The organism is Streptacidiphilus jiangxiensis, assembly GCF_900109465.1.
GTDB lineage: Bacteria > Actinomycetota > Actinomycetes > Streptomycetales > Streptomycetaceae > Streptacidiphilus > Streptacidiphilus jiangxiensis.
On sequence record NZ_FOAZ01000022.1, the window covers coordinates 55,896 to 149,496 of the forward strand.

Below are 93,601 nucleotides of genomic sequence, written 5' to 3' on the forward strand. Positions count from 1 at the left end.
CGGCCGTCGCCGTGGTGGTGATCGGCTACGCCTACCAGAGCGCCTGGGAGAGCGGGGCCGCGATGCCGAGCGCGCTGCAGACCCGGGCGGAAGTCGTGGCGGCCTGTCTCGCCGTGGCCGCGCCGCTGCCGGTCGCGCTGGACCCGCTGCTCTGGCTGGCCTGGACGGTCCGCGTGCCGGCGGTGCGCCGGGTCGTCCGGGCCGACTGGGTCGCCACGCAGCTTCAGGAGGACGGGCGTTTCCGCGGCTACCGCGACCAGGACGTCCCGCAGCCCGGCTACGAGCCGGACCTCGGCTGGTCGGGTCGGCCGCTGCCGGTGCTGCACAACGAGCCCCCGTACCAGCGAGGCGAACCGGTCACCGTCCGCGTGGCGCCTTTCCGCCCCGACCCCTGGCACCCGAAGCCGTCCCGGCTGGAGGCCGCCCGGCTGGAACACGTCTCCGTCTCCTGGGACGGCACGGCCTTCGTCTTCACCGGTCGGCGGGAGAGGCTCCTTCGGGTACCGGCCGAGAACGTCGCCGAGGTGGTCCACGTCCACGAGAGCAACCGCTCGATGGCCTGGAACCGGTTGATGCTGCTGGACTCCCGCGGGCGTCGCGTCGCCACCATGCACAGCGCCTACGGCTTCGAGCCCGCCGAGCTCTGCGCGCTGGTGACCGCCGCCGGGCTGCCCTTCGCCCAGTACCACCTCGGTGAGACGACCACCGTGCTGACCCTGAAAGGCCGTCTCTTCCCCCTCGCCCGCGGACACGTCCGCATCAGCGGCGCCTGAACGAAAACCGGATGCCGCCCGCAGCCTGCCCTCGCTACGGTGCCGGGATGGACGGGACACCGCTGCTGCTGAACGTCGTCGACGTGGAGGCGACCTGCTGGGACGGCGCGACGCCGCCCGGCGAGGTGAACGAGATCATCGAGATCGGCCTGACCGTCGTCGACCTCGCCCGGGGCGAGCGGGTCGCCAAGCACCGCCTGCTTGTGCGGCCGGAGCGGTCGCGGGTGAGCGCGTTCTGCACGGAGCTGACCGGACTGACGCAGCGTGAGGTCAACGGTGGGGTCTCCTTCGCCGACGCCTGCCGGTGGCTGGCGAAGGAGCACGCCGCCGGGGTCCGGCCGTGGGCCAGCTGGGGTGACTACGACCGGCACCAGTTCACCCGCCAGTGCGCGGCGACCGGGGTCGCCTACCCCTTCGGCTCCCGCCACACCAACGCGAAGGCCGTCTTCGCCGAGGCCCGGGGGCTGCGCAAGCGCCCGGGCATGGCCGGGGCGCTGGGGCTCGCGGGCCTCCCGCTGGAGGGCCGCCACCACTCGGGCGCCGACGACGCGTGGAACATCGCCGCGCTGATCCTCAGTCTCGGAAGCGCGTTCGAGCAGGCCTAGAGGCCGTGCTCGCCGACGGGACCGACGGTCCAGCCCTGCTCCTCGCAGTGGTCCAGCAGGCGCGGGAGGGCGGCGAGGGTCGCGGTCCACGAGGCCGGGGCGGAGGTGCAGTCCGAGTCGTGGAGCAGGATCGTGCCGCCGCCGCGGAGGTTACGGGTGACCGTCTGGTAGACGGAGGTGCCCGTCGCGCCGGCGCGCCAGTCCGCGCCCCAGGAGGTCCACAGGACCGGCGTCATGTCGAGGCTGCGGGCGGTGGTGAGGGCCGCCGTCGTGGCGATGCCGTACGGGGGGCGGTACCAGCGCGGGGCGACGCCCGTCGACTCCGTGACGAGGTCGCGGGCGCGGGTGAGGTCGTCGCGCGTGGCGCGCGGGGTGCGGACCACCATCGGACGGTGCAGGTAGCCGTGGACGGCGATCTCGTGGCCGGCCGCGACGATCTCCTTGCCCAGGGCCGGATCGCGCTCCAGCATGAAGCCGAGCAGGAAGAACGTGGCCTTGACGTCCCGCTTCTCCAGCAGGCGCAGGAACCGCGGGGTGGAGATCGGGTCCGGGCCGTCGTCGAAGCTGAGCGCGATGTGGTTCGCGTCGCCCTGGCCGCCGTAGCCCGGGAAGAGCTTCGTGCGCAGCGGCTCCAGCGGCTGGATCGAGGTGAGCGCCGGCGCGGCGTGGGCCAGGGCCAGACCGCCGGCGATCCCTGCGGCCGTCTTGACGACGCGGTTCATCGCGCGTTCTCCATCTCCATCGAGTCCATCGCGTCCATCGCCTCCATCGCGGCGGCCAGCGGCAGGACCACGCCGGGGACCGTCTCGGTGAGGTGGCCGAGGCCGGCGGACTCCAGCAGCAGGCCCACCGGGTCGACGCCCCAGGGCGCCGGCACCGCGGACTCGGAGCGTATCGCCCGGTCCAGCAGCGGGGCCAACTCGGCGTGGGTGCGCGCCCAGGGAGCCACGCCGGACTGGTCGAGGGCGGCGGCGTTGGTCAGGCCGTGGCCGGGGATGGAGCGGTAGGTGACGACGGGGAGGCCGGAGGCGACAGCCTCCAGCACGGTGATGCCGCCCGCGTTCTGCACCAGCACGTCCGCGGCGTGCATCAGGCTCGGCATGTCGTCGACCCAGCCCAGCGCGGTGACGCCGGCCGCCTCCAGGCGCTGGCGCAGCACCTCGTTGCGCCCGCAGACCACGACACAGGTGAAGCGCGGGTCGGCGGCCTGGACGTCGGCGACGGTGTGCTCCAGGTCGCCCGCGCCCCAGGAGCCGCCGACCAGCAGCGCGATCTTCGCGTCGTGCGGCAGGCCCCAGCGCTGCCGGGCGGCCGCCCGGGACGCCTTGCTGACCGGGTGGAAACGGCGGTCGACCAGCGGCGAGACGACGTTCACGTCCTGGCAGTCGATGCCCTCGGCCTGCTCGGCCGGAACGGTGTGGACGGCCATGTGGGAGTCGACGTGCGGGGAGGCCCACAGACGGTGCACCGAGAAGTCGGTGAGGTAGGTGTGCACGTGCTGGCTCACCTTGCCGGTCTTGCGCAGGCGGCCCAGCACCTGGCTGGCGAGCGGGTAGGTGGAGACGACGATCGCGGTGTCGTCCTTGAGCGCGCGCCGCATGGCCCGGCCGGACAGCCAGGTGAACAGGCGGGCCTGGCCGCTCATCATGCCGGGGTTGTCCATGCCGCCGTAGAGCAGCTTCCACGTCCACGGGGCCCGCTCCAGCATGGTGTGGTACGTGCCCACGAAGATCTTGCCGGTGTTGCCGGGCAGCAGGTCGAGGAAGTCGTGACGGTCGACGGTGAGGCCGGCCTCGAGCAGGCGGACCTCGAGCTCCTTGGCCACCGCGTCGTGTCCCGCGCCCACGCTCGCGGACACGATCACGGCACGCGGGGTGCCGTGCCCGGGTACGGTACGTCGCTGCAGCGGGAGTCGGATCAGTCGGCCCATGGTGTCGGCGGTCCCCTGGTTCGGTGGCGCGTCGACGCGACGTCGGCCCCGTGCTGGCGGCGGCGCTGCGGCGACACATGCGGACGGTTCCACGCTATTGACCGGAACCGCGCCGCAGGAGCGCCCGCAGGATGAATCGGCACCCCCCATCCGTAGTCGCGTCGGGTACGCGAAAGCCCCGCATACTCCATCTGGAGTACGTCGCGTCTCAGGGTCGGCCCTGGGAAGGAGACAACCGGCGCGCGGCATGCGCTTCTGCGCCTTTGCGCCCCCGGAGCGCCCTGTCACGTTCCGGTGACCGCACGTCACTGTGAGGGGGTCGGTACGCCCGCGAGCTGGAGCGACACGGGGAGATCGGGGGCGCGGATGGGTGGCGGCGGGGTGCTCGTCTGGCTGCTGGTGCTCCTCTGCGGTGGCGCCGGCGCCTACTGTGCCGCCCGGCTCTGCCTGCGCCGCGCGGCGCCGCCCGCGCACCGTGCGGCGGATGCGACGGAGGCGCTGATGGGCCTCGGAATGGCGGCGATGGCGGCCGGTCTGGCGACCCCTACGGGTGTGGGGGTGGCCGTCTACGGGTCGGCCGCGCTGGTCTCGCTCGTACTCGGCGCACGCGCCTCGGGACACCGCGCACACCACGCGTACCACCTGGTCGGGCACGCCGCGATGGTCTACATGACGGTCGCGATGTCGACCGGTCCGCACGGGATCGGAGCGACCCGCGACGCGGGCGGCATGGCCGGCATGGCCGGCATGTCGGGCGCGCCGGGGCGGGGCCTGCCACTGCTGACGGGAGCGCTGCTGCTGGGGTGTGTGGCGGTTTCCCTCTCCGCCGGGCTGCGCCTGGTGCCGACCGCGGCGACCACCACGGATGACGGGCCGAGGCCGCTGTGGCGGGCCGCCGCGCTGCCGGACGCCTGCCGGGTCGTCATGGGCCTCTCCATGGCGACGATGCTCGCGCTGCTGTGAACCGGCGTCGCGATCGATTCGTGGTCTGCGTCACCACTGGCGAGAATGCGATTCCGTCACCGACGGCGAAGGCATAGGTTGAGCCCGTACGCACCGATGCGTGCGTCCCGTCCTGCCCCGAGGAGCCGCAGCGGTGGGAGCCTTGCCCGGACTCGTCGCGCTCGGCGCGGTGCTGGCCCTGCTCGGCCCGCGCGCACTGGCGCGCGCCCGCTGGACCGCCCGGGAGCCGGTGGTCGCCCTGTGGGCGTGGCAGTGCCTGGTCATCGCCGTCCTGCTGTGCTGCGCCTGTGCGACGGTGCTGGCCGGTGCCGGGGCCTGGCCGGCCGTCAGGGATCTGCTCTTCACCGGGGCGCCGGCCGGCGTCGAGGCCGCGTACGGCTTCCCCGCCGCCCGCCCCTGGGCGATCGCCGCCGCCTTCGTGCTGGCCCTCGGCGGCGTCCGCACGGCGTTGGCGCTGGCCTACGAGCTCGCCGGGGCGGAGGCGGTCCGCCGCCGCCAGCGCCGACAACTCGCGCGTCAGGCACCGGATCTGCACCCCGAGCTGAAGCCCGGGGCCGGGCGGTCCGAGCAGCTGGTGGTGCTGGAGAGCGAGGAGGCCCGCGCCTGGGCCCTGCCGGGCCCGGTGGCGCGCATGGTCGTCACCACGGGCGCGCTGCGGCGGCTCAGCGCCCGCGAGCTGGACGCCCTGCTGGCTCACGAGCGCGGGCACGTCCGGGCCCGTCACCACTGGCTGCTGAGCGCGGCGGAGGCGCTGGTCGCGGGCTTCCCCGCGATACGGCTCTTCGGCCAGTTCCGCGACCAGGTGGGCCGGCTGGTGGAGCTGGCCGCGGACGACTCCGCCGCGCGGCGGCACGGCCGGTTGGCCACGGCGATCGCCCTGGTCGAGCTGAACCCCGAGAGCACCTGCACCCACCCGCTGGCCCAGATACCCTCCCGCGTCGACCGCCTCCTCTCCGGCGCGACCCGCCTCCCGGCCTCCGGCCGCCTGGGCCTGACCCTGGCCGCGCTGACGCTTCCCCTGGCCCCGGTCCTGCTCGCCCTGACCCCGGGCCTGACCGCGCTGTAGGTGCGCTGTCCAGGGGTGCGGGGCACTGCGCGAGACCCACCCGAGGCGGATGGCGCTGCGCTCGCGGGTCCGACCGCCCAGGGTGGCTGGTCGCGCCCGCGGGGCGGAGCCATGTCGGCAGAGCCCCGCGCCCCTGGGGGTTGCCACGTTCTGCGTCGCCCAGGTCATTCCGAGCAACCCGCGCTACGCTTCCCGCGAGGGCCTCTGCTGACGGCTCGTGACTTACGTGTGGGGGCTTCCCCGTGACGGTGTTTCTTCTCGGCGTAGGCGCAGCCTGCCTCCTCGGGCTGGGGTTCGTCCTGCAGCAGCACGCGGCCTCGCGCGCTCCGCGCGACCAGCTGCTCTCGTACCGCCTGCTGCTGGGCCTGATGCGCTCGCGCGAGTGGCTCCTCGGCATCGCCCTGATGGTCTGCGGCCAGGTGCTGAGCGCGCTCGCGCTGAACGCGGGGCGGATCTCCCTGGTCGAGCCCCTCCTCGCGACCAACCTGCTGTTCGCGATGGCGCTGGCGCGCCGGATCACCCGGCAGACGCTGGGGGCGTCCGGCTGGGGCGGCGTGCTGCTCCTGGCCGCGGGGGTGACGGTGTTCATCCTCAGCGGGTCACCCACCGGCGGGGGGACGGAGAAGGGCACGCTGCGGCACTGGCTGGTCTTCGGGATCGTCGCCGGGCTGGCGCTGCTGCTGGTCTCCCTCGCCAGACGGCTGCCCCGGGTCCGCGAGGCGACGCTGCTCGCGCTCGCCGCAGGGCTGCTGTACGGGGTCCAGGACGCGCTGACCCGCACCGCGGGGCTGCGCCTGGACCACGGCGGCGTCGGCCTGCTGCTGCGCAGCTGGCAGCCCTACGCCGTGGTGGCGATCGGCGTCATCGGACTGATCCTGGTGCAGAGCGCCTTCGAGTCGGCGCCGCTGAAGATGTCACTGCCCGCACTGACCGCGGCGCAGCCGCTCGCGGGCATCGCCTGCGGGGTCGGCTTCCTGGGCGATCGGCTGACCCTCACTCCGGTCGCCCTGGCCGGTGAGGCCTTCGGGATGCTCTGCATCGTCCTCGGCGTGGTGGTCATCGGGCGTCACCCGGCCCTGCCCGACGCATGCCCGCACGCGATGCGGCAGCAGACCGGCACCGACCGGGAGATGACCTACCGGTAGGACGCGTCCGCTAGCTCCGTCGCCCCGTCGGGCCGGCGGACGCCGCGCGGGCCGAACCCGCGCATCCACGGCGCCCCAGTGGTCGTCACGGGCCTCCTGGCGGCCACCGACGACGCGGGCGATCGGGGACAGCGGGAAGGGCGTTGCGGTGCTCATGGCAGGCACGCGGGACGGGGGCGACGGTGGTGCGTCCCGCCGGCCCCCCGGGCCGGCCGAGGGCGTGGGTGCCGCGCGTATATTGACGCCAGGCCAATGAGCGCGGGAGCACGATGTCACCACGGCGGGCGGCAGTCAACGAAGTCATGCGGGCCCGGTCCCGCGAGCGCATCATGCAGGCGGCCGTGGAGCTGATCGGGCGTCGTGGCTTCAACCAGGTGACGCTCGCCGACATCGCGGAGCGGGCCGGGGTCGCCCGCGGCCTGGTCTCGTACTACTTCCCCGGCAAGCGCTTCCTGCTGCAGACCGCGATGCACCGGCACATGCACACCACTCTCGCGGCGGCGCTGCGCCCGCTGGGCGACCCGGCGAGCCCGGCGCACACCGACGACCCGGACGCCTGGCTGGCCACCGCGATCGACGCGGTCACCGGCCTGGCGGTGGACGAGCCGACGCTGATGCGGACACACCTGTCGCTGATCCTGGCACCGTTGGACGGGGTGTTCGTGCAGGACGAGGAGCAGCAGGAGCTCGGTCGGCTGCTGCAGGAGGTGCTGCGCCGGCGCGGCTCGACCGATCCGGCCGCGGAGCACGCGGTGCTGCGGAGCGCGCTGATGGGCGCGTGCATCGGCATGCTGCTGCCGGGGGCCGAGTCGCCGGCCGCGTTGATCCGCGCGGACCTGTTCGCCCGCTACGGCCTGGACCCCGACCTCGGGCCCCGCCACGGCGGGACCGGGCTCACGCCTCCTTGAGCAGCCCCGACAGCAGCTCGACCGTCTGCTCCGGCGTCAGGCTGTCGACGCTGAGGCGTTCCATCACCTGGATGTAGGCGTCCACGTCGTCACGCTTGTCGAGGTAGAGCGCGCTGGTGAGCTGCTCCAGGTAGACCACGTCCGGCAGGTCCTGCTCGGGGAAGCGGAGGATGGAGAACGCGCCCGTCTCGGCGGCGTGACCGCCGAACCGGAAGGGCATCACCTGGAGGACGATGTTGGGCAGTTCGGAGACCTCGATCAGGTGCTGGACCTGGGCCCGCATCACGTCGCGGCCGCCGATGGGACGGCGCAGCGCGGCCTCGTCGATGACGGCCCACAGGCGCGGGCCGGTGCCCTCGGTGATCATGCGCTGGCGGCGCATCCGGAGGTCGACGCGGTGCTCGATCTCCTCGGACTGCATGTGCGGGCGGTTGAGGCCCATGATGGAGCGGGCGTACTCGGGGGTCTGCAGCAGGCCGGGGATGAACTGCACCTCGTAGGTGCGGATCAGGGCCGCGGACTCCTCCAGGCCGACGTAGGTCTGGAACCAGTTGGGCATGGCGTCGCTGAAACTGTGCCACCACCCGTTCTGGTTGGCCTCGCGAACCAGCGTCAGCAGCTGGCCGCGCTCGGACTCGTCGACCCCGTACAGGCTGAGCAGATCCACGACGTCCCGCTCCTTGAAGCTGACGCGCCCCAACTCCATGCGGGAGATCTTCGATTCGGAGGCCCGGATCGTGTAGCCGGCGTCCTCGCGCGAGATGCCCTTGGCCTCACGCAGGCGACGCAGCTGGGAGCCGAGGAGGATGCGGCGGACCATCGAACCGCCCCCCGGCTGAACCGTGGTCATTCCGTCGAACCTCCACCCACTGGCAACAGGGCCAGTCTGCCACTGTCAGGCACTGTCCGGGCGCGCATCGTGCCCGGTTGTTCACGCGTCGGTCAAGATTGGCGCGCGGACATGCCCTCGTCATCGCACTGTGCAATCACATGATGACACTCTGCACGGGAATCTGCACGTGCATCTGCAAGACATGCGGATGCACGTGAATCCACTCTTGCATCTGACGTATGCGAAGAGGACCATGGGACGCGTGCACCTGCACGCCCCGAGGCAATCCGCCGAGAACGCCGAGATTCCGCCCCGCACGCCGACACCGGACGGGGCCGCGCCCGCATGGGAGGAGCTCTTCATGGGCCTGAGCCCGGCGGTGGCAGCGGACCGTGAGTCGATCGTGAGCTGTGCGCTGGCGCCGCGGCACGAATCGGTCCGCACGGCACGCGAGTTCACCCGGCTGACGCTCAACCGCTGGGAGTGCGGCGAGCTCTTCGACGACGTCGCCCTGGTGGCAAGCGAGTTGGTGACCAACGCGCTGCGCTACGGCCTCCCCTCGGTGGTGCCCGAGCAGCGCGGCAGCTGGCCCCGGCGCGGCGCGGCAAGCCCGATCGGCGACCGGATGGACGCCGCCCTGGACGCCGATCAGGACGCGGTGCACCCCCTGATCCGGCTCAGCCTGGTCCGCAACGACCCACAGGTGGTCTGTGCCGTCAGCGACCCGAGCGAGCGGGGCCCGGTCCCGCGCGAGGCCGACTGGATAGCGGAGTCCGGACGCGGCCTGCACCTGGTGGAGTCCTTCAGCAAGTCCTGGGGCTGGCACCCGATCGCCGTCGGCAAGGTGGTCTGGGCAGCCTTCGAGCACCGTGTCCGGGACTGAGGTCCCACCCGACCTGGAGACCAAGGGGGAAGGCCCGGGAGCGAGCTCCCGGGCCTTCCCCTTCATGGCTGCTTCATGGCTGCTTCACTGCTGCACCACTGCGCTCACTCGGCGAGGTGGTCGAACTCCCCGGCCTTCACGCCGTGCAGGAGGGCGACGATCTCCGCCTTGGTGTAGATGAGGGCCGGCCCGTCGGGAAAGCGGGAGTTGCGGACCGCGACGTCCCCGTCGGCCAGCCGCGCCAGCTCGACGCAGTTGCCCTGCGAGTTGCTCATCCGAGCCTTCTGCCAGACCACTCCCTCAAGTTCCGTGGCGGCGATGCCGTTGTGGATGCGACGCATAGGTATCTCCCCGGATCGTGCGAGCGGTGCACCATGCAGCGGTCTCACTGCCGGTGATGATATCGCCAGTGCACGTGCACGTGCAGGTGCTTATGCGTGTGCACATGCGTTTACATGAGGTGACAGATTCCTTTACACAGCAGGGAGTTGACCGCCCGAAACGGGCAAATCCGGGCGGACGGTTGTCGCTCTCGGCTACCGGCGCACTGCGGGGCGCCAACAACGGCCCTCATGATCGACAGCATGGAGCTCCCCCGTGACACACAGTCAGTAATCATGTGTCTCTTCCATCTATGTGACGCTGCTCACGCTCGCTCGGTTCAAACGGCAGGTATAAGGGGACCCGCCTCCCTTACGGCGAACGGATGACCTACGATCGTCCCCCATGAGCACTGCCGCGACTCCCAGCACGCCGCTGCCCGTCCGTACGCCCAGCGCCCGTGCGAAGGGGCGCCACCGCCGCCCCGAGCGTCCCGAGCTGCCCGAGGGCGCCCCGACGCTGCTGCTCGCGATCCCCGCGCCGGCCTCGCCCGAGGCCCGTCAGCTGGCCGAGGAGATCGCGACGCTGATCCGGCTGGAGCACCCCGGCATCGAGGTCTCCCCCGCGTACCTGACGGCAGGTGAGGAGGACGGCCCGTACACCATGCGTGGCCTCTCCGACGTGCTGACGGCCGCTGTGGAGGCTCAGACGCCTCCCGTGGTCGTTCCCCTCTCCCCCGGCCCCTGCGCGGAGCTGGACGCCCTGCTGGCGCCCTTCGAGGGCGTCCAGCGCACGGACACCCTCGGCCCGCACCCGCTGCTGGCCGAGGCCGTCCATGTGCGCCTCTCCGAGGCGGGCCTCGCACGCGCGGACCGGGCGCGCCTGTTCGCCATCAACACGTCCGCCGACGGCATCGTGCTGGCCGGCACGGGCGGCGCCGAGGCGCTGGAGCTCGCCGAGGTCACCGCGGTCCTGCTGGCCGCCCGCCTGGCCGTCCCGGTCGTCGCCGCGTCCCTCGACTCCGCGGAGACCGTCGCGGCCGCGGTGACCCACCTGCGCGACTCCGGCTGCGTGCAGCCGGCCCTCGCCCCCTACCTCCTCGGCCCGGAGGTCTCCCCGGAGGCCCTCAAGGCCGTCGCCGAGGCCATCGACTGCGCGGCGGCCGAGCCGATCGGCGCGTACGCGGCCGTGGCCCGCCTGGCCCTGGGCCTCTACCTGGGCACGCTCGGCATCGACGCCGAGAACCTGTAGCCACTGCACTCACGGACGTTGCAACACCCGGAGCCTCGCGCCCCTGGGTGTTGCAACGGTCGGGTCCTGCGGGCTCTCCGGCTCCTGAGCCGGAACGCACCGAGGGCCGCCAGGACGGCGGTCAGCGCGGTGCAGCTGATCCAGGCGGAGCCGTCGCCCGGCATGTGGACGTTGCCGCCGCCCGCGTCGACGGTGCGCCGACCGGGTGGGGACGAGCTTGGTGAGGCCGAGCGCGAGCCCGAACCGCAGGGCGGTCCCGGCGATCCAGCGCCGGCGGAAGCGTCGGAACTCCCCCGCGCCCGTGCCGTACGCGTCAGTCGGTCGCGCTCAGGAAGCCGCCGCGCCCGTCGAACCGCGGACGACCAGCTCGGGCTGGAAGACGAACTCGCCGCGCTGCGCCGGGTTGCCGCCGATCTCCTCGAGCAGGACGTTGACCGCGGCCGCGCCCATCGCCTCGACCGGCTGGCGGATGGTGGTCAGCGGCGGGTCGGCGAAGGCGATCAGCGGCGAGTCGTCGAAGCCGACGACGGAGACGTCCTTGGGGACGGAGAGGCCGCGGGCGCGGGCGCCGCGGATCGCGCCGAAGGCCATCAGGTCGCTGCCGCACACGATCGCCGTGCAGCCCTTGTCGAGCAGGACGTTCGCCGCGGCCTGGCCGCCCTCGACGGTGAAGAGCGAGTGCTGGATCAGCCCCTGCGCCTCCCCCTCGGACAGGCCCAGCACCTCGCGCAGCGCGGCGACGAAGCCCTCCTCCTTGCGCAGGACGGGCACGAAGCGGGAGGGGCCGACCGCCAGGCCGATCCGCTCGTGGCCGAGGCCGGCCAGGTGGCGGACGGCCATCCACATCGCGGCGCGGTCGTCCGGGGAGATGAACGGCGCGGAGACCTTCTCGCTGAAGCCGTTGATCATCACGAAGGGGACGCCCTGCCCCTGCAGCCTGTCGTAGCGCGCCGTGTCGGCCGTCGTGTCCGCGTGCAGACCGGAGACGAAGACGATGCCGGTCACCCCGCGCTCGACCAGCATCTCGACCAGCTCGTCCTCGGTCGAGCCGCCGGGCGTCTGGGTGCACAGCACGGGCGTGTAGCCGTAGCGGGTCAGCACCTGCTCGATGACCTGGGCCAGCGCCGGGAAGATCGGGTTGCTCAACTCCGGGGTGATCAGCCCGATCAGGCCCGCGCTGCGCTGCCGCAGGCGGGTGGGGCGCTCGTAGCCGAGCACGTCGAGGGCGGCCAGCACCGTCTGACGCGTCGCCGCCGCCACTCCGGGCTTTCCGTTCAGCACACGGGAGACGGTGGCCTCACTGACCCCCGCCTGCGCCGCGATGTCCGCCAACCGCGCTGTGTTCACGGCACCGAAGCCTATTGCACGGACAGCCGTTCGCCCGATGTTTCTTCCAGGTCAGAGGCCGCGGATCGGCGCGGCAGACGGAACGAGAGCGCCAGAGCGGCCAGTGCCGCCACCGCGGGGACGTGGTAACCGGTGCCGGGCGGTGCGTGGTCGACGAGCCGGCCGCCCACCGCCGTGCCCGCGGAGATGCCCACGAGCAGGCCGGTCGTGGTCCAGGTGAAGCCCTCCGTCAGGCGTGACGGCGGCACCAGCTCCGCGACCAGGCCCATGCTGGTGGACATGGTCGGCGCCGTGGCGAAGCCCGCGACCAGCAGGATCGCGCCGACCGTCCACAACCCGCCGGCGAGCGGCAGCGGCGCCAGCGTCGCCGTCATCGCGGCCAGCGCCCACCGCAACCGGACGACGGCGGGTCCGCGGGGCCGCCACAGGCCCAGCAGCACGCCGGAGAGCGCGGAGCCGAGCGCGTAGCAGGCCAGCACCAGGCCCGCCGCGGCCTTGTGGCCGTGCGCCTGGGCGAAACCGATCGTGGTGATCTCCATGGTGCCGAAGACGACGCCGGTGGCCGTCAGCATCAGCACCAGTGCGGCGACGCCCGGCGCGCGCAGCGCACTGCCGGAGGCGGCGGCCGCCACGGGACCGGCCGGAGGCGGCTCGGTGCGGCGCTGGGCGGCCAGGGCCAGCACGCCCACGAGCGAGAGCGTGCCCGCCGTCAGGTAGCCGGTGAGCGGCGAGATGCCGGTGGCGAGCGCGGTCGCGGCCAGCGGGCCGAGGACGAAGCAGAGTTCGTCGACGACTCCCTCGTAGGCGTAGGCGGTGTGCAGCACCGCCTGGTCGCCGCGATGCAGGTGGGCCCAGCGGGCGCGGGCCAGCGAGCCGGTGTTCGGGCCGAGGCCGCTGACGACGCAGCCGAGCAGGTAGAGCCCGACGGGGGCGCGCAGCTCCAGCGCGAGCAGGACGCCCACACCACCGAGGGTGGCCAGCACCGCGGCGGGCACGGCGACCCGGGACTGGCCGTAGCGGTCCACCAGGCGGGCCTGCCAGGGCCCCGCCAGGGCGACGGTGACCAGCGCGGCGGCGCCGCCGAGCCCCGCCAGGCTGTAGGAGCCGTGGAGCGAGGTGACCAGCAGCGTCGCCGCCAGCGAGGACATGCCGACGGGGAAGCGCGCCACCAGCACGGCCAGCGTGAAGCCGACCGCGCCGCGTGGCGCGAACAGGGCGCGGTAGGACATCAGCGCCCGGCGCCCGCCGAGGGGGCGGCGCCGGTGGAGCCGCGCACGACGAGCTCGGGCTGGAAGACGAACTCGGCGCGGTGCGCGGGCGTGCCGCTGATCTCCTCCAGCAGCGCGTCGACCGCCGCCTGGCCCATCGCCTCGACCGGCTTGCGGATCGTGGTCAGCGGCGGGTCGGCGAAGGCGATCAGCGGGGAGTCGTCGAAGCCGACCACCGACACGTCGCCGGGGACGGCCAGGCCGCGCTGGCGGGCGGCGCGGATGACGCCGAAGGCCATCAGGTCGCTGCCGCACACGATCGCCGTGCAGCCCTTGTCGAGCAGCCGCGCGCCGGCGGCGTGCCCGCCCTCGACGGTGAACAGCGAGTGCTGGACCAGGTCCCGCGCGCCCTCCTCGGTCAGACCGAACAGCTCCTGGGCGGCCTCGGTGAAGCCCTCCAACTTGCGTGCCACCGGCACGAAGCGGGTCGGGCCGACGGCCAGGCCGACCTTCTCGTGGCCGAGTTCGGCGAGGTGGCGCAGGGCCATGCCCATCGCAGCACGGTCGTCGGGCGAGACGAAGGAGGCGTCGATGCGCTCGCTGTAGCCGTCCATCAGCACGAACGGCACGCCGCGACCGGCGAGTCGGGCGTAGCGCTCGTGGTCGGCGCTGGTGTCGGCGTGCAGGCCGGAGACGAAGACGATGCCGGTCACACCGCGTTCGACGAGCAGGTCGACGAGCTCGTCCTCGGTCGAGCCGCCGGGGGTCTGGGTGCACAGCACGGGCGTGTAGCCGTGCCGGGTGAGCACCTGCTCGATGACCTGGGCCAGCGCGGGGAAGATCGGGTTGCTGAGCTCGGGGATGATGAGCCCGATCAGGCCGGCGCTGCGCTGCCGCAGCTTGACCGGCCGGTCGTAGCCGAGCACGTCGAGGGCGGCCAGCACGGTCTGCCGGGTGGAGCCGGAGACGCCCGCCTTGCCGTTGAGGACACGGGAGACGGTGGCCTCGCTGACGCCGGCCTGGGCGGCGATATCCGCCAGCCGGGCCGGTGCCTGCGGCGGCACCGGCGTGCCGACCTGTGGGGGAACGGTCATCTCAGGCCGACCACCAGACGGTGGTGTCGGCCGGGATCTCGATCTCCTCGCCGGAGTCGGTCCTGACCGGCTCCTCGCCCGAGGTGAGCAGCAGGCGCCCAGGCACGGACGACACGGACACGCGCACGGGCGAGGAGCCGGTGTTGGCCACGCAGACGAAGGCACCGTCCGCGTGGGCCCGGCGGAAGGCCAGCGCCCCGGCGGGGGCGTCCAGCCATTCCACGCTGTCGCCCGCGCCGAGCGCCGGGTGCGCGGCCCGGATCGCGAGGGCGGAACGGTAGAGCTCCAGCGTGGAGGTCGGGTCGCCGGTCTGCACCTCGACGCTGAGCTCGGCCCAGGAGTCCGGCTGCGGCAGCCAGCTGGGTCCGCCCGCGACCGGGCCGAAGCCGTAGGGCGCCTCGGCGCCGGACCACGGGATCGGCACGCGGCAGCCGTCGCGAAAGCCGTCCTGGCCCTCGGCGCGGTGGAAGGACGGGTCCTGGCGCACCTCGTCCGGCAGGTCGGTGACGTCGGGCAGGCCGAGCTCCTCGCCCTGGTAGACGTAGGCCGAGCCGGGCAGGGCCAGCATCAGCACGGTGGCGGCGCGGGCGCGGCGCAGGCCGAGCACGCGGTCGCCGGGGGTGCGGATCTGGGTGGCCCCGGTGGCGGGGTTGGCGAACCGGGTGGTGTGCCGGGTGACGTCGTGGTTCGACAGCACCCAGGTGGCGGGCGCGCCGACCGGGCGCATCGCGTCCAGGGTCAGGTCGACCACCTCGCGCAGCTTCTCGGCGTCCCACCCGGTGCCCAGGTACTGGAAGTTGAACGCCTGGTGCAGCTCGTCGGGGCGGACGTAGTTGGCGGTGCGGTCGACCGTCGGGGTCCACGCCTCGGCGACGAAGATGCGCTCGCCCGGGTACTCGTCCAGGATGGGCCGCCAGGAGCGGTAGATCTCGTGGACGCCGTCCTGGTCGAAGAAGGGCATGGTGTCGTTGCCGAGCAGCTTCAGCTGGTCGTGCACGCCCAGGTCGGGCAGGCCCTTGGCCTTGACCAGGCCGTGGGCGACGTCGATGCGGAAGCCGTCGACGCCCAGGTCCAGCCAGAAGCGCAGGATCGAGCGGAACTCGTCGGCGACGGCCGGGTGCTCCCAGTCGAAGTCGGGCTGCTCGGGCGCGAACAGGTGCAGGTACCACTGACCGGGCGTGCCGTCCGGCTCGGTGACCCGGGTCCAGGCCGGGCCACCGAAGATGGACTCCCAGTCGTTGGGCGGCAGTTCGCCGTTCTCGCCATTGCCGTCACGGAAGTGGAACCGCTTGCGCAGCGCCGAGCCGGGGCCCTCGCGCAGCGCCTGCTGGAACCACTCGTGCTGGTCCGAGCAGTGGTTGGGGACGAGGTCGAAGATGACGCGCAGACCCAGCGCATGCGCGTCCTCGATCAGCCCGGCGGCGTCGGCCAGCTCCCCGAACATCGGGTCGACCCGCCGGTAGTCGGAGACGTCGTACCCGGCGTCGGCCTGCGGGGAGGCGTAGAACGGCGAGAGCCAGACCGCGTCCACGCCCAGGTCGCGCAGGTAGGGCAGGCGCGAGCGGATGCCCGCGAGGTCGCCCATCCCGTCACCGTTCGCGTCGGCGAAGCTGCGGGGGTAGACCTGGTAGATCACGGCCTCACGCCACCAGCCGGTTCTCCGCTGCGCGTTGGACTCGCCTTCACCACTGGTGGCGGGACGGGCCGGAACAACGAGGTGCTGGGTCATGGGATCCCTTGGGTGCGAGAGATGCGAGAGAAGAAGTGGCTGGTACGGCGACGGACCGGCTGGGGTGTCAGCCCTTGGTCCCGCCGGCGGTGAGGCCGGTCACCAGGTTCTTCTGGACCAGGTAGAAGAAGGCGGCGGCGGGGATGGCGATCAGCACACCCGTCGCGGCCATGTAGTTCCACTGCGAGTTGAACTGGCTGACGAAGGTCTGCAGGCCGACGGCCAGCGTGTAGTGGTTCGACGAGAGCAGGAAGAACGAGGCGAAGGCGACCTCGCCCCACGCGGTGAGGAAGGTGTAGAACGCCGCCACCGCGAGGCCGGGGCGGGCGAGCGGGATGATCAGCCGCCAGAAGGTGCCGAACGGGTTGAGCCCGTCGATCCGGCCCGCCTCGTCGATCTCCACCGGGATGGTGTCGAAGTAGCCCTTGAGCAGCCAGGCGCAGTACGGCACGGCGGTGGTGCAGTAGACCAGGATCAGGCCGCCGTAGGTGTCCAGCAGCTTGGTGTCGGCCAGGATCTTGTACATCGGCACCATCAGCACCGACACCGGGAACATCTGGGTCAGCAGGAAGGTGTACATCAGGGTGCCGCGACCCAGGAACCTGATCCGGGAGACGGCGTAGCCGGCGCTCGCGGCGACCAGGACACCGACGACGGTCGTACCGGCGGCGATCAGGGTGGAGTTGCCGAGCCAGGTGAAGAAGTCCGTGTGGTTCACCACGTGGTCGTAGTTGGCCAGCGAGGGATGCGCCGCGATCCGGTTCGGATGCTGGTAGTCGAACTCGCCCGCCCCGAGGGAGATGTAGGCGACCCAGGCCACCGGGAAGGCGGCGACGAAGGCGGCGACGGCCAGCACGGAGTGCAGTCCGGCGGAGGCGAGCGGCCCGCGCTCGCCGCGGCCGCGGGTCTTCTTGGTGCTCATGCCTGCTCTCCCTGCATGCGCCGGATCCAGCGCCGGTAGAACTCGGTGAAGACGACGAGGATGGACAGGCACAGCACGCCGACCGTCGCGGCGCCCGCGTAGTCCATCGGGTTCTGGCCGAAGAAGAGCTGGTACGAGTAGGTGACCAGGATCTGCACGCTGTCGCTGTTGGTGGAGCCGAACAGCAGGAAGATCACGATGAACTGGTTGAAGGTCCAGATCACGCCGAGCAGGATCACCGTGCTGCTGACCGGGCGCAGGCCCGGCAGCGTGACGTTGCGGAACCGCTGCCACGGGCTCGCGCCGTCCATCTCGGCGGCCTCGTAGAGCTCACCCGGGATGGCCTGGAGGCCACCCAGCATGGAGAGCATCATGAACGGCACGCCGACCCAGACGTTGACCGTGATCGCGGCGATCTTCTGCCAGAACGGGTTGCTCAGCCACTCGGGTTGGCCGAGGCCCAGCGAGCCGAGCAGGTGGTTGACCGCACCGCCGTCGGAGAGCAGCAGCCGCCAGGAGAAGATGGTGACGAAGGTCGGCACCGCCCAGGGCAGCACCAGCAGCGTCCGGTACAGGGTGCGCCCGCGCACCTGCCGGTTGAGCAGGACGGCGAGGCCGAGGCCCAGCGACACCGTGATGGCGACACAGCTGACGGTCCAGATGATGGTCCACCAGAAGTGCGGCCAGAACTGGTTGTCGGGGCCGGAGAGGATGTCGACGTACTGCTTCAGGCCGACCCAGCTGAACGTGTCGGGGATGTGGTTAACCCCGATGGTGTGGCCCACGTTGAGGCTGGTGGCGTTGGTGAAGGTGTACATGATGCCCAGCACCAGCGGATAGCCGACCAGGACACCGAGGATCACCACGACCGGGGCGCACATCGCCCAGGCGTACCAGTACTGGTCGTAGGAACGCCGGAGGCGGCGGAGCGGGCCGGCCTGCTTGGGCGGCTTCTCCTCGGTCCGGCGTGGCGTGGCGGCTTCCGCCGGCGCGGCCACGGTCATGGGGCACCTCTTCGGGGAACTCTGGCCTCTTCGGGAGACTCTGGGGGGAGTACGAAGCGGGATGCCGGCCGGCCGCCCCCACCCTCACGGGGACGACCGGCCGGCACGGGGTCACTGCGCGGCGTAGTCCGGCAGCAGCTTCTGGGCCTGCACGGTGCTGTTGCTCATGCCCTGCGCAACGCTCTCCTGGCCGGTCAGCATCTTGGTCAGCTCGGTGCCGAACGGGCCGTACAGGTCGCTGTAGTGGGCCAGCGCCGGACGCGGCACGCCCGCGGACAGGACGGCCTGGAAGCCGGCGATGCCCGGGTTGGCGGTGACGGCGGAGGTGTAGGCGTCCGTACGGGTCGGCAGCGTCGAGTTCTTGGTCGCGATCTCGATCTGCGACTGCGCCGAGGTCAGGAAGGCGATGAACTTCTCCGAGGCGGCCTGGTGCGCGGCGTCGGAACCGGCGTAGGCGACCAGGTTGTGACCGCCGATCGGCGCGCCGGCCTTGCCGGCCGAGCCGGCCGGGACCACGGCGATGCCCAGGTTGGTCTTGTCGGAGAAGGCGGCACCCTTGAAGACGTTGGTGGTCTCCCACGGGCCCTGGATGATCGAGGCGACCTTGCCGGTCTCGAAGGCGTCCATGATGTTGGCGTAGCCGTTGGGCGTGGTGTCGAGCTTGGAGACGCCCGGGGCGGAGACCAGGTCCTTCAGGGTGTTGATGCCCTTGATGGCGGCGGCGGAGTTGAACTCCAGCTTCTTGTTGGCCAGGTCCACCATGTCGGTGCCCTCGCCGTACAGGAACGGCATGGCGTAGTAGGAGGCCGGGTTGAAGGCGAAGCCGTCGACGCCCGCCTTCTGCTTGACCAGCGCGGAGTCGGCCTTCAGCTCGTCCCAGGTCTTCGGCGCGGCGGTGATGCCGGCCTTGGCGAAGAGCGACTTGTTGTACATCAGCGCCAGGGTGTCGGTCACCTCGGGCATGCCGAAGAGCTTGCCCTGGTAGGTGGCCTGCTGGATCAGCTGCGGCTCGAACGAGGACTTCTCGGCGGCGGCCGGGGTGCCGTCGAGCGGGGCCAGCAGGCCCGCCTGGGCGAAGCCGGCGACCCAGCCGACATCGGAGCGCAGCACGTCCGGCGCGCCCTTGCCCGCCGTGGCGGCGGTGGTGAACTTCGCCTGCGCGTTCGCGAACGGCACGTTGACGTAGTTGACCTTGATGTTCGGGTTGGCCTGCTCGAACTGGGCGACCAGGGCCTTGTAGGTCGGGGCCTCGTTGGTGGCGTCCGAGGTGTCCCACCAGGTGATGGTGACGGGCCCGGCGTTGGCGGCCGAGCCGCCCGAGCTGCTGCCGCCGGAAGAACCGCAAGCGCTTGCAGAAACCGCTATCGCCGTCGCAAGAACGGCGGCCGCAATGCCACGACGCATCGTGCATCTCCTTCGGGGGTGGGGAGCCCAGAGCCGCACTGCCGCTGGGCTTGGGGAGGAACGTAACAGCGGTGTGAGCGCGCTGGAAAGTCCTTGCAGCAAATTTCTGCAAGGCGGCAGGATCGTTACCTGCGCGTGTCCTCGGTGTTGCGGCCAGAAGACCGAGGCCGCGCCGCCCCGGAGGACAGCGCGGCCGGTCAGAGCCTTGTGGAGCTTTCTGCAACTTCTACCGGGACGGGTCCTCCAGCAGCTCGCGCAGCAGCTGTGCGAGATGCACGGCCCGTCGGCCGTCGGCGAGTTGGGCGATCTGGGTGCGGCAGCTGAAGCCGTCCGCCAGCACCCGCGCCCGCGGCTCGGCCCGCAGCGCGGGCAGCAGCACGCGCTCCGCGGCGGCGACCGAGACGTCGTGGTGTCCCGGCTCGAACCCGAAGTTCCCCGCCAGCCCGCAGCAGGAGGGGGGCAGCCGTCGCACGTCCAGCCCGAACCGCGCCGCCACCCGCTCGTCGGCACCGGTGCCGAGGACGGCGTGCTGGTGGCAGTGCGTCTGCGCGAGCGCGCCGAGCGGTTCGTGCGTCTGCTCGCCGATGTCGGCCTCGTCCAGCAGCTCGGCGAACGTCCGCACCCGCGCGGCAAGACGGGCCGCGCGCGGGTCCTCGGGCAGCAGGCGGGGCAGTTCCTCGCGCAGCGCGGCGGCGCAGCTGGGTTCGAGTACGACGACGGGCACGTCGGCGGGGCTCGCCGCGAGGACGCGGAGAGTACGGGCCATGGTCCGGCGGGCGGCGTCGAGGCGGCCGGTGCTCACGTGGGTCAGCCCGCAGCAGACCGCCCCCACGGGCAGCTGCGGCCGGAACCCCAGCCGGGTCAGCACGGCCGCGCCGGCATCGAGCACGTCGGGGTCGAGGTGGTTGCCGAACGTGTCGGGCCACAGCAGGACGCTGCGCACCGCGGACCCGTCCCCGCCCGCGCGCTCCGCGCCGCCCGAAGGCAGGCGGCGCCGCGTCGCGAACCCCACCCCTCGGCCGATCGCCGACCCCACCCGGCCTCGGGCACGCGGAGCGGCATCGCCCGCATCCGGACCCACCGCTCCGGTCGGAGGCAGCGCCCCGGTCGCGCCCGGCCGTGCACCGCCGCGGGCACGCGGAGCGGCATCGCCCGCATCCGGACCCACCGCTCCGGTCGGAGGAGGCGTCCCCGTCGCGCCCCGCCGTGCACCGCCGCCTTCGGTGCGCGAACCAGTGCCGCAGGCCGACAGCGGCTCGGGGTGGTACGTGCTGGTGAAGGAGCGCGGCGGGATGGACGGCAGCGGCCGTTCCGGGGCCGTGCCGGCCACGACACGGGCGAGGGTGGCGAGAGGGCGCACGCGCAGGGCCGCGCGCGCGGCGCGGGCCGCGCCCGGGACGGTGTGCAGCATGCGCAGCAGGCGCGGCAAGCCGCCCAGCACGTAGTGCACGCGCGGACGGAGACGGCGGCGGTAGTGCCGGTGCAGGAACTCCGACTTGTACGTCGCCATGTCGACATGGACCGGGCAGTCGCTCGCGCAGCCCTTGCAGGACAGGCACAGGTCCAGCGCGTCCCGTACCTCGCGCGAGCGCCAGCCGTCCGTGATCGGCCCCTCCCCCGTCACGCTCCCCCGCAGCAGCTCGCCCAGCAGCCGCGCGCGACCGCGCGTCGAATGCCGCTCGTCGCGCGTCGCGGCGTAGCTCGGGCACATCACGGCAGCCGGATCGTCCGCGACGCACGCCCCCACGCCGACACAGCGCCGCGCGCCGTCGGCCAGCGGCAGCGTGCGCGGCAGGCCCGGCTGGCGCAGGTCCGCGTCCAGGGGGCGCGGGTCGACGACGTTGCCCGGGTTGAGCAGGTTCTCCGGGTCGAACGCGGCCTTGAACCGGCGGAAGAGCGCGAGCACCTCCGGCGGGTACATCAGGCCCAGCAGCTCGGCCCGCGCCTGTCCGTCGCCGTGCTCGCCGGAGAGCGAGCCGCCGTGCCGGACCGCCGACGCGGCCGCCTCGGTCAGGAAACGCCGGAACCGACCGTCGGTCGGGGTGTCGAGCGGGAAGTCCAGGCGCAGGTGCAGGCAGCCCTCGCCGAAGTGTCCGAACGGCGTCCCACGCAGCCCGTGGTCGGCGGTCAGCGCACGCAGCTCGCGCAGGTAGGGCGCCAGCCGCTCGGGCGGTACTGCGGAGTCCTCCCAGCCCGGCCAGGCCTCCTGCCCGTCCGGCCCGCGCGTCGCCGTCCCGGCGGCGGCCTCGCGCACCCGCCACAGGGCCCGCTGCCCCGCCTGGTCCGCCACCACGGCCACGGCCGCGCCCTGCGCCCGCACCGCGCGCTCGAGGGCACGCGCATGGTCGCCCGCCTCCGCCTCCAGGAACAGCCACCCACCCCCCTTCGGCAGCCGCGCCCGCTCCGCGTCCGAGCGGATCAGGTCCGCGCCCATCCCCTCGGCGGTCAGTGGCCGCAACGGCAACAGCTCGACGACCGCCTCCGCGGCGGCCGTCTCGTCGGCGTACCCCGCGACCACCAGCTCGGTCCGCTCCGCCCTCGGCACGAGGTCGACCACGGCACCGAGCACGATCGCACACCCGCCCTCCGTCCCCGTCAGGGCACGGACCAGGTCGAAGCCGCGCTCGGGCAGCAGCGCGTCGAGCGCGTAGCCGGAGCCGCGGCGCGGCAGCGTCGGATAGGACTGACGGAGCGTCATGAGGTTTTCGGTCGCGAGCGCGTGGAGCTCCCGGTGGAGCGCGCCGACTCGTCCCGGCTCGTCCAGCAGCGCCTGCCGTTGGGCGGCGCTGCGCGGCCCGTGGACGGTCAGCTCGGTACCGTCGGCGAGCAGCAGGTCCAGCGAGCGGACGTTGTCGGAGGTGCGCCCGTAGGCGACGGAGTGCGCACCGCAGGAGTCGTTCCCGATCATCCCCCCGAAGGTGCAGCGGCTGTGCGTCGACGGGTCCGGCCCGAACCGCAGCGCGTGTGGCGCCGCCAGCTTCTGCAGTGCGTCCAGCACAGTCCCCGCGCGGACCCGCGCGGTGCGCGCCCCCGGGTCGACCGCGTCCGCGTCCAGCGCGCCGAGCCCGGCCCGCAGGTCCAGCACGAGCGCGCCCGGGCTCACCGCCTGCCCCCCGATGCTGGTGCCCGCGCCGCGGGCGAGCACGGACACCCCGTGCTCCCGCGCGAGCGCGACGGCCGCCCGCACGTCGTCCAGGGACGCGGGTTTCACGACCCCCAGGGGCACCTGGCGGTAGTTCGACGCGTCGTAGGCGTAGACCGCGCGCTGGGCAGCCCCGAAGTCGACGTCGCCCTGGAGAGCGGCCCGCAGCGCTTTTTCGAGGCTCACCCGATCATTCTGAACCAGGGGACGTTGCAGCCACCTCAGTCGACGAACGTGGCCGCCTTCGCCACCTCGGCGGCGTCGCAGCGTGCTGTCACCGGAGCCGGCCAGGCGAGGAAGCCTTGGCTGCGGTACTCGCCGAAGGCGCACGCGCCCGGGATGCCGGCGGCGAGGTAGGGGCCGGAGCCGAGGCCGCCGAGGCCGTTGAGCTGCTGCGCCAGCTCCTGCGCGGCCGGGGACGACGGCGGGACGGCGGGCATGTCCGGGCACGGGACGAGCTGCGGGTCCGCCACGTCCGGCGGGCGCCAGTCGAGGGCGTAGCAGCGGACCACGTCCACCACCCGGCGGCCACCGAACGCCCCGGCCATCGTGCGACCGTGGACCTGGACGATGAGCACCGTCTCGGTCGGGCCGCGGTAGTCGTCACGGACCAGGACCGCGTCGAGCCCGGCGGCCACACCGGCGAACCGTGCCTCGCCGGGTTCACCGTCGGGGACGAGCTGGCGCAGCGCCATCGCGACCAGGCGCGCGTGGCCGTCCGCGGCCTGCGCCGCGCGTGTGGAGGCCTGAGCGTCCGTCATCCAGCCGAAGGACTGGCCGACGAAGGCCACCGCCGCGACCGAGGCGAGGGTGATGGCGAGGCCGAGCAGGCGTCGCCACGTGGGGACGGTGAGACGCGGGGGCCGGAGGGGGCCCGGAGGGACCAGTCCCGGTCCGTGGATCGCCGCGCTGCCCATTCCCGCCCCTCACCACCCTCCGGACGCCGGACTGTGTTGCTCCCGTGAAGAACCATTGTGCGGCCCGCGCAGGAGGTTTGGACCATCGGGGGCAGAATTCGGTGCGGACCGGCGTACGGACGGACGGTGTTCGGCCACCCAGCCGAAGGGAGCGGGGCCGGTTGTCACTCGTTCGCGTAAGGCGGCCGTCGCGCCCGGTCGTGGCCGATCGGGTCGACTACGGTCGGGCTCGCCATGACGACTCGTGCCCTGACGGATCGCGCCGCGAACCGTGACGCAGGCGGTGCCGCGGCGGCGCGGGCCGCGGCGGTCTCGCCGACACTCGCGCATCGCGTCCTCTCCCTCCTCGCCGTCGTCGTGCTGTTCCAGGGGCTGCCGACCCTGCTGCGCGCCGAGGCGACCTCCCGTGTCTACCTCAGCGTCGGGTTCGGGCTGCTGTACGGGGCGCTGCTGGCGCTGGCCGTGCTGACGGTCGTCGCCCGCGGCGAGCGGGGCCTGCGGCGCCTCGACGTCGCGGTGCTGCTGGCGGCGCTGGCGCGGCTCGGGTTGCAGGCCGCCTACGCGACCGGCAGCGGCGCTCCCCCGTACCACGACGACGAGGGGGCGCTGGTGACCATGGCCGCGCGCTCCCTCGCGGCGGGCGGCCACGTCTACGGCGCGCACTTCCCCGGCGCCGCACGGCTCTTCCAGGTCGGCATGACGCCGCTGATGGACGGCAGGACGGCGGACACCTTCGGCTACCCGCCGCTGAGCGTGCTGCTGACCGCGCCGTTCGGTGCGCACGGGATGCTGCCCCTGCCCGGCTGGGTGCCCGTGGCGGGGCTGTGGAGCCTGGGGGCGCTGGCCGTCACCGCGCTGCTGATGTTCCGTCTGCTGCCGCCCGCGCTACGGCCGGGGGCCACGGTCCTGGTGTTGGGCGTGACCTGGATGTTCACCTACGCCCGCGAGGGCTACCCGGTCTTCCTCGCCCTGCCGTTCCTGGTGGTGGTGCTGGCCGGGTGGAGCCGGATCGGCACGGGGGCCCGGCTCGGCCGGGCGGGCGTCGTCTCCGCCTGCTGTCTGGGCGCGGCCGACGCCGCACACCAACTCGCCTGGTTCCTCAGCGCGTTCCTGCTGCTCGGCGTCCTGCTGGTGCGCCGCGGCGAGCTGGGGCGCTGGCGACCCGCCCTCGCCGTGACGGCCCGCTACGGGGCCCTGGCGGCCGGGGTGTTCCTGCTGCTGAACCTGCCGTTCCTGCTCCTCGACGGCGGCGCCTGGCTCCCGGGCGTCCTGACGGTGCTGACCCAGCACGCCTCCCCGCAGGGGCTCGGACCGGTCGACGTCAGTCTCTGGCTGACCTCCGGCAGCGGCGCCCTCGGCCTGTACTCGGCGGCCGCCGCGGCCGCGCTGCTCGCCACGCTCGTGGCCCTGGCGCTGTGGCCGTCCCGGTTGGCTCCGGCGCTCGCGCTGCTGCCGTGGCCCGCGTTCTTCCTCTCCACCCGCTCCACCGAGACCTACTTCGTGCTGCTGGCCCCGCTCTGGCTGGTCGCCCTGGCCTGCAACGAGCGGGCGCTGTTCGGCGCGGCCTGGGCCTGGCGGGCCGGACCGCTGCGGCGCCGGACCGTGCGGCTCGCGCTGCCGCCGCTGCTGGCGCTGCCCGCCCTCACCCTGCTGCTGGTCGCGATCGCGACCCCGCCGCCGTTCCGCGTCACCGCGACGGCGTCCGGCCCCCGCAGCGGACACACCGTCGGCCTCAGCAGGATCACCGCGACGCTGCGCAACACCGGTGACCTGCCGCTGGCCCCGGCTTTCGCGACGGGGGTCAACGCATGGCTCGACTTCGACTGGCGGGTCGTCTCCGGCCCGCACACCGTCCCCGCGCACGGCACCGCCGTCTACGTGCTGCGCCGCATCGGCGCGCCGCTCGCCCCCAACCCGGCGGGACCGACCTGGCTGCAGGTGCTCACGGACGGCCCGATGACGCTGACCAACCAACGGCTGACCATCACCCGCTGACCGCTCGGCCCTGGACCCCTCAGCCCCGACCGCTGCTCAGCTGTAGACCGACTGCCGCTCGGTCAGCGCGAGCTCGACCATCTCCACCAGGACCTCCTTGACGGAGTCCCGCTCTCGCGCGTCGCACAGCACCACCGGCACGTCCGGGCTGAGGTCCAGCGCGGTGCGGACCTGATCGGCGGGGTAGAGCTGGGCGCCCTCGAAGCAGTTGACGGCGACCACGAAGGGGATGCCGCGCCGCTCGAAGTAGTCGACCGACGGGAAGCAGTCCTCCAGCCGCCGCGTGTCCGCCAGGACGATCGCGCCGAGCGCGCCCTGCGCCAGCTCGTCCCAGACGAACCAGAAGCGGTCCTGTCCGGGCGTCCCGAAGAGGTAGACGGCGAGACCGGGCCGGATGTCGATCCGGCCGAAGTCCATCGCCACGGTGGTGGTGTTCTTGCCCTCCACGCCGTGCGTGTCGTCGACGGGTCGCCCCGCCTCGCTCAGCCGTTCCTCCGTCCGCAACGGACGGATCTCGCTGACGGCTCCGACGAGCGTCGTCTTGCCCGCGCCGAAGCCGCCGGCCACCAGGATCTTGACGGCGACGAACGAACCGTCGCCCTGCGTGCCACGCATCACGGGCGCATCATAGGCCGCGCGAGGTGACGCGCATAAGTGGGGTCCCCGGTTGTCACTTGGGGATTCACTTGGGGATCGTCGCCGCCAACTGCGTGAAACGCTGCAGGCTCTGCGTGTAGGCGACGGGCGTCACGTGCACGGGGCCCGTGTAGGGGTGGGTCATGTGCAGCACCATCCACACCCCGAAGCCGACCACCGCGCCCACCAGCCCCAGCGCGACGGCCTCCCGGCGGTGGAAGGTGAGCCCGGCGATCGGCGCGTAGAGCAGCACCAGCATCGCCGTGCAGATCAGCGCCGGGTACAGCGGCCACGGCATGGTCGCCATCGTGTCGGCCAGCCGGACCTGGCGGGTGGTGTAGACGGCGGTGAGGTCGCTCAGCTCCTGCTCGCGCGGGGCCGACACCGGCTCCGCGGTCACCGCCGCGCGGACGGTGTCCAGCCGCTGCCAGGAAGTGGGACTGGCCTGACCCTTGGCCATCGCGGGCCACTCGTCGTGGATGACGGAGGTGACATAGGCGTGCAGCAGCGGGCGGGTGTGCGCGTCGGCGTCGGTGTAGGCGGCGTTGAGGGCGCGGGACTCGTCGAGGGTGTGGCCACGGGCGGTGTTGAGGTTCGACCAGGAGCCGGCGATCAGGAAGGCGGCGATGAGCACGAAGGAGGAGAGCGAGGCGGAGCCGAGGAAGGCCAGGGCGCTGCCGGAGAAGTTGCCCTCGCGGGAGCGGGTGGTCCGGCCGAACAGCGCCAGTACCAGGACCGCGACCGCGAGGCCCACGAGCGCGGCGAACAGGAATCCGAGGTCCATTCAGCGTCCCCTTCCGAAGATCTGGTGAAAGGCGCCGGTCCCGGCGGCGACGAGAGCCGGGATGGTGATGGCGACGTAGACGAACGCGGCCTCGGGTGCGCCCGGCGCGGCGGCGACCTCGGGCGCGGGCAGGGGTTTGGGCATCGCGGTCGCGGTGTGGTGGACGACCGGACGCGGCGGCAGCGCGTGCGTCGGCGTGGAACGCGGTGGGGGCCGCAGCGGGACGTACGGGCGCGGTACGTACGGGCGCGGATGGACGATCGCACAGTGCGGCGGCACCGGGAAGGGTGGCGGCTGCGGCGGGGTGTGCGGGCGTCCCGGGCCGACCGGGGGGACGACGGGGACCGGCGGCGGCGGACAGATCCGTGGCTCCATGCGGCGAAGCTGCCCAGCGCTCCGGGCGATAGCGCGCGGGCAGGGCCGATTGACCCGTCCGGGGCGGCCAGGGCCACGGTTTGACGAACACCCGTCCGCAGAAACGGTCACGCGGACGAGTTTCGGATGGTCAGAGCGCGCGCAGACCCCGGATCACCTCGCGCAGGATCGACTCGTCCGGCAGCTGCGCCGCGGGCACGGGACGGGTGACCTCGATCAGGTCGGCCTCGAACAGGTCGCCGAGCAGGATGCGGACCACCCCGAGCGGCAGGTCGAGGTCGGCCGCGATCTCCGCCACGGAGAGCGGGCGGACCCGGACCAGCTCCAGGATCGCCTCGTGCTCCGGGTCCTGGGTCTCCTCGTCCACCCCGCCGCCCTCGCCGGCCGCGGCGCTGATCTGGGTGACCAGATCGAACACCTCCGCCGCGGCGTGACGGGTGCGGCCGCGGGTGAGGGTGTACGGGCGCACCAGCTGGCCGAGCTCCTCCTCGTCGGCGAAGCCCTCCTCGGCGAAGCCCTCCTCGGTGACGTCCGCGTCGGTGAAGGCCGACGGGTCCTCGAAGCCGTCCTGCTCCCCCCGCATCGGTCTCACCCGGCCGAGCCGCCGCGCGGCTCCGTACCGAGGTGCTCGCCGACGCGACGGACCAGCAGGGCCATCTCGTAGGCGATCAGGCCGACGTCGGCCTCGGACTCGCTGAGCACGGCAAGGCAGCTGCCGTCGCCGGCCGCGGTCACGAACAGGAAGGCCTGGTCGAGCTCGACCATCGTCTGCCGGACCTCGCCCACCTGGAAGTGGCGGCTGGCGCCCTTGGCCAGGCTGTGGAAGCCGGAGGCGACCGCGGCCAGGTGCTCGGTGTCCTCCCGGGCCAGCTCGCCGGAGGCGCCGGTGGCCAGACCGTCGCTGGACAGCACCACGGCGTGCCGGATCGTGGGCACCCGCCGGACCATGTCGTCCAGAAGCCAGTTGAGGTCGCCGGACGGCTTCGTCGTGGCTGTCATCGGGTGGTTCCTTCCGCAGTCGGTTCTGTGTTCGCGTTCGCCGGGAGCTGGTCTTCGGGGGTCGGCGGGCGCTGCTCGGAGCGTCCGCGGACCAGGCCGCGCTGGAAGGCGCCGAAGGTGGCGCGCGCCTGCTCGGGGGTGCGGTCACCGGCGGAGCCGGGACGCGCGGCGGGGGGCTGCGGTGGCGCGGCGTCGGTGCGGCGCAGCTGCGGGGCGAGGTTGGCCTGCCGCACGCGGCGCGGCAGCGCGGGCGCACCGCCGGGCGGCACGATGCCCGCCGCGGTCATCGAACCGATCGCGTCGTCCACGGCCGGCAGCAGCTCGACGGCGAGGTCCTCCTCGCTCAGCACCTCGGCGTCGATGACGTCCGCGTCGGTCCGCCCCTCCGTGGGAGCGCCCAGGAGCTCGGCGCTGAGGACCTCGTCCGTCAGCACCTCCTCGGCCAACAGCTCCTCCGAGAGGACCTCCTGGCGGACCGACAACGCGGCCTTGGGACGGCGGCGGGGCAGTCCGCCGGTGCCGGCGGACTCGTCGGGGGTGTGCGGGCGCGGGCCGCCGAGGCGGCCGGGATAGGCGCGGGTGGCCGAGGCCAGCCGACCGCTGGTGGCGCGCCCGGTCTCGGCGGGTGTGTCGCGCAGGCCACGGGTCAGCGACGGCGGCAGCGCGTACTCGCCCGATCCGGTGCCCGCGGCGTCGCCCGCTGCCGTGCGGGCCACGGAACCGGCGCCCTCGGCGTCGCCGGGGCGCGGCGCGGCGGCGGTCAGCAGCTCGTGCGGCAGCAGCACCACGGCGGTGGTGCCGCCGTACGGGGAGCGCCGCAGCGAGACGCGGATCTGGTGACGGGCGGCCAGGCGGCTGACCACGAACAGACCGAGGCGGTCGGTGTCGCCGAGGTCGAAGTCGCCTCCGGTGGCCAGGCGGTCGTTGGCGGCGGCCAGCGCCTCGTCACCCATGCCGAGACCGCGGTCGTCGACCTCGAGCACGAAGCCGTGCGCGACCTCCTCGCCGACGATCCGCACCTGGGTGTGCGGCGGCGAGAAGACGGTGGCGTTCTCGACGAGCTCGGCGATCAGGTGCACCAGGTCGGAGACGGCCCCGCCCGCCACCGCGACCGGCGGCATGCGGTGCACGCGCACCCGGGCGTAGTCCTCGATCTCACCGACGCCGGCGCGGACGACATCCAGGACGCGGACCGGGCGACGCCAGGAGCGGCCCGGCGCGGCGCCGGAGAGGATGATCAGGCCCTCGGCGTGGCGGCGCATACGGGTGGTCAGGTGGTCGAGCCGGAACAGGTCCTCCAGCTCCTCCGGGTCCTCCGCCCGCCGTTCCATCTCGTCCAGCAGGGAGAGCTGGCGGTGCAGCAGCGCCTGGCTGCGGCGGGCAAGGTTGACGAAGACGGCGGCGACGCCGCGGCGCAGCTCCGCCTGCTCGACCGCGGCCTCGATCGCGGCGCGCTGCACGGCGTTGAAGGCACGGCCGAGCTGGGCCAGCTCGTCGGGTGCGGTGGGCCGCCCGCCGGACTCGTCGGGTGCGGTCAGCGGCGGGGCCTCGACGGCGACGTCGACCTTCTCGCCGTCCCGCAGGCGACGCATCACCGACGGCAGGCGCACGCCCGCGAGTTCGAAGGCGCCGTCGCGCAGCCCGACCAGCTCGCGGACCAGGCGGCGGCCGATCCGCAGCGAGATCACGATGGTGGCGATGACGGCGAGCAGGCCGATGAGCCCGGCGATGCCGTCGCGCCAGATCACCTGCATCGCGTAGCTGCGTCCCTGCTCGCCCGCGGTGGTCGCGGCCTGCTGGTCCAGGGCGCTGAGGCTGTCCAGGACGCGGTCGGCGGTCTCGCGCCACTGCGGGTAGTTGAGCCGGTTCTCGTGCTGGGCGGCGCCGAGCGCGCCGGAGTAGTTCTCCAGCGAGTTGAGCTCGGAGTAGTCCGAGCCGTCCTGGAAGTCCTGGTACATCCCCTGCAGCGGCTGGGGCAGCTGGGCGGTGTGGACGCGGAAGAGCAGCTGCTCGGTGGCGGCGGTGGAGAGCAGCTCCTGGAACTGCTGGTCGCTCAGCGGCGCCTGCAGGTGGGCGCCCTCCTCGAGCGCGTCCTCGCGCGAGATGTACTCGCGGGCGCGCACGATCTCCACGAGGTTCTGCGCGGTCCGGGCGAGGTCGCCGGCGGGGATGTCGCTGAGCTCCAGGCGCAGGGTGAAGAACGGGTCCTGGACGTTCGTGTACCAGACGTAGACGCTGAACCAGTCGAGGTAGTGCTGCTCGACCGCGGTGCGCTCGACCCTCAGCGCGGCCACCTGGTCCTGGATCGCGCGCAGCGCGGTCGCCTGGGCGTCGCTCAGGTCGCCGCGGTGCCCGCCGTCGTTCGCGTGTTCGCCGAAGACCTGCGCGGCCGCGTCGGTCCGCTGCTCGGCGGCGCGCAGCGGCGCCAGCAGCGTGGTCGGGACCGCGGTGCCCCTGACCTTGGTCGCCGCGAACGCGACGGCGGCGCGCCGCTCGTCCTGCAGGGCTCTGGACAGGTCGTCCGCGGGGTTGCCGTACCAGCGGTAGTTGTCGACGACCTTGAACAGCCCCCAGACCTGGGTGGCCGAGACCACGGACGTGTAGGCCCACAGGCCCGTCAACGCGGTGAGCGGCACCAGGAGCAGCGCGGTGATCTTCGCGCGGATGGATCTGCGGCGGAGTCGCATGGGTTCCTCTCGGGGCCCGGCAGAATCGCGGCGACTCTACTACTTGCACGTGCGTCAGTTCGACCGTCGGTGGCCTCAGGGAACCCTCCGTTTCCAAAGGAACGTGACACCGAGCCACCACAAAGCGGACACAAGGGAGATTCACTGTGAACACAAGTGATCCACAACCGATCGGTCCATCGAAAATCCCGCTTGAGCGGATCATGAACAGAGCCTGGTCACGCCGCGTGGAAGTCCGGTGAAGTCGGCGGACGACCTCTGGTCACGCGATGTTTCCGAGAGGTAACTTGCCGTTTCGGTAGGGCGCCCGTCCATCGGGGTGTCGGTGATGGGGGGAGCCCAGTGCGCGAGTTCAGTGTTCCGGCGCTGGCCCGATGCCCCAAGGCGGAGGGGTTGGCCGAGTCCGTCTACCGGACCGCCCAGGAGACACCCGACAAGGCCGTGCTCGCGCGGCGCAACGGGGACGGGTGGGTGGACGTCGACGCGGCCGCCTTCCGGGACCAGGTGCTGGCCGTCGCCAAGGGCCTGCTGCAGAGCGGCATCCGCTTCGGCGACCGCGTCGCCGTGATGGCGCGGACGCGCTACGAGTGGACCGTGCTGGACTACGCCCTGTGGTCGCTGGGCGCGCAGCCCGTGCCGGTCTACCCGACCTCCTCCGCCGAGCAGCTGCGCTGGATCCTCGCCGACACCCGCGCCGTCGCCTGCGTCGTGGAGCACGAGGACCACGCGATGACCGTCGGATCGGTCTGTGACGGGCTCACCGACCTGCAGCACATCTGGCAGCTGGACGCGGGAGCGCTGGAGCAGCTCGCCCTCACCGGGCAGGCCGTCCCGGACGAGGTGGTGAACCAGCACCGGCAGGCCGTCGTCGCGGAGACCGTCGCCACCGTCATCTACACCTCCGGCACCACCGGCCGCCCCAAGGGCTGCGTGCTGACGCACGGTAACTTCCTCGCCGAGGTGGAGAACATCCTCGCCCGCTACGGCGAGGTCTTCGACGGGCGCGGCGGCGAGGAGCCGGCGACGCTGCTGTTCCTCCCCCTGGCGCATGTCTTCGGCCGGATGATCCAGGTGGCGGCCGTACGGGCGGGCATCCGGCTCGGGCACGAGCCGAGCACCGCACCCGCGGACCTGCTGCCCGCGCTGGCCTCGTTCCGGCCCACGTTCCTGCTCGCGGTGCCGTACGTGTTCGAGAAGATGCTGCGGCGCGCGCGGCAGCGCGCCGAGGAGTCGGGACGCGCCGCGGCCTTCGAGAAGGCCTACCACGCGGCGGTGCGCTATGCGGAGGCGCTGGAGCGGCAGGCGTTCGACGAGGGCCCGGGGCCCTCCGCGACGCTGCGGATGCAGCACCAGCTCTACGAGTCCCTGGTCTACGGCAAGGTCCGCGCGGTGCTGGGCGGACGCCTGCGCTACGCGATGTCCGGCGGCTCCGCGATGAGCCGCGAGCAGGCACTCTTCTTCCGGGGCGCGGGCGTCACCGTGCTGGAGGGCTACGGGCTGACCGAGACGACCGCCGCCGCCACCGCGAACCCACCCGAGCGGGTGCGCTTCGGCACCGTCGGGACACCGATCCCGGGCACGAGCGTGCTGATCGCCGAGGACGGCGAGGTCTGGGTCTCCGGCGGCCAGGTCTTCCGCGGCTACCTGCACGACGCCGACTCCACCGGCCGCACCCTGCGCGGCGGCTGGCTGGCCACGGGCGACCTCGGGCACCTGGACCGCAACGGCTACCTGCACATCACCGGCCGCAAGAAGGAGATCATCGTCACCAGCGGCGGCAAGAGCGTGGCCCCGGTCGCGCTGGAGGACCGCATCCGGACGCATCCGCTGGTGGGTCACTGCGCGCTGGTCGGCGACGACCGGCCCTTCGTCGCCGCGCTGATCACCCTCGACGCCGAGGCCCTGGACCACTGGCTGCGGGTCCGCGGCCGCCCCTCCCTGACCCCGCAGGAGGCTGCCGCCGACCCGGACATCCACGCCGAGCTGCAGCGCGCGGTGCTGGCCGCGAACACCGCGGTCTCCCGCGCCGAGTCGGTCCGCGCCTTCCGCGTGCTGCCGATCGACTTCACCGAGGAGTCGGGCCTGCTGACCCCCTCACTGAAGCTCAGACGCCGCGCCATCACCCGCGCCTGCGCAGCGGACATCGATGCCCTGTACTCGGACGCCGCGTCAGCGGCGCACTAGGGGCGACTCACTCTTCGTACACGAGCTCCAGCTCGAAGCCCTGGCCGTCCACGAGGTGCAGTGCCTGCCCCGTGTCGATCCGCTCCTGCCAGCCGACGGAGAGCGCGATCGAGCGCAGCGCGGAGTCACGCGCCAACGCGGGCGCCCGGAGGGCCAGGTGGTTGATGCCCGCGCGCATCCGGTCGTGTCCGCCCGGACGCAGCGCGGGCGACTGTTCGATCACCACATAACTGCCGCCGGCGCGCCAGCTGCGGCCGTTCTCCCACTTCTGGAACGGCTCGCAGCCGAGCGCGGTCAGTACCGGCCCCCACTGCTTCTCGGCGAGGGCGAGGTCGTCCATCCACAGCTCGACGTGGTGGACCAGAGGATGATCGTCGGTCATGCCGCCCAGTATCAGGCGTGCGCGCCGAACACAGGGAGATATCCGCCGGACTGGCCGTTGGCGGTCGGGTGGTACGACTCGTATATCGGCCAGGTCGTGCTGTGCAGCCACTCGCTGTCGGTGCAGATCTCGTGCCCGGAGAAGGCCGAGCGGACGTCTCCGAAGGAGAAGTTGCCGTACTTGGCCACCTCCTTCGCGGTGACCGACGCGAGGTCGTCCGCCGCGCCGTTGATCGCGGTCCGGCTGGTGTTGCTGATGCCGAAGAGGCAGTCACCGGGGACGGCGTAGAGGTGGGGGTAGTCGAGGACGACCACGTGGGCGTTGGGGGCGTGGGAGCGGATCGCGGAGTAGACCGCGTCGAGCTTGGCGGCCAGCTGGGTGTTGATGAAGTTCTCCGCCGAGTTCACCGCGGACAGGCAGGAGCTGGTGCCGTCCAGCACGCAGGTCTCCATCGTCGAGGAGAAGCCCGCGTCGTTGCCGCCGATGGTGATGCTGACCTCGGTGGTGCCGCTGTTCAGCCCGGAGAGCTGGCCGCTGAGCACGTCCGCGGTGGTCGCGCCCGAGCAGGCGGCGAAGGTGAAGCTGGAGGGGGCGTGGGCCTTCTGCCACAGGTAGGGGTAGGCGAGCGTGCTCCGGTAGCAGGAGCCGCTGGCGGAGATGTAGCTGCCGCTGCCGACGCCGGAGGAGTAGGAGTCGCCGAGGGCGACGTAGCCGCCCGTGGCCGCCTGGGCGGAGGGCGCCAGGGCGAGGCCGCCCGTGAGCAGGGCGCCTGCGGCGAGCGTGCTCGCCAGGAGTCGTCTGGACGCGGGCATGCGCATGGAACCTCCACTTGTGGTGGTGGTGCACGACTGTGGGGTGGGGCACAGGTGGACGCGCGTCACGCACCTGTGTACCAGTCGGTAACCACTGCGGGAAGTGTCCATGCCACCGTTGTGACACGAATGGTGGAATGGCTGCGCTTTATTGACAGACCGTCAGGTGAAACTGCGTCGGCAGACGTCAGCAGAGGAAGGAGAGACGCACGGTCCGGGTGGGGTTGTCGCCGTTGGTGTCGATCAGCACCACCGACTGCCAGGTGCCGAGCGCGAGCCGGCCGTCGACCACCGGCAGGGTCGCGTGCGGGGCGACCAGACCCGGCAGGACGTGGTCGCGGCCGTGGCCGGGGGAGCCGTGGCGGTGCCGCCAGCGGTCGTCGGCCGGGAGCAGCTCGCGCAGCGCGGCCAGCAGGTCGTCGTCGCTGCCGGCCCCGGTCTCGATCACGGCGATGCCCGCGGTGGCGTGCGGCACGAAGACGTTGAGCAGACCGTCACCGCCCGCGGCCACCTCGTCGAGGAACGCCGCGCAGTGGTCGGTGATGTCCACCGCGGTCTCGCGGTGCCCGGTGGTGAGCTGGAGCGTGCGCGTACTGAACGTCATGCGCCCCATCATCCACGGGGACGCCGCGGGAGACGTCAGCCGCCCAGCAGGCGGCGCAGGTGTTCCTCGTCCGCGTCGCTGAGGCCGGAGACGAAGCGGGCCAGCACCGCCTCGCGGTCCTGCTCCTTCTCCAGCTCGCTGCGCATCCGCCGCGCCGCCAGCCCGGGCGCGTCTGCGACCTCGCGCGCGGGGGCGTAGGCGAAGGCGCGGCCGACACGGGTGCGCTCGACGACGCCCTTCTCGTGCAGGCGCGAGAGGATGGTGTTGACGGTGGTCCGAGCCAGCCCACCCCCCAGTGCCCGCTGGATCAGGGCCGGCGTCATCGGGCCCGACGCGGCCCACAGCACGGAGAGCACGCCCGACTCCAGCTCACCCGGATGCCGTCGCTGCCCCTCGGTCGCCACCTCGGAACCACCTTCCGTCGTCTTCGCGATTCCACAGTTCCATCCACTACAGTGACACGGAACGACTACACGTGTGTAGATGATAAACGATTCGACCCGACACCAGCAGCCACTATCGCAGGAGGATCGACCCCCATGGCCCCGGACCCCTCGGGCGTGCACCAGCTCGCGGTGAACATCCTCGACGCGAACTCGCTCCTCGCCGCCTTCGGCGCGCTCGGCATCGCCGTCGTGCTCTTCGCCGAGACCGGCCTGCTCGTCGGCTTCTTCCTGCCCGGCGACTCGCTGCTCTTCACCGCCGGCCTGCTCTGCACCACCAGCAAGGACGGCGTCCACCTGAACCTCGGCTCCGTGCTGGCCTGCGCCATCGTCGGCGCGCTGCTCGGCGCCCAGGTGGGCTTCATGATCGGCCAGAAGGGCGGCAAAGCCCTGCTGGGCCGCACCAAGAACAAACACCTGCTGGCCGGCTCGGAGCGGGCCGAGGAAATCCTGGCCAAGTACGGCTACGCCAAGGCGATCGTCCTGGCCCGGTTCATCCCGGTGGTGCGCACCGTGCTCAACCCGATGGCCGGCGCGCTCAGCGTGCCGGTGAAGAAGTTCACGCTGTGGCAGGTCGTCGGAGGCCTGCTGTGGACCGTCGGCGTCACCATGGCCGGCTACGCGCTCGGCTCCAGCATCCCGAACATCGACAAGTACCTGCTGCCGATCATCGGCCTGATCGTCGTCGTCTCCCTCATCCCGATCGGCCTCGAACTGCTGCGCTCCCGCAAGAGCAGCGCCTCCGCGGAGTGACCACCCCCTTGAACACCGTGAACAACCTTGCTCTGAACGGCGCCTCCATCGACGGAGGTCTGTACACCTGGATCACCCGGCAGGCGCAGAGCGCTCCGCACTGGCTCGACAACGTGGTGTCCTTCTACGCCACCCTCGGCCTCGGCTTCTTCGCGCTGCTGATGGTCTGGGGCTGGTGGCAGGCCCGCCAGGCCCGCAGCGCCACCGCGATGGCGACGGCGCTGGCGGTGCCGGTGGCGGTGGTCCTCGCCTACGTGGTGAACGACGTGCTCAAGAGCGTCTTCACCGAGGTCCGACCGTGCCAGGCCATCGCCCACACGGTCACCCTGCAGCCCTGCCCCGGCGTGGGCGACTGGTCCTTCCCCAGCAACCACGCCACGATCGCGGCGGCCTCGGCCGCCGCGCTGTGGGTGCTGGACCGCAAGCTCGGGATCATCGCCTCGGTGCTGGCCCTGTTCATGGCCTTCTCCCGGGTCTGGGTCGGCGCGCACTACCCGCACGACGTCGTCATCGGCCTGGTGGTCGGCACGGCCGTCGCCATCCCGGCCACGCTGGCCGCCCGCCGCTACGCCCCGCCTCTGGTGGTCCGGCTGCAGAGCGGCGCGCTGCGCCCCCTGCTGACGGCCGCCTGACGGCCACCGTCCGCACCTCGACACTGACTCACAGCTCGACTGACGCCCCCGGCTCCAGGCGCTCGTACGCCGTGCCGGGGGCGATGTCGTTCAGCGCGTACCCGGCGGTCCCGAGCCCGATCTCGCTCAGCCCGCCGTCGTGCACGGCGAGGGCGCGCCGCGCGCCGACCGCGTTGGTGTAGTCGACGACCTCGCCCAGCTTGGACCAGGGCGCGTGCACGGGCAGCAGCAGCGTCTCGACCGGCTGGTCGGGAACGGTCAGCGCGTCACCCGGGTGGAAGATCCCCTCCACCAGGAATCCGGTGTTGGCGACGATCGGCCAGTGCGGGTGCACCAGCGCGTGCCACTCGCCGTGCCCCTGCACCTCGAAGCCGGCGGCGGTGAACGCGTCCCCGTGCCCGACGACGGCGACCCGCCCGGCGCCGACCCCCTCCAGCTGCGCCGCGACGGACCCGACGGTCCACACCCGCAGGCCCGGATTGGCCTCCAGGGCGCCGCGGAGCGCAGCCTCGTCGAAGTGGTCCTGGTGCTCGTGCGTGATCAGGACGGCGTCGGCGCCGTCCATGGCGACCGGATCGCTGTAGACGCCGGGATCGATGACGAGAACGCTGCCGTCCCGCTCCAGACGGACACAGGCATGGCCGAACTTGGTCAGCTTCATGATCCCGAGCTTATGCCCGTTCCGGGTCGGACCGGCTGCTGGAAGACGACCTCGGGGTAGGCGCGGGACGGCCCGTCGAACAGCGGCTGCGGGACGCCCTTGAGCTGCAGGTCGAAGAAGGCCCTGACGTAGCTCCTGGTGATCGCCAGCGAGCGGGCGGCGGCGATCTGCTCCCCCTGGATGGGGTAGCCGACCTCGGCCGCCAGCACGGGCAGGTCGGTGAAGTCCAGGTGCGTCGACCCGGTCACCGTCAGCCACCGCTTCCAGCCGTCCAGCAGCGGCCAGTCCGTCGACCAGCTCGTCTCGCCACCGCCCACGGTGTGGTCGGTGGAGTTGCCGAGCAGCAGGAGCGGCCGACGCCCGAGGCCGGCGACCGGCAGCCCGTCGAAGATCGCGCCGTCCAGATCGGCTCCGGCACGCACCCGCCGGTCCGTGGCCATCACCGGGACGGTGGCCGCGCCGCCGAGGGAGTGGCCGGCCATACCGATCCGCCGGGAGTCGATCAGGTGCGCGTAGCGCCAGACAGGATGCGCTCCGGCGAGCTGGTCGAGGACGAAGGACACGTCCTCGGCCCTGCTGTCGGCGATGGCCACCGGGCCGGGCGCGTCGGGCGAGTCGCTGCACAGGAGCGTGCAGGTGAGCGTCCGGCCGTCGGGGAAGGTGGTCCCGGAGTCCTCGTAGGTGTGGTCGACCAGCGCGACGACGTAGCCGTGGCTGGTCAGGTCCACCGCCAGCGCGGTCAGGGTCTGCCGGGGCAGCCCGAAGCCGGGCGAGAGCACCACGAGCGGGTAGCGGCCGTGGTCCGGCCTGGCGTCGGTGAAGGCGTAGGTGCGGGTGTCGGCGAGCAGGTGCGGCGGCAGACCGGAGCCGGGGGCCCGCTGGTCCAGCAGCAGCTTCGCCTCGGTGGCGTTCATGTAGGGAGCCGGCCTGCCGGTGCCGCGCCGGGCGGGGTAGTACAGGGAGACCATGAGCTGACGCGGCCCTGCGCTCGGCACCCAGGGGTCCTGGCGGTGCCGGTCCACCAGGTGGAGCACGTCGACGCCGACCGCGTACGGGCCGGTGGGGCGGGGCAGGGCGAGCTGGACGGCGGCGCGAGCGGCGACAGGCACGGGAGCGGCCGAGGCCGTACCGGCTGCGACGATCGGCAGGGGCAGGACGAGAGCGAGGGCCAGGGCCGTCGCGGCACTGCGGAGAGTGGTCATGACGAGAACGCTAGGCAGTGGCAGCCGACGGACCGTCACCGCCGGGAAGGAGCGCGACCCCGACTGTTCCCCTGGCTCCGGCGGCCACCAACCCGTAGTACTGGAGGGCTACATGACCGACAGTCCGGTCAGAGCGCGGTCTCGCCCCACTCCCTGGTCCGGATCCGGACCACCCGCTCCACCGGGGTGACCCAGATGCTGCCCCGGACACCGGCCACGGCGATCACGTGGACGATGTCCGGCGCGTCCGCGTCCGGCGTGACGAGGTCCAGGCGGACGGCCGGCTGGAGCTCGACCCGTCGGCGCGTGCCGCGGTAGACCTCGTCGTGGGCGGGCCCGACACCCCGGGCGAACACCGTGGTGACGGTGACGCCCGGGATGCCGAGGGTGCGTAACGCCTCGTGGACCCGTTCGAAGCCGGAGGCGGGCAGCACGGCGGTGATCAGCTTCACGGCTCGGCGGCAGGTTCGGCGACCGGCTCCGCCGCCGTCACCGGCGCCTTCGCCGCCGACGCCGACGCCCCTACGGCGGCCAGGCCCTCCTCGCTGGGGTACGCCTCCTCGTCGTGCACCGCGAGGTCGCCGATCTCCAGCACCTCGTCCGGGGCGCGGAGCTTCACGAACAGGCCGATGGCCTTGAGGATCACGAAGGTCATCACCGCGTCCCAGACGATGATCGTCCCGGCCGCGCCCAGTTGCACGAGCAGCTGCTTGGGGTGGCCGTGGAACAGCCCCGCGACGGAGAAGACGCTGCCGTCCTTGTTGTAGTAGACCGCCATGGCCGGGTCGGCGAACAGGCCCACCAGCAGGCCGCCGACCAGTCCCGCGACACCGTGGGTGTGGACCACGCCCAGGGCGTCGTCCACCTTCTGCATGAAGCGCAGCTTCCCCAGCTTGTTCCAGGACAGCCAGACGATCACCGAGGCGATCAGGCCGACCAGGATCGCGCCCACCCCGGTCACGAAGCCGGCCGCCGGCGTGATCGCCACCAGGCCGACGATCATGCCGTTGATCGCACCGAGGAAGGTCGGCTTGCGCTGCGGCCCGGCGAACATGTCCAGCAGCAGCCAGGTCAGCAGGGCGACGGCGGTGGCCAGGTTGGTGTTCAGCACGGCCGCGGCCGCGTTCTGACCGCCGAAGTACATGTCCCCGCCGTTGAAGCCGTTCCAGCCGAGCCACAGGATGCCCGCGCCGACCGCCACCATCGGCAGGTTGTTCGGCACGGCCCTGGCCCGGTCCCGGGCCAACCGCGGCCCGATCACCGCCGCGGCGACGAAGCCGGAGGTGCCGGCGGCGAGGTGGATCACGTAGCCGCCGGAGTAGTCCAGCGCCCCGGCCTGCGCCCACCAGCCGCCGCCCCAGAGCAGGAACGCGTTGACGGAGTAGACGATGCCGGACCAGAGCGGCACGAACAGCAGCCACGCCTTGAAGTTCATCCGCCCGATCACGCTGCCGAGGAAGAGCAGCGGCGTGATGGCCGCGAAGGCGAACTGGAAGTAGGCCAGCGTGGACTGCGGGAACCGGAAGTCCGGCATCGCCCCGGTGCCGCTGACGAGCGGAATCGCGGCCTTTCCGGTCTCCGCTCCCGCGCTGGTGATCGTGCCCGGCCTGCCGACGGCGGAGTTCAGAATCCCGGGGCCGAGGTGGAGTGGTGATCCGAAGCTCATCTTGAACTCGTAGAGCACCCAGGCCACGAGAACGATCGAGAAAGCGCTGAACGCCATGAGCATGGTGTTCACAGCCCATTTGCGCTGCACCAGTCCGGCGTAGAGCACGGCGATGCCGGGGATGCTCATCAGGCCCACCAGCGTGGCTGCCACCAGCTGCCACGTGTTGTCGCCCGCGTTGAGCCAACTAGGGTAGGGAATCACGCGATCGTGCCTCCCGTCGTGGGAATCGTTTCTCCGGACGGTGGGCTCGGCCCGTTTCCCTGACGTTTCGTCAGCATTTCTGCGCGGCAAAAACCTTCATTCGCAGGAGAGCCAGTGATCCGACCCGCCGAACCCGCCGATCTCGCGGCTGTCGCGGCGATCTACGCCCACTACGTCACGGAAACCGTGATCACCTTCGAGGAGACGCCGCCGAGCGTCGCCGACTGGCAGTCGAAGGAATTGCCGGTATTCCTCGTCGCGGAGATCGACGGCGAGATCGCGGGCTACGCCTACGTGAGCCAGTACCGCCCCAAGCCCGCCTACCGGTTCACCGGCGAGAACTCCATCTACCTGGCCCCGGGCCGCACGGGCCAGGGCCTCGGCAGCGCGCTGCTGGACGCGTTGCTGACGGAGTGCCGGAAGACCGAGCTGCGCCAACTGGTCGCCGTCATCGCGGACTCCGGCAACGACGCCTCCGTCACCCTGCACCGCCGCTTCGGCTTCGAGCAGGTCGGCCGGCTGCGGAACGTCGGCTTCAAGCACGGACGGTGGATCGACACGACGCTGATGCAGCTGCCCCTTTAGGGGCGCGAGGAACTACGCGAGAAACCACTGATGAGCAGATGGTCCTCAATGCGCAGGGCCATCCGCACGCCATTGGTTTCTCGCGCAGTTCCTCGCGCCCCTGCGGGTTCTCACCGTTCCAAAGGTGTCCACCACTGCGTGCGGCGACGCCCCACGCCCGTGCTGCGGGCCGCGGCGCGTTCCACGCGGGCACGCTTGACCGTACGGAAGCGCCGTGCGCGCCCGCGCGCGAGGTCCGCTGCGCCGATGAGGCCGGCGGTGTTGCCGAGGCGGGCCTCGAGGACGTCCGCCTCCGGGCGGAAGCCGCGGCCGGTGAGGTTGCGGCGGTAGGCCTCCCGCGCTGGGGTGAGCAGGAGCTCGCCCGCCGCGGAGACGCCGCCGCCGATGACGAAGCGGCCCGGATCCAGCGCGGCGGCGAGGTTGGCGAGGCCGAGGCCGAGCCACTGGCCGATCTCCTGGAGGAGTTCGACCGCACAGGGATCACCCGCCTGGGCCGCCTCGGTGACCAGCGGGCCGGTGATCGCCGAGACGTCGCCGTCGACGCGGTCCAGCAGCGGCTGCGCGACCGGCGACTCCGCCGCCGCCAGCTCGCGCGCCTCACGGACCAGCGCGTTGCCGGAGGAGTACTGCTCCCAACAGCCGCGGTTGCCGCAGGGGCAACGGTGGCCGCCGGGAACGACCGTCATGTGGCCGAACTCGCCGGCCATGCCGTAGCGGCCACGCTCCAGCCGGCCACCGCGCACGATCGCACCGCCGATGCCGGTGCCGAGGTTCACCATCACCAGGTGCTCCTCCCCCGCGCCCGCGCCGAAGCGCCACTCCGCCCAGGCGGCGGCGTTCGCGTCGTTCTCGACGATCACCGGCAGCTTGAGCCGGTCCGTCAGGGCCGCCTGCAGCGGCTCGTTGCGCCAGCTCAGGTGAGGTGCGAACAGCACCCGCGCGCGATGGGCGTCGACGAAGCCGGCCGCGCCGATGCCGACCGCGTGGACGTCGTGCCGGTCGGCGAGGGAGAGCACCAGCTCGGTGATGACGTCCTCGACGACCTTGGGGCTCTTGCTCTTGTGGGGCGTCTCGGTGCGCAGCTGCTCCAGGATCCGGCCCTCGCCGTCGACGACCCCGGCGGCGATCTTCGTGCCGCCGATGTCGATGCCGACCGTCGGCAGGCGCAGGGCCGTCCTGCGGACGTACTCGGCGTAATCGCTGCTCAACTCGCGTCCGATCCGATCCGTGTTCGCGCTGGTGGGTGGCTTGGATGTCCATCCTGCCGCGTCACCGGCACCCGGCGCGATTCGGGATCAGCTCAGTTCGAGGGCGAGGAAGAAGTCCACCCGGTCCTCCAGGCGCGAGAGGTCACGCCCGGTCAGCTCCTCGATCCGGCCGATGCGGTAGCGCAGCGTGTTGACGTGGACGTGCAGCGCGGCCGCGCAGCGGGTCCAGGAGCCGTCGTAGCGCAGGAACGCCTCCAGGGTGCGGACAAGGTCCGCCTGGTGCTCGAGGTCGTAGCCGATGACGCGGTCCAGCAGCCGGGAGCGGAACGCACGGCGCACCTCGTCCGGGACGGCGGCCAGCAGCAGCACGTGCGAGGCCAGCTCCTCCGGGCCCGCGACGCACAGGCGGCCGAGCCGGGCCGCGGCGATGCGGCGGGCGTGCCGGGCCTCCTCCAGAGCGCCGCGCAGGCCGCCCACGCCGTCGGCGGGCGCGCTGACACCCACGGTGAGCCGACCCTCCGGGCCGAGCCCGGCCTCCAGCGGCGCGAGCAGCTCGGCCAGCACCTCCGAGGCGGTCCGCTCGCCCTGCGGCAGCGGCAGCACCACGACCGCGGCGTCGCCGTCGTCGCCGACCAGGGCCCGGTCGTCAAGGCCGGTCAGCGCCTCGGCGACGGCCTCGCGGGCCTCCCCCTCGGCGAGCGCCTGCCCCGCGACGGAGACCACGACCCAGCTCTGCGGCAGCGGCAGCTCGGGGCCGCTGCTCATCGCGTGCGCGGCCTCCATGGCGCGCAGCAGCTCGTCCGGCGCGGCGTCACGCTGCAACAGCGTGATCATCTCGTCGGCGAGCCGTGCCCGCAGGGTGCGGCCGTCGTCGCGGCGGACGCGCTCGGCGGAGACCAGGCGGGCCAGGTTCTCGGCGAGCTGGCGGCGCTTGGCGGTCCAGTCGGTGATGTCGCCCTCGACCGCGAGCAGCCACTGCGCGAGCGGCGTGCCGCCGGGGACGGGCAGCAGCGAGAACTGGCGATCACCCACGCGGGTGCGGCTGGCCGGGGTACTGCGTCGGCGCTGCGCCTCCAGGTGCGCGCGCACCAGCGCCTCCCGCTCGGGCCCGTCGAGCCCGTCGACGGGCCCGGCGACGAGGCGGCCGGTGGGCGTCAGCACCCAGCTCTCCAGGTCGACGTCACCGCCGAGCAACTGGAGCACGGCGTCCAGGCCTGCGCCGCTGGCGGCGGAGACGAGCATGCGGTGGCGGTCGACGAGCGCGGAGAGGTCCGCGGCGCGGTCGGCGGAGACCTGGCGGTTGACGTACTCGGCGACGGAGCCGAAGGCGACGTCGTCCGGGACGGCGAAGAGCGGCAGGCGGTGGCGCTCGCATGCCTCGATGAGGTCCTGCGGCACGGGCCCGACCTCCGCCTCCCCGGCGGCGAGGCCGGCGGCACCGCCGGAGGCCAGGTGGCGGACGAAGCGCTCGGAGTCCTCCGACTCGTAGCGCCACAGCATTCCGGTGAGCACGAGCTCACCGCCGTGCAGGTACCGACTGGGGTCGCGCAGGTCCGTGGTCATCACGCCGGTCACCACGCGGTCGAGCTCTTCACCTCCCGCGAGCAGCCGCATCGGCGGTGCGGTGGGAGCGAGCAGCGCACCGATCCGCACGTCGGGTACCTCCGAAACTCGGCAAAAGGGATGGGCTTCCGGGAGACGGTACCCGAACCCCCAGGGGCGCGAGGAATCGATCCGAGCTGTGGTTGCACTATCTCAAGGGGCGCGGGGAACTGCGCGAGAAACCACCGGCGTGCGGATGGCCCTGCTCGCTGAGGACCATTCGCACGCCGGTGGCTTGTCGCGCAGTTCCCCGCGCCCCTGATGGGTGCAACTACTTGCGGGAGTATCACTGACCCGGTCGCGCCCACGCGGCGGAGCCGCACATGTCACGGCCCCGCGCCCCTGATGGGTGCAACCACTTGCGGGAGCATCACCGACCCGGTCGCGCCCACGCGGCGGAGCCGCACATGTCACGGCCCCGCGCCCCTGATGGGTGCAACCACTTGCGGGAGCATCACCGACCCGGTCGCGCCCACGCGGCGGAGCCGCACATGTCACGGCCCCGCGCCCCTGATGGTGCTCGCTTGCCTAGCCCTCCAGTCCGCGCCGCTTCAGCAGCGGCTGGATCTCCGGGGCACGGCCGCGGAACGTCGCGAACGCCGTCATCGGGTTCGCGGAGCCGCCCGGGGCCAGGAGGACGCGGCGGAAGATCTCGCCGCACTCGCGGACGGAGAGTTCCGACTCCTTGAACCACTCCACCGTGTCCGCGTCCAGGACCTCGGACCACATGTAGCCGTAGTAGCCCGCCGAGTACCAGTCGCCGGCGAAGACGTGGGCGAAGTACCCGGTGCGGTAGCGCGGCGGGATGGACGGGTGGGCCAGGCCGAAGCGCCGCAGCGCGGCCGCCTCGAACGCCTCCGCGTCGCCCGCGCCCTCGCCGTCGGGGGCGGAGTGCCAGGCCCAGTCCAGCAGGGCCGCACCGAGGTACTCGACGGTACGGAAGCCCTCGCCGAAGTTCTGGGCCTCGCGGACCCGCTCGACCAGCTCGGCCGGCATCGGCTCGCCGGTCTCGACGTGGCGGGCGTAGTTGCCGAAGACCTCCGGCCACTCCATCCACATCTCGTTGACCTGCGAGGGGTACTCGATGAAGTCGCGCGGCACCTCCATGTACTGCGAGGGGTGGATCACGTCGGTGAAGAGCCCGTGCAGCGCGTGACCGAACTCGTGGAAGAGGGTCCGCACCTCGTCCCAGGTGAGCAGGACGGGCTCGCCGGCCGGGGGCTTGGCGATGTTGAGGTTGTTGGTGACCACGGACTGCTGGCCCAGCAGGGTCGACTGACGGACGAACTCGTGCATCCAGGCGCCGCCGCGCTTGGACTCGCGAGCGAAGAAGTCGGCGATGTAGAGGCCGATCGGGCGGCCGTCCGCCTCGCGGACCTCGAAGACGCGGGCGTCGGGGTGGTGGGCGACGAGCTCGGGGCGCTCCTCGAAGGTGATGCCGTAGACGAGGTTCGCGGCGTGGAAGACGCCGCGGACCAGGACGGACTCCAGCTCCAGGTAGGGGCGCATCTGGGCGCCGTCCACGTCGTAGCGCTCCTTGCGGACCTGCTCGGACAGGTACTGCCAGTCCGCCGCCGCGACCCGCTCCACGCCCGCGCTGGCGGCGAGCGCCGCGCCCTCGCGGTCGGCGTTGGCGACGGCGGGGGCGACCAGGCCACCGAGCATGGACTCGACGGCCTCGGTGCTGCCGGAGGTCTGGTCGGCGACGACGTAGGCGGCGTGCGAGTCGAAGCCGAGCAGGCGGGCTCGCTCGGCGCGCAGCGTCGCCATGCGGACGGCGAGCGGGCCGTTGTCCTCGATGCCGCGGGCGAGCGAGGCGTCCAGCAGGCGGGCGCGCAGCTTCGGGTCGGTGAGCGAGGCCAGCTCGGTCTGGTTGGAGAAGTTCTTCAGGCTGAGCACGTACTTGCCGTCGTGGCCGAGTGCCTTGGCGTTCTCGGCGGCGGCGGCGATCTGGCCGTCGGGGAGGCCGTCGAGCTCCTCGGGGGTGTCCAGGACGACGGCGGCGGCCCGGGTGCCCTCGAAGAGGTTCTTCTCGAAGGCGGAGCCGAGGGTGGCCAGCTCGGCGTTGAGCTCGCGCAGGCGCGCCTGGCCGGACTCGTCGAGCTGGGCGCCGCCGCGGACGAAGCGGTTGTGCCAGTACCGCAGCACCCGCAGCTCGTTCGCGTCCAGGCCGAGCTCCTCGCGGCGGGCGTGGACCGCGTCGATGCGGGCGAAGAGCGCGGGGTCCAGCTGGATCGCGTCGGTGTGCGCGGCCAGCCGGGGCTGGATCTCCCCGTCCAGGTCCCGCAGCGCGGGCGTGGAGTCGGAGGCGACCACGTTCTCGAAGACGAGCTGCACGCGGCGCAACAGCTGTCCGGTGCGCTCCAGGGCGACCAGGGTGTTGTCGAAGTCGGCCGGCTCGGGGTTCGCGGTGATGGCGGCGATCTCGGCGAGCTGCTCGGCCATGCCGGCCTCGAGGGCGGGCCGGTAGTGGGCTTCCTCGATCTGCGCGAAAGGCGGAAGCTCGTAGGGGAGCGGGCTGGGCTGCAGGAACGGGTTCGGCGTCGGCTGAGTCACAGCTCAGACACTACGCCGCGGGGTGTCAGCCGCGCCGCAGCTTTTCGCGCTCAGGGTAAAGCCTTCCGGCTCCATCCGCCCGCCGTGTCCCGTTCGCCAACCGTTGGAGAAAAGTACAGCCATCCGGGTGGGCTCGGCAGCGCGCCTCATGCCATCAGTGACTGACGGCACACCACTCCCCGATTGTGTACTGCTCACACCTCCCCGAATACCCCGAACACCTCCCCACGCAATGCTTGCCGTACCCACCGAAGGAGTCACCCGCATGGAGTTCCTGCGGCCCGCCACTTGGGACGAGGCACTCGCGGCGAAGGCCGAGCACCCGTCCGCGCTGCCGATCTCCGGCGGTACGGACGTGATGGTCGAGCTCAACTTCGACCGTCACCGCCCGTCCGCCCTGTTGGACCTGAACCGGATCAGCGAGCTGACCGCGTGGGAGTCCGGCCGTTTCGAGGGCCAGGAGGGCGAGGTGATCCGGCTCGGTGCCGCGGTCCCCTACGCCCGGATCACCCGTGAGCTGAGCCGGGAGCTGCCCGGTCTCGCCCTGGCCGGCAACACCGTCGGCTCCCCGCAGATCCGCAACCGCGGCAGCGTCGGCGGCAACCTCGGCGGCGCCTCGCCCGCCGGTGACGCCCACCCCGCGCTGCTGGCCGCCGGACGTGACGTCCTGGTCGAGGCCGAGTCGGTGCGCGGCACCCGCCTGATCCCGATCGACGAGTTCTACGTCGGCGTCAAGCGCAACAGCCTGGAGCCGGACGAGCTGATCCGCGCCGTCCGCATCCCCGTGGCCGACGGCCCGCAGCAGTTCTCGAAGATCGGCACCCGCAACGCGATGGTCATCGCGGTGTGCGCCTTCGGTATCGCACTGCACCCCAAGAACGGCACGGTCGGCACCGGCATCGGCTCTGCGGCCCCGACGCCGCGCCGTGCGGTGGAGGCCGAGGAGTTCATCGCCGGCGAACTGGCCGAGCGCGGCCTGTGGGAGTCCGGCGCCCTGATCGGCCCGGCCGCGATCCAGCGCTTCGGTGAGCTGGTCACCGCCGCCGCCTCCCCGATCGACGACGTCCGCGGGACCGCCGCCTACCGCCGCCACGCGCTGGCGGTCATGGCCCGGCGGACCCTGACCTGGACCTGGAACGAGTACACGCAGTCCCTGAGGAGCGCAGCATGAGGGTGACCTTCACCGCCAACGGCCGCGAGGTCGAGGCGGACGACGTCTGGGAGGGCGAGAGCCTCCTGTTCATGCTGCGCGAGCGCCTGGGCCTGCCGGGCTCAAAGAACGCCTGCGAGCAGGGCGAGTGCGGCTCCTGCACCGTCTACCTCGACGGTGCCCCGGTCTGCTCCTGCCTGGTCGCGGCCGGCCAGGTGCAGGACCGCGAGGTCCGCACCGTCGAGGGCCTGGCCGACCCGGAGACCGGTCTGGACGACGTCCAGCAGGCCTTCGTCGACGCCGGCGCCGTGCAGTGCGGCTTCTGCACCCCCGGTCTGCTGGTGCAGTCCCACGACCTGCTGGAGCGCAACCCGCAGCCCAGCGACAACGACATCCGCGAGGCCCTCTCCGGCAACCTGTGCCGCTGCACCGGTTACGAGAAGATCATGGACGCCGTCCGCCTCGCCTCGGCCCGCAAGTGTTCGAGCTCGGAGGTGTCCCAGTGAGCCAGATCCGCACCGAGAAGAACCTCCAGAACATCACCACCGCCCACCCGGACGGTATCGGCGGCTCGCCGCTGCGCCCGGACGGCATCCTGAAGGTCAAGGGCGAGTTCGCCTACTCCTCGGACATGTGGCACGAGGACATGCTCTGGGGCATGGCGCTGCGTTCGCCGCACGCCCACGCCAAGATCCTCTCCGTGGACATCACCGAGGCCGTCAAGCACCCGGGTGTGCAGGCCGTGATGACCTACGACGACATCCCGGGCTCGAAGTTCTACGGCCTGGAGATCAAGGACCAGCCGGCGCTGGCCACCGGCAAGATCCGCTACCACGGCGAGGCCATCGCCATCGTGGCCGCGGACCACCCGGAGACGGCCCGACGCGCGCTCGCCAAGATCAAGGTCGAGTACGAGCTGCTGCCGACGATCACCACCGAGGAGCAGTGCCTCGACCCGGAGACCCACGGGTACGTGCACGAGCCCTCGGAGTACAAGGGCCACGCCTCCGGCAACATCGTCCACTCGCAGAAGGTGATCTCCGGCCTCGGCGTCACCGACGAGGTGCGCGCGCTCGCCGACGTCGTCATCAAGGGCGACTACGTGGTCGGCATGCAGGACCAGGCCTTCCTCGGCCCGGAGTCCGGCATGGCGGTGCCCGCCGAGGACGGCGGCATCGACCTCTACATCGCCACCCAGTGGCTGCACGTGGACCGCGAGCAGATCGCGCCTGTCCTCGGCCTGCCGGAGAACAAGGTGCGCCTCACCCTCGCGGGTGTCGGCGGCGCCTTCGGTGGCCGCGAGGACCTGTCGATGCAGATCCACGCCTGCCTGCTGGCCCAGCGCACCGGCAAGCCCGTCAAGATCGTGTACTCCCGCGAGGAGTCCTTCTTCGGGCACGTGCACCGCCACCCGGCCAAGCTGACCTACGAGACCGGCGCCACCCGCGACGGCAAGCTGGTCTACTGCGACGCCCGCATCGTGCTGGACGGCGGCGCCTACGCCTCCGCCTCCCCCGCGGTCGTCGGCAACGCGGCCTCGCTGGGCATGGGCCCGTACGAGATCCCGAACGTCAACATGCTGGCGGTCGCCCTCTACTCCAACAACCCGTCCTGCGGCGCGATGCGCGGCTTCGGCGCGGTCCAGGCCTGCTTCGCCTACGAGGCGCAGATGGACAAGCTGGCCGCCGCGCTGGACATCGACCCGGTGGAGCTGCGTCAGCTCAACGCCGTGGAGCAGGGCTCGATCATGCCGACCGGCCAGGAGATCGACTCCCCGGCCCCGGTCGCCGAGCTGCTGCGCCGCGTCAAGGCGCTGCCGCTGCCGCCGGCCCTGGACACCACGCACCTCGATGTCCGTGACATCCCGGGCGCGCTGTCCAACACCTCGCACGGCGAGGGCATCGTGCGCGGCGTCGGCTACGCGGTCGGCATCAAGAACGTCGGCTTCTCCGAGGGCTTCGACGACTACTCCACCGCCCGGGTGCGCCTGGAGGTCATCGGCGGCGAGCCGGTCGCCATGGTGCACACGGCCATGGCCGAGGTCGGCCAGGGCGGCGTCACCGTCCACGGCCAGATCGCCCGCACCGAGCTCGGCGTCGAGCGGGTCACCATCCACCCCGCCAACACCGAGGTGGGCTCGGCCGGTTCGACCTCCGCCTCGCGCCAGACCTACATGACCGGCGGCGCCGTCAAGCTCGCGGCCGAGGCTGTGCGCAACGAGCTGCTGGCCCTGGGCCGCAAGCGCTACGGCTGGGACTACAACGACCTGTCGCTGGTCGGCGGCAAGGTGGTCTCCGCCTCCGCCGGCGCGCTGGTGCCGATCGCGGACCTGCTCGGCGACAGCGCCATCGACCTGACCCGCGAGCACCACCACCGCCCGACCGTCCCCTTCGACAAGGAGACCGGGCAGGGCTTCGGCCACGTCCAGTACACCTTCTGCGCCCACCGCGCCGTGGTGGACGTGGACGTGGAGCTGGGCCTGGTCAAGGTCGTCGAGCTGGCCGCCGCCCAGGACGTGGGCAAGGCGCTCAACCCGCTCTCCGTGGTCGGCCAGATCCAGGGTGGCTCCACCCAGGGCCTGGGCCTCGCGGTCATGGAGGAGATCGTCGTCAAGGACGGCAAGGTCAGGAACCCGTCCTTCACCGACTACCTCATCCCCACCATCCTGGACACCCCGCCGCAGCCGGTGGACGTCCTCGAACTCGCCGACGAGCACGCCCCGTACGGGCTGCGCGGTGTCGGCGAGGCACCCACCCTCTCGTCGACGCCGGCGGTCGTGGCAGCGATCCGCCAGGCCACGGGTCTCGCACTGAACCGGGTCCCGGTTCGCCCCGAGCACCTGACCGGCACCGGCGAGTAGGGGCCACCCGAACCACCCCGGGGCGAGGCACTCCATGTCAGGTCTTCCCGCGCCCCGCCCCGGGGTCGCACCACCGCACCACCGCACCACCGCACGCACCGCAGAGAAAGCAAACGATGGACCCCGCACCATCCGGCACGACGCCTTCGCCGAGGCCAGTGAACCCCGGAAGCACCTGCAGAAAAGCGCGCCGCACCGTCCCCTGTTCCCCCGCCTAGAGGGTCACCCAGGCCGGCCGCTCCACCCCAAACCCCTTCGAAACTTGGGAGTGGAACCGTGACCCAGACATCCACGGAACCCAGCCTCAACTCCGACGACCCCAACAGAGGGTCGACGCCGAAGCCGAAGAACGTGATCGACGCCTTCTTCAAGATCTCCGCCCGAGGGTCCACCCTCGGTGGCGAGGTCCGAGGTGGTCTCACCACCTTCATGGCGATGGCGTACATCCTGCTGCTGAACCCGATCATCCTGTCCGTACCGGACGTGAACGGGGCCCACCTCAGCCACGCGCAGGTCACCACCGCCACCGCCCTGGCAGCGGCGATCACCACCATCCTGCTCGGCGTCGTCGGCAACGCGCCGCTCGCCGCGGCCGCCGGTCTGAGCGTCTCCAACACCCTCGCAGCGGTGATGGTGCCTCATATCAGCTGGCCCCAGGCCATGGGCCTCTGTGTCATCTACGGCGCCGCCATCGTGCTGCTGGTCATCACCGGCCTGCGCGAAAAGATCATGAACGGCATCCCGATGGCGCTCAAGCACGCCATCACCATCGGGATCGGCCTCTTCATCGCGCTGATCGGCCTGGTCAACGCCGGCTTCGTGTCCCGCGTCCCGGACGCCGCCCACAGCGAGACCCCGCTGCAGCTCGGCGTCGGCGACAACCTGCAGGGCTGGCCGGTGCTGATCTTCTCGATCACCCTGCTGACCATCTTCATCCTGCAGACCCGCAAGGTCCCCGGCGCCATCCTCATCGGCATCGTCTTCGGCACCGTGCTCTCGCTGATCCTGCAGGCCGCGCTGAACCTGCCGGACGCGGTCTGGGGCCTGTCCGTGCCCAAGTGGCCCGGCAACCCGGTCGCCTCGCCCGACTTCGGCCTCTTCGGTCACATCGACCTGTTCGGTGCGTTCGGCAGCCACGGCATGGGCGCCCTGAGCGCCGGCTTCGCGGTCTTCGCCCTGGTGCTGGCCGGCTTCTTCGACGCCATGGCCACCATCATCGGCATCGGCACCGAGGCGGGCCTGGCCGACGAGCAGGGCCGGATGCCGGGTCTGTCCAAGGCGCTGTTCGTCGACGGCACCGGCGGCATCATCGGCGGTGTGGCGGGCGCGTCCGGCCAGACGGTCTTCATCGAGTCCGCGACCGGCGTCGGCGAGGGGGCCCGCACCGGCTTCTCCTCGGTCGTCACCGGCCTGGTCTTCGCGCTGATGCTGTTCTTCACCCCGCTGGCCGGCATGGTGCCCGGTCAGGTCGCGGCGGCCGCCCTGGTCGTCATCGGCTCGATGATGCTGGCCCAGGCCCGCCACATCGAGTGGAACGACCGCGAGGTGGCGATCCCCGCCTTCCTCACGATCGCGCTGATGCCGTTCACGTACTCGATCACCGCTGGTGTCGGTGCGGGCGTCATCGCCTACTGCGCCATCAAGGCCGGCCGTGGCCGCTGGCGCGAGCCGGGTGTGCTGATGTGGGGACTGACCGCGGTCTTCCTCGTTTACTTCGCCCTGCACCCGATCAAGCTCTGGCTCGGGATCCACTGAGCCGAGGCCGGGCCGCCCTGACCGTGAGGGCGGCCCGGCACCACCCGTTGAACCGTCTGAAGGAGCGCCACCGTGCAGGACATCGCCGAGCAGCTCACCGCCTGGCACTCCGCCGGGAGCAGCTTCGCCGTGGCCACCGTCGTCGCCGTGTCCGGGAGCGCCCCGCGCGACCCGGGCGCCGCACTGGCTGTGGACGCGGACGGCGAGGCCGTGGGCTCCGTCTCCGGCGGCTGCGTCGAGGGCGCCGTCTACGAGCTGTGCCGCGAGGCGCTGACGACCGGCGAGCCGGTGCTGCACCGCTTCGGCTACAGCGACGAGGACGCCTTCGCGGTCGGCCTCACCTGCGGCGGGATCATCGACGTCTTCGTCCAGCCGGTCCGCCCGGGCGCCGACGACGGCATGGACGCCGGCCTCGCCTACGTCCACTCCGGCACGCCCGTCGCCCTGGTGCGCTGCATCAGCGGCCCGGCGCACCTGCTCGGCGCGACGCTGGCCGTCACCGGCGACGCACACCACGGGACGCTCAACTCTCCGCTGCTGGAGGACGCCTCGGTCCGCCAGGCCCGGGCGATGCTCGACGCGGGCCGCACCGGGCAGCTGACCTTCGGGCTCGACGGCCGTCCCTGCGACCCGAACTCCGAGGAGGCCGCGGTCTTCTTCGTCGAGTCCTACACTCCGGCCCCTCGCATGATCGTCTTCGGCGCGATCGACTTCGCAGGAGCCGTCGCCCGGGTCGGCAAGTTCCTCGGCTACGACGTGACCGTCTGCGACGCCCGCCCGGTCTTCGCCACCGAGCGGCGCTTCCCGGAGGCGGACCGGGTCGTGGTCGAGTGGCCGCACCGCTACCTGGACGCGGAGGCCGCGGCCGGGCGCCTGGACGCGCGGACCGCGCTGTGCGTGCTCACCCACGACGCCAAGTTCGACATCCCGCTGCTGGAGCGGGCGCTGCGGATGCCGCTCGGGTTCGTCGGCGCGATGGGCTCGCGCCGCACCCACCTCGAGCGCCTGGACCGGCTGCGCGAGGCGGGCCTGACCGAGGTGGAGATCAACCGGCTGCGTTCGCCCATCGGCCTGGACCTCGGCGCGCGCACCCCGGAGGAGACGGCCGTCGCCGTCGCCGCCGAGATCGTCGCGCATCGACGGGGCGGCGGCTGCCTGCCGCTCTCCGCCCACGACGGCCCGATCCACCACGACCACCGCGGGCAGGTCGAGGAGCCCCGCCGGATTGCCTGACGGACCGACAGAAAGCGCTCCACCCATGATGGGTGGGGCGCTTTTGTCAATCCCCCGGGACGTCGATCTCAGTGCCATTTCACATAACTATGGTACTGACGATTCCTGTCGCTCCCCTCGAAGGAGAGCCCATGCGCTTCGCGCGAACCCTCCCCGTGGCCCTCGCGGTCCTGAGCACCCCGCTCGTCGCGGCCGCGCCCGCCCACGCCGCCGCGCCCGTGAGCAACGGTTCCTACGTGATCACCTCGGCCCGGAGCGGACTGTGCCTCGGCACCGGCTTCGGCCAGTACGCGGCGGGCACCGAGATCACCTCGGCGGCCTGTCAGGGCCTGCTCACCCAACGGTGGCGCCTGTGGCAGACCACCGCCGCCGGCGAGACGCCCGCCCGCTACATGCTGATCGACGTCGCGACCGACCGCTGCGCCGTCGCCGCCGACGGCGCGGCGGTGACCACCGAGGACTGCGGAAGCGTCCCGCCGAGCGCGCAGTTCACACCCGTCCCGGCCGACCACGGCGCCTACACGCTCGTCGCGCAGAGCAGCGGCCGGTGCCTGACCGCCTCCGGGCAGGCCGACGGCGCGCTGCGCACGGACCGCTGCGACACCAGCGACGCGCAGCAGTTCACTCTCACCTCCGCCGAGCCGCTGCTGCTCGCCAACCCGGGCTTCGAGCAGGGCACCACCGGATGGGACTTCTCCGAGCACACCGGCGTCGGCCGCAACAACCCGCACACCGGCACCCACCTGGGCTACCTCGACGCGGGCACCGGCTACAGCATCAGCCAGACCGTCACCGCGGCCACCGGCGGCTCCTACGAGCTCTCCGCATGGATCGCCACCGCGCGGCCCGGTGCGACCCTCTCCGTCAGCGTCAACGGCACGACCGAACGGACGCTGACGCTCCCCCAGCAGCCCGTCTACGCCAAGTACTCGCTGCCCGGCGTGCACCTCGCGGCCGGGGACCGGGTGACCCTCGCCGTCGGCTCCTCCCCCACCGGGTGGGTCAACGTCGACGACGCCGCGGTGGCGCCCGCTGCGCCCAACGACCCACAGGTCTCCTCCTCCGACCCGCGGCTGGTCTCGATGTTCGACTGGGCCAAGACCAAGGCGAACAGCTGGGTGCAGCAGGCCGGCGCGCCCGGCGTCATCGACATGGACGAGTGGAACCCCTCGGGCGCGAGCACCGGCACCTACGCGACCACGTACTGGGCCGGCTATCCCTTCCGCTCCGACTTCTACATCCGCGACTTCGCCCACCAGATGCTCGGCGCGCACCTGCTGGGCCTGGACGCACAGAACAAGACCATGCTGCGCGCCTTCGCCGCGTCCGCGAACGCCACCAACGGCGACTTCCCGGTCTGGTCCGTCAACTTCGACGCCAAGACCTTCGGCAGCATCGACTACGGCGGTCCGAACTCCTTCGTCCGCGAGCTGCCCGCCCCGTTCGAGCTGGTCCAGAAGACCGCCGAGGCCTACGCCTGGACCGGCGACCAGGACTACCTGAACGACCCGGTGCTCAGCCGCTACGTCGCCGACACCCTCGGCCCGTTCATCCCCCGCCAGACCGGCCCGCTGCCGGCCGGGCCGGTGCCCGTGCCACAGGCCACCAGCAACGACATCTTCGCGGGCATCGCCAGCTACGCGGAGAACGGCAGCACCACCTACGCCGAGGCCGGGGACGAGCTCGCCTCCCAGTACCAGGCCTACCTCGGCGCCGCGGGGCTGGCCCGGGCCAAGGGCGAGAAGGCGCAGGCGGCCGTGTACGCGAAGGACGCGACGACACTCAAGGCCTGGTTCAACTCCACCTGGAGCGTGGACCCGAAGCACCCCGGCGCCGTCGTCCACGCCTACGACACCAGCGGCAACCCGATCAGCGACTGGGGCTACGAGACCAGCCTGCTGATGCCGATGAAGCACCTGCTGGACCCGGGCCCGCGCTTGACGAACTACCTCTCCTTCATCGACCAGCAGGACTCCGGCCCCGACCGCTCGCAGAACGAGGAGGGCTACACCTACCTCCCCGACACCTTCTTCGCCGGCCACGACGGCGCGACGGCGTGGAAGTGGATGCAGCAGATCTACGCGAGCGTGGACCAGGTCCACGCCAGCGGCCGGATGCTCAACGGCGACTACCCGGAGATCCCGTTCACCCTGCTCTCGCAGACCGTGCAGGGCCTGCTCGGTGTCCAGCCCGGCGCGAACGCCGCATCCCTGGTGACCGCCTCAGAACTGCCGGGCTCGATCGGCTGGCTCCAGGTCGCCTCGATCCCGGTCGGGGAAGGGACGGTGACGCTCCGCCAGGACGGGCAGACCCGCAGCGTGCTGACCAACACCGGTACCACCGCCCGCCACTGGCAGGCCCGCTTCGCCGGCGTGCACACCTCGATCACCGTCGACGGCAGCGCGCGACCGGCCCGCACCGTCACGGTGGACGGTGTGACGTACACCTACGCCGACGTGACGGTGGCGCCGGGCCGGACGGCGACGGTGGCGGTCAACGGGTAGGCCGCCACGCCCTCTTGTGTCTCCCCGCGTAGGGGTGCCAGGGTTCCCTCCCGTACCACCCAGTCAAGATCGACGGGAGGGAACCCCATGCGCATCACACGTGTGCTCGGCACCGCCGCCCTGCTCTGTGCCGCGCTGCTCGGTACGGGAACAGCCCGGGCCGACGCACCAGGCATCGAGACCAGCTACCAGAACCCGGTGACCGCGCTGCCACCCATCAGCGCGCCGGACACCCACCACTGCACGGTCACCGCCATGCAGAACGACTTCGGCAACACCATCTCCTCCCCCGCCTGGAGCGGCACCCTCACCCCGCCGGCCGACTGCGCCGGACCGTGGAACAAGGTCGTGCTCACCTGGTCCGGCAGCGTCCAGGGCCGGCAGTACGACCGGCTCGCGGGCGTGTGGATCGGCGGAGCCGAGGTGCTGCGCACCAGCACGCCCGAGCCGACCGCCCAGGGCATCAGCTGGTCCCTGCAGAAGGACGTCACGGAGTTCATCCCGCTGCTGCGTCAGACGCAGCCGATCGCCGTCTCGCTCGGCAACGTGGTCAACTCCACCTACACCGGCGTTTACCACATGAAGCTGACGCTCACCTACTACCAGGCCGACCACCGCCACCCGGCCGCGCACACCGCCGACCAGGTCGTGCCGCTCTCCGCCTCCACCACGGACGCGGGCTGGACCTACCTCAACCCCGGCCAGTCCTCGTCGAGGACGGTCACCCTGCCGCGCAACCTCACGCACGTCGGCATGGAGGTCTACGCCCGCGGCGGCGGTTGCGACGAGCAGTGGTTCACCTCGGCGCCCGACGACCTCGCCGGCAAGTACCCGAACTACCTCTGCGGCGGCGGCCCCTACCGCGAGGTGCAGGTCTCGGTGGACGGGCGGCCCGCAGGCATCGCGCAGCCGTACCCCGTCGTCTACTCCGGCGGGATCGTGCCGACGCTGTGGCGTCCGATCCCGGCCGTGGACCAGTTCGTCACCCAGGCCTACGGCCTGGACCTGACGCCCTTCGCCGGGCTGCTGGTCGACGGCAAGCCGCACACCTTCACCGTCACCCCCTACGGCGCGGCCGACGGCTGGACCGTCGACAGCACGCTCTTCCTCGACACCGACCACCACGCCGCCCAGACCTCCGGCGCGCTGACGAAGGACACGCTCTCGCTCAGCCCCACCGTCACCACGACCGAGACCCCCGGCGCGGGCGACCTGGTGGACGTCCGCGTCAGCGCGAACCGTGACTGGACGACGGCGGGTTGGCTGGACACGTCCTCCGGGCGGATCCGCACCACGGTGACCCAGCACGCGAGCTACCTCAACACCGACGCGATCTCCAGCGGCGGGCAGAAGCAGGTGGTGGCGCAGCGCGAGCAGGGCGCGACGGTCGTGACGACGGACCCGCAGCACGGCCGCGCGACGGCGACTCGGCACAGCTGGGACTACCCGATCACCGTCGACTCCGACGTGCCGGTCTTCACCGACGGCAACAACTACTCCCTCTCGGCCACCGTCCACCAGGGCCGCATCCTGGACGACAGCGTCCTGCAGGGCGACCACTGGCGCATCGTCGACCGGACGCACGACGTCGTCGACGCGACCGGCGTCCTGGCCCGCACCAACGGCGTCGTCACCGCCGCCGACGGCCGCGACTCCGAGCACTGGACCGGGACGACGGACACCGGCGCCTGCTTCGACCACCTGATCCGCGCCGCCCACGGCTACGTGACGCTGGACCGGGTCACCGGCTGCGGCTGAGGGTCTGCGCACGCCCCGCGTCCGCCCGCAACGTGGCGACCGACCCCGGCGCGCGCAGCGCTTACGCGGAGCGCCGCGCCAGCAGCGTCTCGGCGGCGGCCACGCCGGAGGCGGTGGTGGCGCCGTGGGTGACGATGTGCACCGCTCCCGGGCGCTTCGCGCCCGGGAGGCCCATCTCCACCACGATGGCGTCCGGGCGGGCGCGGACCAGTTCGTCCAGGGCGGCACCCATCCACGGCAGGCGCGAGGCGTCCCGCACGACCACGACGAGCGGACGCCCGACGGAGGGCTTCAGCACCAGCTCGTCCAGGACCGGCCCGCCGGAGGCGAGTTGACCCTCACCGACGCGGACGAAGGTGGTCCCGGGCATCCGTTCGCGCAGCGGCGTGGCGACGCCCCAGGGCGTCTCCTTGCCGATGGCCAGGTTGGTGGTCGGCACCAGCTCGACCACGTGCGGCGCGGCGGCGATCGGCAGCACGTCGTCGGCCGGGCCGCTGAGACGGATCGCCCGGCGGGCGGCCGCGAAGCCGATGTCGCCGCGGATCGTGTCGGTCGGCACGGTGCGGCCGAGGCGGGTGGACCACGCGGCGAAGGCGCGGACCCGCCCGGACGCCTCGCGCAGCCGCTCCTCGCTCAGCCCACCCGCCGCCACGGCGTCCAGCAGGGCGCCGGACAGCAGCTCGACGAAGGCCTCGTCGGCCCGCTCGCCGCCGGTGCAGACGGCGTCGCAGCCCGCGATGATCGCGCCGGCGGCGGCGCCGCCGAGTCCGTAGCGGTCGGCGACGGCACCCATCTCGATGGCGTCGGTGACCACCATCCCGTCGAAGCCGAGTTCGCCGCGGAGCAGGTCTCCGATGATGGCGCGGCTGAGCGTGGCCGGGTGCTCCCGGTCGTAGGCGGGGACGAGCAGGTGACCGGTCATCACCACCCGCACGCCCGCCTCCATGGCGGCGCGGAACGGCGGGAGCGCGGTGGCGGCGATCTCCTCGATGCTCGCGTCGTAGCTGGGCAGTCCGTGGTGGGAGTCGACGGCGGTGTCGCCGTGGCCGGGGAAGTGCTTGGCGCAGGCGGCCACACCGGCGTCCTGCAGCCCGCGGATCCAGGCGGCGGTGTGCCGGGCGACCAGGTCGGGGGCGGCGCCGAAGGAGCGGACGCCGATGACGGGGTTGCTCGGGTTGGAGTTGACGTCGGCACTCGGCGCGTAGTCGAGGCTCACCCCGGCGGCGTGCAGCTCACGTCCGATGTCACGGGCGACGGACTCGGTGAGTTCGACGTCGTCGACGGCGCCGAGGGCGAAGTTGCCCGGCCGGGTGGAGCCGGTCCACGACTCCAGGCGGGTCACGTCACCCGCCTCCTCGTCGATCGCGATGACCAGTTCCGGGTTCTCGGCACGCAGTTGGCCGGCGAGCCGAGCCACCTGCTCCGGCGTGGAGATGTTCCGACCGAACAGCACGACCGACGACAGCCCGCCGGCGATGGCGCGCAGCAGCCAGTCCGGCGCCTCGGTGCCGACGAACCCGGGCTGGAGCACGGAGAGCACGAGACGCCGCAGCTCGGGGCTGGTCTTCGGCTGGCTGCTGGGACTCATCGTCAGGCCCTCCCCCGGATGCACGCGGACAGCGTCGCGCACACCCTTCGACTTGGTACGGACCAATGGATATTGGCGTAGACCAATCGAGAGTGTCAAGGGGAGCCGCACACCCGGATCACTGCCGCGACCTGGCTGTTTGGGGGCGCCGTTCGGGGAGCGGGTGGTCAGACCGTGAGGGCCAGCAGGACCGGCGCGGCCTTGGCCGCCATGGTCTCCGCCGTCTCCTTCAGGCGGTAGGCCTCCTCGACCGGGAGGGAGAAGGCGAGGCAGCCCACCGTCGTGCCGGCCGTGACGGGGACGGCGGCGCAGACCGTGCCGATGGCGTACTCCTGCAGGTCGAGCATCGGCACGGTGGTCGGGTGCCGGTCCAGGCGCTGGAGCAGGGCACCGGTGTCGATGTTGGTCCGGGAGGTGAACCGCGCGGCCGGGTGGCGCGAGAGGTGGTCACGGCGGCTGTCGTGGTCGAGCTGCGCGAGCAGGCACTTGCCGATCGCGCTCGCGTGGCCGGTGGCCCGGAAGTCCACCCACTCGTGGACGCTCGGCGTCATCGGCCCGTCGACCACGGCCTGGACGCTCACCTCGCCGTCCGCGTAGCGGCTGAAGTAGACCGCCGCGCCGAGCTCGTCGCGCAGCGAGGTCATCTTGGCGACCAGCCTCGACTGCACCAACTGCTCACGGTTGGCCTGCCCGAGCATGGCGAAGGCGCCTCCGAGGACGTACCCGCCGTCCTCGAGGCGCTCCAGGTAGCCCTCGCGGACCAACGAGCGCAGCAGGCGCCGGGCGTGGTCCGTCGGGAGCTGGACCTCCTCGGCCAGCTCGTCCGCCCTGGCGCCGAAGCCGCGTCGGTCGACGGCCTCCAGCAGTCTCAGGGCGCGTTCCACGGAGCTCCGGGGGTTCTGGTTCCGCGCAGCCATGCTCACCAGACTAGCCGTCAGCGAGCCTGGCGAGCATGGGTTACGCAGTGTTCGAGCGGCGTGCGGACACGCCCTCACCGTGGTGTCAGGACGGCTGCACGGCCAGCTTGAGCACGCAGAACACCGCTCCCCACGGGTCCTGGATGCCCGCCATCCGCCCCGGCGGAATATCCATCGGCGGGACGACGACGGTGGCCCCGCGCTTGACGGCGGCGTCGACGGTGGCGTCGGTGTCGTCGACGCAGAACCACGTCATCCAGTGCGGCGGCACCTCGGCCGGGAAGTTGCTCCCCATGTCCTGCAGCCCGCCGACGGTCTTGCCGCCGACCTCGAGGCCGAAGTAGCCGGGCATCTGGTCCATCGCCACGGCCTTGACGCCCATCGCGGCGTCGTAGAAGGCGGCGGCAGCCGGCACGTCACGGGTGTTGCACTCGTTCCAGCACAGCGAGCCGGGCTCGTTGACCGCCACGGCGCCGAAGAACTCCTTGTGGCCCCAGACCCCGAAGACCGCGCCGGTCGGGTCCGCGGCGACGAGCATCCGGCCGAGGTTGCCGACGTCCATCGGCTCGAACATGACGGTGCCGTGCGCGTCCTTGATCCGCTTCGAGGTCGCGTCGGCGTCGTCGCTCGCCAGGTAGGTGGTCCACACGTGCGGGGGTTCCGGCATCCCCTCCGGGGCCATCGCCGGGCCGATGCCGCAGACGGGGCGGCCGCCCAGCTCCATGACGGCGTAGCCGCCGAACTCCGCCGGGCCGGGCTCGCCCGCCCAGCCGAAGACGTCCTTGTAGAAGTCGAGCGCCGCCTGCTGGTCCTTCGCCATCAGGTCCACCCAACACGGGGTTCCCGGCGCATAGGGCTTGGTCGTCGTGGACATGCCTCTCCTCCGAAGCAGTGACCCCCCTGTCGCGGCTCACTCTTCTACCAACGCACGCGCGCCGCCACCGGAACCGGTGACGGCGCGCGCAGAGGGTGACCGCAGCCCAGAAGGGATCAGCCCTCGTCGTTGTTGCGGATGGCTGTGCTTTCGGCGCCGCTCCGCCTCGGCTCCGCTACGGGCGGGCGCCCCTTCCCCACACGGCGGAGCCGCATGACGCCCTCGCCTCGGTCGGGACCCCCACCCTTCACTCCGCCTCGGCTCGCAGCGCGATGACCGCAGCCTCGAGGCGGCGGCCGTAGTCCGCGTCGGCGGCGTGGAAGAACGGCAGGACCCGCTCGACCACGTCGTCGCGGCTGACCGAGCCGATGGAGCCGGCCAGGTTGGCGATCAGACGCTCCTGCTCGGACTCCGACATGAGGCGGAAGAGCTCACCGGCCTGGAAGAAGTCGTCGTCCTTGGCGTGCTGGGCGGCGCTGTGCGTGCCGGTCCAGCCGGCGACGGCGGTCGGCGCGGCCAGCGGCGCGTCGGTCTGGCGCGGGCCGTCGTACGAGTTGGGCTCGTAGTTCTTGGCCCGGCCACCGGCGTTGACGGCGCTGTAGCCGTCGCGGCCGTAGTTGTTCGCCTCGGTGGCCTTCGGCGCGTTGATCGCCAGCTGGGTGTGGTTGACGCCCAGGCGGTAGCGGTGCGCGTCGGCGTAGGCGAACAGACGGCCCTGGAGCATCTTGTCCGGGGAGGCGCCGATGCCGGGCACGAAGTTGTTCGGCGAGAACGCGGCCTGCTCGACCTCGGCGAAGACGTTGTCGGGGTTCCGGTTGAGCACCAGGCGACCGACGCGCTGCAGCGGGTAGTCCGCGTGCGGCCAGACCTTGGTCAGGTCGAACGGGTTGAACTTGTAGTCGGGCGCGTCGGCGACCGGCATCAGCTGCACGTAGACGGTCCAGCTCGGGAAGATCCCGCGCTCGATGGCCTGGTGCAGGTCGCGCTGGTGGCTGTCCGGGTCCTGGCCGGCGAGCTCGGCGGCCTGACCGGCGTCCAGGCAGCGGATGCCCTGGTTCGTCTTGAAGTGGTACTTCACCCAGTAGGCGGAACCGTCCTCGGCGACCCACTGGTAGGTGTGGGAGCCGTAGCCGTTCATGTGACGGTAGGAGGCCGGGATGCCGCGGTCACCGAAGAGCCAGGTGATCTGGTGCAGCGACTCGGGCGAGTAGGACCAGTAGTCCCACACGTTGTCGGCCTCGCCCATGCCCGTGAACGGGTCACGCTTCTGCGAGTGGATGAAGTCCGGGAACTTGATCGGGTCCTTGATGAAGAACACCGGGGTGTTGTTGCCGACGAGGTCGTAGTTGCCCTCTTCGGTGTAGAACTTCAGCGCGAAACCGCGGGGGTCGCGCACCGCGTCGGCCGCACCGAGGTTGCCGGCCACGGTCGAGAAACGCAGGAACACGTCCGTGCGCTTGCCGACGGTGTTCAGGAACGCCGCCCGGGTGAAGCCGGTGACGTCGTCGGTGACCTCGAAGTAGCCGTGCGCGCCGGAGCCACGGGCGTGCACGATGCGCTCCGGGATGCGCTCCCGGTTGAACCGGGCCAGCTTCTCGATCAGCTGCTGGTCCTGGATCAGCACCGGGCCGCCGATGCCGGCCTGGGCGGAGTTCTGGTTGTCGGCGACGGGCGCGCCGGACTCGGTGGTCAGGATTTTCGACATGGAGGTACCTCGGAACGGAGTCAAAGGGTGACGAGAAGGGTGCGTTGCACTCCCCCAGGGGCGCGAGGCTCTGCTGATGTGCGGCTCCGCCGCGTGGGCGCGAGCAGCCACCCACGAGGTGGCAGGCCGAGCCCGCAGAACCATCCGCACCCCAGTGGTGGTTAAACGGCAGCTGCTGGGAGGAAAGCCGTCGGCGGGCGTCAGACTCCCAGCAGCCGCCAGATCGCGGCCCGGCGGCGGGAGGTCTCCGCGCCGTCGGGGGTGTCGGCCGGCTGGAGCGCGGCCTCGGCGGCACGGACGGCCGGGGCGTCGGCCAGCGGGCGGGCGCCGGCGAGCGTGCGGGCCTCACCGACCGTCAGGCCGGCCTCGGTGAGGGCCTGCTCGGCCTCGACCGTCGGGACCAGGTTGAGCCAGCGCAGCGCGTGCGCGGCGCGGCCCGCCTCGGTGAGGCGGCCGGTGAGCCGCAGCCGGGCGATGCCGCCGTCCGGGTAGACGTCCAGACGGGCCGCGGTGACCGGCTCGCTCGGGGTGACCCGGTAGCGGTGGCGGGTGTCGGGCTGAAGCCGCGTGCGCGGCAGCAGCTCGATCCACTCGCCGGTGGCGGCGGAGCGACCGGACACGGAGGCCCAGCCGGGGCAGTTCGCGACGAAGTGCGTGGTGTCGATCTCGACGGCCAGCACCTCGCCCTCGCCGACCAGGTCGAGCTCGACCCAGTCGTTGTCCTTGTTGCGGCGGCGCCGCGTCTCCCAGCCCTCACCCATCACGGCCGCCCGGCCCAGGGAGTTGAGGTTGTGCGGGGAGGAGAAGTACCGGTCGGAAGCCCCGGTGGCGACGCCGCCGAACTCCTGGGCGGCCAGATCGAAGGTGAGCCCGTCCAGGTCGCGCGGGTCGGCGACGACCTCGCCGTGCACGCGCAGCCGGGCGACACCACCGTCGGGCCATATGTTGAGCCGTACGTGGGTGAACCGCTGCTCGACGTCGACGGCGAACTCGTGCGCGGTGTCGCCCTTGAGCGCGGTGCGCGGCACGAGCTCGGTCCACTCGGCGGCCTCGACCTCCTCCGGGGAGGGGTTGCCGGGGACGGACGCGGCCTCGACCGAGCCGGTCTCCGGGTAGTTGCCGGTGAAGTGCGCGGTGTCGACGATCACGCCCCGGATCACGCCGGGCACGCCCAGGCGCACGACGGCCCAGTCGTGGTCGTCGTCGGTCGGGTGCGGCTCCTCGGCGCCCGCGCCGCGACGGCGGCGGGTCTCCCAGCCGTCCATGATCTGGCCCTTGTGCCCGAAGGTGTGGGGCCGGAACTCGGCGGGCTTGGCGACGAGCAGGTTCTCCTTCTCGGCGAACAGCTCGTCGTTGGCGGCGATCACGCCCGCGCCCAGCGACCGGGCGGCGAGGTTGACCAACTCGGTGAAGGCGGCGGGCTTCTGGGTGTCGGTCACTTCTCTCCTCGGGTCAGCAGTCGGCCGGTCGGGGTGCCGTTCACGTCCACCGGCTCACCGCGGAGCCAGGTGGTGTGCACGACGCCGGACAGCGAGCGGCCTGCGTAAGGGGTCACGGGGTGGCGGTGGTGCAGCCCGGCCGGGTCCACGGTGAACGCGGCGTCCGGGTCGAAGGCCACCAGGTCGGCGTCCATGCCGGGGGCGATGGCGCCCTTGGTCGAAAGGCCCACGAGCGCGGCCGGTCCGGCGGACATCCAGCGGACGACGTCCTCGATGCTGTGGCCGCGGTGGCGCGCCTCGGTCCAGATGGCCGGCAGGCCGAGCTGCAGGGAGGCGATGCCGCCCCAGGCGGCGGCGAAGTCGCCGTCGCCGCCGAGGCTCGGCAGGTGCTTGAGCTCGGGGGTGGAAGGCGAGTGGTCGGAGACGACGCCGATGAACTCGCCTGCGGCGAGCGCCTCCCAGAGCAGGTCGCGGTTGGCCTCGCTGCGGATCGGCGGACAGCACTTGAAGGCGGTGTCGCCCGTCGGGACCTGCTCGGCGGCGAGGGTGAGGTAGTGGGGGCACGTCTCGGCGGTCACCTGGACACCGGCGGCGCGGGCCTCGCGCAGCAGCGGCAGCACGGCAGCGGAGGAGACGTGCAGGATGTGGACGCGGGCGCCGGTGCGCTGTGCGATCTCCAGCAGGGTGGAGACGGCGACGGCCTCGGCGTCGTCGGGCCGGGAGGCGAGGAAGTCCGCGTACGCGGGGCCGGGCGTCTGCGGGGCCGCGTCGAGGATCCGGGGGTCCTCGGCGTGGATGATCGACAGCGCCCCGATCCGGGCCTGCTCGGTGAGCGCCTCTTCGAGCTGCTCGCGGTTCAGGTGCGGGAACTCGTCGACGCCGGAGGGGGCGAGGAAGCTCTTGAAGCCGAAGACGCCGGCCTCGTGGAGGGGGGCGAGGTCGCCGGTGTTGCCCGGGATCGCACCGCCCCACAGGCCGGTGTCGACGAAGAGCCGGCCCTCGGCGACCTTGCGCTTGGCCTCCAGGCCGTCGACCGTGGTGGTCGGCGGGATGGAGTTGAGCGGCATGTCGACGATGGTCGTCACACCGCCGGCGGCGGCCGCGCGGGTGGCGGTGGCGAAGCCCTCCCACTCGGTGCGGCCGGGCTCGTTCACGTGGACGTGGCTGTCGACCAGGCCGGGGAGGAGAACCAGCTCACCGAGGTCGACGAGCTCGCCCTCACCGGCGCCGTAGGCCAGGACCTCGACGATCCGCCCCTCACTCACGACCACGTCGGCGGCACGCTCGCCGTCCGGCAGGACAGCACGTCGGGAACGGAACACCTTGGTCAACTCGGGCCTCCTGATCGGGTTGCCGTGAGATTAGGCTTCGCTTCAACAAAACGTCAACGGTTTGTTTCAACTACTTGTTGAAGCGATGCCCGGCTGCGAAATCGGTTGAACGTACGAAGAAAGCTTCACTCCGCGCCGAGGAAGCTGCGCGCGAGCCGCTCCCCAGCCAGCTCGGCCAGTTCCCCGGCGCGGGTGATGCTGTCGCCGTCGGGGCCGGCCAGCTCCACGAGCGAGAGCGCGGCGGCGAACCCCGCGGCGCGCCACTGCGTCTCACTCAGTTCGAGCAGGCCGGCCACCGCAGCGACCGGGACGCCATGCCCGGCCGCCGCCTCGGCGACTCCGGCGGGTGCCTTGCCGTGCAGGGTCTGCACGTCGAGACAGCCTTCGCCGGTCACGACCAGACGGGCTCCCCGCACCGCCTGGTCGAAACCCAGAAGTTCCAGCAGAAGCGCGATCCCGGGCCGCAGGGACGCTCCGAGCAGGGCGATCGCCCCGAAGCCCAGACCGCCGGCCGCACCGGCTCCCGGCGCCTCGCGCATGTCGTCGCCCGTCAGGGCGGCCACGTGATCGGCCCAGTGGGCCAGCGCCGCGTCCAGCTCGGCCACGTTCTCGGGCGTCGCGCCCTTCTGCGGGCCGTAGACCGCGGGCGCGCCGCGCTCGCCCAGCAGCGGGTTGTCGACGTCGCTCGCGACGACGACCTCCACGCCGTTGAGCGTGTCCGCCAGCGGGCCGGGGTCGATCGACGCCAGCCGCGCCAGCGCCGCCCCGCCGGGCGGCAGCTCCTCGCCGTCCGCGTCCAGCAGCCGCATGCCCAGTGCCTGGGCCATGCCGGCGCCGCCGTCGGTGCAGGCCACTCCCCCGAGGCCCAGCACCAGCCTGCGGCAGCCCAGCTCCAGCGCCTTGCGGACGAGCTCGCCCGTCCCGTAGCTGGTGGCGGTCAGCGGCGCCTTGACGCCGCCCGGCAGCAGCTGCAGGCCGCTGGCCTGCGCCGCCTCGATGACCGCCGTCTCCCCCTGCACGGCGAGCACCGCCTCGACCGGCTCGCCGGTCGGACCTGCGGCCTTGACCGTCACGACGCGGAACCCGGCCGCGATCGCCGCGGCCACCGTCCCCTCGCCGCCGTCCGCGACGGGCAGCGCCCGCACCTCGGTGCCGGGCGCGGCGCGCCGGATACCGGCCGCGATGTGCTCGGCGGCCTGCGCAGCGGTGAGGCTGCCCTTGAACTTGTCGGGCGCGACCACGACATGACCCTGGTTGTCCGACACTGACAGCCTCACCTTCTGCTTCACGAATGCCTCCCGGCGACGCGGGCACGACCGGATAGGATCACGCCGCCGGGAGGAGACTATGACCCGCTCACGCGGGTCGACCGGAAGGGTCAGCCGCCCAGCAGGGCGGTGGGGGCGTCGCCGGACTCGGTGGCCAGCTCCTCCCACTCGTTGACCTTGTCGATGTCGGCGGCCGCCATGGAGACGTTGGTGACCCGCTCCAGGATGACCTCGACGATGACCGGCACCTTGAACTCGGCGACCAGCTTCTGCGCCTGCTCCAGGGCGCCGGCGATCTCGCCGGGCTCGGTGACCCGGATCGCCTTGCAGCCCAGGCCCTCGGCGACCTTGACGTGGTCCACGCCGTAGCCGTTGACCTCGGGAGCGTTGATGTTCTCGAAGGACAGCTGGACGCAGTAGTCCATGTCGAACGCGCGCTGCGCCTGACGGATCAGGCCCAGGTAGGCGTTGTTCACGACCACGTGGACGTAGCCGATGTTGAACTGCGCCCCGACCGCCAGCTCCTCGATCATGAACTGGAAGTCGTAGTCGCCCGAGAGCGCGACGACGGTCTCGTCCGGCACCGCGGTGGCGACACCGAGCGCGGCCGGAACGGTCCAGCCCAGCGGGCCCGCCTGGCCGGCGTTGATCCAGTGCCGCTCCTTGTAGACGTGCAGCAGCTGCGCGGCCTGGATCTGCGAGAGGCCGATGGTGGTGACGTAGCGAACGTCGCGCCCGAACGCCTTGTTCATCTCCTCGTACACGCGCTGCGGCTTGACCGGCACGTTGTCGAAGTGCGTCTTGCGCAGCAGCGTGGCCTTGCGCTCCTGGCAGGAGGCGGCCCAGGCGCTGTAGTCCTTCAGCGTCTGCGCGGCCTTCCGCTCGCGCGCCACCTCGACGAAGAGCTGCAGGGCGGCCTTGGCGTCGGAGACGATGCCGTAGTCGGGGGCGAAGGTGCGCCCGATCTGGGTCGGCTCGATGTCGACGTGGACGAACGTGCGGCCCGCCGTGTAGACGTCGGTGTTGTTGCCGGTGTGGCGGTTGGCCCACCGGTTGCCGATGCCGATGACGAAGTCCGACTCCAGCAGCGTCGCGTTGCCGTAGCGGTGCGAGGTCTGCAGGCCGACCATGCCCGCGGTGAGCGGGTGGTCGTCCGGGATGGTGCCCCAGCCCATGAGGGTCGGCACCACCGGGACGCCGACGAGCTCGGCGAACTCGACCAGCAGCTCGGCCGCGTCGGCGTTGATGACACCGCCGCCGGAGACGATGAGCGGGCGCTCGCTGGCCTGGAGCAGGTCCAGGGCCTTCTCCACCTGGGCACGGGTCGCCGACGGCTTGTAGACCGGCAGCGGCTCGTAGGTGTCGATGTCGAACTCGATCTCGGCCATCTGGACGTCGATCGGCAGGTCGATCAGGACCGGGCCGGGACGGCCGGAGCGCATCAGGTGGAAGGCCTGCTGGAAGGCGCCCGGCACCTGGGCCGGCTCCAGCACGGTGACGGCCATCTTCGTCAGCGGCTTCGCGATGGACGCGATGTCGACCGCCTGGAAGTCCTCCTTGTGCAGCTTGGCCACCGGCGCCTGGCCGGTGATGCACAGGATCGGGATCGAATCGGCCTGGGCCGAGTAGAGCCCGGTGATCATGTCCGTCCCGGCCGGGCCGGAGGTGCCGATGCAGACACCGATGTTGCCGGCCTTGGCCCGGGTGTAACCCTCGGCCATGTGGGACGCGCCCTCGACGTGGCGGGCCAGCGTGTGGTGCAGGCCGCCGCGCTTGCGGATCGCGGAGTAGAAGGGGTTGATCGCGGCGCCGGGCAGGCCGAACAGGTTGGTGACGCCCTCGCGCTTGAGGATCTCGACGGCTGCTTCGGCCGCGGTCATACGAGCCATGGTCAGGCGACCTTTCCGGACAGGCGCTCCAGGTTGCGCAGCAGGGCGGAGTGGTCCAGCCCGCCGTCACCGGCGTTGCGCATGGCGGTGATGAAGTCCGCGACCAGCGCGGCGGTGGGCAGGGGGACCTCGACGGCACGCGCGGCGGACAGCAGGTTGCCCATGTCCTTGTGGTGCAGGTCGAGGCGGAAGCCCGGCGCGAAGTCGCGCTTGAGGAAGTTGTTCTTCTTGCGGGTCAGCACGGTCGAGCCGGCCAGACCACCGTTGAGGACGTCGAGCGCGACCTCCAGGTCCACGCCGGACTTCTCCAGGAAGACCACGGCCTCGGCGCACGCCTGGATGTTGACGGCGACGATCAGTTGGTTGGCGACCTTGACGGTCTGGCCGGAGCCGGACGGGCCGACCAGGGCCACGGTGGTGCCCAGCGCCTTGAGGATCGGCTCGGCCTCGGCGAAGTCGGCCTGCTCGCCACCGACCATGATCGACAGCACACCCTCGATGGCACCGGCCTCACCACCGGAGACGGGCGCGTCCAGGGAACGCAGGCCCTTCTCCTTGGCGGCGGCGGCGACACGCTGCGAGATCTGCGGCGTCACCGAGCTCATGTCGATCAGCAGGGCTCCCTTCGGAGCGTTCTCGAGGACACCGCCCTCACCGAAGTAGACGGCCTCGACCTGCGGGTCGGCGGGGACCATCGTGATGACGATCTCGGCGTCCTTGACGGCCTCGGCGATCGACTCGGCGCCCTTGCCACCGTCGGCGATCAGCTTCTCGATCGGCTCACGGGTCAGGTTCGAACCGGTAACGGTGTGACCGGCGTTGACGAGGTTGGCGGCCATCGGGCTGCCCATGATGCCGAGCCCGATGAAGGCGATACGGCGAGGGGTCGTGCTCATCAGAACTCCTTGGGATGACAGTCAGTTGCAACACCCAGGGGCGCGAGGAACTGCGCGCCCGGCCAGGCAAAGTGGAAGGGCCCTCAGCGCGTGCTGGATCGCAGCTCGGTAGGCAGCCACTCAAAGGAATCCGCCGAAGCAACGCCGGCAACCGGCTTGTACTCAAGACCGATGTAGCCTTCGTAGCCAACGGCATCCAGCTGACCGAACAGGCCAGCGAAGTCGAGCTCCCCGCTGCCGGGGAAGTTCCGGCCGGGCACGTCGGCAACCTGGACGTGACCGATCCGGTCCGCGTGCTCCGCGATCACCGCGGACAGGTCCTCGCCGTTGCGCGCCAGGTGGTAGAGGTCGCAGAGGAACTTGGTGTTCCCGAGGCCGGTGCTCGCGTTCACCGCGTCCACCACCGCCACCGCGTCCTTCGAGCTGAGCAGCCCGTACTGCGGCGCCTCCGGCGCGTTCAGCGCCTCGACCAGCAGGATCGCGCCGATCCCGTGCGCGGCCTGCGCGGCCAGCGCGAGGTTCTCCAGCGCCAGGGCGTCCTGCTCGGCGACCGGTACGTCGTCCACCCGGTTGCCGTAGAGGGCGTTGAGCGCCTTGCAACCCAGGGACTCGGCCAGGCCCACCGCCACCGCGATGTTCGCGCGGAACCGCTCGGAGTCCGCGGGACGCGACAGCAGGCCCTTGTCGCCACCGGCCATGTTGCCGGCGTCGAAGTTGAGGCCGGTCAGCTGGACCCCGGCGTTCACGAAGGCGTCACGCAGCGCGTCCAGCTCGGCCTGCGGCGGCGTGGGGCCGTCGAGGGTCCACCACAGCTCCGCGGCGTCGAAGCCCGCGGCCTTGGCGGCCGCCGGGCGCTCCACCAGCGGAAGCTCGGTGAAGAGGATCGAGAGGTTGGCGGTCCAGCGCTGGTTGAGCCAGCTCTGCGTCGCGGCGGTCATGCCATCACCTGGTTCCACATTGCGGAAGATGTTTTCTGCTTGATGAAACTATGGCATGCGGCTTCAACAGTTTGTCAAGCACCTCTCGGATCCTGGCCGTTCCCCGGATACGCTTCGCACGTGCGATTGAAGGTGGAGTTCACAACCGAGCCGTTCGAACTGGACGGCTTCCCGGAGCATGCGCGCACCGCGCGCCGTGTTGTCGACGAGGCGGGACTGAGCGTCGACGTGGGCCCGTTCGGCACCACTGCCGAGGGCGAGGCCGCGCAGACGCTGTCTGCGATCGACCGACTGGTTCGCGAGACCCTGGCGCACGGCGCCACGCGGATCTCGCTCCAGGTCAGCGTTCTGGACGAGGGGAAGGGGGCGGGATGAGCGGCGAGCAGCACCCGCTGGCCATAGCCATCAAGCCGCTGCTCGACGCCGTCGGCGCCAGCGCGGTCAGCCTGGACGAGATCCAGCCGAACGACGTCACGCTCGAGTGGGAGGGCAAGCCGGCCGTGGCCGTGCGCCTGCCCGGACTGGAGAGCGCGCTCGACCGGCTGCTGAACGAGATCCGCCGCCAGTTCGGCGGCGCGGACCTCGCCACGCTGGACCGGATGGACAAGCAGCGGGTCGTCGCGCTGCTGGAGGAACGCGGCGCGTTCACCATCCGGCACGGCGTCGAGAACGTGGCGGCGGCGCTCGGCGTCAGCCGCTTCACGGTTTACAACTACCTCAACCGACAGCAGGCGGCGGGCAAGCAGGCCTAGGCTTTAGTTTCAACAAACTGTTGACGTCCGGGGTCGGCGGATCTACTTTTCTCGTGGCACCCACTTTCGGAGGTCACGAGTGACCCATTCCGCCACCCCGACGGACATCGTCCTCGATCGCCTCAACGCGGTCGACGGCGAGGTGCTGGACGAGCTCCTCAAGGAGATCTGCTCCAGCCACACCTGGGCGAGCCTCGTACGCCTCGCCCGCCCCTATCGCGACCGGGTCGCCTTCCACGCCGCCAATGCGAGCGCGATGGAAGCCCTCTCCGCCGCGGACCTGAACGACGCGATGGCCGGCCACGCCCGCATCGGCACCCCCAAGCCGGGCGACGCCACCTCGGAGCGCGAACAGGCCGGCGTCCAGGGCGCCGACGAGGCGCTGCTGGCCGAGCTGGCCGCCGCGAACGCCTCCTACGAGGAGAAGTTCGGCCACGTCTTCCTGATCTGCGCCACCGGGCGCACCGCCGCGACCATGCTGGCCGCGCTGCGTGAGCGTCACCCGAACGACACCGCGACCGAGCGGGAGATCGTCCGGGGCGAGCTCCGCAAGATCAACGACATCCGCATCGACCGTCTGCTCGACGAGAGCTGACGGCCCTGTCGGCCACCGCCGGCACGCTTCACACCGGAACTGCGCGAGGACTTTCATGACCTCCATCTCCACCCACGTGCTCGACACCAGCCTCGGCGCGCCCGCCGCGGGCATCCCGGTCGAGCTCGCCCAGCAGGTCGCCGGCGAGTGGAAGCCCCTCGGGGCCTCCGCCACCGACGCCGACGGCCGCTGCAAGGACCTGCCGGTCCCGGACCTGGGCGCCGGCACCGTGCTCCGGCTCCGCTTCACCACCAACGGGGCCTTCTTCCCCGAGGTCGCCATCGTCTTCGACGTCGACCCGGCCCAGGCCCACTACCACGTACCCCTGCTGCTGAACCCGTTCGGGTACTCCGTCTACCGAGGGAGCTAGACCATGGCCCACCAGCTCGGCCAGAACCAGTACGGCAAGGCGGAGAACCGCGTCGTACGGATCACCCGCAACGGCAACCGCCACGAGATCCGGGACCTCAACGTCTCCGTCGCCCTCTCCGGCGACCTCGACGACGTCCACCTGACGGGCTCCAACGCGCACTGCCTGCCGACGGACACCACCAAGAACACGGTGTTCGCCTACGCCAAGAAGTTCGGCATCCAGTCGCCCGAGAACTTCGGCATCCTGCTCGCCCGCCACTTCGTGGACGACACCCCGCCGATCCACCGGGCCCGGATCCGGATCGAGGAGTACGTCTGGGACCGCATCGAGATCCCGGACAACAAGGCCCGCTTCATCGGCTCCGAGGAGATCGGCCACTCCTTCGTCCGCCGCAACACCGAGGTCCGCACCTCCGAGATCGTCTACGACGGCACCGGCGTGCAGGTCATCTCGGGCCTGAAGGACCTGGTCGTGATGAACTCGACCAACTCGGAGTTCTGGGGCTACATCAAGGACGAGTACACCACCCTCAAGGAGGCGTACGACCGGATCCTGGCCACCCAGGTCACCGCCCGCTGGAAGTTCGGCTTCAGCGGCGCCGAGGGCGAGCAGGAACCCAACTGGGACCGCTCCTACGCGCAGGTCCGCCGCCACATGCTGGAGGCCTTCGCCGAGACCTACTCGTACTCGCTGCAGCAGACCCTCTACGGGATGGGCACCCGGGTGCTGAACAACCGCCCCGAGGTGGACGAGGTCCGCCTGGAGCTGCCGAACAAGCACCACTTCCTCGTCGACCTCGAGCCCTTCGGTCTGGAGAACGACAACGAGGTCTACTACGCTGCGGACAGGATGTACGGTCTCATCGAGGGCACCGTGCACCGCGAGGGCGTGACTCCGGTCATCCCCGTGGCCTAGTCCTCACGTTTCGATCTGCTCGACCCCAGGGATTCTCTCCGCCGTCCCGCCCTGGGCCGCACCAGACGGCGGTACTCTCACCAGTCCGCTGTCAGGAGCACGAGCCATGGCACTTGAAGCAACCCCCGGTCCCGTCGAGCGCATCGTCATCGAGAACGCGGCGATCGCGACGGTCGACGCCCTGGACACCGAGTACAAGCGCGGCCACGTCGTCATCGCCGGCAACGTGATCGAGTCGGTCGGCGAGGGCCCCGCGCCCGCGTGGCTGGACAACGTGGTGCGGCGGATCAACGCCGAGGGCCATCTGGTCACCCCGGGCCTGGTCAACACGCACCACCACTTCTACCAGTGGATCACCCGCGGCCTCGCGCAGGACAACATCCTGTTCGACTGGCTGGTCGCCCTGTACCCGACCTGGTCGCGGATCGACGACAAGCTCGTCCACGCCGCCTCCCAGGGCTCGGCGGCCGCGCTGCTGAAGTCCGGCTGTACCACCGCCTCGGACCACCACTACGTGTTCCCGCAGGGCGGCGGCGACATCCTCGGCGCCTCCATCGAGGCCGTCTCCGAGCTCGGCATGCGCTTCACCGCGCTGCGCGGCTCCATGTCCCGCGGCAAGAGCGACGGCGGCCTGCCGCCGGACCACGCGGTGGAGAAGACCGAGGACATCCTCATCGCCTCCGAGGCGGCCGTCGACAAGTGGCACGACGCCTCCTTCGGCTCGATGCTGCACGTCGCGATCGCCCCGTGCTCGCCGTTCTCGGTGACCACGGACCTGATGAAGGAGGCGGCGGAGCTCGCCCGCCGCAAGGGCGTGCGCCTGCACACCCACGGCTCGGAGACGGCCGAGGAGGAGCAGTTCTGCAAGGAGCTGTTCGGCATGGGCCCGACCGACTACTTCGAGTCGGTCGGCTGGCTGGGCGAGGACGTGTGGATGGCGCACTGCGTCCACATGAACGACTCCGACATCCGCAAGTTCGCGGAGACCGGGACCGGCGTCGCCCACTGCCCGTCCTCCAACGCCCGCCTGGCCGCCGGCATCGCCCGGGTGCCGGACATGATGGCGGCCGGCGTCCCGGTCGGCCTCGGCGTGGACGGCACGGCCTCCAACGAGTCCGGTGAGCTCGGCACCGAGCTGCGCAACGCGCTGCTCATCAACCGACTCCACGGCCGTCCCGACGCGCTGACCGCACGTCAGGCGCTGCGCCTGGGCACCATGGGCGGCGCCCGGGTGCTCGGCCGCCAGGCCGAGATCGGCTCGGTCGAGGTCGGCAAGCTCGCGGACCTCGCCCTGTGGAAGGTCGACGGCATCATGCACTCCTCCATCGCCGACCCGGTCGCGGCGCTGGTGATGGGTGCGCTGCCGCCGCTGTCCCTGCTGCTGGTCAACGGCCGCCCGGTGGTCGAGAAGGGCCACCTGACCACCGTGAACGAGGACCGCATCGCGAAGGCCTGCGCCGACGCGGCCAAGGAGCTCGCCTCGCGCGGCTGACCTCTTCTCATTGACTCCGGGCGCGCACTGGGACGGTGTGCCGCTCGGACCCCCCGGCGCTCGTGCGCGCCGCGGGGGCTGGAGCCCCGGACTCACGGCGAGAGTCCGGGGCTCCGGTGTTTCCTTTGGGCATACTGAGCGGTATGTTGTGCGCAAGATACTGACCGGTAGCTTGGAGCGGCGCACATGAAGGCGATCCAGATCACGGAGTTCGGCGGACCCGAGGTCCTGCAGCTCGCGGAGGTCCCCGACCCTGTCCCGCAGCCGGGGCAGCTGCTGATCGAGGTCGACGGCGCCGGCGTGAACTACGCCGACACCCACGCCGTCGAGGACTCGTACCTGTCCAGCTCCTCGCTCCCGATGATCCCGGGCGGCGAGGTCGTCGGCCGCACCGGCGACGGCCGTCGCGTCGTCGCCCTCACGGCCACCGGCGGCTACGCCGAGCGCGCCTGCGCGTGGGCGCCGATGGCGACCGACATCCCGGACGAGGTCTCCGACGCGGCCGCGCTCGCGCTCGTCGTCCAGGGCCTCACCGCGTGGAACCTGCTGCGCACCTCGGCGCGGATCGCGCCGGGCGAGTCGGTCGTCGTCCACGCCGCGGCCGGCGGCACCGGGTCCCTGGCGGTCCAGCTCGCCAAGCGCTTCGGCGCCGGGCGCGTCATCGCGACGGCCTCGACGAAGGAGAAGCGCGAGTTGGCGCTCTCGCTCGGCGCGGACGAGGCGGTCGACGGCGAGGCCGAGGGCCTCAAGGAGCGCCTGATCGAGGCGAACGGCGGCAAGAAGGTCGACATCGTCCTGGAGATGACCGGCGGCCCGGTCTTCGACGCGTCTCTCGCCTCACTCGCGCCGTTCGGGCGGCTGGTGACGTACGGCATGGCCTCCCGCGAGGAGCCGACGCCGCTGGGCGCGGCGAAGCTCATGGGCCACTCGACGGCGGTCGTCGGCTTCTGGCTCATGCACGCGCTCGGCCGCCCCGACCTCCACACCGAGCCGATGCGCGAGCTGCTCGCGCTGGTCGCGTCCGGCGAGCTCACCCCGCAGGTCGGCGGCACGTACCCGCTCGCCGAGGCCCGCCAGGTCCACGAGGCTCTGAGGGCTCGCAAGACGACGGGAAAGCTGGTCCTCGACCCTCGCCAGTGACAAGCCAGGGGTGCGGGGCTCCACCGATCTGCGGCTCCGCCGCGTGGGCGCGAGCCGAGTCAGGGATGCTCGCACCTGAAGTTGCACCACCCAGGGGCGCGAGGAACTGCGCGAGCAACCACCCTGTGCGGATGGCCCTGTTCAGCGGGGACCATCCGCACGCCGGTTGCTCGTCGCGCAGTTCCCCGCGCCCCTCAATGGTTGCTCAGTGCTGGTTGCTCGCGCTCGTGTAGGAGACGACGCAACCACCCGCGCCGCCGCCGAAGTTGTTGCTCCACAGCGACTGCACCGCGAAGTTCGCGCCGTTCAGCGAGATGATCGACGACGCGCCCTGACCGCTGGAGATCCAGGCGCACTTGTCGCCGGTCTCCGCGCCCGTGCTGTCGACCCAACCGCTGCTCGGCGCCGGGTCGGTGAGCGTCTCCGCGTACTCGTGGCCGCCGACGATGGTGATGCCCTCCGTCGCACCGTTGACACCGCTGCTGCCCGTGCCGACGAAGTTCGCGCCGCAGCCCGCGCCCGCGTCGGTGATGTAGGGCATGTTGGTGTAGGGGAGGTCCGCGCCGTTGCTCGCGGTGGTGTGGTCGTGCCACGCGCACCACTGCGTCTTGAAGCCGCTCGGGGAGACCCCGTGCGCCAGATCCACGATGATCTGCACGTTGTCGCCCGAGACACCGAAGTGCGCCGCCGCCTTCTTCGCCTCCGCCGCGATCGCGGAGGTACCGGGCTTGCTGGGCGCCTTGCTGGCACTGTCCAGCCACGTGGCGACGACCGGGTTGGACGCGGGGTGGCCCACGTGCGTGCCGGAGGTCCCGCACTGCGTCGTGCCGACGGCCACGCCCTGGCAGTACTGGGTCTGCGAGGTGAAGAAGGTGTCGCCGCCGCCGTAGGCGTGCTGGAAGAAGCTCAGCTGCAGCGCGGCCTCGCCCGACGGGTCGTTGGTGACCGTGGAGCCGCTGCCCCACTGGTTGCCCCAGTAGACGACGTAGATGCTCGGCGCGGCGACGATGTTGCCGCCGCCGTAGGCCAGGTTGTTGCCCGAGGCGGTCACCGCGCGACCGTTCGCGTGCGGGCTCATGTGGTGGGGGGCGAGTTCACTCGCGCCGGCGGGGGCGGCGGCGAGGAAGGCGCCGGTGGCGAGCGCCGCGGCGCATCCTGCGACGAAAGCGGAACGAAGCACGGTGGGGCCCTTCTCGACGAGGAACGGGAGGGCTGTGCTGGTGCCGCCGGCCGGACGGCAGTTGTGCCACCACGCGTAGTGTTGTTGTTTGGTGCGCGACGTTAGTTGAGGTGATGCCGTGCATTCAAGACCGCGGCACGCGATACAGAGCGAACTCAGAACTCAGAACTCAGAACCCAGACGCAACGCCGAGCGGCGCCCCACGCAGGACCTCCCCAGGTTTGCGTGAGACGCCGCCAGCTTGCTCCGGGTGCGACGCGCGGCGTTACAGCAGCGCGTACCCCGGAAGTGTGAGGAAGTCGACGAACTCGTCGGCGAGCGCGACCTGTTCGAAGAGGCGGGCGGCCTCGTCCCAGCGGCCCTCCGACTCCTTCATCGCGGCCAGCTCGGTCGCGACGATCTCGCGGACCAGCGCGGCGGTGACCTTCTCGCCGGTGTCGGCCAGCAGGACGGCGTTGTTGACCCACTGCCAGACCTGCGAGCGCGAGATCTCGGCCGTGGCGACGTCCTCCATCATGTTGAAGATCGCCACCGCGCCGAAGCCACGCAGCCACGCCTCGATGTAGCGCAGGCCCACCTGGACGGCGTTCTGCAGCCCGGTACGGGTGCAGCTGCCGCCGGCGGAGGCGACGTCGAGCAGCTGGTCGCCCGTGACCTCGTTGACCGGCACGACCTGCTTCTGGTTCGGCGCGTCCCCCAGAACCGCGTCGAACGAGGCGCGGCAGACCGGGACCAGGTCCGGGTGCGCGACCCAGGAGCCGTCGAAGCCGTCGCCGGCCTCGCGGTCCTTGTCGGCGCGGACCTTCTCCAGCGCGGCGGCGTTGACCTCGGGGTCGCGGCGCGAGGGGATGAACGCGGCCATGCCGCCGATCGCGTGGGCACCGCGGCGGTGGCAGGTGTTGACCAGCAGCCGGGTGTAGGCGCGCATGAACGGGGCCGTCATGGTGACGCTGTTGCGATCCGGCAGGACGTACCGCTCGCCACCGTCACGGAAGTTCTTGACGATCGAGAAGAGGTAGTCCCAGCGCCCGGCGTTCAGGCCCGCGGCATGCTCGCGCAGCTCGTGGAGGATCTCCTCCATCTCGAACGCGGCGGTGATCGTCTCGATCAGCACGGTCGCCCGGATGGTGCCGCGCGGGATACCGAGCGCCTCCTGGGAGTGGACGAAGACCTCGTTCCAGAGACGGGTCTCCAGGTGGCTCTCGGTCTTCGGCAGGTAGAAGTAGGGCCCGGAGTTGGGGTCCTGCTCGCCACGGGCGATCAGCGTCGCCGCGTTGCGGAAGAAGTACAGGCCGAAGTCGACGAACGCACCGGCGACGGGCTCGCCGTCGACGAGCAGGTGCCGCTCGTCCAGGTGCCAGCCGCGGGGGCGGACCACGATGGTCGCCAGCTCCGCGTCCGGCTTGAGCTTGTACTCCTTGCCCTCGGGCGAGGTGAAGTCGATCGTGCGCGCCAGCGCGGCGCTCAGGTTGAGCTGGCCCTCGATCAGGTTGCTCCAGCTCGGCGCGGTCGCGTCCTCGAAGTCGGCCAGCCACACCTTGGCACCGGAGTTGAGAGCGTTGATCGCCATCTTGCGGTCGGTCGGGCCGGTGATCTCGACCCGGCGGTCGTTCAGCGCCCGCGGCGCGGGGGCGACCTGCCACTCGGCCGCACGGATCGCGGCGGTCTCGGGGAGGAAGTCCAGCTTGCCCGTCCGGGCGATCTCGGCGCGGCGCTCCTTGCGGAGCGCCAGCAGCTCGTTGCGGCGGGCGCCGAAGCGGCGGTGGAGGTCGGCGACGAAGGCGAGCGCGGCCGGAGTCAGCACCTCGTCCCCGCGATCCACCACCGGCCCGACGACCTCGACCCCGGTAGGAAGCGGCTTGCTCCCGGTTTCCTGCGCTGCACCCATGGAACCCTCGTCAGTCAGATTCAGAAGATACGGATGATCGATGCGCACTGTGCGGTGCGCGTCGCTTCTGTAAGGTGGAGGCTAGTTTCCGCGATACAGAAATTCAACACTTTGTTGAGTCGGCTTGCCGAACCCTGCCAGGAAGGCTGTTGTGGTGACGTCATCCCTGTCGTCCGAGACCCGTGCCGGGGGCGTGGGCGCCGACCGCGCCGGCGGCGGCGTGCAGTCGGTCGAGCGCGCCTTCCAGCTGCTGGAGGCGCTCGCCGAAGCGGGCGGCGTCAGCACGCTGAGCGATCTTGCCACGGCCTCCGGCCTGCCGATGCCCACCATCCACCGCCTCGTCCGCACGCTCGTGCAGCAGGGTTACGTCCGCCAGGACACGGCTCGACGCTACACCCTGGGCCCGCGCCTGATCAGGCTCGGCGAGACGGCGGGTCGCCTGCTGGGCAGCTGGGCCCGCCCGTTCCTGGCGGAGCTGATGGAGGCCACCGGCGAGACGGCGAACCTGGCGGTCCTGGAGGCGGGCGAGGTCGTCTACGTCGGCCAGGTGCCCTCGCGCCACTCGATGCGGATGTTCACCGAGGTCGGCAGGCGCGTCCAGCCTCACTGCACCGCCGTCGGCAAGGTCCTGCTGGCCCAACTCCCGCCCACGGAAGCCCTCGCGACCCTCGGCACCGGCCCGCTGCCCGCGCACACCGTGCACACGGTCACCTCCCCGCGGGAGCTGCTCCCGCAGTTCGAGACCGCCCGCGGCGTCGGCTACGCGGTCGACGACCAGGAGCAGGAGATCGGCGTCCGCTGCATCGCCGTCGTCGTCCCCGGCGCGCCCACCCCCACGGCCCTCTCCATCTCCGGCCCGGAGGCCCGCGTCCGCCTCCTCGAAACCCGCACGGGCACGCGCGCGCTGATCCCGCAGATGCAGGACATCGCCGCGCGCCTGGGTACGGCGCTGGCCACTTCGGCAGCGGAGTAACCACCACGGGGGCCCGGGCCGCCACCGGTCAGGCGCGGGCATCGCTCCGCAGTGCCTGCGCCAACCAGGAGTGGACCGGGAGCAGGCTCGGGACCACCTGCCAACCGTTGACGATCCAGGTGAGTCGCCAGTACCGGTCGACCTCGGGGTCGCACGCTTCCGCGAAGCCCTGGGCCAGCCAGTCCCGGAACTCCTGGTCGGGGGTGCGCGCGAACGCCTCGCCGAAGAGCCGCACGAGCTCCTCGACGACGGGAGCTGCCTCGTCCGTCAGCGGGTCGATGCCGCGCTCCACAGCCTCGGCCACCAGCTGACGGGTCGACGCCATGAGCTCCTCACCGGCCTCGACCTCGAAGGCGGGCGGCTCCCCGGCGGCCCGGCGCAGCGTCGCGCGGCGCATCCGGGCCCGGAACGCCTCGTCCCCCACCAACTCGGCGAGCTCCATCCAGGCGGCGACCTGCTCGTCGGAGGGGTCGTCGGGGAGCGTGGGAGTGGCGGCCCTCATCATCGCCACCGCCGACAAGGCGGCATCCGCCATGGGCGAGGTACCGAAGGTGCCGTCGACGAAGTCGTCGATCAGACGCCGACGCTCCTCGTCGGACAACTGCATGAGCCGGTGCATGATCGCGGTCTCCTCAGGGTCGGATCCACGCCGGGCCACGACCCGCAGCAGGGTCCGACGCAGTCGCAGCGCCTGGATCTGGGCGTCGAGGGCGTCGGCGTGCGCCGCGGCCACGTCCCCCAGCGAGAGGCGGCGGTCCAGGACCTGCCGGCTCGTGGCCAGGTCGAGGCCCAGCTCACGCAGGGTGCGCAGGAGTTCCAGGCGAAGGAGTGCGTCGAGGTCGTAGAGCCGGTAGCCGGCGGGGCTTCGGGTGGTCGGCGCGACCAGCCCCGCATCGGAGTAGAACCGGATCGTCCGCACGGACAGGCCGGTCCGGCGGGCCAGCTCCCCGATCGGGTGGAGGTCGGTCGCTTCCATGGCTCCCACTGTGCGGTCTCCAGTCACTGGAGACTCAAGACCGGGCGCGCAGCCGGGCCAACTGCTCGGGCGTGTCCACGTCGTCGGGCGAGGCCACGTCGCCGCACTCGACGAGGCGCAACTCCCCCGCGTGCGCGCGCAGCAGCGACCGCGCGCCCGCGTCGCCGACCGCGCCGTCACGTGCCTCGGCGAAGTAGCGGGCGGAGATGAGGACCGGGTGTCCCCTGTGCCCGGCGTAGCTCGCGGCAGCGAGATCCGCGCCGGAGGAGATCACCCGCGCCACCGCCTCCGCCGTCACCCCTGGCGTGTCGACAAGCCCGATCAGCGCCGCGTCGGCGCTCAGCCCCGTCAGGCCCACCCGCAGCGAGGAGCCCATCCCGGTCTCCCAGTCGGGGTTGAGCACGACCTCCGCGTCGCCCAGGTCAGCCGTGGCGATCACCTCCTGCGCCGCCGCGCCGAGCACCACGCGCACGCGCGCGCACCCGCCGGCCCGCAGCACGCCGAGCGCGTGCTCCACCATGGGCCGGCCGCCGTACTCCAGCAGGGCCTTGGGGCGATTGCCCATCCGCCGACCGCCCCCGGCGGCCAGCAGCAAACCGATCACGTCGTCCACGCTCCCAGCATCGCGCCCACGTCACCACCGCCGTACTTGGAGAAACACACAAGCTGCCCGCCGGGACCTGCGGTGTTCACCGGGGCTTCACCCGCTGGACCGCCCCGCCCCATGGCCGTTCTACTGGCCGGATGCAGCCACGTCCCGCCCATCCGCACCCGCTCCTGGACCGCTTCGGCCGCGTCCACACGGACCTGCGGATCTCCCTCACCGATCGCTGCAACCTGCGCTGCACGTACTGCATGCCGGCCGAGGGGCTCGACTGGCTGCCCAAGCCGGACCTGCTGACCGACGAGGAACTGCTCCGCCTGGTCCGCATCGCCACCACCCGCCTCGGGATCCGCAGCCTCCGGCTGACCGGCGGCGAGCCGCTGCTGCGCAAGGGCCTGGCGGACCTCGTCACCGCCTTCGCCGCACTCCCGGACGCCCCCGAGCTCTCGCTCACCACCAACGGCATCGGGCTCGCCCGCCAGGCGGACGCCCTGCGCGCGGCCGGGCTGGACCGGGTCAACGTCAGCCTGGACACGCTGCGCCGGGACCGGTTCCGGGAGATCACCCGCCGCGACCGGCTGGCGGACGTGCTGGCCGGGCTCGCCGCCGCCCAGCGGGCGGGGCTCGCGCCGGTGAAGGTCAACGCCGTGCCGGTGCGCGGCGTCAACGACGACGAGATCACCGATCTCGCCCTCTGGGCGGTCGAGAAGGGCTACCGGCTGCGCTTCATCGAATCGATGCCGCTGGACGCCCAGGGCGCCTGGGACCGGGCCCGGATGGTCACCGCCGAGGAGATCCTCGCCTCGCTCCGCACCGTCTTCACTCTCGATCCCGTCCCGCGCGAGGGCAACGCGCCCGCAGAACAGTGGCTCGTGGAAGGCACCGAGGCGACGATCGGCGTGATCGCCAGCGTCACCCGGCCCTTCTGCGGCGGCTGCGACCGGGTCCGGCTCACCGCCGACGGACAGCTGCGCAACTGCCTCTTCGCCACCGACGAGTCCGACCTGCGCGCCCTGCTGCGCGGCGGCGCGGACGACGAGCGGATCGAGGCGGCCTGGCGCGCCTGCATCACGGGCAAGGCCGCAGGCCACGCCATCGACAGCGCCGACTTCCAGCGCCCGGCCCGACCGATGTCCGCCATCGGCGGCTGACGATCCGATCGGCTGGTCGGCCGGTCGGCCGATTTCTGGCGCGGATGAGCATTCCGCTGGCGGGTGGGATCAGGGAGCATGGAACCGGAAGCGCTCTCGCGGCGTAGTCTCTGGTACGACGTCCCGCTCTGTGGCGGCTTCAAGTCGGTCTCGCAAGGAACGGACGGTCCCTCATGTCAGGCTCACCCAAGCCCGTCCGCTGCCCCAGTTGCAGGCGGGAGCACGCGTACGAGCCGCCGGTCTTCCCGTGCCCGTGCGGCGCGGCCCTGAAGATCCCGCTGCTCCAGGGCGGCGTGCCGGTGCAGGTGCGGTTCCGCTCCTGGGAGGACTCCTGGCTCAGCATGCGGTGCCCCTCCTGCGGCCGGTCCGAGCAGTGGCCGCAGCCGGAGTTCACCTGCGGCTGCGGGGCCACCGTCCGGCTCCCCGTGGACACCACCCGCCGACCGCGCACGGTCGGCCCGGTGGGCGGCACGCCCGCGCCGGTGCAGCCGGTCCAGCCGGTGCGCCCCGTTCAGCCCGGCCCGGCGCCGGTCACGGCGAGCCGGCCCCTCCAGCCGCCGCGCGCGCTCGCGCGCAAGCCGTTCCTGCCGCACCCCGTCCGGACCTCGGACGACGCGGTGCTGGCCGCCGCGCGCTACCTGGAGTGGCTCGGCTTCGGCGAGCTGGAGGTCTCCGACTCGCAGGACCGTGAGGGCGTCTGCCTGCTGGGCCCGACGATCGTCGCCCAGGTCGACACCTGGACGGAGCCCGCCGACCTTCGGGCGGTGGAGTGCCTGTGGCTCAACACCCTTCACGGTGACGAGCTGGTCCCTGCCATGTTCACCCTCGCGGGTTATTCGCTGGAGGCCCGCAACCGGGCCGACCAACTGCTGGTGGCCCTCTTCGAGCTTGATCTGACGGGCATGCCACAGGCGGTCAACACCGCCGCACGGGAGTTGGTCCGTAACTCCTCGCGTCCATGATCTGGCGCGGGTCGCGACCCGCGTGTTGAATGACCGTCACCGAGCGCGACCAAAGGCGACCGACAGCGGCCGCAGTGAGGGGCGATGGCGTGTCCTTGTCCGAGCAGCAACGGTCCCGGACGTCCCAGTCGGCACAGGGTTCGCAGGCTCCGCAGGTGCCGAGGCAGCGGTCGGCGGACACGGGACAGGTGTGGCTGCTGCGCTCCCGTGGCTGCTGGCAGGCCGCGGCCGAACTGCTCGGCGACGAGCCCGACTCCGCGGTGGAGCGTGCGGAACTGCTGATCGAGGCGGCGTTCTTCACCGGTACCGCCTGGGACGACGCGGAGACCGCGCTGCGGGCGGCCGAGGCCGTCGTCCGGGACAACCACGAGCGCGCCGCTGCGGCCTGCGCCCGCGGCTTCCTCGCCTACGGCGCCACGGTGTTGAAGGTCCACGACCGCCTCGACGAGGCGCAGGCCGCGCTGGGCCGCGCCTCGGCGCTGCTGCCGCCGGAGGACCCGGCCCGCCCGCTGCTGGACTTCCGCCGCGGCCTGATCGCCCACGACCTCGTCGGCGACGCGAACGCCGCACGCACGGCGTACCGGCGTGCCCACGCCGGCGCGGAGCAGCAGCAGGACGCCCACCTCCTGTCCTACACCTGGCGGCAGTTGGCCGCGATCGCCCAGGAGGACGGCAACGTCGCCGGCGCGCGCCACGGCTACGCCGAGTCCCTGCGCCTGCGCGAGGAGACGGGCTTCGCCGTCGGCCTCGCCCCCGCCCTCGCCTCCCTCGCGGACGTCTCCCCGGCCGCCGAGGCCAACCAACTCCGTGCCGAGGCCCGCCGGTTGACGAAGGCCTTCGCGGGCACCCCGGTCTGGCTGACGCTGGACTGAACCCTCCCGTCCGCTTTGACGCCCTTGCGGACCGGCCGTTAGCTTCGCACTCATGTCCGATATTCCCCGACTTCCCGGACTGCGCCTGGCCGACGCGGACCAGCTCGTGCAGATCGCCCTGTCGGTCGGCGCGGAGCGCGGCTTCCCGCCGTTGGCGGTGGCCGTCGTCGACGTCACCGGCGAGGTGGTCGTCCTGCGGCGAGCCGACGGCGGTATGCCCATGACCAGCAGGATCGCGGTGGCCAAGGCCCGCACCGCGCTGCTCTCCCTCCAGCCCTCGGGCCAGATCGCGCTCCCCGGTGCGATCGTCGACGGCATCCAGCACCTCTTCGGCGGCGACTTCATCCCGTTCGCGGGTGGCGTCCTGGTCGCCGACGACGGGACGGTGCTCGGCGCGGCGGGCGCGTCCGGCGCCCACGCCCTGGAGGACGAGGAGGCGGTGCGGACGGCCGTCGAACGGTGGGCCGAGCACCGCCGTCACTCGTCCAGGTGTATCCGTCCCAATTCCACATGATCGTCTCTGTCGCTCCGTCAGGATGGTCCCGCCTCCGGCGGCTTGCCGGGGGTGGGAGGAGACGAGGCGACGATGCGAGTGAGCGACGGCACGCTGGGGTGGGTCTTGACGCTCGCCGCGCTGCTGCTGGTGGTGTCCGTGCTGCTGGTCGTGCTGCGCGCCCGCGCGGGGCGGGCGCAGACCACGGACAGCTGGGAGCGCAGCGAGGAGCGGCGCAGGAAGAAGGAGACCGTCTACGGGTCGGCCTCCTACGTGCTGCTGTTCTGCTGCGCGGCCGTCGCGGCCGCCCTCTCGTTCCACGGGCTGGTCGGCTTCGGCGTGCAGAACCTCGGGCTGAGCGGGGGTTGGCAGTACCTCGTCCCCTTCGGGCTGGACGGTGCGGCCATGTTCTGTTCCGTGCTCGCCGTGCGCGAGGCCAGCCACGGGGACGCGGCGCTCGGCTCCCGCAGCCTGGTGTGGATGTTCGCGGCCGCGTCGGCCTGGTTCAACTGGGTGCACGCGCCGCGCGGCATCGACCACAGCGGGGCGCCCCAGTTCTTCGCGGGCATGTCGCTCTCCGCCGCCATCCTCTTCGACCGCGCGCTGAAGCAGACCCGTAAGGCCGCCCTGCGCGAGCAGGGTCTCGTGCCGCGGCCGCTGCCGCAGATCCGCGTCGTACGGTGGCTGCGCGCGCCGCGCGAGACGTACGCCGCCTGGTCGTTGATGCTGCTGGAGAACGTCCGCAGCCTCGACGAGGCCGTCGACGAGGTCCGCGAGGAGCGCCGCGCGCGCACCCGGCATCGGGACGACGAGCGCCCGCAGCTCCACGCGCTCGGCGGCGGCCGTCGCCTGCCGCAGCTGCCCCGCTCGGGCGGCGGCTCGGGCCGGGACGAGGTGAGCTCCGGGGAGCCCGCCATAAGGCCCGAGGCGGCGGTCTCCGAGCGGGTCTTCGACCTGACGGCCGAGGACGACACGGTCAGCATGCCGGCCGTCCCCCGTGCCAGCGCCTGGGACTCCCTGGAGCAGAAGCTCAAGGACCTGGAGAAGCTCTACGGCTGAGGCGCGTCCACGGCTGCGGCGGCGAACTCCTTGCGGTACTCCTCCATGATCGCGTAGAGGTGGTGGCCGATCTTGAGGTAGTCCAGGTCGTCGAGATTGGCCAGGGAGATGCGCACCGACCACTCGGGCCCTTCGAACCCGCCTCCGTTGAGCAGCACGATGGAGGACTGCGCGAGTCGGAAGAGCACGTCGGTCGGCTCGTAGGCGGCCTTGAGGTACGCGGCGAACTCCGGTGAGTCGAAGACCTCCGCCTCGGCGAGGAGGTCGAGCTCGACGTAGTACGCGGCCCGGCCCCGGTCGTCGCTGATGTGGGTGTTGCCCAGCCCCTCCAGCAGCAGGTCCAGACGGCGGTGGACGACGTCGCGCACCAGCTGCCGGTAACGCCTCCCCTCGTCCAGCAGGTCGAAGAGGGCGAACATGACCATCTGCGTCTGCTGCGGGGTCGACAGCCCGGCCGTGTGGTTGAGCGCGACCTGCCGGGAGTCGGCGACGAGCCGGTCGATGAACCTGATCTTCTCCGGCTCCAGACTGAGACTGCGGTAGCGCTTGTTCAGCCGCTTCCTCTCGGCGGCCGGCAGGGCGGCGATCTTGTCGTCGAAGACGTTGTCCCGGCCGACGGCGATGACGCCGAGGCGCCAGCCGGTGCAGCCGTAGTGCTTGGAGAAGGAGTAGACCAGCGCGGTGTTGCGCGGGCACAGCTCGGCGACGGAGCGGAAGCCCGGGACGAACGTGCCGTAGACGTCGTCGGTGACGATGACCAGCCCCGGGTTGGCGGTCCTGACGATCCTCGCGATGCGTTCCCGGACCCGGTCCGACATGGCCATGGACGGCGGGTTGGACGGGTTGACGACCATCAGCGCCTTGACCTCGGGATCGGCGAGCCTGTCCACCTCCTCGTCGGCGTAGCGCCACATGTGGACGCCGTCCTCGGTCATCATCGCGGCCCGCACGTGGACGACCTTGAAGGCGTAGCGCTCCAGCTCGGGGATCTCCAGATAGGGCGTGAAGATCGGCGTCATGATGGCGATCGTGTCGCCGCGGCGCAGGATGCCGTTGGTGACGAGCGTGTCGAAGAGGTAGCACATCGCGGCGGTGCCGCCCTCGGTCGGGAAGACGTCGACCTCGTCGACGTCGATCCCGCCGCCGTACATCTCCTCGCCCAGATAGGCGCGCAGCACCCGCTCGCAGTGGTGCAACACCCGGTCCGGCACGGGGTAGTTGTCGCCGAGATAGCCGTCGACGAGCTCGTGCAGCCACGCGTCCGCCTCGAAGCCGAGTCGGTCGGTGCCGTAGTCGACGCAGTCGCGCAGCATCCGCACACCCGTCAGGCCCGGATTGGCCTCGCAGAACCGCTCGAAGCGCACGGCGACGCCCTCCTTGGCGGGCATGCCGCCGAGGTCGTCCATGCTCCACACACGCCGGGACTCCGCCAGGGCGAAGTGCCCCAGCGCCAGGAACGCCTCCCGGGGGCCGAGCGCGTTCCAGTTCGGGTTCCCGCGCCCGGCGTTGAGCATCTGCGCGGCCGACCTGCGAGCCGGCTCCGCGGCCATCGCGATCAGCTGGTCCTTCAGCTCGAAGGGGCTCAGCGCGGACAGCCGCCTGATCTCCTCCCGGCTCGCCCGCACCCGGGCGGCTTCCTCGGCGGACCTGGTCGGCACATCCTTCATCGGCAGAGCCTTCGGTGCGGAGGTCATCGTGGCGCCTCTCCCGGGCGTGGCGACGTCGGCGGGCGCGGCGCCCGCACCGGCCTGTCGGCGCCGGCGCCCATCCTCCGCCAGCCTGCCCCGCGCCGGGGCGCGCGGCATGCGTTGATCGGCCGATCAGGGGGTCCGGCCCGTCAGGGAGCGGGAGCCGCCACCAGCAGCGCGAGGGCCGCCGCGAGGGAACCGTGGGCGAGCAGGGAGGCAAGCCAGCCGCGCGCCCGGCCCAGGCCGTGCCGGGCGACCCGCCACCAGGTCGCGGCAATGGCGACGGCCGCCAGCACGACCAGGCCCCACGACCACGGGTGGACGGCGGGGTGGCCCTCCGCGGCGACGAAGAGGAACGCCGCGAGGACGGCGCACAGCGCGCCTGCGGTCCAGTCCAGCTCGTTGATCTCGGCGGGCGGGTTGCTGCTGCTTCGGGGTGGCACCGTGTCTCCTCTGTTCGGTCCACCTGCACCCTCGCACCCCGCGCCGCGTGCCGGCGGGGCCGATCGTCCCGTCACGGGAGGACCATCGCCCCGCGACGGCGGCCTCGGCCCTTGCCGTTCAAGATCTTTTTGCCGAGAATGGCGCTCATGTCCCTCGAAATGCGTGCACTCTGCGAGCGGTGCGAGACCACGACCCTGCCCCACGACGCGGTGGCCTACATCTGCTCCCACGAGTGCACCTTCTGTCCGGCCTGCACCGAGACCATGGCCCAGGTCTGCCCCAACTGCGGCGGCGAGCTCGTCCTGCGGCCTCGCCGTCAGCGGTAGATCCCGTCGCGCGCGGCGCCGTCCAGGACCCCCGCGGCGACGGCCAGGGCTGCCCCACACAGCAGCGCGAACAGACGGACAGCGCCGCCCCGGTCAGGTCGGCGAGGGCTCGGGCCTCTCGGGGACGTCGTCCGGCGTCTCCGAGACCAGCTCGAACCACATGCGCTTACCCGTGCCGTTCGGCTCGACGCCCCAGGCGTCGCTCAGGGCCTCGACCAGCATGAGTCCGCGGCCGGAGGAGGCCTGCTCGCCGGGCGTGCGGCGCTTGGGCCACTGGTCGGAGTCGTCCACGACCTCGATCCGCAGGCGGGCCTGGCCGGTCTCCGCGTCGCGGGTGAGGCGGGCGGTCAGCATGGCGTCGCGATCGGTGTGGACGAGGGCGTTGGTGACCAGCTCCGAGGCCAACAGTTCGACGGTGTCGGAGAGTTCGCCGACGCCCCAGCGCCGCACCGCGTCCCGCAGTTCCGCGCGGACCTCGGCGATCCGGGCCAGGTCGGCCTGGCCGATCCGGCGACGCAGTTGCTCGCGCGGACGGGAGGCGGCCAGGCCCTCCCAGCGGAGCAGCAGCAGGGCCACGTCGTCGTCGCGCTCGGCGCTGTCCGCCGCGACGCGGGCGATCCGGTCGGCGAGCCCGGAGAGGTCGGCGTCCCGACCGCCGGCGACGACGCGGCGCAGCCGCTCCATGCCCTCGTCGAGGTCGATCCGGCGGGTCTCGACCAGCCCGTCGGTGCACAGCAGCAGCGCGTCGCCCGGATCGAGGGTGAACCGGCTGACCATGTAGCCCTGTTCCGGGTCGACACCGAGCGGCAGTCCGCCGTCGACGTGCTGGACGGCGGTGCTGCCGTCCGCGCGGCGGATCAGCGGGTTGAGGTGTCCGGCGCGCACCGCGTAGACGGCGCCGTAGTCCACGTTGACCTCGGCGTACAGGCAGGTCGCGAAGTGGCCGGTGTCCAGGTCGGCGAGGAAGCGTGAGGCGCGGGTCATCACGGCGGCCGGCGGGTGGCCCTCGGCGGCGTAGGCGCGCAGGGCGATCCGCAACTGGCCCATGACGCCTGCGGCGTGCACGTCGTGACCCTGGACGTCGCCGATGACGACGCCGACGTGGCCGCTGGGCAGCGGAACGACGTCGTACCAGTCGCCGCCGATCTGCAGGCCGGTACCGGCGGGCAGGTAGCGGGCGGCGGCCTCGAAACCGGGGACGGGCGGGACGCGGCGCGGCAGCAGCACCCGCTGCAGACCGGCGGCGAGTTCGTGCTCGGCGTCGTGCAGGCGGGCGCGGGCCAGCGACTGGCCGACCAGGCCGCCGAGCGTGCTGAGCAGGGTCCGCTCCTCGTAGTCGAGGGTGCGGTTCTCGTCGAAGCTGACGAGGCAGACGCCGAGCGGTCGCCCGCTGGCGACCAACGGCAGGAAGGCCCAGGCGTGGCGCGGGTGGCCGTTGACCGGCGGCCAGGCCACCGGGAACCGCTGCCGGTACTCCTGCCGGCTGGCCAGGAAGACGGGCGTGCGGGTGCGCAGCGCGAGCGCGGCCGGGTGGTCGGCGTCCAGCGGCACGTGGTCGTGGGGCGGGCGGGACTCCCCGTCGTAGCCGGAGGCGGCCAGGATCTGGATGCGGCCGCTCTCCAGCACGGCCAGCACCAGTCCGTCCGGCGGGATGCCGGGCAGCGGCAGCTCGGTGAAGACGCGGGCCACGTCGGCGGTGGTGACCGCTTCGGAGAGGGCCTTGGCGGCCTCCCGGATGAAGAGCGTGCGCTCCTCGCGGACGGTCGCGGCGTGGTCGGCGCGGCGGCGCTTGAGCAGCTCGACGGTCGCGTCCCAGACGAAGCCGACCATGCGGGTCGGCCGGCCCTGCTCGTCGGCGAGCACCCGGCCACGGAAGCGGACGGCGTGCAGCTCGCCGCTGGGGAAGACGGTGCGGTAGTAGGCGCCGCACTGGCCGAGCTCGGTGATGGCCCGCTCGACGCGGCGCTTGACCACCGGCGCGTCCTCGGGGTGCAGCAGCGCCAGGAACTCGTCGGAGGTGATGGACGCCTGCGGCACGCCGCCCCCGGGCAGGGTGGCCGTCAGCGTCACGGGCGCGCCCGCGCCGACCGACGGGAGCGTGACCGGCACGGAGGGCGCCGCGGAAGACGTCTGGGGCGCGCTGCAGACCGGCAGGCTCTCGCTCGCGCGCAGGCCTCGCCCTTCCAGGCCCAGGATCGCGAGCGCCCGCTCGTCGCAGACGATGCGGTCGGCCCGGATGTCCCAGTGCCAGGAACCGATGCCGTTCGCCGCCATCGCCGGCTCCAGCCAGTCCGGTGCCTGGCTCTGCTGCGGCGGGCGGTGCGCGGGTTGCGGGAGCCGCGGCGGCTGCGGCCTTGGCGCCATCGTTCTCCTGCCCTGCACGGGGCCGCGCCCGGTGTGCGCGGCTGTTGCTCTCCCATTGTCCCAGCTCGGAGCGGGAACGGTGGATCTTGGGGTGTATATCCGGACTTCATCCTGTCCGATGAACCGCCCCGCGGCAATGGCGGAGCGCCCCCCGATCCGACAGCACACCGCACCCGGGTGGTCACCGGAACATCTCTCCCCGATCACGGAACCATCACGAGCCCTGGAACGTCGGGGAATTCTGAGGCGCCCCGGTGGCGCCTGGTCCACCTACGGAGGGGAACGAAAACGTGAAGGTCCTGATCACCGGCGGAGCGGGTTTCATCGGCAGCACGGTCGCCTCGGCCTGCCTGGACGCCGGAATCACGCCCGTGCTGCTCGACAACCTGGTGACCGGACGCGCGGAGTTCACCGAAGGACGCGAGTTCTACGAGGGCGACATCGCCGACGGCGAGTTGATCGATCGGATCTTCGAGGACCATCCCGAGATCAGTGCGACGATCCACTGCGCCGCACTGATCGTCGTCCCCGAGTCCGTGGCCGAGCCGCTGCGCTACTATCGCGTCAACGTCGCCAAGACGATCGCGCTGACCGAGCACCTGCTGCGCAACGGTTGCGACCGGCTGCTCTTCAGCTCCTCCGCCTCGATCTACACCGCCGGCGAGGACTTCTCCGTCGACGAGGCCTCCGCGCTCGACCCGCTCTCCCCCTACGCCCGCACCAAGATGCTCACCGAGCTGGTCTTCAAGGACACCGCCCAGGCCACCCCGCTGCGGGTGCTCTCGCTCCGCTACTTCAACCCCGTCGGCGCCGATCCGACGCTGCGCACCGGCCTGCAGGTGGCACTGCCCTCGCACGCCCTCGGCAAGCTGATCCAGGCGCGGGCCAACGGCCTGCCGTTCCTGGTCACCGGAACCGACTGGCCGACCCGTGACGGCAGCGGCATCCGCGACTACGTACACGTCTGGGACCTCGCCAGGGCCCACGTCGCGGCCGTGCAGCGGTTCGACGAGGTGCTGCCGCTGGACGGCCCCGGCTGCTACGAGGTGATCAACCTGGGCACCGGGCGCGGCACCACCGTGCGCGAGCTGATCCGCGCCTTCGAGAACGTGACCGGCGAACGGCAGCCGACCGAGGAGGCGCCCCGCCGCCCCGGCGACAACGCGGGCGCGTTCACCCGCACCGAGAAGGCGGAGCGGCTGCTGGACTGGCGCGCCGAGCTCTCATTGGAGCAGGGCATCGCCGACACGCTGGCCTGGTTCGACCGCCGCGAGGCGGTGCTCGGGCTGTAGCGCGCTGCTGGGAGCCTGCCGCGGCAGGCCTTCGTGGGCACCCGTCCGGCTGATCCGGGCGGGTGCCCACGCGCGTTCCGGGCCGTCGGCTGGACAGGCGGCGCCGCGCGAGGTTCAATGCGAGGGACGTTTGAACGGCGTTCTAAACTGCGAGGCACCGTGCGATTGACTCCGACTGAACGGGACCGGCTGCTGTTGTTCTCAGCGGCCGAGCTGGCGCGCGCCCGACGCGCGCGCGGCCTGCGGCTGAACGTGCCGGAGGCCACCGCGTTGATCGCGGACACTGTCTGCGAGGCGGCCCGCGACGGCCGACGGCTGGCGGAGGCCATCGAGGCCGGACGCAGCGTGCTGTCCGCGAAGGACGTGCTGCCGGGCGTGGTGGACGTGGTCCGGACGCTGCAGGTGGAGGCGGTCTTCGAGGACGGCACCCGCCTGTGCGTGATCGACGATCCGTTCCGCGGCGAGGGTTCCCTCGCCGCGGAGGCCCCGGGCGCGGCGCTGCCGGGCGCGGGCGTCGGCTACGAGCCGGCGGCGCCGGCCGTGGTGCTCCCGGTGCGCAACACCGCGCCGGTGCCGGTGACGGTGACCTCGCACTTCCACTTCTTCGAGGCCAACCCGCGGCTCGCGTTCGACCGCGCGGCGGCGTTCGGCATGCGCCTGGCCGTCCCGGCCGGCTCCTCCGTCCGCTTCGACGTGGACACCGTCGTCGAGGTCGGCCTCGTGCCGATCGGCGGCGAGCGGATCGCGATCGGCTTCGCCGGCCTGGTCGACGGCCCCCTCGACGCCCCCGGCGCCCGCGACGCCGCACTGGAGAAGGCCCGGGCGTGCGGTTACCTGACCAGCTTCGAGCCGAACGACGAGCAGAACGAGGAGGCCCAGGCATGAGCGGGAGCGCTTTCGACGCCCAGGGCTGTCACGGCCGTTCAGGCCCCGTCGCCCCCTGGGGCGCCATCGATCCTCATGACTACATCGCGGTGCACGGGCCGCGGGCCGGGGACCGGATCCGCCTGGGCGACTCCGGCCTGATCGTCCGCGTCGAAGCCGACTCCCAGCACCCCGGCGAAGAGTTCCTGGCCGGATTCGGCAAAACCGCCCGCGACGGCCTCCACCTCAAGGCCACCACCGTCGCCGCCACCTGCGACGTCGTCATCTCCAACGTCCTGGTCATCGACGCCGTCACCGGCATCCGCAAAACCAGCATCGGCATCCGCGAAGGCCGCATCGTCTCCATCGGCCGCGCCGGCAACCCCGACACCCTCGACCACATCGACGTCGTCGTCGGCACCGGCACCACCATCGTCTCCGGCGAAGGCCTCATCGCCACCGCCGGCGCCATCGACACCCACGTCCACCTCCTCTCCCCCCGCATCATGGAGGCCTCCCTCGCCTCCGGCGTCACCACCATCATCGGCCAGGAATTCGGCCCCGTCTGGGGCGTCGGCGTCAACTCCCCCTGGGCCCTGCGCCACGCCTTCAACGCCTTCGACGCCTGGCCCGTCAACATCGGCTTCCTCGCCCGCGGCTCCTCCAGCGACCCCGGCCC

The 93,601-nt window shown here is 72.0% G+C and carries 82 protein-coding genes and 2 pseudogenes (1 of these 84 running past the window's edge); 37 read left to right on the top strand and 47 right to left on the bottom strand.

Annotation, left to right across the window (positions count from 1 at the left end; genetic code table 11):
• On the top strand, positions 1 to 773 hold the 3' portion of the coding sequence (locus tag BMY61_RS33535) for a hypothetical protein (protein ID WP_042452476.1). 310 nt of this gene lie to the left of the window's left edge; 773 of the gene's 1,083 nt are visible here — the last part of the coding sequence; its start codon lies beyond the left edge, outside the window; it ends in the stop codon at positions 771 to 773.
• 47 nt (positions 774 to 820) lie between these two features.
• Positions 821 to 1,378 carry a 3'-5' exonuclease gene (locus BMY61_RS33540; protein WP_042452473.1) on the top strand — a complete coding sequence of 186 codons (558 nt, stop codon included), beginning with the start codon at positions 821 to 823 and terminating at the stop codon, positions 1,376 to 1,378.
• Here BMY61_RS33540 and BMY61_RS33545 read toward each other — a convergent pair.
• Both BMY61_RS33545 and BMY61_RS33550 read right to left on the bottom strand, forming a co-directional pair.
• Complete coding sequence (locus tag BMY61_RS33545) at positions 1,375 to 2,100, bottom strand: polysaccharide deacetylase family protein (protein WP_042452471.1); 726 nt, start codon at positions 2,098 to 2,100, stop codon at positions 1,375 to 1,377. The genes BMY61_RS33540 and BMY61_RS33545 overlap by 4 nt on opposite strands.
• Positions 2,097 to 3,308, bottom strand: a complete 1,212-nt coding sequence (locus BMY61_RS33550; RefSeq protein ID WP_052439009.1) for an MGDG synthase family glycosyltransferase — start codon at positions 3,306 to 3,308, stop codon at positions 2,097 to 2,099. Before BMY61_RS33550 ends, BMY61_RS33545 begins: the two co-directional genes overlap by 4 nt.
• Before the next feature lie 366 nt (positions 3,309 to 3,674).
• Between BMY61_RS33550 and BMY61_RS33555 the strand changes: the two genes are divergently transcribed.
• The 4 genes from BMY61_RS33555 (at position 3,675) to BMY61_RS33570 (ending at position 7,390) form a co-directional block, all read left to right on the top strand.
• Positions 3,675 to 4,271 carry a DUF5134 domain-containing protein gene (locus BMY61_RS33555; RefSeq protein WP_042452469.1) on the top strand — a complete coding sequence of 199 codons (597 nt, stop codon included), beginning with the start codon at positions 3,675 to 3,677 and terminating at the stop codon, positions 4,269 to 4,271.
• Between the two features lie 133 nt (positions 4,272 to 4,404).
• Entirely contained in the window at positions 4,405 to 5,337 is a 933-nt protein-coding gene (locus tag BMY61_RS33560) for a M56 family metallopeptidase (RefSeq protein WP_174514528.1), read from the top strand.
• Between the two features lie 242 nt (positions 5,338 to 5,579).
• Positions 5,580 to 6,482, top strand: a complete 903-nt coding sequence (locus BMY61_RS33565) for a DMT family transporter (RefSeq protein WP_042452467.1) — start codon at positions 5,580 to 5,582, stop codon at positions 6,480 to 6,482.
• Positions 6,483 to 6,784: 302 nt separating this feature from the next.
• The gene (locus BMY61_RS33570) at positions 6,785 to 7,390 is read left to right on the top strand and encodes a TetR/AcrR family transcriptional regulator (protein WP_236656266.1); all 606 of its coding nucleotides are present in this window, start codon (positions 6,785 to 6,787) and stop codon (positions 7,388 to 7,390) included.
• On the opposite strand, the gene BMY61_RS33575 is transcribed toward BMY61_RS33570, so the two are convergent.
• Positions 7,377 to 8,240, bottom strand: coding sequence for a helix-turn-helix domain-containing protein (locus tag BMY61_RS33575; RefSeq protein ID WP_042452464.1), 864 nt, complete (start codon positions 8,238 to 8,240; stop codon positions 7,377 to 7,379). The two genes, BMY61_RS33570 and BMY61_RS33575, sit on opposite strands and share 14 nt — an antisense overlap.
• A gap of 235 nt (positions 8,241 to 8,475) precedes the next feature.
• On the opposite strand from BMY61_RS33575, the gene BMY61_RS33580 reads away from it, so the two are divergent.
• Positions 8,476 to 9,105, top strand: coding sequence for an ATP-binding protein (locus BMY61_RS33580; protein ID WP_425314722.1), 630 nt, complete (start codon positions 8,476 to 8,478; stop codon positions 9,103 to 9,105).
• A gap of 104 nt (positions 9,106 to 9,209) precedes the next feature.
• Here the strand turns inward: BMY61_RS33580 and BMY61_RS33585 are convergent, their stop codons facing one another.
• The gene (locus tag BMY61_RS33585; RefSeq protein ID WP_042368491.1) at positions 9,210 to 9,446 is read right to left on the bottom strand and encodes a DUF397 domain-containing protein; all 237 of its coding nucleotides are present in this window, start codon (positions 9,444 to 9,446) and stop codon (positions 9,210 to 9,212) included.
• 385 nt (positions 9,447 to 9,831) lie between these two features.
• Between BMY61_RS33585 and BMY61_RS33590 the strand changes: the two genes are divergently transcribed.
• On the top strand, positions 9,832 to 10,677 hold the full coding sequence (locus tag BMY61_RS33590) for a sirohydrochlorin chelatase (RefSeq protein WP_042452461.1): 846 nt from the start codon (positions 9,832 to 9,834) through the stop codon (positions 10,675 to 10,677).
• 327 nt (positions 10,678 to 11,004) lie between these two features.
• Here the strand turns inward: BMY61_RS33590 and BMY61_RS33595 are convergent, their stop codons facing one another.
• The 9 genes from BMY61_RS33595 to BMY61_RS33635 all read right to left on the bottom strand — a co-directional run bounded on the left by BMY61_RS33595 (position 11,005) and on the right by BMY61_RS33635 (position 23,444).
• Complete coding sequence (locus tag BMY61_RS33595) at positions 11,005 to 12,024, bottom strand: LacI family DNA-binding transcriptional regulator (RefSeq protein WP_143094662.1); 1,020 nt, start codon at positions 12,022 to 12,024, stop codon at positions 11,005 to 11,007.
• An 11-nt stretch (positions 12,025 to 12,035) separates the two neighbouring features.
• The gene (locus tag BMY61_RS33600) at positions 12,036 to 13,253 is read right to left on the bottom strand and encodes an MFS transporter (protein ID WP_042452458.1); all 1,218 of its coding nucleotides are present in this window, start codon (positions 13,251 to 13,253) and stop codon (positions 12,036 to 12,038) included.
• Complete coding sequence (locus tag BMY61_RS33605; protein WP_042452455.1) at positions 13,253 to 14,326, bottom strand: LacI family DNA-binding transcriptional regulator; 1,074 nt, start codon at positions 14,324 to 14,326, stop codon at positions 13,253 to 13,255. Before BMY61_RS33605 ends, BMY61_RS33600 begins: the two co-directional genes overlap by 1 nt.
• Position 14,327: 1 nt before the next feature.
• Positions 14,328 to 16,055: a glycoside hydrolase family 13 protein gene (locus BMY61_RS33610; RefSeq protein WP_042452452.1), complete on the bottom strand. Its 1,728-nt coding sequence runs from the start codon at positions 16,053 to 16,055 to the stop codon at positions 14,328 to 14,330.
• Between the two features lie 67 nt (positions 16,056 to 16,122).
• Complete coding sequence (locus tag BMY61_RS33615) at positions 16,123 to 16,977, bottom strand: sugar ABC transporter permease (RefSeq protein ID WP_042452450.1); 855 nt, start codon at positions 16,975 to 16,977, stop codon at positions 16,123 to 16,125.
• Positions 16,974 to 17,981, bottom strand: coding sequence for a carbohydrate ABC transporter permease (locus BMY61_RS33620; protein ID WP_042452447.1), 1,008 nt, complete (start codon positions 17,979 to 17,981; stop codon positions 16,974 to 16,976). The genes BMY61_RS33615 and BMY61_RS33620 overlap by 4 nt, the downstream gene beginning before the upstream one ends.
• A gap of 111 nt (positions 17,982 to 18,092) precedes the next feature.
• The gene (locus tag BMY61_RS33625; protein WP_042452444.1) at positions 18,093 to 19,385 is read right to left on the bottom strand and encodes an extracellular solute-binding protein; all 1,293 of its coding nucleotides are present in this window, start codon (positions 19,383 to 19,385) and stop codon (positions 18,093 to 18,095) included.
• A gap of 226 nt (positions 19,386 to 19,611) precedes the next feature.
• Positions 19,612 to 22,713, bottom strand: a complete 3,102-nt coding sequence (locus tag BMY61_RS33630; protein ID WP_042452443.1) for an FAD-binding and (Fe-S)-binding domain-containing protein — start codon at positions 22,711 to 22,713, stop codon at positions 19,612 to 19,614.
• Positions 22,714 to 22,748: 35 nt separating this feature from the next.
• Positions 22,749 to 23,444 carry a hypothetical protein gene (locus BMY61_RS33635; RefSeq protein WP_042452440.1) on the bottom strand — a complete coding sequence of 232 codons (696 nt, stop codon included), beginning with the start codon at positions 23,442 to 23,444 and terminating at the stop codon, positions 22,749 to 22,751.
• A gap of 234 nt (positions 23,445 to 23,678) precedes the next feature.
• Here BMY61_RS33635 and BMY61_RS33640 point away from each other — a divergent pair, with 234 nt between their 5' ends.
• A complete protein-coding gene (locus BMY61_RS33640; RefSeq protein WP_052439008.1) occupies positions 23,679 to 25,439 on the top strand; it encodes a hypothetical protein in 1,761 nt (586 codons plus the stop codon).
• 36 nt (positions 25,440 to 25,475) lie between these two features.
• On the opposite strand, the gene BMY61_RS33645 is transcribed toward BMY61_RS33640, so the two are convergent.
• The 6 genes from BMY61_RS33645 to BMY61_RS47205 all read right to left on the bottom strand — a co-directional run bounded on the left by BMY61_RS33645 (position 25,476) and on the right by BMY61_RS47205 (position 30,920).
• A complete protein-coding gene (locus BMY61_RS33645; RefSeq protein ID WP_042452437.1) occupies positions 25,476 to 26,054 on the bottom strand; it encodes a GTP-binding protein in 579 nt (192 codons plus the stop codon).
• A gap of 67 nt (positions 26,055 to 26,121) precedes the next feature.
• The gene (locus BMY61_RS33650) at positions 26,122 to 26,859 is read right to left on the bottom strand and encodes a bestrophin-like domain (protein ID WP_042452434.1); all 738 of its coding nucleotides are present in this window, start codon (positions 26,857 to 26,859) and stop codon (positions 26,122 to 26,124) included.
• Positions 26,860 to 27,234, bottom strand: a complete 375-nt coding sequence (locus BMY61_RS33655; protein WP_042452432.1) for a hypothetical protein — start codon at positions 27,232 to 27,234, stop codon at positions 26,860 to 26,862.
• Positions 27,235 to 27,364: 130 nt separating this feature from the next.
• Positions 27,365 to 27,817, bottom strand: a complete 453-nt coding sequence (locus BMY61_RS33660; RefSeq protein ID WP_042452429.1) for a DUF742 domain-containing protein — start codon at positions 27,815 to 27,817, stop codon at positions 27,365 to 27,367.
• 5 nt (positions 27,818 to 27,822) lie between these two features.
• Positions 27,823 to 28,233 carry a roadblock/LC7 domain-containing protein gene (locus tag BMY61_RS33665; protein WP_042452427.1) on the bottom strand — a complete coding sequence of 137 codons (411 nt, stop codon included), beginning with the start codon at positions 28,231 to 28,233 and terminating at the stop codon, positions 27,823 to 27,825.
• Positions 28,230 to 30,920, bottom strand: coding sequence for a sensor histidine kinase (locus BMY61_RS47205; protein ID WP_052439007.1), 2,691 nt, complete (start codon positions 30,918 to 30,920; stop codon positions 28,230 to 28,232). Before BMY61_RS47205 ends, BMY61_RS33665 begins: the two co-directional genes overlap by 4 nt.
• A 342-nt stretch (positions 30,921 to 31,262) precedes the next feature.
• Between BMY61_RS47205 and BMY61_RS33675 the strand changes: the two genes are divergently transcribed.
• Positions 31,263 to 33,104 carry an AMP-dependent synthetase/ligase gene (locus BMY61_RS33675; RefSeq protein ID WP_042452425.1) on the top strand — a complete coding sequence of 614 codons (1,842 nt, stop codon included), beginning with the start codon at positions 31,263 to 31,265 and terminating at the stop codon, positions 33,102 to 33,104.
• A gap of 7 nt (positions 33,105 to 33,111) precedes the next feature.
• Here the strand turns inward: BMY61_RS33675 and BMY61_RS33680 are convergent, their stop codons facing one another.
• The 4 genes from BMY61_RS33680 to BMY61_RS33695 form a co-directional block, all read right to left on the bottom strand.
• Positions 33,112 to 33,486: a VOC family protein gene (locus tag BMY61_RS33680; RefSeq protein ID WP_042452422.1), complete on the bottom strand. Its 375-nt coding sequence runs from the start codon at positions 33,484 to 33,486 to the stop codon at positions 33,112 to 33,114.
• 11 nt (positions 33,487 to 33,497) lie between these two features.
• A complete protein-coding gene (locus BMY61_RS33685; protein WP_425314723.1) occupies positions 33,498 to 34,304 on the bottom strand; it encodes an SGNH/GDSL hydrolase family protein in 807 nt (268 codons plus the stop codon).
• Between the two features lie 181 nt (positions 34,305 to 34,485).
• The gene (locus BMY61_RS33690; RefSeq protein WP_042452416.1) at positions 34,486 to 34,902 is read right to left on the bottom strand and encodes a secondary thiamine-phosphate synthase enzyme YjbQ; all 417 of its coding nucleotides are present in this window, start codon (positions 34,900 to 34,902) and stop codon (positions 34,486 to 34,488) included.
• 35 nt (positions 34,903 to 34,937) lie between these two features.
• Positions 34,938 to 35,306 carry a BlaI/MecI/CopY family transcriptional regulator gene (locus tag BMY61_RS33695; RefSeq protein ID WP_042452415.1) on the bottom strand — a complete coding sequence of 123 codons (369 nt, stop codon included), beginning with the start codon at positions 35,304 to 35,306 and terminating at the stop codon, positions 34,938 to 34,940.
• Between the two features lie 135 nt (positions 35,307 to 35,441).
• Here BMY61_RS33695 and BMY61_RS33700 point away from each other — a divergent pair, with 135 nt between their 5' ends.
• Entirely contained in the window at positions 35,442 to 36,098 is a 657-nt protein-coding gene (locus tag BMY61_RS33700; protein ID WP_042452412.1) for a DedA family protein, read from the top strand.
• A 17-nt stretch (positions 36,099 to 36,115) separates the two neighbouring features.
• Entirely contained in the window at positions 36,116 to 36,730 is a 615-nt protein-coding gene (locus BMY61_RS33705; RefSeq protein WP_052439016.1) for a phosphatase PAP2 family protein, read from the top strand.
• A gap of 28 nt (positions 36,731 to 36,758) precedes the next feature.
• Here BMY61_RS33705 and BMY61_RS33710 read toward each other — a convergent pair whose 3' ends face one another.
• The 4 genes from BMY61_RS33710 to BMY61_RS33725 form a co-directional block, all read right to left on the bottom strand.
• Positions 36,759 to 37,391, bottom strand: coding sequence for an MBL fold metallo-hydrolase (locus BMY61_RS33710; RefSeq protein ID WP_042452407.1), 633 nt, complete (start codon positions 37,389 to 37,391; stop codon positions 36,759 to 36,761).
• Positions 37,388 to 38,593 (bottom strand): alpha/beta hydrolase family protein, encoded by a 1,206-nt coding sequence (locus BMY61_RS33715; RefSeq protein WP_042452405.1) that lies wholly within the window; start codon positions 38,591 to 38,593, stop codon positions 37,388 to 37,390. Before BMY61_RS33715 ends, BMY61_RS33710 begins: the two co-directional genes overlap by 4 nt.
• A 128-nt stretch (positions 38,594 to 38,721) precedes the next feature.
• Positions 38,722 to 39,045, bottom strand: a complete 324-nt coding sequence (locus tag BMY61_RS33720; protein ID WP_042452403.1) for a P-II family nitrogen regulator — start codon at positions 39,043 to 39,045, stop codon at positions 38,722 to 38,724.
• Positions 39,042 to 40,463 (bottom strand): ammonium transporter, encoded by a 1,422-nt coding sequence (locus BMY61_RS33725; protein WP_082015270.1) that lies wholly within the window; start codon positions 40,461 to 40,463, stop codon positions 39,042 to 39,044. The genes BMY61_RS33720 and BMY61_RS33725 overlap by 4 nt, the downstream gene beginning before the upstream one ends.
• Positions 40,464 to 40,577: 114 nt before the next feature.
• Here BMY61_RS33725 and BMY61_RS33730 point away from each other — a divergent pair, with 114 nt between their 5' ends.
• Positions 40,578 to 41,048, top strand: a complete 471-nt coding sequence (locus BMY61_RS33730) for a GNAT family N-acetyltransferase (RefSeq protein ID WP_042452400.1) — start codon at positions 40,578 to 40,580, stop codon at positions 41,046 to 41,048.
• A gap of 110 nt (positions 41,049 to 41,158) precedes the next feature.
• Here the strand turns inward: BMY61_RS33730 and BMY61_RS33735 are convergent, their stop codons facing one another.
• From BMY61_RS33735 to BMY61_RS33745, 3 genes are all read right to left on the bottom strand, one after another.
• Entirely contained in the window at positions 41,159 to 42,256 is a 1,098-nt protein-coding gene (locus BMY61_RS33735; RefSeq protein WP_236656255.1) for an ROK family glucokinase, read from the bottom strand.
• Positions 42,257 to 42,343: 87 nt separating this feature from the next.
• Complete coding sequence (locus tag BMY61_RS33740; RefSeq protein WP_042452395.1) at positions 42,344 to 43,909, bottom strand: PucR family transcriptional regulator; 1,566 nt, start codon at positions 43,907 to 43,909, stop codon at positions 42,344 to 42,346.
• A 477-nt stretch (positions 43,910 to 44,386) separates the two neighbouring features.
• Entirely contained in the window at positions 44,387 to 46,414 is a 2,028-nt protein-coding gene (locus tag BMY61_RS33745) for a M3 family metallopeptidase (RefSeq protein ID WP_042452392.1), read from the bottom strand.
• A 265-nt stretch (positions 46,415 to 46,679) separates the two neighbouring features.
• Between BMY61_RS33745 and BMY61_RS33750 the strand changes: the two genes are divergently transcribed.
• The 7 genes from BMY61_RS33750 to BMY61_RS33785 all read left to right on the top strand — a co-directional run bounded on the left by BMY61_RS33750 (position 46,680) and on the right by BMY61_RS33785 (position 57,674).
• Positions 46,680 to 47,585, top strand: a complete 906-nt coding sequence (locus BMY61_RS33750) for an FAD binding domain-containing protein (protein WP_042452388.1) — start codon at positions 46,680 to 46,682, stop codon at positions 47,583 to 47,585.
• Entirely contained in the window at positions 47,582 to 48,070 is a 489-nt protein-coding gene (locus tag BMY61_RS33755; protein ID WP_042452386.1) for a (2Fe-2S)-binding protein, read from the top strand. The genes BMY61_RS33750 and BMY61_RS33755 overlap by 4 nt, the downstream gene beginning before the upstream one ends.
• Complete coding sequence (gene pucD / locus BMY61_RS33760; protein ID WP_236656245.1) at positions 48,067 to 50,424, top strand: xanthine dehydrogenase subunit D; 2,358 nt, start codon at positions 48,067 to 48,069, stop codon at positions 50,422 to 50,424. The genes BMY61_RS33755 and pucD overlap by 4 nt, the downstream gene beginning before the upstream one ends.
• Before the next feature lie 276 nt (positions 50,425 to 50,700).
• Positions 50,701 to 52,179 (top strand): NCS2 family permease, encoded by a 1,479-nt coding sequence (locus BMY61_RS33765; RefSeq protein WP_042452384.1) that lies wholly within the window; start codon positions 50,701 to 50,703, stop codon positions 52,177 to 52,179.
• 72 nt (positions 52,180 to 52,251) lie between these two features.
• Positions 52,252 to 53,412, top strand: a complete 1,161-nt coding sequence (locus BMY61_RS33770; protein WP_042452383.1) for an XdhC family protein — start codon at positions 52,252 to 52,254, stop codon at positions 53,410 to 53,412.
• A gap of 131 nt (positions 53,413 to 53,543) precedes the next feature.
• A complete protein-coding gene (locus BMY61_RS33780; protein ID WP_161791297.1) occupies positions 53,544 to 55,916 on the top strand; it encodes a ricin-type beta-trefoil lectin domain protein in 2,373 nt (790 codons plus the stop codon).
• A gap of 87 nt (positions 55,917 to 56,003) precedes the next feature.
• The gene (locus BMY61_RS33785; protein WP_082015269.1) at positions 56,004 to 57,674 is read left to right on the top strand and encodes a peptide-N4-asparagine amidase; all 1,671 of its coding nucleotides are present in this window, start codon (positions 56,004 to 56,006) and stop codon (positions 57,672 to 57,674) included.
• A 61-nt stretch (positions 57,675 to 57,735) separates the two neighbouring features.
• Here the strand turns inward: BMY61_RS33785 and BMY61_RS33790 are convergent, their stop codons facing one another.
• The 10 genes and pseudogenes from BMY61_RS33790 to BMY61_RS33835 all read right to left on the bottom strand — a co-directional run bounded on the left by BMY61_RS33790 (position 57,736) and on the right by BMY61_RS33835 (position 70,519).
• Positions 57,736 to 59,262 carry a glycoside hydrolase family 3 protein gene (locus tag BMY61_RS33790; RefSeq protein ID WP_042452380.1) on the bottom strand — a complete coding sequence of 509 codons (1,527 nt, stop codon included), beginning with the start codon at positions 59,260 to 59,262 and terminating at the stop codon, positions 57,736 to 57,738.
• Between the two features lie 167 nt (positions 59,263 to 59,429).
• Positions 59,430 to 60,185: an IclR family transcriptional regulator gene (locus BMY61_RS33795; protein WP_425314724.1), complete on the bottom strand. Its 756-nt coding sequence runs from the start codon at positions 60,183 to 60,185 to the stop codon at positions 59,430 to 59,432.
• Positions 60,186 to 60,264: 79 nt separating this feature from the next.
• Positions 60,265 to 61,053, bottom strand: coding sequence for a VOC family protein (locus tag BMY61_RS33800; RefSeq protein ID WP_042452375.1), 789 nt, complete (start codon positions 61,051 to 61,053; stop codon positions 60,265 to 60,267).
• 247 nt (positions 61,054 to 61,300) lie between these two features.
• Entirely contained in the window at positions 61,301 to 62,758 is a 1,458-nt protein-coding gene (locus BMY61_RS33805) for a catalase (protein WP_042452373.1), read from the bottom strand.
• A 413-nt stretch (positions 62,759 to 63,171) separates the two neighbouring features.
• Positions 63,172 to 64,197: pseudogene (alc, locus tag BMY61_RS33810) on the bottom strand (allantoicase); the annotation flags it as partial.
• A complete protein-coding gene (allB, locus tag BMY61_RS33815; RefSeq protein ID WP_236656244.1) occupies positions 64,194 to 65,528 on the bottom strand; it encodes an allantoinase AllB in 1,335 nt (444 codons plus the stop codon). The gene allB and the pseudogene alc, both read right to left, overlap by 4 nt.
• A gap of 125 nt (positions 65,529 to 65,653) precedes the next feature.
• On the bottom strand, positions 65,654 to 66,793 hold the full coding sequence (locus BMY61_RS33820) for a glycerate kinase (protein WP_052439005.1): 1,140 nt from the start codon (positions 66,791 to 66,793) through the stop codon (positions 65,654 to 65,656).
• Between the two features lie 113 nt (positions 66,794 to 66,906).
• Positions 66,907 to 68,685, bottom strand: coding sequence for a glyoxylate carboligase (gene gcl, locus BMY61_RS33825; RefSeq protein ID WP_042452365.1), 1,779 nt, complete (start codon positions 68,683 to 68,685; stop codon positions 66,907 to 66,909).
• Positions 68,686 to 68,687: 2 nt separating this feature from the next.
• Positions 68,688 to 69,581: a 2-hydroxy-3-oxopropionate reductase gene (locus BMY61_RS33830; protein WP_042452364.1), complete on the bottom strand. Its 894-nt coding sequence runs from the start codon at positions 69,579 to 69,581 to the stop codon at positions 68,688 to 68,690.
• Positions 69,582 to 69,664: 83 nt separating this feature from the next.
• Complete coding sequence (locus tag BMY61_RS33835) at positions 69,665 to 70,519, bottom strand: TIM barrel protein (protein ID WP_042452362.1); 855 nt, start codon at positions 70,517 to 70,519, stop codon at positions 69,665 to 69,667.
• A gap of 120 nt (positions 70,520 to 70,639) precedes the next feature.
• On the opposite strand from BMY61_RS33835, the gene BMY61_RS33840 reads away from it, so the two are divergent.
• The 7 genes from BMY61_RS33840 to BMY61_RS33870 all read left to right on the top strand — a co-directional run bounded on the left by BMY61_RS33840 (position 70,640) and on the right by BMY61_RS33870 (position 75,786).
• A complete protein-coding gene (locus BMY61_RS33840; RefSeq protein ID WP_075004171.1) occupies positions 70,640 to 70,894 on the top strand; it encodes a thiamine-binding protein in 255 nt (84 codons plus the stop codon).
• On the top strand, positions 70,891 to 71,271 hold the full coding sequence (locus BMY61_RS33845) for a helix-turn-helix domain-containing protein (protein ID WP_042452360.1): 381 nt from the start codon (positions 70,891 to 70,893) through the stop codon (positions 71,269 to 71,271). The genes BMY61_RS33840 and BMY61_RS33845 overlap by 4 nt, the downstream gene beginning before the upstream one ends.
• A gap of 79 nt (positions 71,272 to 71,350) precedes the next feature.
• Positions 71,351 to 71,866 (top strand): 2-oxo-4-hydroxy-4-carboxy-5-ureidoimidazoline decarboxylase, encoded by a 516-nt coding sequence (gene uraD / locus BMY61_RS33850; RefSeq protein ID WP_042452358.1) that lies wholly within the window; start codon positions 71,351 to 71,353, stop codon positions 71,864 to 71,866.
• Positions 71,867 to 71,921: 55 nt separating this feature from the next.
• On the top strand, positions 71,922 to 72,236 hold the full coding sequence (gene uraH / locus BMY61_RS33855) for a hydroxyisourate hydrolase (RefSeq protein WP_042452356.1): 315 nt from the start codon (positions 71,922 to 71,924) through the stop codon (positions 72,234 to 72,236).
• A gap of 3 nt (positions 72,237 to 72,239) precedes the next feature.
• Positions 72,240 to 73,154: a factor-independent urate hydroxylase gene (pucL, locus tag BMY61_RS33860; RefSeq protein ID WP_042452353.1), complete on the top strand. Its 915-nt coding sequence runs from the start codon at positions 72,240 to 72,242 to the stop codon at positions 73,152 to 73,154.
• A 106-nt stretch (positions 73,155 to 73,260) separates the two neighbouring features.
• On the top strand, positions 73,261 to 74,646 hold the full coding sequence (locus tag BMY61_RS33865; protein WP_042452350.1) for an 8-oxoguanine deaminase: 1,386 nt from the start codon (positions 73,261 to 73,263) through the stop codon (positions 74,644 to 74,646).
• 186 nt (positions 74,647 to 74,832) lie between these two features.
• On the top strand, positions 74,833 to 75,786 hold the full coding sequence (locus BMY61_RS33870) for a quinone oxidoreductase family protein (RefSeq protein ID WP_042452348.1): 954 nt from the start codon (positions 74,833 to 74,835) through the stop codon (positions 75,784 to 75,786).
• A gap of 205 nt (positions 75,787 to 75,991) precedes the next feature.
• On the opposite strand, the gene BMY61_RS33875 is transcribed toward BMY61_RS33870, so the two are convergent.
• Entirely contained in the window at positions 75,992 to 76,966 is a 975-nt protein-coding gene (locus BMY61_RS33875; protein WP_052439004.1) for a hypothetical protein, read from the bottom strand.
• Positions 76,967 to 77,231: 265 nt separating this feature from the next.
• The gene (gene aceB / locus BMY61_RS33880) at positions 77,232 to 78,854 is read right to left on the bottom strand and encodes a malate synthase A (RefSeq protein ID WP_042452346.1); all 1,623 of its coding nucleotides are present in this window, start codon (positions 78,852 to 78,854) and stop codon (positions 77,232 to 77,234) included.
• Between the two features lie 151 nt (positions 78,855 to 79,005).
• Between aceB and BMY61_RS33885 the strand changes: the two genes are divergently transcribed.
• Complete coding sequence (locus BMY61_RS33885; RefSeq protein WP_425314725.1) at positions 79,006 to 79,827, top strand: IclR family transcriptional regulator; 822 nt, start codon at positions 79,006 to 79,008, stop codon at positions 79,825 to 79,827.
• A 28-nt stretch (positions 79,828 to 79,855) separates the two neighbouring features.
• Here BMY61_RS33885 and BMY61_RS33890 read toward each other — a convergent pair whose 3' ends face one another.
• Both BMY61_RS33890 and BMY61_RS33895 read right to left on the bottom strand, forming a co-directional pair.
• Positions 79,856 to 80,803, bottom strand: a complete 948-nt coding sequence (locus BMY61_RS33890) for a MerR family transcriptional regulator (protein ID WP_042452342.1) — start codon at positions 80,801 to 80,803, stop codon at positions 79,856 to 79,858.
• 34 nt (positions 80,804 to 80,837) lie between these two features.
• Positions 80,838 to 81,407: a nucleotidyltransferase family protein gene (locus tag BMY61_RS33895; RefSeq protein WP_042452596.1), complete on the bottom strand. Its 570-nt coding sequence runs from the start codon at positions 81,405 to 81,407 to the stop codon at positions 80,838 to 80,840.
• Positions 81,408 to 81,547: 140 nt separating this feature from the next.
• On the opposite strand from BMY61_RS33895, the gene moaA reads away from it, so the two are divergent.
• The 5 genes from moaA (at position 81,548) to BMY61_RS33920 (ending at position 85,944) form a co-directional block, all read left to right on the top strand.
• Positions 81,548 to 82,558, top strand: coding sequence for a GTP 3',8-cyclase MoaA (moaA, locus tag BMY61_RS33900; protein ID WP_075004172.1), 1,011 nt, complete (start codon positions 81,548 to 81,550; stop codon positions 82,556 to 82,558).
• A 173-nt stretch (positions 82,559 to 82,731) separates the two neighbouring features.
• Complete coding sequence (locus tag BMY61_RS33905; protein WP_042452335.1) at positions 82,732 to 83,520, top strand: hypothetical protein; 789 nt, start codon at positions 82,732 to 82,734, stop codon at positions 83,518 to 83,520.
• A gap of 155 nt (positions 83,521 to 83,675) precedes the next feature.
• A complete protein-coding gene (locus BMY61_RS33910) occupies positions 83,676 to 84,392 on the top strand; it encodes a hypothetical protein (protein ID WP_042452332.1) in 717 nt (238 codons plus the stop codon).
• Between the two features lie 52 nt (positions 84,393 to 84,444).
• Positions 84,445 to 84,906, top strand: a complete 462-nt coding sequence (locus BMY61_RS33915; protein ID WP_174514527.1) for a GlcG/HbpS family heme-binding protein — start codon at positions 84,445 to 84,447, stop codon at positions 84,904 to 84,906.
• A gap of 72 nt (positions 84,907 to 84,978) precedes the next feature.
• A complete protein-coding gene (locus BMY61_RS33920; protein WP_042452330.1) occupies positions 84,979 to 85,944 on the top strand; it encodes a DUF2637 domain-containing protein in 966 nt (321 codons plus the stop codon).
• On the opposite strand, the gene BMY61_RS33925 is transcribed toward BMY61_RS33920, so the two are convergent.
• Together BMY61_RS33925 and BMY61_RS33930 are read right to left on the bottom strand one after the other, a co-directional pair.
• Entirely contained in the window at positions 85,935 to 87,611 is a 1,677-nt protein-coding gene (locus BMY61_RS33925; RefSeq protein ID WP_042452591.1) for a bifunctional aspartate transaminase/aspartate 4-decarboxylase, read from the bottom strand. The genes BMY61_RS33920 and BMY61_RS33925 overlap by 10 nt on opposite strands.
• Positions 87,612 to 87,781: 170 nt before the next feature.
• Complete coding sequence (locus BMY61_RS33930; RefSeq protein WP_042452328.1) at positions 87,782 to 88,075, bottom strand: hypothetical protein; 294 nt, start codon at positions 88,073 to 88,075, stop codon at positions 87,782 to 87,784.
• 147 nt (positions 88,076 to 88,222) lie between these two features.
• Here BMY61_RS33930 and BMY61_RS33935 point away from each other — a divergent pair, with 147 nt between their 5' ends.
• Entirely contained in the window at positions 88,223 to 88,402 is a 180-nt protein-coding gene (locus BMY61_RS33935) for a DUF1272 domain-containing protein (protein WP_042452589.1), read from the top strand.
• A gap of 93 nt (positions 88,403 to 88,495) precedes the next feature.
• On the opposite strand, the gene BMY61_RS33940 is transcribed toward BMY61_RS33935, so the two are convergent.
• Complete coding sequence (locus tag BMY61_RS33940) at positions 88,496 to 90,766, bottom strand: SpoIIE family protein phosphatase (RefSeq protein ID WP_082015267.1); 2,271 nt, start codon at positions 90,764 to 90,766, stop codon at positions 88,496 to 88,498.
• 290 nt (positions 90,767 to 91,056) lie between these two features.
• Here BMY61_RS33940 and galE point away from each other — a divergent pair, with 290 nt between their 5' ends.
• The 3 genes and pseudogenes from galE to BMY61_RS33955 form a co-directional block, all read left to right on the top strand.
• Positions 91,057 to 92,058, top strand: a complete 1,002-nt coding sequence (gene galE, locus BMY61_RS33945; RefSeq protein WP_042452325.1) for a UDP-glucose 4-epimerase GalE — start codon at positions 91,057 to 91,059, stop codon at positions 92,056 to 92,058.
• 159 nt (positions 92,059 to 92,217) lie between these two features.
• Positions 92,218 to 92,943 carry an urease subunit gamma gene (gene ureA / locus BMY61_RS33950; protein WP_075004173.1) on the top strand — a complete coding sequence of 242 codons (726 nt, stop codon included), beginning with the start codon at positions 92,218 to 92,220 and terminating at the stop codon, positions 92,941 to 92,943.
• Positions 92,940 to 93,601 (top strand): annotated as a pseudogene (locus BMY61_RS33955) (amidohydrolase family protein); the annotation flags it as partial. The gene ureA and the pseudogene BMY61_RS33955, both read left to right, overlap by 4 nt.

Bases quoted from the DNA above. Each gene is read 5' to 3' on its own strand.
- BMY61_RS33555 (WP_042452469.1), top strand. From the start codon at position 3,675: ATGGGTGGCGGCGGGGTGCTCGTCTGGCTGCTGGTGCTCCTCTGCGGT.
- BMY61_RS33585 (WP_042368491.1), bottom strand. From the start codon at position 9,446: ATGCGTCGCATCCACAACGGCATCGCCGCCACGGAACTTGAGGGAGTG.
- BMY61_RS33935 (WP_042452589.1), top strand. From the start codon at position 88,223: ATGTCCCTCGAAATGCGTGCACTCTGCGAGCGGTGCGAGACCACGACC.
- BMY61_RS33620 (WP_042452447.1), bottom strand. From the start codon at position 17,981: ATGACCGTGGCCGCGCCGGCGGAAGCCGCCACGCCACGCCGGACCGAG.
- uraH (WP_042452356.1), top strand. From the start codon at position 71,922: ATGACCTCCATCTCCACCCACGTGCTCGACACCAGCCTCGGCGCGCCC.
- BMY61_RS33790 (WP_042452380.1), bottom strand. From the start codon at position 59,262: ATGAGTCCCAGCAGCCAGCCGAAGACCAGCCCCGAGCTGCGGCGTCTC.
- BMY61_RS33830 (WP_042452364.1), bottom strand. From the start codon at position 69,581: ATGAGCACGACCCCTCGCCGTATCGCCTTCATCGGGCTCGGCATCATG.
- BMY61_RS33660 (WP_042452429.1), bottom strand. From the start codon at position 27,817: ATGCGGGGGGAGCAGGACGGCTTCGAGGACCCGTCGGCCTTCACCGAC.
- BMY61_RS33545 (WP_042452471.1), bottom strand. From the start codon at position 2,100: ATGAACCGCGTCGTCAAGACGGCCGCAGGGATCGCCGGCGGTCTGGCC.
- BMY61_RS33925 (WP_042452591.1), bottom strand. From the start codon at position 87,611: ATGAAGGATGTGCCGACCAGGTCCGCCGAGGAAGCCGCCCGGGTGCGG.
- BMY61_RS33655 (WP_042452432.1), bottom strand. From the start codon at position 27,234: ATGGAGCCACGGATCTGTCCGCCGCCGCCGGTCCCCGTCGTCCCCCCG.
- BMY61_RS33685 (WP_425314723.1), bottom strand. From the start codon at position 34,304: ATGCGCATGCCCGCGTCCAGACGACTCCTGGCGAGCACGCTCGCCGCA.
- BMY61_RS33680 (WP_042452422.1), bottom strand. From the start codon at position 33,486: ATGACCGACGATCATCCTCTGGTCCACCACGTCGAGCTGTGGATGGAC.
- BMY61_RS47205 (WP_052439007.1), bottom strand. From the start codon at position 30,920: ATGCGACTCCGCCGCAGATCCATCCGCGCGAAGATCACCGCGCTGCTC.
- BMY61_RS33890 (WP_042452342.1), bottom strand. From the start codon at position 80,803: ATGGAAGCGACCGACCTCCACCCGATCGGGGAGCTGGCCCGCCGGACC.
- BMY61_RS33615 (WP_042452450.1), bottom strand. From the start codon at position 16,977: ATGAGCACCAAGAAGACCCGCGGCCGCGGCGAGCGCGGGCCGCTCGCC.
- BMY61_RS33780 (WP_161791297.1), top strand. From the start codon at position 53,544: ATGCGCTTCGCGCGAACCCTCCCCGTGGCCCTCGCGGTCCTGAGCACC.
- BMY61_RS33605 (WP_042452455.1), bottom strand. From the start codon at position 14,326: ATGACCGTTCCCCCACAGGTCGGCACGCCGGTGCCGCCGCAGGCACCG.
- aceB (WP_042452346.1), bottom strand. From the start codon at position 78,854: ATGGGTGCAGCGCAGGAAACCGGGAGCAAGCCGCTTCCTACCGGGGTC.
- BMY61_RS33835 (WP_042452362.1), bottom strand. From the start codon at position 70,519: ATGACCGCCGCGACGCAGAGCTGGCTCAACCAGCGCTGGACCGCCAAC.
- BMY61_RS33700 (WP_042452412.1), top strand. From the start codon at position 35,442: ATGGCCCCGGACCCCTCGGGCGTGCACCAGCTCGCGGTGAACATCCTC.
- BMY61_RS33635 (WP_042452440.1), bottom strand. From the start codon at position 23,444: ATGGGCAGCGCGGCGATCCACGGACCGGGACTGGTCCCTCCGGGCCCC.
- gcl (WP_042452365.1), bottom strand. From the start codon at position 68,685: ATGGCTCGTATGACCGCGGCCGAAGCAGCCGTCGAGATCCTCAAGCGC.
- BMY61_RS33920 (WP_042452330.1), top strand. From the start codon at position 84,979: ATGCGAGTGAGCGACGGCACGCTGGGGTGGGTCTTGACGCTCGCCGCG.
- BMY61_RS33625 (WP_042452444.1), bottom strand. From the start codon at position 19,385: ATGCGTCGTGGCATTGCGGCCGCCGTTCTTGCGACGGCGATAGCGGTT.
- BMY61_RS33550 (WP_052439009.1), bottom strand. From the start codon at position 3,308: ATGGGCCGACTGATCCGACTCCCGCTGCAGCGACGTACCGTACCCGGG.
- moaA (WP_075004172.1), top strand. From the start codon at position 81,548: ATGCAGCCACGTCCCGCCCATCCGCACCCGCTCCTGGACCGCTTCGGC.
- BMY61_RS33575 (WP_042452464.1), bottom strand. From the start codon at position 8,240: ATGACCACGGTTCAGCCGGGGGGCGGTTCGATGGTCCGCCGCATCCTC.
- BMY61_RS33785 (WP_082015269.1), top strand. From the start codon at position 56,004: ATGCGCATCACACGTGTGCTCGGCACCGCCGCCCTGCTCTGTGCCGCG.
- BMY61_RS33645 (WP_042452437.1), bottom strand. From the start codon at position 26,054: ATGCGTGGCACGCAGGGCGACGGTTCGTTCGTCGCCGTCAAGATCCTG.
- BMY61_RS33905 (WP_042452335.1), top strand. From the start codon at position 82,732: ATGTCAGGCTCACCCAAGCCCGTCCGCTGCCCCAGTTGCAGGCGGGAG.
- BMY61_RS33800 (WP_042452375.1), bottom strand. From the start codon at position 61,053: ATGTCCACGACGACCAAGCCCTATGCGCCGGGAACCCCGTGTTGGGTG.
- BMY61_RS33540 (WP_042452473.1), top strand. From the start codon at position 821: ATGGACGGGACACCGCTGCTGCTGAACGTCGTCGACGTGGAGGCGACC.
- BMY61_RS33940 (WP_082015267.1), bottom strand. From the start codon at position 90,766: ATGGCGCCAAGGCCGCAGCCGCCGCGGCTCCCGCAACCCGCGCACCGC.
- BMY61_RS33650 (WP_042452434.1), bottom strand. From the start codon at position 26,859: ATGGACCTCGGATTCCTGTTCGCCGCGCTCGTGGGCCTCGCGGTCGCG.
- BMY61_RS33570 (WP_236656266.1), top strand. From the start codon at position 6,785: ATGCGGGCCCGGTCCCGCGAGCGCATCATGCAGGCGGCCGTGGAGCTG.
- BMY61_RS33600 (WP_042452458.1), bottom strand. From the start codon at position 13,253: ATGTCCTACCGCGCCCTGTTCGCGCCACGCGGCGCGGTCGGCTTCACG.
- BMY61_RS33870 (WP_042452348.1), top strand. From the start codon at position 74,833: ATGAAGGCGATCCAGATCACGGAGTTCGGCGGACCCGAGGTCCTGCAG.
- BMY61_RS33640 (WP_052439008.1), top strand. From the start codon at position 23,679: ATGACGACTCGTGCCCTGACGGATCGCGCCGCGAACCGTGACGCAGGC.
- BMY61_RS33865 (WP_042452350.1), top strand. From the start codon at position 73,261: ATGGCACTTGAAGCAACCCCCGGTCCCGTCGAGCGCATCGTCATCGAG.
- BMY61_RS33710 (WP_042452407.1), bottom strand. From the start codon at position 37,391: ATGAAGCTGACCAAGTTCGGCCATGCCTGTGTCCGTCTGGAGCGGGAC.
- BMY61_RS33915 (WP_174514527.1), top strand. From the start codon at position 84,445: ATGTCCGATATTCCCCGACTTCCCGGACTGCGCCTGGCCGACGCGGAC.
- BMY61_RS33610 (WP_042452452.1), bottom strand. From the start codon at position 16,055: ATGACCCAGCACCTCGTTGTTCCGGCCCGTCCCGCCACCAGTGGTGAA.
- BMY61_RS33845 (WP_042452360.1), top strand. From the start codon at position 70,891: ATGAGCGGCGAGCAGCACCCGCTGGCCATAGCCATCAAGCCGCTGCTC.
- BMY61_RS33750 (WP_042452388.1), top strand. From the start codon at position 46,680: ATGGAGTTCCTGCGGCCCGCCACTTGGGACGAGGCACTCGCGGCGAAG.
- BMY61_RS33590 (WP_042452461.1), top strand. From the start codon at position 9,832: ATGAGCACTGCCGCGACTCCCAGCACGCCGCTGCCCGTCCGTACGCCC.
- BMY61_RS33805 (WP_042452373.1), bottom strand. From the start codon at position 62,758: ATGTCGAAAATCCTGACCACCGAGTCCGGCGCGCCCGTCGCCGACAAC.
- BMY61_RS33665 (WP_042452427.1), bottom strand. From the start codon at position 28,233: ATGACAGCCACGACGAAGCCGTCCGGCGACCTCAACTGGCTTCTGGAC.
- BMY61_RS33690 (WP_042452416.1), bottom strand. From the start codon at position 34,902: ATGACGTTCAGTACGCGCACGCTCCAGCTCACCACCGGGCACCGCGAG.
- BMY61_RS33580 (WP_425314722.1), top strand. From the start codon at position 8,476: ATGGGACGCGTGCACCTGCACGCCCCGAGGCAATCCGCCGAGAACGCC.
- BMY61_RS33715 (WP_042452405.1), bottom strand. From the start codon at position 38,593: ATGACCACTCTCCGCAGTGCCGCGACGGCCCTGGCCCTCGCTCTCGTC.
- pucL (WP_042452353.1), top strand. From the start codon at position 72,240: ATGGCCCACCAGCTCGGCCAGAACCAGTACGGCAAGGCGGAGAACCGC.
- BMY61_RS33755 (WP_042452386.1), top strand. From the start codon at position 47,582: ATGAGGGTGACCTTCACCGCCAACGGCCGCGAGGTCGAGGCGGACGAC.